At 41.3% G+C, this 115,343-nt stretch carries 108 protein-coding genes, 2 tRNA genes and 2 pseudogenes (2 of these 112 cut by a window edge); 75 read left to right on the top strand and 37 right to left on the bottom strand.

What is annotated here, in order from left to right; all coding sequences use genetic code 11:
• Positions 1-1,047, bottom strand: the 5' portion of a protein-coding gene (gene dnaE, locus DRZ93_RS12005; RefSeq protein ID WP_113746677.1) for a DNA polymerase III subunit alpha. It extends 2,625 nt beyond the left edge of the window; the window shows 1,047 of its 3,672 coding nt (coding positions 1-1,047); the start codon lies at positions 1,045-1,047; its stop codon lies off the left edge, out of view.
• A 317-nt stretch (positions 1,048-1,364) separates the two neighbouring features.
• On the opposite strand from dnaE, the gene DRZ93_RS12000 reads away from it, so the two are divergent.
• Positions 1,365-3,530 (top strand): TonB-dependent receptor plug domain-containing protein, encoded by a 2,166-nt coding sequence (locus DRZ93_RS12000; protein WP_113746676.1) that lies wholly within the window; start codon positions 1,365-1,367, stop codon positions 3,528-3,530.
• Positions 3,531-3,589: 59 nt separating this feature from the next.
• Here DRZ93_RS12000 and pgi read toward each other — a convergent pair whose 3' ends face one another.
• Entirely contained in the window at positions 3,590-5,239 is a 1,650-nt protein-coding gene (pgi, locus tag DRZ93_RS11995) for a glucose-6-phosphate isomerase (RefSeq protein ID WP_113743418.1), read from the bottom strand.
• Between the two features lie 155 nt (positions 5,240-5,394).
• On the bottom strand, positions 5,395-6,306 hold the full coding sequence (locus DRZ93_RS11990; protein WP_113746675.1) for a LysR substrate-binding domain-containing protein: 912 nt from the start codon (positions 6,304-6,306) through the stop codon (positions 5,395-5,397).
• 165 nt (positions 6,307-6,471) lie between these two features.
• Between DRZ93_RS11990 and ilvC the strand changes: the two genes are divergently transcribed.
• The 4 genes from ilvC (at position 6,472) to DRZ93_RS11970 (ending at position 9,731) form a co-directional block, all read left to right on the top strand.
• Positions 6,472-7,956 (top strand): ketol-acid reductoisomerase, encoded by a 1,485-nt coding sequence (gene ilvC / locus DRZ93_RS11985; protein ID WP_113743420.1) that lies wholly within the window; start codon positions 6,472-6,474, stop codon positions 7,954-7,956.
• 154 nt (positions 7,957-8,110) lie between these two features.
• Complete coding sequence (locus tag DRZ93_RS11980; protein ID WP_113743421.1) at positions 8,111-8,518, top strand: DUF4878 domain-containing protein; 408 nt, start codon at positions 8,111-8,113, stop codon at positions 8,516-8,518.
• Positions 8,519-8,525: 7 nt separating this feature from the next.
• Positions 8,526-9,134 (top strand): YiiX/YebB-like N1pC/P60 family cysteine hydrolase, encoded by a 609-nt coding sequence (locus DRZ93_RS11975; protein ID WP_113746674.1) that lies wholly within the window; start codon positions 8,526-8,528, stop codon positions 9,132-9,134.
• Between the two features lie 183 nt (positions 9,135-9,317).
• A complete protein-coding gene (locus DRZ93_RS11970) occupies positions 9,318-9,731 on the top strand; it encodes a YgiW/YdeI family stress tolerance OB fold protein (protein WP_113746673.1) in 414 nt (137 codons plus the stop codon).
• A gap of 102 nt (positions 9,732-9,833) precedes the next feature.
• Here DRZ93_RS11970 and DRZ93_RS11965 read toward each other — a convergent pair whose 3' ends face one another.
• Genes DRZ93_RS11965 through DRZ93_RS11955 form a run of 3 tightly spaced genes read right to left on the bottom strand, consistent with a single transcriptional unit; the run spans position 9,834 to position 14,551 of the window.
• Positions 9,834-11,861 carry a UvrD-helicase domain-containing protein gene (locus DRZ93_RS11965; protein WP_113746672.1) on the bottom strand — a complete coding sequence of 676 codons (2,028 nt, stop codon included), beginning with the start codon at positions 11,859-11,861 and terminating at the stop codon, positions 9,834-9,836.
• A gap of 2 nt (positions 11,862-11,863) precedes the next feature.
• Positions 11,864-13,810 carry a toprim domain-containing protein gene (locus tag DRZ93_RS11960; RefSeq protein WP_113746671.1) on the bottom strand — a complete coding sequence of 649 codons (1,947 nt, stop codon included), beginning with the start codon at positions 13,808-13,810 and terminating at the stop codon, positions 11,864-11,866.
• Positions 13,811-14,551: a tRNA threonylcarbamoyladenosine dehydratase gene (locus DRZ93_RS11955; RefSeq protein WP_113746670.1), complete on the bottom strand. Its 741-nt coding sequence runs from the start codon at positions 14,549-14,551 to the stop codon at positions 13,811-13,813. It lies immediately after the preceding gene.
• An 83-nt stretch (positions 14,552-14,634) separates the two neighbouring features.
• Here DRZ93_RS11955 and DRZ93_RS11950 point away from each other — a divergent pair.
• Positions 14,635-14,711, top strand: a tRNA-Arg gene (locus DRZ93_RS11950).
• Positions 14,712-14,727: 16 nt separating this feature from the next.
• Positions 14,728-14,812 (top strand) — tRNA-Leu (locus DRZ93_RS11945).
• Positions 14,813-14,998: 186 nt separating this feature from the next.
• Here the strand turns inward: DRZ93_RS11945 and DRZ93_RS11940 are convergent.
• A complete protein-coding gene (locus DRZ93_RS11940) occupies positions 14,999-15,382 on the bottom strand; it encodes a hypothetical protein (protein WP_113746669.1) in 384 nt (127 codons plus the stop codon).
• A gap of 448 nt (positions 15,383-15,830) precedes the next feature.
• Here DRZ93_RS11940 and DRZ93_RS11935 point away from each other — a divergent pair, with 448 nt between their 5' ends.
• The 7 genes from DRZ93_RS11935 to DRZ93_RS11905 all read left to right on the top strand — a co-directional run bounded on the left by DRZ93_RS11935 (position 15,831) and on the right by DRZ93_RS11905 (position 23,176).
• Positions 15,831-16,451 (top strand): hypothetical protein, encoded by a 621-nt coding sequence (locus DRZ93_RS11935; protein ID WP_113745870.1) that lies wholly within the window; start codon positions 15,831-15,833, stop codon positions 16,449-16,451.
• Positions 16,452-16,525: 74 nt separating this feature from the next.
• Complete coding sequence (locus DRZ93_RS11930) at positions 16,526-18,259, top strand: Mu transposase domain-containing protein (protein WP_113746020.1); 1,734 nt, start codon at positions 16,526-16,528, stop codon at positions 18,257-18,259.
• Positions 18,259-19,014, top strand: a complete 756-nt coding sequence (locus DRZ93_RS11925) for an ATP-binding protein (RefSeq protein WP_113745864.1) — start codon at positions 18,259-18,261, stop codon at positions 19,012-19,014. Before DRZ93_RS11930 ends, DRZ93_RS11925 begins: the two co-directional genes overlap by 1 nt.
• Positions 19,015-19,023: 9 nt before the next feature.
• Positions 19,024-19,272: a hypothetical protein gene (locus DRZ93_RS11920; protein WP_113745863.1), complete on the top strand. Its 249-nt coding sequence runs from the start codon at positions 19,024-19,026 to the stop codon at positions 19,270-19,272.
• Between the two features lie 814 nt (positions 19,273-20,086).
• Entirely contained in the window at positions 20,087-20,659 is a 573-nt protein-coding gene (locus tag DRZ93_RS11915) for a hypothetical protein (RefSeq protein WP_146741083.1), read from the top strand.
• Between the two features lie 186 nt (positions 20,660-20,845).
• The gene (locus DRZ93_RS11910) at positions 20,846-22,366 is read left to right on the top strand and encodes a Mu transposase domain-containing protein (RefSeq protein ID WP_146741084.1); all 1,521 of its coding nucleotides are present in this window, start codon (positions 20,846-20,848) and stop codon (positions 22,364-22,366) included.
• A gap of 21 nt (positions 22,367-22,387) precedes the next feature.
• Positions 22,388-23,176, top strand: a complete 789-nt coding sequence (locus tag DRZ93_RS11905; protein ID WP_113745671.1) for an ATP-binding protein — start codon at positions 22,388-22,390, stop codon at positions 23,174-23,176.
• A gap of 627 nt (positions 23,177-23,803) precedes the next feature.
• On the opposite strand, the gene DRZ93_RS11900 is transcribed toward DRZ93_RS11905, so the two are convergent.
• Positions 23,804-25,486 (bottom strand): transposase, encoded by a 1,683-nt coding sequence (locus DRZ93_RS11900; protein ID WP_113746668.1) that lies wholly within the window; start codon positions 25,484-25,486, stop codon positions 23,804-23,806.
• A 350-nt stretch (positions 25,487-25,836) separates the two neighbouring features.
• The gene (locus tag DRZ93_RS11895) at positions 25,837-26,346 is read right to left on the bottom strand and encodes a flavodoxin (RefSeq protein ID WP_113743427.1); all 510 of its coding nucleotides are present in this window, start codon (positions 26,344-26,346) and stop codon (positions 25,837-25,839) included.
• A gap of 387 nt (positions 26,347-26,733) precedes the next feature.
• Here DRZ93_RS11895 and DRZ93_RS11890 point away from each other — a divergent pair, with 387 nt between their 5' ends.
• On the top strand, positions 26,734-27,879 hold the full coding sequence (locus DRZ93_RS11890; protein ID WP_113746667.1) for a hypothetical protein: 1,146 nt from the start codon (positions 26,734-26,736) through the stop codon (positions 27,877-27,879).
• A 169-nt stretch (positions 27,880-28,048) separates the two neighbouring features.
• On the opposite strand, the gene DRZ93_RS11885 is transcribed toward DRZ93_RS11890, so the two are convergent.
• Both DRZ93_RS11885 and DRZ93_RS11880 read right to left on the bottom strand, forming a co-directional pair.
• Positions 28,049-31,336, bottom strand: a complete 3,288-nt coding sequence (locus DRZ93_RS11885; protein ID WP_113746666.1) for an efflux RND transporter permease subunit — start codon at positions 31,334-31,336, stop codon at positions 28,049-28,051.
• 22 nt (positions 31,337-31,358) lie between these two features.
• Entirely contained in the window at positions 31,359-32,513 is a 1,155-nt protein-coding gene (locus DRZ93_RS11880) for an efflux RND transporter periplasmic adaptor subunit (RefSeq protein ID WP_113743430.1), read from the bottom strand.
• A 139-nt stretch (positions 32,514-32,652) separates the two neighbouring features.
• Here DRZ93_RS11880 and DRZ93_RS11875 point away from each other — a divergent pair, with 139 nt between their 5' ends.
• Positions 32,653-33,279: a TetR family transcriptional regulator gene (locus DRZ93_RS11875; RefSeq protein WP_113743431.1), complete on the top strand. Its 627-nt coding sequence runs from the start codon at positions 32,653-32,655 to the stop codon at positions 33,277-33,279.
• A 68-nt stretch (positions 33,280-33,347) separates the two neighbouring features.
• Here the strand turns inward: DRZ93_RS11875 and yciA are convergent, their stop codons facing one another.
• Positions 33,348-33,839, bottom strand: a complete 492-nt coding sequence (gene yciA, locus DRZ93_RS11870; protein ID WP_113743432.1) for an acyl-CoA thioester hydrolase YciA — start codon at positions 33,837-33,839, stop codon at positions 33,348-33,350.
• Between the two features lie 102 nt (positions 33,840-33,941).
• On the opposite strand from yciA, the gene DRZ93_RS11865 reads away from it, so the two are divergent.
• Together DRZ93_RS11865 and DRZ93_RS11860 are read left to right on the top strand one after the other, a co-directional pair.
• Positions 33,942-34,955, top strand: a complete 1,014-nt coding sequence (locus DRZ93_RS11865) for a squalene/phytoene synthase family protein (protein ID WP_113743433.1) — start codon at positions 33,942-33,944, stop codon at positions 34,953-34,955.
• 35 nt (positions 34,956-34,990) lie between these two features.
• Complete coding sequence (locus DRZ93_RS11860) at positions 34,991-35,629, top strand: thiol:disulfide interchange protein DsbA/DsbL (protein WP_113743434.1); 639 nt, start codon at positions 34,991-34,993, stop codon at positions 35,627-35,629.
• Between the two features lie 48 nt (positions 35,630-35,677).
• Here the strand turns inward: DRZ93_RS11860 and DRZ93_RS11855 are convergent, their stop codons facing one another.
• Positions 35,678-36,583 carry an acetyltransferase gene (locus tag DRZ93_RS11855; RefSeq protein ID WP_113746665.1) on the bottom strand — a complete coding sequence of 302 codons (906 nt, stop codon included), beginning with the start codon at positions 36,581-36,583 and terminating at the stop codon, positions 35,678-35,680.
• 324 nt (positions 36,584-36,907) lie between these two features.
• Here DRZ93_RS11855 and DRZ93_RS11850 point away from each other — a divergent pair, with 324 nt between their 5' ends.
• From DRZ93_RS11850 to DRZ93_RS11830, 5 genes are all read left to right on the top strand, one after another.
• Positions 36,908-37,834 carry a branched-chain amino acid transaminase gene (locus DRZ93_RS11850; protein ID WP_113743436.1) on the top strand — a complete coding sequence of 309 codons (927 nt, stop codon included), beginning with the start codon at positions 36,908-36,910 and terminating at the stop codon, positions 37,832-37,834.
• Between the two features lie 72 nt (positions 37,835-37,906).
• Entirely contained in the window at positions 37,907-39,754 is a 1,848-nt protein-coding gene (gene ilvD, locus DRZ93_RS11845; RefSeq protein ID WP_113743437.1) for a dihydroxy-acid dehydratase, read from the top strand.
• Between the two features lie 3 nt (positions 39,755-39,757).
• Entirely contained in the window at positions 39,758-41,311 is a 1,554-nt protein-coding gene (gene ilvA, locus DRZ93_RS11840) for a threonine ammonia-lyase, biosynthetic (RefSeq protein ID WP_245933805.1), read from the top strand.
• 1 nt (position 41,312) lies between these two features.
• Positions 41,313-41,753: a hypothetical protein gene (locus DRZ93_RS11835; protein WP_113743438.1), complete on the top strand. Its 441-nt coding sequence runs from the start codon at positions 41,313-41,315 to the stop codon at positions 41,751-41,753.
• Between the two features lie 600 nt (positions 41,754-42,353).
• Entirely contained in the window at positions 42,354-44,597 is a 2,244-nt protein-coding gene (locus DRZ93_RS11830) for an IS66 family transposase (protein WP_113745469.1), read from the top strand.
• A 17-nt stretch (positions 44,598-44,614) separates the two neighbouring features.
• On the opposite strand, the gene tnpB is transcribed toward DRZ93_RS11830, so the two are convergent.
• Positions 44,615-44,953, bottom strand: coding sequence for an IS66 family insertion sequence element accessory protein TnpB (gene tnpB, locus DRZ93_RS11825; protein ID WP_113744302.1), 339 nt, complete (start codon positions 44,951-44,953; stop codon positions 44,615-44,617).
• Positions 44,950-45,570, bottom strand: coding sequence for a hypothetical protein (locus tag DRZ93_RS11820; RefSeq protein WP_113744016.1), 621 nt, complete (start codon positions 45,568-45,570; stop codon positions 44,950-44,952). The genes tnpB and DRZ93_RS11820 overlap by 4 nt, the downstream gene beginning before the upstream one ends.
• A gap of 363 nt (positions 45,571-45,933) precedes the next feature.
• Between DRZ93_RS11820 and DRZ93_RS11815 the strand changes: the two genes are divergently transcribed.
• Positions 45,934-48,087 (top strand): IS1634 family transposase, encoded by a 2,154-nt coding sequence (locus tag DRZ93_RS11815; RefSeq protein ID WP_113746664.1) that lies wholly within the window; start codon positions 45,934-45,936, stop codon positions 48,085-48,087.
• A gap of 155 nt (positions 48,088-48,242) precedes the next feature.
• On the opposite strand, the gene DRZ93_RS11810 is transcribed toward DRZ93_RS11815, so the two are convergent.
• The gene (locus DRZ93_RS11810) at positions 48,243-49,448 is read right to left on the bottom strand and encodes a heme biosynthesis HemY N-terminal domain-containing protein (RefSeq protein ID WP_113743439.1); all 1,206 of its coding nucleotides are present in this window, start codon (positions 49,446-49,448) and stop codon (positions 48,243-48,245) included.
• A gap of 3 nt (positions 49,449-49,451) precedes the next feature.
• Positions 49,452-50,903 (bottom strand): uroporphyrinogen-III C-methyltransferase, encoded by a 1,452-nt coding sequence (locus tag DRZ93_RS11805; RefSeq protein ID WP_113746663.1) that lies wholly within the window; start codon positions 50,901-50,903, stop codon positions 49,452-49,454.
• Positions 50,904-51,167: 264 nt separating this feature from the next.
• Here DRZ93_RS11805 and DRZ93_RS11800 point away from each other — a divergent pair, with 264 nt between their 5' ends.
• The 8 genes from DRZ93_RS11800 to rho all read left to right on the top strand — a co-directional run bounded on the left by DRZ93_RS11800 (position 51,168) and on the right by rho (position 61,374).
• On the top strand, positions 51,168-53,672 hold the full coding sequence (locus tag DRZ93_RS11800) for a class I adenylate cyclase (RefSeq protein ID WP_113746662.1): 2,505 nt from the start codon (positions 51,168-51,170) through the stop codon (positions 53,670-53,672).
• 140 nt (positions 53,673-53,812) lie between these two features.
• Positions 53,813-53,932, top strand: coding sequence for an LPS translocon maturation chaperone LptM (lptM, locus tag DRZ93_RS14055; protein ID WP_113743442.1), 120 nt, complete (start codon positions 53,813-53,815; stop codon positions 53,930-53,932).
• 5 nt (positions 53,933-53,937) lie between these two features.
• On the top strand, positions 53,938-55,179 hold the full coding sequence (lysA, locus tag DRZ93_RS11790; protein WP_113746661.1) for a diaminopimelate decarboxylase: 1,242 nt from the start codon (positions 53,938-53,940) through the stop codon (positions 55,177-55,179).
• Between the two features lie 41 nt (positions 55,180-55,220).
• The gene (dapF, locus tag DRZ93_RS11785) at positions 55,221-56,054 is read left to right on the top strand and encodes a diaminopimelate epimerase (RefSeq protein WP_146741121.1); all 834 of its coding nucleotides are present in this window, start codon (positions 55,221-55,223) and stop codon (positions 56,052-56,054) included.
• Positions 56,055-56,057: 3 nt separating this feature from the next.
• Positions 56,058-56,981: a tyrosine recombinase XerC gene (locus DRZ93_RS11780; protein ID WP_113743444.1), complete on the top strand. Its 924-nt coding sequence runs from the start codon at positions 56,058-56,060 to the stop codon at positions 56,979-56,981.
• Positions 56,978-57,703: an HAD-IA family hydrolase gene (locus DRZ93_RS11775; protein ID WP_113743445.1), complete on the top strand. Its 726-nt coding sequence runs from the start codon at positions 56,978-56,980 to the stop codon at positions 57,701-57,703. Before DRZ93_RS11780 ends, DRZ93_RS11775 begins: the two co-directional genes overlap by 4 nt.
• On the top strand, positions 57,703-59,817 hold the full coding sequence (locus DRZ93_RS11770) for an ATP-dependent helicase (protein WP_113743446.1): 2,115 nt from the start codon (positions 57,703-57,705) through the stop codon (positions 59,815-59,817). The genes DRZ93_RS11775 and DRZ93_RS11770 overlap by 1 nt, the downstream gene beginning before the upstream one ends.
• A 291-nt stretch (positions 59,818-60,108) precedes the next feature.
• Positions 60,109-61,374 carry a transcription termination factor Rho gene (gene rho / locus DRZ93_RS11765; protein WP_113743447.1) on the top strand — a complete coding sequence of 422 codons (1,266 nt, stop codon included), beginning with the start codon at positions 60,109-60,111 and terminating at the stop codon, positions 61,372-61,374.
• Positions 61,375-61,522: 148 nt separating this feature from the next.
• Here the strand turns inward: rho and DRZ93_RS11760 are convergent, their stop codons facing one another.
• The 4 genes from DRZ93_RS11760 to DRZ93_RS11745 form a co-directional block, all read right to left on the bottom strand.
• Positions 61,523-63,370: an IS1634 family transposase gene (locus DRZ93_RS11760; protein WP_146741120.1), complete on the bottom strand. Its 1,848-nt coding sequence runs from the start codon at positions 63,368-63,370 to the stop codon at positions 61,523-61,525.
• Between the two features lie 275 nt (positions 63,371-63,645).
• Complete coding sequence (locus DRZ93_RS11755) at positions 63,646-64,650, bottom strand: D-alanine--D-alanine ligase (RefSeq protein WP_113743448.1); 1,005 nt, start codon at positions 64,648-64,650, stop codon at positions 63,646-63,648.
• A gap of 132 nt (positions 64,651-64,782) precedes the next feature.
• Positions 64,783-65,106: a thioredoxin gene (trxA, locus tag DRZ93_RS11750; protein ID WP_113743451.1), complete on the bottom strand. Its 324-nt coding sequence runs from the start codon at positions 65,104-65,106 to the stop codon at positions 64,783-64,785.
• 106 nt (positions 65,107-65,212) lie between these two features.
• Positions 65,213-65,860, bottom strand: coding sequence for a 7-cyano-7-deazaguanine/7-aminomethyl-7-deazaguanine transporter (locus tag DRZ93_RS11745; RefSeq protein ID WP_113743452.1), 648 nt, complete (start codon positions 65,858-65,860; stop codon positions 65,213-65,215).
• Between the two features lie 123 nt (positions 65,861-65,983).
• Between DRZ93_RS11745 and polA the strand changes: the two genes are divergently transcribed.
• Positions 65,984-68,827: a DNA polymerase I gene (gene polA / locus DRZ93_RS11740; protein WP_113746659.1), complete on the top strand. Its 2,844-nt coding sequence runs from the start codon at positions 65,984-65,986 to the stop codon at positions 68,825-68,827.
• An 18-nt stretch (positions 68,828-68,845) separates the two neighbouring features.
• On the opposite strand, the gene DRZ93_RS11735 is transcribed toward polA, so the two are convergent.
• Together DRZ93_RS11735 and DRZ93_RS11730 are read right to left on the bottom strand one after the other, a co-directional pair.
• A complete protein-coding gene (locus DRZ93_RS11735; RefSeq protein WP_113746658.1) occupies positions 68,846-69,613 on the bottom strand; it encodes a UDP-2,3-diacylglucosamine diphosphatase in 768 nt (255 codons plus the stop codon).
• A gap of 3 nt (positions 69,614-69,616) precedes the next feature.
• Positions 69,617-70,111, bottom strand: a complete 495-nt coding sequence (locus DRZ93_RS11730) for a peptidylprolyl isomerase (RefSeq protein ID WP_113743455.1) — start codon at positions 70,109-70,111, stop codon at positions 69,617-69,619.
• A 240-nt stretch (positions 70,112-70,351) separates the two neighbouring features.
• Here DRZ93_RS11730 and cysS point away from each other — a divergent pair, with 240 nt between their 5' ends.
• Together cysS and DRZ93_RS11720 are read left to right on the top strand one after the other, a co-directional pair.
• On the top strand, positions 70,352-71,731 hold the full coding sequence (gene cysS, locus DRZ93_RS11725) for a cysteine--tRNA ligase (RefSeq protein WP_113746657.1): 1,380 nt from the start codon (positions 70,352-70,354) through the stop codon (positions 71,729-71,731).
• A 222-nt stretch (positions 71,732-71,953) separates the two neighbouring features.
• Positions 71,954-73,906, top strand: coding sequence for a DUF2813 domain-containing protein (locus DRZ93_RS11720; protein ID WP_113746656.1), 1,953 nt, complete (start codon positions 71,954-71,956; stop codon positions 73,904-73,906).
• Positions 73,907-73,908: 2 nt separating this feature from the next.
• On the opposite strand, the gene DRZ93_RS11715 is transcribed toward DRZ93_RS11720, so the two are convergent.
• The 3 genes from DRZ93_RS11715 to DRZ93_RS11705 are packed head-to-tail and all read right to left on the bottom strand — an operon-like array spanning position 73,909 to position 78,358.
• Entirely contained in the window at positions 73,909-74,772 is an 864-nt protein-coding gene (locus DRZ93_RS11715; protein ID WP_113743458.1) for a YicC/YloC family endoribonuclease, read from the bottom strand.
• A gap of 14 nt (positions 74,773-74,786) precedes the next feature.
• Positions 74,787-75,833, bottom strand: coding sequence for a ribonucleotide-diphosphate reductase subunit beta (locus DRZ93_RS11710; protein ID WP_113743459.1), 1,047 nt, complete (start codon positions 75,831-75,833; stop codon positions 74,787-74,789).
• An 8-nt stretch (positions 75,834-75,841) separates the two neighbouring features.
• Positions 75,842-78,358 (bottom strand): ribonucleoside-diphosphate reductase subunit alpha, encoded by a 2,517-nt coding sequence (locus DRZ93_RS11705; protein WP_113743460.1) that lies wholly within the window; start codon positions 78,356-78,358, stop codon positions 75,842-75,844.
• Positions 78,359-78,593: 235 nt separating this feature from the next.
• Between DRZ93_RS11705 and pyrE the strand changes: the two genes are divergently transcribed.
• Positions 78,594-79,235, top strand: coding sequence for an orotate phosphoribosyltransferase (pyrE, locus tag DRZ93_RS11700; protein WP_113746655.1), 642 nt, complete (start codon positions 78,594-78,596; stop codon positions 79,233-79,235).
• A 51-nt stretch (positions 79,236-79,286) separates the two neighbouring features.
• On the opposite strand, the gene DRZ93_RS11695 is transcribed toward pyrE, so the two are convergent.
• On the bottom strand, positions 79,287-79,898 hold the full coding sequence (locus DRZ93_RS11695; protein WP_245933804.1) for an epoxyqueuosine reductase QueH: 612 nt from the start codon (positions 79,896-79,898) through the stop codon (positions 79,287-79,289).
• 633 nt (positions 79,899-80,531) lie between these two features.
• Here DRZ93_RS11695 and rpsJ point away from each other — a divergent pair.
• The 29 genes and pseudogenes from rpsJ (at position 80,532) to DRZ93_RS11550 (ending at position 95,848) form a co-directional block, all read left to right on the top strand.
• Complete coding sequence (rpsJ, locus tag DRZ93_RS11690) at positions 80,532-80,843, top strand: 30S ribosomal protein S10 (protein WP_021890106.1); 312 nt, start codon at positions 80,532-80,534, stop codon at positions 80,841-80,843.
• Positions 80,844-80,861: 18 nt separating this feature from the next.
• Positions 80,862-81,500, top strand: a complete 639-nt coding sequence (gene rplC / locus DRZ93_RS11685; RefSeq protein ID WP_113743463.1) for a 50S ribosomal protein L3 — start codon at positions 80,862-80,864, stop codon at positions 81,498-81,500.
• A 16-nt stretch (positions 81,501-81,516) separates the two neighbouring features.
• Entirely contained in the window at positions 81,517-82,128 is a 612-nt protein-coding gene (gene rplD, locus DRZ93_RS11680; RefSeq protein WP_113743464.1) for a 50S ribosomal protein L4, read from the top strand.
• Entirely contained in the window at positions 82,125-82,439 is a 315-nt protein-coding gene (gene rplW / locus DRZ93_RS11675) for a 50S ribosomal protein L23 (protein WP_113743465.1), read from the top strand. Before rplD ends, rplW begins: the two co-directional genes overlap by 4 nt.
• The gene (rplB, locus tag DRZ93_RS11670; protein ID WP_113743466.1) at positions 82,439-83,254 is read left to right on the top strand and encodes a 50S ribosomal protein L2; all 816 of its coding nucleotides are present in this window, start codon (positions 82,439-82,441) and stop codon (positions 83,252-83,254) included. The genes rplW and rplB overlap by 1 nt, the downstream gene beginning before the upstream one ends.
• Before the next feature lie 18 nt (positions 83,255-83,272).
• Positions 83,273-83,548 carry a 30S ribosomal protein S19 gene (rpsS, locus tag DRZ93_RS11665; RefSeq protein ID WP_113743467.1) on the top strand — a complete coding sequence of 92 codons (276 nt, stop codon included), beginning with the start codon at positions 83,273-83,275 and terminating at the stop codon, positions 83,546-83,548.
• A 9-nt stretch (positions 83,549-83,557) separates the two neighbouring features.
• Positions 83,558-83,890, top strand: coding sequence for a 50S ribosomal protein L22 (gene rplV / locus DRZ93_RS11660; RefSeq protein ID WP_113743468.1), 333 nt, complete (start codon positions 83,558-83,560; stop codon positions 83,888-83,890).
• Positions 83,891-83,902: 12 nt separating this feature from the next.
• Positions 83,903-84,712 carry a 30S ribosomal protein S3 gene (rpsC, locus tag DRZ93_RS11655; RefSeq protein ID WP_113743469.1) on the top strand — a complete coding sequence of 270 codons (810 nt, stop codon included), beginning with the start codon at positions 83,903-83,905 and terminating at the stop codon, positions 84,710-84,712.
• 14 nt (positions 84,713-84,726) lie between these two features.
• Positions 84,727-85,140 (top strand): 50S ribosomal protein L16, encoded by a 414-nt coding sequence (gene rplP / locus DRZ93_RS11650; RefSeq protein ID WP_113743470.1) that lies wholly within the window; start codon positions 84,727-84,729, stop codon positions 85,138-85,140.
• A complete protein-coding gene (gene rpmC, locus DRZ93_RS11645; protein ID WP_113743471.1) occupies positions 85,140-85,340 on the top strand; it encodes a 50S ribosomal protein L29 in 201 nt (66 codons plus the stop codon). Before rplP ends, rpmC begins: the two co-directional genes overlap by 1 nt.
• Before the next feature lie 11 nt (positions 85,341-85,351).
• Positions 85,352-85,618, top strand: a complete 267-nt coding sequence (gene rpsQ / locus DRZ93_RS11640) for a 30S ribosomal protein S17 (RefSeq protein ID WP_113743472.1) — start codon at positions 85,352-85,354, stop codon at positions 85,616-85,618.
• A 139-nt stretch (positions 85,619-85,757) separates the two neighbouring features.
• Positions 85,758-86,126, top strand: coding sequence for a 50S ribosomal protein L14 (gene rplN, locus DRZ93_RS11635; protein ID WP_113743473.1), 369 nt, complete (start codon positions 85,758-85,760; stop codon positions 86,124-86,126).
• 18 nt (positions 86,127-86,144) lie between these two features.
• Positions 86,145-86,474, top strand: coding sequence for a 50S ribosomal protein L24 (gene rplX, locus DRZ93_RS11630; RefSeq protein WP_113743474.1), 330 nt, complete (start codon positions 86,145-86,147; stop codon positions 86,472-86,474).
• Between the two features lie 26 nt (positions 86,475-86,500).
• A complete protein-coding gene (rplE, locus tag DRZ93_RS11625) occupies positions 86,501-87,052 on the top strand; it encodes a 50S ribosomal protein L5 (protein WP_113743475.1) in 552 nt (183 codons plus the stop codon).
• A gap of 15 nt (positions 87,053-87,067) precedes the next feature.
• The gene (rpsN, locus tag DRZ93_RS11620) at positions 87,068-87,373 is read left to right on the top strand and encodes a 30S ribosomal protein S14 (RefSeq protein ID WP_113743476.1); all 306 of its coding nucleotides are present in this window, start codon (positions 87,068-87,070) and stop codon (positions 87,371-87,373) included.
• A gap of 14 nt (positions 87,374-87,387) precedes the next feature.
• Positions 87,388-87,780 (top strand): 30S ribosomal protein S8, encoded by a 393-nt coding sequence (gene rpsH, locus DRZ93_RS11615; RefSeq protein ID WP_113743477.1) that lies wholly within the window; start codon positions 87,388-87,390, stop codon positions 87,778-87,780.
• A 9-nt stretch (positions 87,781-87,789) separates the two neighbouring features.
• A complete protein-coding gene (gene rplF, locus DRZ93_RS11610; protein WP_113743478.1) occupies positions 87,790-88,323 on the top strand; it encodes a 50S ribosomal protein L6 in 534 nt (177 codons plus the stop codon).
• 18 nt (positions 88,324-88,341) lie between these two features.
• On the top strand, positions 88,342-88,695 hold the full coding sequence (rplR, locus tag DRZ93_RS11605) for a 50S ribosomal protein L18 (protein WP_113743479.1): 354 nt from the start codon (positions 88,342-88,344) through the stop codon (positions 88,693-88,695).
• 12 nt (positions 88,696-88,707) lie between these two features.
• Positions 88,708-89,214 (top strand): 30S ribosomal protein S5, encoded by a 507-nt coding sequence (rpsE, locus tag DRZ93_RS11600; RefSeq protein WP_113743480.1) that lies wholly within the window; start codon positions 88,708-88,710, stop codon positions 89,212-89,214.
• Positions 89,215-89,217: 3 nt separating this feature from the next.
• A complete protein-coding gene (gene rpmD, locus DRZ93_RS11595; protein WP_113743481.1) occupies positions 89,218-89,403 on the top strand; it encodes a 50S ribosomal protein L30 in 186 nt (61 codons plus the stop codon).
• A gap of 4 nt (positions 89,404-89,407) precedes the next feature.
• A pseudogene (gene rplO, locus DRZ93_RS11590) lies at positions 89,408-89,842 on the top strand (50S ribosomal protein L15); the annotation flags it as partial.
• Positions 89,843-90,068: 226 nt separating this feature from the next.
• Positions 90,069-91,418: a preprotein translocase subunit SecY gene (gene secY, locus DRZ93_RS11585; RefSeq protein WP_113743483.1), complete on the top strand. Its 1,350-nt coding sequence runs from the start codon at positions 90,069-90,071 to the stop codon at positions 91,416-91,418.
• Positions 91,419-91,445: 27 nt separating this feature from the next.
• Positions 91,446-91,559 (top strand): 50S ribosomal protein L36, encoded by a 114-nt coding sequence (rpmJ, locus tag DRZ93_RS11580; RefSeq protein ID WP_027940176.1) that lies wholly within the window; start codon positions 91,446-91,448, stop codon positions 91,557-91,559.
• A gap of 250 nt (positions 91,560-91,809) precedes the next feature.
• Entirely contained in the window at positions 91,810-92,166 is a 357-nt protein-coding gene (gene rpsM, locus DRZ93_RS11575; protein ID WP_113743484.1) for a 30S ribosomal protein S13, read from the top strand.
• A gap of 130 nt (positions 92,167-92,296) precedes the next feature.
• Positions 92,297-92,668 (top strand): annotated as a pseudogene (rpsK, locus tag DRZ93_RS11570) (30S ribosomal protein S11); the annotation flags it as partial.
• A gap of 31 nt (positions 92,669-92,699) precedes the next feature.
• The gene (gene rpsD / locus DRZ93_RS11565) at positions 92,700-93,323 is read left to right on the top strand and encodes a 30S ribosomal protein S4 (protein ID WP_113743486.1); all 624 of its coding nucleotides are present in this window, start codon (positions 92,700-92,702) and stop codon (positions 93,321-93,323) included.
• A gap of 42 nt (positions 93,324-93,365) precedes the next feature.
• The gene (locus DRZ93_RS11560; protein ID WP_245933819.1) at positions 93,366-94,358 is read left to right on the top strand and encodes a DNA-directed RNA polymerase subunit alpha; all 993 of its coding nucleotides are present in this window, start codon (positions 93,366-93,368) and stop codon (positions 94,356-94,358) included.
• A 27-nt stretch (positions 94,359-94,385) separates the two neighbouring features.
• The gene (gene rplQ / locus DRZ93_RS11555; protein WP_113743488.1) at positions 94,386-94,775 is read left to right on the top strand and encodes a 50S ribosomal protein L17; all 390 of its coding nucleotides are present in this window, start codon (positions 94,386-94,388) and stop codon (positions 94,773-94,775) included.
• A gap of 86 nt (positions 94,776-94,861) precedes the next feature.
• Positions 94,862-95,848 carry a DNA-directed RNA polymerase subunit alpha gene (locus DRZ93_RS11550; protein ID WP_113743489.1) on the top strand — a complete coding sequence of 329 codons (987 nt, stop codon included), beginning with the start codon at positions 94,862-94,864 and terminating at the stop codon, positions 95,846-95,848.
• A 91-nt stretch (positions 95,849-95,939) separates the two neighbouring features.
• On the opposite strand, the gene DRZ93_RS13600 is transcribed toward DRZ93_RS11550, so the two are convergent.
• Positions 95,940-96,098 (bottom strand): hypothetical protein, encoded by a 159-nt coding sequence (locus tag DRZ93_RS13600; protein WP_172458230.1) that lies wholly within the window; start codon positions 96,096-96,098, stop codon positions 95,940-95,942.
• Positions 96,099-96,142: 44 nt separating this feature from the next.
• On the opposite strand from DRZ93_RS13600, the gene DRZ93_RS11545 reads away from it, so the two are divergent.
• Together DRZ93_RS11545 and DRZ93_RS11540 are read left to right on the top strand one after the other, a co-directional pair.
• Positions 96,143-96,508: a hypothetical protein gene (locus DRZ93_RS11545; protein ID WP_113746652.1), complete on the top strand. Its 366-nt coding sequence runs from the start codon at positions 96,143-96,145 to the stop codon at positions 96,506-96,508.
• A gap of 9 nt (positions 96,509-96,517) precedes the next feature.
• The gene (locus tag DRZ93_RS11540; RefSeq protein WP_113746651.1) at positions 96,518-96,916 is read left to right on the top strand and encodes a hypothetical protein; all 399 of its coding nucleotides are present in this window, start codon (positions 96,518-96,520) and stop codon (positions 96,914-96,916) included.
• Here DRZ93_RS11540 and DRZ93_RS14050 read toward each other — a convergent pair.
• Complete coding sequence (locus DRZ93_RS14050) at positions 96,900-97,517, bottom strand: L,D-transpeptidase family protein (protein WP_113746650.1); 618 nt, start codon at positions 97,515-97,517, stop codon at positions 96,900-96,902. The genes DRZ93_RS11540 and DRZ93_RS14050 overlap by 17 nt on opposite strands.
• A 328-nt stretch (positions 97,518-97,845) precedes the next feature.
• Between DRZ93_RS14050 and DRZ93_RS11530 the strand changes: the two genes are divergently transcribed.
• On the top strand, positions 97,846-99,369 hold the full coding sequence (locus DRZ93_RS11530) for a hypothetical protein (protein ID WP_113746649.1): 1,524 nt from the start codon (positions 97,846-97,848) through the stop codon (positions 99,367-99,369).
• A 104-nt stretch (positions 99,370-99,473) separates the two neighbouring features.
• The gene (gene parC / locus DRZ93_RS11525) at positions 99,474-101,792 is read left to right on the top strand and encodes a DNA topoisomerase IV subunit A (protein ID WP_113746648.1); all 2,319 of its coding nucleotides are present in this window, start codon (positions 99,474-99,476) and stop codon (positions 101,790-101,792) included.
• 40 nt (positions 101,793-101,832) lie between these two features.
• Here the strand turns inward: parC and DRZ93_RS11520 are convergent, their stop codons facing one another.
• From DRZ93_RS11520 to DRZ93_RS11500, 5 genes are all read right to left on the bottom strand, one after another.
• A complete protein-coding gene (locus DRZ93_RS11520) occupies positions 101,833-102,723 on the bottom strand; it encodes an HAD family hydrolase (RefSeq protein ID WP_113746647.1) in 891 nt (296 codons plus the stop codon).
• A gap of 184 nt (positions 102,724-102,907) precedes the next feature.
• Positions 102,908-104,581: a methyl-accepting chemotaxis protein gene (locus DRZ93_RS11515; protein WP_113746646.1), complete on the bottom strand. Its 1,674-nt coding sequence runs from the start codon at positions 104,579-104,581 to the stop codon at positions 102,908-102,910.
• 314 nt (positions 104,582-104,895) lie between these two features.
• Positions 104,896-105,432: a YggT family protein gene (locus DRZ93_RS11510; protein ID WP_113746645.1), complete on the bottom strand. Its 537-nt coding sequence runs from the start codon at positions 105,430-105,432 to the stop codon at positions 104,896-104,898.
• Complete coding sequence (gene proC, locus DRZ93_RS11505; RefSeq protein ID WP_113743499.1) at positions 105,432-106,250, bottom strand: pyrroline-5-carboxylate reductase; 819 nt, start codon at positions 106,248-106,250, stop codon at positions 105,432-105,434. Before proC ends, DRZ93_RS11510 begins: the two co-directional genes overlap by 1 nt.
• Positions 106,251-106,253: 3 nt before the next feature.
• A complete protein-coding gene (locus DRZ93_RS11500) occupies positions 106,254-106,955 on the bottom strand; it encodes a YggS family pyridoxal phosphate-dependent enzyme (protein WP_245933803.1) in 702 nt (233 codons plus the stop codon).
• An 86-nt stretch (positions 106,956-107,041) separates the two neighbouring features.
• On the opposite strand from DRZ93_RS11500, the gene DRZ93_RS11495 reads away from it, so the two are divergent.
• Complete coding sequence (locus DRZ93_RS11495; RefSeq protein ID WP_113743501.1) at positions 107,042-107,251, top strand: 4Fe-4S binding protein; 210 nt, start codon at positions 107,042-107,044, stop codon at positions 107,249-107,251.
• A gap of 45 nt (positions 107,252-107,296) precedes the next feature.
• On the opposite strand, the gene DRZ93_RS11490 is transcribed toward DRZ93_RS11495, so the two are convergent.
• The 3 genes from DRZ93_RS11490 to DRZ93_RS11480 are packed head-to-tail and all read right to left on the bottom strand — an operon-like array spanning position 107,297 to position 110,178.
• Positions 107,297-107,647: a cupin domain-containing protein gene (locus DRZ93_RS11490; protein ID WP_113743502.1), complete on the bottom strand. Its 351-nt coding sequence runs from the start codon at positions 107,645-107,647 to the stop codon at positions 107,297-107,299.
• A gap of 20 nt (positions 107,648-107,667) precedes the next feature.
• Complete coding sequence (gene lsrK, locus DRZ93_RS11485) at positions 107,668-109,230, bottom strand: autoinducer-2 kinase (RefSeq protein ID WP_113743503.1); 1,563 nt, start codon at positions 109,228-109,230, stop codon at positions 107,668-107,670.
• 9 nt (positions 109,231-109,239) lie between these two features.
• Complete coding sequence (locus DRZ93_RS11480) at positions 109,240-110,178, bottom strand: sugar-binding transcriptional regulator (RefSeq protein WP_113743504.1); 939 nt, start codon at positions 110,176-110,178, stop codon at positions 109,240-109,242.
• A 197-nt stretch (positions 110,179-110,375) separates the two neighbouring features.
• Between DRZ93_RS11480 and DRZ93_RS11475 the strand changes: the two genes are divergently transcribed.
• The 5 genes in view from DRZ93_RS11475 to lsrF are tightly spaced (at most 60 nt apart) and all read left to right on the top strand, a layout consistent with a single transcriptional unit that may run on beyond the window.
• On the top strand, positions 110,376-111,890 hold the full coding sequence (locus tag DRZ93_RS11475) for a sugar ABC transporter ATP-binding protein (protein ID WP_113743505.1): 1,515 nt from the start codon (positions 110,376-110,378) through the stop codon (positions 111,888-111,890).
• Positions 111,891-111,893: 3 nt separating this feature from the next.
• Positions 111,894-112,895, top strand: a complete 1,002-nt coding sequence (locus DRZ93_RS11470; protein WP_113746644.1) for an ABC transporter permease — start codon at positions 111,894-111,896, stop codon at positions 112,893-112,895.
• A gap of 1 nt (position 112,896) precedes the next feature.
• On the top strand, positions 112,897-113,886 hold the full coding sequence (locus tag DRZ93_RS11465) for an ABC transporter permease (protein ID WP_113746643.1): 990 nt from the start codon (positions 112,897-112,899) through the stop codon (positions 113,884-113,886).
• 50 nt (positions 113,887-113,936) lie between these two features.
• Positions 113,937-115,013 carry a substrate-binding domain-containing protein gene (locus DRZ93_RS11460; protein WP_113743508.1) on the top strand — a complete coding sequence of 359 codons (1,077 nt, stop codon included), beginning with the start codon at positions 113,937-113,939 and terminating at the stop codon, positions 115,011-115,013.
• A 60-nt stretch (positions 115,014-115,073) separates the two neighbouring features.
• Positions 115,074-115,343: the start of a 3-hydroxy-5-phosphonooxypentane-2,4-dione thiolase gene (gene lsrF, locus DRZ93_RS11455; RefSeq protein WP_113743509.1), read on the top strand. The gene runs 612 nt beyond the window's last position; the window shows 270 of its 882 coding nt (coding positions 1-270); the start codon lies at positions 115,074-115,076; its stop codon lies beyond the right edge, outside the window.

Below are 115,343 nucleotides of genomic sequence, written 5' to 3'. Positions count from 1 at the left end.
AAAGTCCATGGTGATGATAACATCAAGCTCCACTTCAAGGCGCTCAACATATACAGGCCTTTTCTCCTCACGTTCTTTTGGATCTGGGAATAAAAAGTTAAGGCGCTCTTCAAGACCCTCATAGGACTTTTGTCTTAGACATTCGGCAGGGGAGAGATCGCCTGTTGGATAATGTGGCAGACGCGGATGGTCAAGCTCAATCTCCACATTGCAGCGCTGGGCAATAGCACGTGAGTTTTCAATAGCCTCTGGCAGATCATAAAACAGCTCTGCCATCTCCTGGGGGCTTTTTAAATACTGCTCTTTTGAGTACAGGCGCGCTATATCCTTATTGCCTCTTTGCACACCTTTTTGAATAGAAACTCTGACATCATGAATGTCATAGTCGCTAAAGCCATCCTCGCCAATATCCTTTTCACCGTAAATAAAAACAGTGTCATTTGACGCCACAGGACATATGCCATGCTCAAGACATAAGTTTAAAGCCTGCTCTTCAAACTCGCTCTCACCTTCACGGCCTGTTCTTGTAATTTCAAAGCAGAATCTGTCAGAAAAGTTCTTTTTATAAAACTCAACCAAAGATAAAGCCTCTTTGTTAAGACCATGCTGCAGGTTATAGGCAATATCACCTCTAAAGCCGTTTAGCACAATTATGCCTTCACTGTATTTTGACAGATCATCATAGCTTGTGGAGGCATTGAAGGCCCCGGCATCAGAGCGCAGCCAGGCATCAGAGAGAATATCATAAAGATTCTGCTTACCCTGTCGGTTCATGGCCAGCAGGGTCAGACGATGCGTGTGTTTAACTCCGCCTATACCTTTGTCGTCAATAACCTCAATGTCAGCACCCATAATAGGCTTGATGCCGTTGGCTTTACAGCAGCTGTAGAATTTGATAAAGCCACAGATATTGGAGATATCGGTAATGGCAAGAGCAGGGATTTTAAGCTTGGCTGCCCGTTTTACAAAGTCTTCAACACCCTCAAGGCCGTCCTGAATTGAGTAGTATGAGTGTATATGTAAAGGTATATAGCTATTTGTGGTCATAAAATAGAGTTACCGCGTATCAACTGTTTTTATATATTTTAAAGCACTGCTGTCTTTTTAGATATATCTTTATTTATAACAGAGCCCCTGGTATAAACACCCATGGTGATGTCATTATTTAATTATTCTTTACAAATCTTTTTAATGATTTTGCACACATACTGTACAAATAATAAATTTTTGCATCTTTGAAAAAAATAATATTAATTTATTGATAATGTTTGTTCAACTAAAGGCAAGTATGACATATATTTACCCAAAGTTTTATACAGATTAGACGACCTTAATCTAGGTTTGTTACTACAATAGAGATTGATATGAGATTAAAACCAAGTTATATGCTCATGCTATGTGCCATGGGTATTGTTCCTGCAGCTTTTGCTCAGCAGAAAACAGATGACAATGTAATGACAACAAATACTGTAATTGTTACAGCAAAAAGAGCAGAGCAGGATCTGCTTCAGGCTCAGCCAACTGTAAATGTTGTCAAAGCTGAAGACAAGATTGTCAAAGGTGCTACTTTAATTACCGATATGGTCAAGGATATTCCAGGCGTTGAGCTTGTAACTGACGGCACCCCTGGTATTAACGTAATTAATATACGTGGTGAAAAGGAAGGCAGAACAGTACTGCTTGTAGATGGTCAGAGAGTTGATGATCAAAAGACAAAATCAGGCACACCATTACTTGTAAACCCATTCTTTATTGATTCTATTGAAGTTGTAAAGGGTCCTGCCTCTGTGCTCTACGGTTCAGATGCCATGGGCGGTGTTGTCAACGTTATTAAAAAGAAGGCCTCAGATGACAGATTGGCACTTGAGGGCGGTGTGACCTATGATGGCAGCGGCAATGGTGCCACTGAATATCTGTCAGCTACAGGTACCATTGATGCTCTGCGCTATGGTCTGGCTGCTGTGCAAACAGATGTGGGTGATATCTATCTGTCAGGCAGAGAGCGCCTTGATAATACAGCTTTTAGAAACAAGGGTGTAGAGGGCTTTGTTGAGTACGATTTTAATGATTATGTAACAGCAGGTGTAGCTGCAGAGACCTATGACACAAGCTCTCAGACTTCAACTACTGTAGGTGGTTCATATAAGGATTTTAGAGCCAATATTCCAAAGTGGCAGAGAAATAAATACTCAGCCTTTGTAAGGCTGCATGATCTTAATGATTATGTAAACTCTATTGAGGCCAAGGTTTTTGTTCAGGAAAATGACAAGGATTTTAACTCAAAGAGCAAAATAAGCCTGTTTGGTCCTTTTTACACCAGCATTGATGTAAATACCTTAAATGAGCAGAAAACAACAGGTGCCTCACTGCAGGCCGATCTGTCCTTTGGCGACAGATTTAACTTAATTACAGGTTATGAGTATAAAAAGGATGATCTGGACAGCAAGTCATCAGCTTTAGTTGATGTGTTAGTTCCTACTGCAGGCGGTAAGCCAGGTCAGATGGCCATGTCCAAACACAACTATGATATAGCCTATACTGACAGTGGCTACAAGCAGGAGTCAAATGCTGTTTTTGCCTTATTATCAACAACTCTGACCGATGCTCTTACCTTAAATACTGGTCTGCGCTATACCCATATCAAAACACTGCCGGGTACAACCACAGGCTCTATTGATATGAGTATGATAACTATACCGCCATCAGCCACCAAGCCTCCTGTAAATATGTCACTGCCATTTACACAGTTAACCCATAAGAAGACTACCAATGACAGAATTGTCGGCAGTGCAGGTTTAGTGTATGACATCAATGATGTAAGCTCAGTGCGCTTTAACTGGTCTCAGGGCTTTAGAGCTCCAACCATTCAGGATCTGTGCCTTATCACCTTTACAGGCGAGCAGCAAAACGGCAATCCTAATTTAACACCAGAAACTTCAAATAACTATGAAATTGGCTACAGATATGAAGATCCTGCCGGTATCAGCTTTGATATAGCAGCTTTCTTTACTGATTCTAAGAACTACATTTCAAAGGTTAAGGATGACAAGCCAGGTATGGGCAACCGTACTGCCTTTACCTTTGAAAATATTGCCAATGCCAAAACCTATGGTATTGAGACCTCATTTGCCTGGCAGTTAGGTGATTTCAAGCCTTACAGCTCATTTACCTATCTGCAAAGAAAGTTTGAGACTGACACTATAAACACCTACAATACTGGCACTCCTTCCATGCAGGGTACAACTGGTCTTGCCTATTCAAAGGAATTTGACACCATTTCACTGGATCTTGATGTCAATGCCCGCTATGCAAGTGAAACCAGATATCATGAGGAGTTTGGCTATTTTGGTGAAAACAGCTACGGCGGCTACACTGTATACAATGCATCTGCAGCTGTTCTCTTTGGTGAGGACAGACAGTACACAGCCTTTGTTGCTATCAACAATATCACCGATAAGAGCTATCAGACCAATGAGCTGATTCACGAGGCTGGAAGATTCTTAAGCGCTGGCTTTAACGCTAAGTTCTAAAGACTCGATGCAAAAAAAACCTCACTTTTTAAGTGAGGTTTTTTTATGAGAGTTACTAATTATTTAAATTTCTTGTAGGCATTGATGAGGCCATTGGTTGAAGCATCATGAGAGCTTATAACCTCATCATTGGCAAGCTCAGGAATAATCTTCATGGCAAGTTCCTTGCCTAGCTCAACGCCCCATTGATCAAATGAGTAGATATTTAAAATTGCACCCTGTACAAAGATCTTGTGCTCGTACATGGCAATCAACATACCTAAGGTACGTGGCGTTATTTCCTTTACCAGGAATGAGTTGGTAGGTCTGTTACCCTCAAATACCTTAAATGGAACAATGCTGTCAAACTGCTCATGTGTCTTGCCCTTTGCCAGGAACTCTGAGACTACTTTCTGTGCATCCTTGCCAAAGGCCAGAGCTTCAGTCTGGGCAAAGAAGTTTGAAAGCAGCTTGGTGTGGTGATCACCAATAGGGTTGTGGGTTCTTGCAGGGGCAATAAAGTCACAAGGAATTACCTTGGTGCCCTGATGAATGAGCTGATAGAAAGCATGCTGACCATTGGTGCCAGGCTCACCCCAGATAATAGGGCCGGTCTGATAGTTAACTTTGTTGCCGCATCTGTCAACATATTTACCGTTTGACTCCATATTGCCCTGCTGGAAGTAGGCAGGGAAACGGTACATATACTGATCATATGGCAAAATAGCCTCAGTTTCATAACCGTAGAAATTGTTGTACCACAGGCCGATAAGAGCCAGAAGTACAGGCAGGTTCTGGTCAAATGGAGCCTCTTTGAAGTGGCAGTCCATTTCATAGGCACCCTTTAAAAGCATCTCAAAGTTGTCATAGCCACAGGCAAGAGCAATTGACAGACCAATGGCTGACCATGATGAATAGCGGCCGCCAACCCAGTCCCAGAACTCAAACATATTGTCAGTATCGATACCAAACTCTGCTACACCCTTGGCATTGGTTGACAGGGCAACAAAGTGTTTGGCAACATGGGCAATATCGCCAGCACTCTTTAAGAACCAGTCTCTTGCTGTGTGGGCATTGGTCATGGTCTCCAAAGTAGTAAAGGTCTTGGAGGCGATAAGGAACATGGTGGTCTCAGGATTTACTTTCTTTAGAGTTTCTGCAATCTGAGTACCGTCAATATTTGATACAAAGTGGGTTTTAAGTCTGGTGTGATATGGAGTTAAAGCCTCTGTTATCATGCAAGGACCAAGATCTGAACCGCCAATACCAATATTTACGATATCGGTGATTTCCTTGCCGGTATAGCCTTTCCACTCACCTGAGATAACCTTGGCGCAAAAGGTCTTCATTTTCTCAAGTACGCGTTTGACGTCAACCATAACATCCTGACCATCAAGCATTACGCTGTTACCTGAGAAGTTGCGCAGTGCTGTATGCAGTACGGCTCTGTCTTCAGTTCTGTTAATCTTCTCACCGCTGAACATGGCATCAATATCGTTTTTAAGCTCACACTCGTTGGCCAGATCTAAAAGCAGAGATATAGTTTTTTCATCAACTATGTTTTTTGAAAGGTCAGCAAGAATATCTCCACCTACAGTTAAGGAGAGTTTGTTAAAACGTGCGCTGTCACTGGCAAACAGCTCTTTTATGGTACGGTCCTTGGTTTGAGCAAAATGCTCCTGAAGTGCGGCCCAGGCTTTGGTGGTTGTTGGATTGATATCCTTTAGCATGCCTATCTCCTTGACATAATGAGCAGTTGATAAAAATTATTTATATCAATAATACTACTTTTAACTAATTTTGTATTTATTTAAATTTTGTAAGCTCAATTTTAGCCAAAACGTTAACTGTGCCTTTGTTATTTATCACAATTTATCTTTTTATCCTATCTGACAGACTGTATAAAGCCAGATGAGAGCTTGTCTACAAGCTCTATAAAAGGCTGCATCTTATTCATCTGCTTTTGATATCTTTCTTTTTTATAGCACAGGCATACTTTAAAAGAGCCCAGGGTTTCATATTCTTTCATGCGTATGGAGCCTCTGTAGGGCGAGAGATCGGCTACAAGCTTTGGCACAACAGTAAGACCAAAACCAAGAGCACTCATGCACACCATGGCCTCATGTCCAGCCACTTCATGTACCGATACAGGGTTTATATTGTGTGTCTTTAAAAAATCCTGCACCTTGGTGCGCAGCAGACCATGTGAGCACATAATAAAAGGCTTTTGTGAAATTGTTGAAATATCAAGCTCATCATTGCTCCATATATCCTCTTTTGAGCCTGTAAGCACCAATGGAAATGTGGACAGATGCACATAGTCAATGTACTCACTGCTGTAATCCTCAGGTAGAGGGGCTACCACAAAATCAACATAATCAGTATCAAGCATGGCAAGAGCATTGGCAGGATCGCCTGTAATCAGATTTATATCAAGATTGGGCAATGTCAGTTTCATTTCGGTAAGTATGGTTGGCACATAGACAAAACTTGCAGTTACTGAACAGTAAAGATTGATGTGGCCTTTTATATTGTTCTTAAGTCCTTCAAATTCTGATGTGAGCTTTTGATAATCTTTAAGACATTTTTTGGCAAAGGCTGCAAAAAGATAGCCTTCCTTGGTGATTTCTATACCTTTTGGATCTCTTTTGCACAAAGAGACACCAAGATAGTCCTCAAGTCGTGAAATGATACGCGAGAGGGTGGAGGGGCTTATATTAAGGATTTTTGCCGATTGTGTAAGATTTTTGGTCTGACACAGTCTTAAGAAATAGGATGCATCTTTTAAATCAATCATAAGCCTTATACCCAAGTATAAATCAATTCTTGCACTAATTATGTGCAATAATAGTCCAACATTGCAAAAATTGCAATATATTAAATTATATGTAGCAATTTTTAAAACATACGATTAGTATAGATTTAAAGATAAAACATTGGACATTCATAAAGGTGAATTAATATGGCTAACTATTTCAACACATTGAATCTGCGTGAGCAATTGGCTCAGCTTGGATGCTGTGAGTTTATGGACAGATCCGAGTTTACCGACGGCTGTGACTTTTTAAAGGGTAAGAAGGTTGTCATCATAGGCTGCGGTGCTCAGGGTCTCAATCAGGGTCTTAATATGCGCGACAGCGGACTTGATGTCAGCTATGCACTTCGAGCCGAGGCTATTGAGCAAAAGCGTGCCTCATTTGTAAGAGCCACAGAGAACGGATTTAAGGTTGGTACCTATGAAGAGGTTATTCCTAGTGCTGATCTTGTTATCAATCTTACTCCTGATAAACAGCATTCATCTGTAGTTGAGGCTGTGATGCCGCTGATGAAGCATGGTGCAGCTATAGGCTATTCACATGGTTTTAATATTGTTGAGGTAGGTCAGCAGATTAGAAAGGATCTGACTGTAGTTATGATGGCTCCAAAATCACCAGGTACCGAGGTACGTGAAGAGTACAGAAGAGGTTTTGGTGTACCAACCTTGATTGCAGTACATAAGGAGAATGATCCAAACGGTGAGGGCTGGGCTATTGCCAAGGCCTGGGCTGCAGCAACTGGTGGTCACAGAGCAGGATGTCTTAAATCATCATTTGTGGCTGAGGTTAAATCAGATCTTATGGGTGAGCAGACTATTTTATGCGGTGTGCTGCAGGCTGCTTCTATTTTATGCTTTGACAAGATGGTTCAAAGCGGTGTTGATAAGGCTTATGCCTGCAAACTGATTCAGTTTGGATGGGAGACCATTTGTGAGGCCTTAAAGCAGGGCGGTATTACCCACATGATGGACAGACTGTCCAATAAAGCCAAGATTAAGGCATTCTATCTTGCCGAAGATCTTAAGGAGATTATGACAGATTTATATCTAAAGCATATGGATGATATTGAAAGTGGTGAGTTTTCACGTGTCATGATGGAAGACTGGGCCAATGATGATGTAAAGCTGCATACCTGGCGTGAAAACTTTGCCAAATCAGACTTTGAAAATGCGCCTGAGTGTGATACCAAGATCTCAGAGCAGGAGTATTTTGACAAGGGCATTTTACTGGTTGCCTTCTGCAAGGCCGGCATTGAGTTAGCCTTTGAGACTATGACCAGATCAGGCATCTACCCAGAGTCTGCCTACTATGAGTCATTACATGAGCTGCCTTTAATTGCCAATACTATTGCAAGACGCAGGCTCTATGAGATGAATGTTGTTATTTCAGATACAGCCGAGTATGGCAACTATCTGTTTGCCAATGCAGCAATCCCACTGCTCAAAGATTTTATGGATGGTGTAGGTACTGATGTAATAGGTGTCGGCCTGCAAAGCTGTGATGATGGTGTTGATAACCTTGAGCTTATCAAAGTCAACGAGGCTATCAGATCTCATGAGATTGAGACTGTAGGCAGAACACTGCGTGCCTATATGTCAGATATGAAAGAGATAGCAGTTGGCAATAAATAATTAAAAAGCTTTATAATGTAGTTAGCTCAAAGAGGCTCTATGGTAAATAGGGCCTTTTTCATAACTTTACAAAATACTTGTCTGATACGATAGAAATTCTAAAGGTGATAACTTTATAATTAGCTTTAACAAAAAAATATCAGGAGATATAAGCATGAAGTCTTTAAAAAAATACTTATTACTGGCATTTACAGCATGTGTCCTGTTTATGGTCAGTGCCTGCGGTGGTAGCAAGCCTGGCGATGTGGCTGTTGAATTTACACAGGCTATGATAGATGGCAATGCCGACAAATGTTTTTCTTATCTATACCTAGATGAAATGGAAGCTGCGCAAAAGGACTTTGCCAAGGGTAAGATCAATGTCATGGTCAAGGGCACCAGCGAACAGATCAAAGCCAGAGGCGGTGTCAAGAGTGTAAAACTTGTTGATGTTACAGATGATAAGACCGATGAAAAACGCAAGAGTGCCAGAGTTGAACTCACTTTAAATGACGGTGAAAGCAAAGTTGATAGCTTCAATCTTATCAAAGATAAAAAGGGTGAGTGGAAGATCCTCCTGTAATTGATACATGTCTTTTAAATTAAAAAGTCTGCTTATTACACTATGTATAATCAGCCTGCTGTCTGTAGCAGGCTTTGTTTATTCTAAATATGGCAATGATCTGACTTGTAGTAAAAAGTCATTTGATAACCTGCCACAGCTACAGGTTGGTGATGTGCTATTGCGTATGGGCACAGGCGTTGACAGTTATGTTATTGTCACAGCCACAGATTCAACATACTCGCATGTGGCCATGGTAGCCTCTGTAAATCCCATTAAAGTCATACATGCAACTACAGATGATGTGGATGAGAGTAAAAACATGGTAATAGAGCAAAGCCTTGAGGATTTTTTAGATAATGCTAGATCTCTTGGAGTTATGCGCTACCCATTAGATGAAAAAGATAGAAGCAAGATTGCTGCCTATCTACAAAAAAAGCTTGGCATTGCATTTGTTTTAAATGGAGCTGAGGGGGATTTTTACTGCTCAACTTTAGTCTATGAGGCACTCTCACAGGTACAGGATATGACAATGTTCAAGACTGTATTTGTAGATTCAGCCTTTTTAGAGGGCTATTTTTTACTGCCAGATGCCTTTTTCCATGATAAAAGAGCCCATTTGATCTACGCCCAATAATTATATTTAAAAATTTTTTATAGGGGCATAAAATAAAAAACCATGTTTTTCAATATGTTAGAGAGAAAGCTATCTGACCTGTATTGAAATTTAATAGAAATTTAACATACCTAAGTTAAATCAAAGTCTTTATTTCTATACTAGAACCATAGAGTTAATCAACAAATTATAAGGGTATATATTATGAAAAAAATTGCTTTATCTATTCTTGCCGCTTCAGCTATTGCAGGTGCTACTATTAGCGGTGTTGCTATGGCCACCCCTCAGGGCTTTAACAACTCAGGCGCTGTGAACTCAACTGCTCCACAGGGTTTTGCAAACAATGCTCCAAATACTGTAGATGCCGTACTTAGAAATGGTTATGATGATCAGATTGTAACCATAAGAGGCAGACTTACAAATTATCTGGGTCATGACAATTATGAGTTTACAGATGTAAATGGTGACAGAATTGAGGTAGAGCTTGATGATGATCAGAGCTGGTCTCACATTAGCAAGGATATGCTTATTGATATCACAGGTGAGATAGATAAGGATCTTTTATCAACTACAATTGATGTAAAACAGGCTGTAGTTGTAAATCAGGCAGCAAAATAAGCAGATTATTTTTTCAAGACCTATATTAAAGAGAGCGCAAGCTCTCTTTTTTTTGGCCTAGATAAATAAAGGTGGGGGCACAGATCTTAATAAGCCGCCTTATTATTTGACTAAAAGATTTTTAAGCGAGCTTACAGCAAAATCTATACTTTCCTCAAAGTACTCATCATCTATTGAGTCTTTGTTGGTGAAATCAAAGTGCTGCAGATCTTTTTGAGGCATTTCCCTTAAAAAACGGCTTGGCATGGTCACAGAGGTATTGCCGCCTCGGCGTCTGCTGATGCAGTAGGAAATGGTAAGTCTCTGTTTGGCTCTGGTAATACCGACATAGGCCAGACGTCTCTCCTCTTCAATGCCATGCACATCATCTATGCTGTTTTTGTGCGGCAGTATTTTCTCCTCCACACCAAGCAGGTAGACATAAGGAAACTCAAGACCTTTGGAGGCATGAATAGTCATAAGCTGAATGGCATCAATATCCTCATCGTCATTTTTTTTGTCCATCATTTCCTTAAGCCCTAGTCTGTCAACAGCCTGGGCAAAGCGCATTGGACTTTCTCCTTTTTTACCTGTTACTAGATCCTCAATCCACTCAAGCAAGGTGCTGACATTGCGCAGCTTGTACTCAACGGCACTTTGTGAGGCTACATTGGCTTTAAGATAGCTTGAATAACCGATAATTTCAGTAAGATTTCTGGCAATAGCCACATCCTCTTTATTGATATGCATGCTACGTAGCTGTGTCAGGATAGAGAGGAACTTGCCTAGTGACTCTAGCTGTTGCACATTGAGAATATTCATAATCTCAGGATCGAGCATGGCCTGAAAGAGAGAATAGTTATTTAGCTTTGCAAGCTCTGATAGTTTGGATATGGTATCGGCACCTATACCGCGGCGCGGTACATTGATAACGCGCAGTATGGCAGCATCATCACGAGGATTGGCCACAATACGGCAGTAGGCCATAATATCCTTGACCTCGACCTGATCAAAAAAGGAACTGCCTCCTGTGATAACGCATGGCAGTTTGGCCTCTCTTAGCGTTTTTTCTATAAGTCTTGCCTGAGAGTTGGAACGATAGAGAATAGCATAGTCAGATAATGGCGGATTATTGTGCTCACAGCGATGACGCAGCAGATCGGCTGTAATATAGTCAGCCTCATCCTCTTCGCTTTTGAGTTTAAAAACGCGAATTTTATCGCCACCAGGTATATTGGAAAACAGCGTCTTGGTAAAAACGTGCGGATTATTGGCAATAATGGTATTGGCCACATGCAGAATGAGTGAGGTGGAGCGATAGTTCTGCTCAAGCTTTATAACCTTTAGGGCAGGATAATCCTCAGATAACGTTTTAATATTTTCAGGCTTGGCTCCGCGCCATGAGTATATGGACTGATCATCATCTCCTACCACAGTAAATCTGTTGTAGATTGAGGTTAACATGCGCAAAAGCTGGTACTGAGTTTCATTGGTGTCCTGATACTCATCTACAAGTATATATTTAAAACGTGAGGCCCACTTGATGCGGCTGTCTTCATTTTCTTTGAAAAGACGTGTTGGCTTGAAAATAAGATCTTCAAAATCCACTGCATTGCAGGCTAGAAGATAATCTGTATACGATCTGTAGACTGCTTTTAGATCGCGGCTTGAGGTTACATCATCAGGTCCTAGCAGATTACCTTTTAAGGATGAGATATCAGCAGCCACATTTTCAATGCACTCACGCGGATTGACTGCGCTTTTTAAAATATGGGCATATTGATCATTTAAAATATCTCTTATGATTTTTAACTGATCGTATTCATCAAAGAGAGTGAAGTTATGGTGCAGGCCAAAATGTATATGTTCCTCGCGTATGATATCAAGCCCAAGAGAGTGAAAGGTGGATATGGATATATCCTTTGAACGCTCTTTACTAAGATCCAAAGCCACACGCTCACGCATTTCTCTTGCTGCCTTGTTGGTAAAGGTTACAGCCAGAATTTCACGTGGCAGAATATTCATCTTCTCAATCAGATGAACAATTTTAGTAGTGATGACGCGGGTTTTACCGGAGCCTGCTCCTGCCAATACAAGACAGGGGCCGTCAGTATATCTGACGGCCTGATCTTGTGCCTGATTGAGCTGCATTATCAGGCTCCGCTGTAGCGGGTAAATTCTATAGAGCGTCCCTGAAGGTCACGGCTTCTAAAGAGCAGTTCATAGCCATTGCTTGAGATTGTAACATCAAGATTCTGCAGAGCATTGGCATTGGCAAGACTTAAATAATCATGCGGCAGCATGGCAATGATGGATATCTCGCTTTGAGAACCCAGATGACCTAAAGATGGCAGGATCTTGGCTACCTCATCACGGCTGTAGCAGGTTAAATCAGTTACCAGGGTAAATTCTGTAATGCTCTGAATCTTGCAGGCTGTTACAGCATGTTTTAGTGACTGAATAAGCTCCTCAGGCTTATCTATCTCTATAAAGCTTGCATTATGCCAGGTGCTGTACTGCATCTGACCCATCTCATTTTGTTCAACTCTAAAGAGATTGCATAACAGCTGCCACTGATTGAAATTACCGGCATAGATGATTCTTGCCATCTTGTTTTCAATGATGGAGCAGATGGTATTTCTAAGAGCTACTGCCTCACCTGTCATGGAATATAACATAGGTGAGAGTGACAGACGTGACAGACTGTCATTGTCATATATAAGTCTTAAATTGCCATTTGGCGGTATAACGCCCTGCAGTGTGAAGGATAAGATCTCCTCAATGTGCTCAAGCCTGTAGAGCAGATTCTGTCTGTCCTTGATTAAGGCCTCATTAGGATCCTTATATGGGAATGAGATATTTACGCGCTTGAAGGCCACATGCATCTGCATAAAGGCAGAGGCTATGGTTTTGGCGCACTGATCTCCTGCCTCATCGTTATCAAGGGCAATATAGAAAATGCGGTTGGCTATATTATGCTCCTGCACATAATCAATTAGAGGCTGTGTGTTGCTGGCACCACCTAGGGCAATGGCAGGAAAGCCTAAAGTCTCTAATGACAGGGCATCAAACTCGCCTTCTGTTATGAAAATGGCGCCTTCACGGTCAAGAGCCTTGATATTGAATATACCCTGATGCCCCTTCTTTCTGATTCTGTCTTTGGCGTTAGGATCAGTATTGCGGGCCATATATGAAAACTCGCCATTTGGGATAATGGCGGCACGCCATATATAGCTTTCATGGGAAATACTGTCAGGACCCACCTCAAAGCGCATATCATAGCCAAGATTAAAGCGATCTATAACATTCTGTGAAATGCCGCGCATCTTAAAGTAGTCAGTGGCATCAACATTTCTGTGGCACTGTTCAATATACTCTTTATAACTTACGCGTGTTTCCTGTGGAAAGCTGTTGAAGTTATGGGCATTAAACTGAGGCTGATTAAAGTTGCCGCCTTGATTTAAAGGAACAGCACCTACAGTTCTTTTGCCAAATACAGCATTGCCAATCTGAGGACCGTCAGCATTTGAATTGCCAGGCATAAAGTTGTCTTCATTGGCAACTTTAAAACCATGCATGTCATTAAAAGGAACTGTCTGAGAGAAGCCCTCACCGTTTTGCGGTTTATTTAAAGGAGGAAAGTTGACCTTGTCTGATGCCAGCATTCTTGCATCAATATTAGGATCATTGGCCAGAGCATGAAAGTTTACAGGGGAGGCTGTAAATGCAGGAGGATTTTCTCTGATAATGGTATTGTCTCTTTTGACACCAAAGGTGGCAGTAGAGGTCTGAATCTCAGAGCTGTCAGGAGTACTTCTAAAATCAATATTGTACATCTGCTTTAATTTATTGTACTGATCCAAAAATGAGTGCAGACTGTAGTCAATACCTACAAGCTTGAAAATATCATAGGTGGCATTACAGGAAAAACAATGTACTGTCTCATTGTTTCTGTTATATCCCATGCTAGGATTAACATCTCTGTGCTCAGGATTTAGACATCTGAAATTCTTGTCAATATTGATGCCTTTTGATTTTAAATACTCAGGAAGCTTGGCCTTTAATATATTCTTATTGCGCTCAAAATCATTATCAAGCATTTAAGCCTCCTCTACAATTTTCTTTAACATATATGATGCGAGCAATAGTCCTGCAGAAGCTGTCACGGCCATGGATGCACCGAAAACAGGTAGTCCTTCATTAAGTTGTAATATTTTAGCGCTATATGTAGGTTTTTCATCAGAATAGGTGCAAAAAACTCCCATCTTTTTTCCATTTTTAGGAAAATTGTACTTGCGGCGCAGCTCTGTACGCAGTCTTGCAATAAGAGCATCACCTTTAGCCTCGGCAATATCAGCTATTTTAAGACGTGAAGGATCAATACGGCCGCCAGCTCCTCCGGCACTTATAAATATACGGCCACTGTGCTTTAAAAAGTTAACCACACAGGCTTTTGCAGCAATATCATCAATAGCCTCACACACAAAATGAGGGGCATTTTGCAAAGTTGCCTCTACATTGTCTGCTGTAAGATAGGTATCTATAGTATCAACCTCAAGATTAGGATTTATCTCTTTTAATCTTGCTGCCAGAGTTTTAGCCTTGTTCTGTCCTAAAGTCTTTGAGGTGGTATGTAGCTGTCGATTTGAATTGCCAATTTCAATAACATCAGGATCAATAAGAGTAAGTCTGCCTACACCTGAGCGGCATAAAGCCTCGGTAAGCCATGAGCCAATGCCACCTACACCAATGACAAGCACGTGGGCCTTTTGCAGTTTATCAAAACCATCTAAACCATAAAGGGCACGAATGCCCCTAAAACGAACATTATTTTCAGTCATTTTGCCGTACTAGTAAAAAAATTGAAGAAATTTGTTTACATTATAAAAATTATTGCTATAATCTGCAAAGTAAAAACGAGACGGATCCCGTAGCTCAGTTGGATAGAGTTCCAGCCTCCGACGCTGTAGGTCATGAGTTCGACTCTCATCGGGATCGCCAGTTTCTAAAACACAATGCGAGAGTGGCGGAATTGGTAGACGCGCTAGCTTCAGGTGTTAGTGCCGCAAGGTGTGAGGGTTCGAGTCCCTCCTTTCGCACCATTTAAAACTTGTAAGATACAAGTCCTTCCTTATTAAGCAATCAATAAGCTTTAAACATGCACCCATGACATGGGCGCACATAGTTATTGTCTTTCCCTAAGATCGCACACCAAACATACCGAGAATCAATCTTAATTTCATGACCAGAAGCCGGCCGCCGGACGCGACCAGATCTTCTTTTTTTATCTATCGTTTAAAGCTAAAACCCTCTTCTTTGGCATATGCTGCACGTGTCAGCGTATCTAATGGCTCAATGCCAAATGAGCGTATTAGCTCAGACTGCCTTTTTAATATTCCGCCAGAGAATATTATAGATCCATTTTCTTTATCAATAGTGGCCTCTATAGCCTCCAGAGAGCGCAGTGTGCCTCTAAATGAGTTATGACAAAGCTTTACAGGAGGCAGATTGTTTTTAATCTGCTCTTTATTAAAGACTTTATTAGCCTCGAGCATTTGTCTTTGCACCTCTGATGCAAGAGACAGTATGAATACTTTGGCATTTACTGTCTTATCGGTGGAGGCATTGAGTGTAGAGCCTCCAAGCTCGCCTTTAATGATACTATAGCCCACCTCTACATTATTTCTCTGCGCATATATTGAAATTTCCGGGTTTCAATCTCGGTTGATCTTATTAATAACCAACACCAAATCCTATATATATCAATCAATGAATCTGATCTTTAATCTTTAAATCTTGGTTTTAACTATAGATCCGGGACGTTTTATATCATTCCTAAATTTGCTCTTGAATTCCTAATCTTCTCGCCTGATCCTGATCTTGTAATCGCAGTTCTGCCTTTTGCACATATCTTATGTTATGCAAACCTTTATTCTTAAGCATATACATCAGATCTTATTGCATTATTTTAATGCACTCGTCTACAACGCAGCTCTTTTTATGGCTACTTTATGTAAACTATTGAACATTGTTAGAATCAACTAAAAAGTTGTTTTGCTAGGATATTAGAAGGAGAGGTGAGCTCACTTCCGCCAAGAATAAAGAGCTCACACTACTTGAATGTTTATTTTAACACAAAATTTATTTTCTAATATTGATGAGCTCAATGAAGCCATCAATAATGGCCTTTCAAAGCCTATAAGATTGCTTTTACATAAAGATGCTTTTCAATATTTAATCTGTCCACTCTGTAATAAGAAACTCAAATTTAAAGCTTATATTAGCAAGGCCAAACGCCTGATCTATGGAGTGAAAATTACAGTGCTTATTCCTCAGATGTTTTGCGAAAACAAAGATTGTAATTGTGGTGCTTGCAAGAAGCATAAGGTGTCACGTTACCATCTTGTACAGCCAGATATTTTTGAGCCTGGCCAAAGTCATTTAAAACAAGTTATTGAAGACTATATAGCAGCAGAATCAGAAAATGTACAAAATAAAGATTTAGAAGCTCGCTGCGGTGATCTCAGTCTATTTAAACAAGAATGTAAGAAAGTATTAAAGCTGATACAAAGATGGAAATATCATATAAAACAGTTTAACTCTCTCAAGCATAGAGTATTTAAATTTTTTGATATTACGGTTTCATGCCTGACGGCCCCTAGGTTCTGCCTGTTGCTCCATAATAGTGAAAATATACAAAATGCCATACTTATGCGCTTTCGTACAGCAAATAACGACTAATTTTTAAAAGTCCTTAAAATACCCTTTGTTGAAGACAAACATGGGGTTTGTCATATTTTTTTAAGGAACTTTTAATGACAAAAAGACAGCATTTGAGCGCAGACAAGCTCAAAGACATAGCCAAGCTTATTCTTGGAGGGCTGAATAATACCCAGATTGGAGCTAGAGTTGGTGTCTCCCGTTTTACTGTATCGCACATAAAAGAGAGGCTGTTTAAAGCAGACATCTGCTCCCGATACTCTCTTGAGCTTCTTAGTAATCAGCAACTTGTAGATATATGCTATCTGGCATCAGGTACAGATAATGGTACTCAGGAGGAGCATGTCTCCCGCTCAGAGTTTATGCCAGATTTTTTGGAGATGGCTGTAGACCGCCTGGAAAGGCATATGAGCAAGCAATTTTATTATTTTAATTACATGGAAAACTGTATTGCCAATAAATGGCACTACTTATCTCGCAGTCAGTTTTATCATTATTTAAAAAAGGCAGAAGATGAGCTTTTTGCAAAAACGGCTGATCCAGTATTTATCATGGACAAGACATATGGACTAAGCTGCGAAATTGATTTTGCCGGAAAAAAGTGTGCTCTGACACTTCCTGGAGGCGTTAAGACAGATTTTAATGTATTTGTAATTGTGTGGTCTGCCAGTTGTTACGTTTTTGCAAGATTCGTAGAAAGACAGACCACAGAGGCTACATGCATAGCTATAAGCGCTGCATTTAAGCACTTTAACTGTCTACCCCAGGAAATAATACCTGACAATGCCAAAGCATGGGTAGAAGATCACTCTATTATATCAGAGCCTATCATAAATAAATCATTTGAAGACTTTATGTCGCGTTTTGATGTATTTGTACATCCAACATCACCACGTGCGCCAACTCATAAATCCAGGGTTGAATACGCTGTAAGGTTAATAACTGAACGTGTTATCAACAATTATGACAGTGACACACCAAGATCACTGGAGGAACATAACCACCTATTACAGGATCTGATTGAAAAGCGTATTAATCAGGCCCAGCTGCGTGGAGATTTAGAGCAAAACAGAGCCTATCTGTTTGAGCATTGTGAAAAACCTAAAGCCCGCGCCATGATCTCTACCATACCTCAATTTGCCCATATCTATATCCTCAAAGTGCCTCGTAACTACCATATAACATTTGGTACAAATAAATATTCTGTCCCATATACCTATATAGGTCAGGTGGTAACAGTCAGAGTGTATGAAAATATATTAACAATATCATGCGATGATCGCCTTATTGCCACGCATCCTATTAATTTTGCACAAAATAACAGCGTCAATACGATTAGAGCACATATGCCTGAGAACCACAAGGCCGTTCAAGATGAAAGGAAGTATTTAAAGATTGAACAGGCGCTGGATGAAGCTTTTAATCTCAGTAAAAATCTGCACTCATACTGTTCATGGAAAAATAAGCAAAAAAACGGACATGCCCTCAAAGCATGTGTTGCGGCCATTAATTTCTATAAAGGATCTGCCAACACAGAGCTTGCTGATAAGACATTCATGAAAATAATGCAGATGGAACCAGCTGTTAGAAACATAACAAATTTAGTCCAAATTTATAAGCAGATGGTATCAGAGTCTTTAAAACCGCGTGAGGATGATATTGCCGATATAGCCTGTACTGCAGAAGATCCCGTCATCAATGAGCCCAGATCTGACAAAGCCAGTGAGCAAGGTAATTTAACATTTAGTGTTGATGACGATGGTGTTCTGCGCAACTCTAGAGATGTGGCTATGGCCAGAAAATTGGGTAAAGCACAGGAGAATAAATAATGTCAAATGAACAAACTTACACTCTAACTGAAGATGAAAGCCGTATAATAAAAGCTTTTAAAGACATTCGTTTAAAAGGCCTTGCTCTGGCCTTTCATCGCCAGTTTACAACGCCAGACATATTTAGCGGTTTGACATTTAATGAAAGACTGCTGATGGCGCTTCAAGAGCATATTGATTATGCTAATGAGGTTAAAGGTCAGACGCTGTTAAAGCGCAGTAAACTCAGAGGAAATCAAGATTTAGATTTTATTTTAAGGAGTGAAAAGAGAGGGCTTAGTAATACAACTATGGCAGAGCTTGCCTCGCTGAGTTTTGTAGTTAAAAAACAAAATGTCATAGTACGAGGAGCATCTGGAACAGGTAAGACAGAGCTCATATGCAATATCGGTAGAAGAGCTTGCCTCAGAGGCATGAGTGTACAATATACAATAGCCAATGATCTCCTAGAGCAATTCTCTATATTTAACGTAGAGCAAAGACTTAAATTCAGAGAAAAGCTTAAAAAGGTGCACCTGCTGATAATAGATGATTTATTTTTGACCGACTTTTATGAAGCCAGGTATGCTAAATATCTTAATGATATTTTAAATGATCGTATTAATACTGCGTCTACACTGATAGCAACACAGCTTACATCTGTAGGTATGGCTAAAAGGTTTGTAAATATTGATGCAGCCATAACAGATGCTGTAACTAGGCGCATTAATCAGTGTGTACAGGATATTACACTTCTGCCATATGACTTTGTCTAGGAGCTTGTCGTGTATAAGTTAAAAATATTAGGCCGTCTTGCATTTAATAATGACAGTAACTGTCTTTATATTGATGACTATGAAATAAATATAGGAGATACCATCTATCTGAAAAAAAAGGATAGACATGGCAAATCAAAATGGATCTCCCATATGGTCGATTTTAATTTAAACAGCCATGAATGGTTTCTAGGAGGTAAACCAATGAGGCCGCAACTTCATCTTGGCAGAGTTGTTAAAATCGATATCATTTTATAACACAAAAACCCTGGCCTAGTGTCAGGGTTTTATCTCTGGATATTCTATTTAATGCTGATCGTCAATTTCTACCAACAGAGATCGGGTAACTTTCTTTAATCAATGCCTTTTTAAATTTTTATCAATACCCCCAAAAATTTTTCAATATACCCCTTCTTTAAATTTTTTTAATGGTCCACTGTGAAATGTCATTTTTAATCCTATTTACATGTTAGAGCTCTAAAAGAAAAGATATAACTCTATTTTTTCAGCACAACCTGCTGCCCCTGCCTATTGAATGATTAGCGTAGCTAACCCGAAGGGCTTGTCATTCAATAGGCAGGGGCAGCAGGATCGCAAATTAAACTCATATAGACAGCATGGAACATGCTGTCGTCGCGGCTTTAGATACTTAAACACAGCAAAAAGATTTGCAATGCCCGCAATATCTATAAGATCCGGAAGCATTCCACAATATCCAGTTAAAAAAATCCTTAGGAAAATTCTTGATGATTAGAAGTTTGAAGTAGTATATTTCGCAATCAATCGTGCTTACAGACACTGTAGGATTTAATATTTTATTTTTACTCAAAGGAACTGTGGTTATCGTCGGTTGGAAGTCATGATAACCACAGTCTGACATATTGTCATGCATAGTCTATCACATAATCTATTTGATTATATATGTGATCAGGACGGACGTGTCCTTGTCACACTACAAGCCCCATATAAAAAGGAGCTTGAGGCAAAGTACTCACAAAAGTATCCTGGATGTCTTATTTATTATGAAAAGAAAATAAGGCACACAAAGCTTTGGCGAAACCAAACATTGCTGTTGAAGCTTGAAAATATCATTGTGGTAGACCACTTAGGCAGGAGACATAAAAGTATTATCCTGCCAGATTTTATTCTGCCATATACCAGATATACGGTACCATTTTTTACAATAATGCTTGCCAACCTGTTTGATAAGAAGATTCAGGACAATCTCATTAAGAGTGACAATCTGGCCATGTACTTTATTGAGTTTATCGAACAGTTAAAGATGCATCCTGAGGCTTTAAATGTAAGAAATTTAGACGATAAACATAAAAATACTATTTACATGCAAATGCGGTACTACCTCAACGGCCGTATTAAGCAAGTCAGGCAGCACATCTATGAATTAAAAGCTAATTTTATATCTCTTGGCAAAAACAATCTGCAATATGCAGAGCATTATCCTGCATTTGTGATAATGGGTATATCTATCAGGTTTATAAGTGACAGATTATTACGAAATCTGTACCAATACATATCAGCAACACTCATAAAAGCGTCTTTCAACCTGTTTTTCCCTACTTTTGTAAATCACTATAAATCCATAAATAAAATACAGGCTCTGCAAGAAGTAATGCAGATGTTTTAAATTTATTTTTATGGGGGTGCTATGCAAAACTCAAATCAAAGAAGCATCTCGCCCGAAAAACTGGATGCAATTGTTACATCTATATTTTCTGGGCGTAGTAGAGCTTTTATCTCTCAAAGTATTGGATGCTCAGTTAATACTGTTAAAAAAATTAGAAATATGCTCAAAGACAATGGAATTACCAGTATGGATGACTATGAAAAATATGGGCGAGAAAATTTTTTCCGTTTGTATACAAGTAGTTTCTACGGAACAGGAGCCACAAGATCGAACCTATTTTTAACTCCTGATTTTACACAGATAGCGGGTAAAATCTCCTCTCATAGTGATATTGCCATTGAGTTTTTAAAATATGAAAAGCACTGTGCAGAAACTGGACATACTGCTATGAGTAAGTCCAATTTTTATAAACGGGTTAAGAGCGAGGTAGAGCTTTTAAGAGCAAATGAAGAGCATGACAAAGAAAAACAGCAGCTTGCCTATCTGACACAGGATTATATTTATGGGGTTTATACAATGTGTGACCACTCAGGTCTGCGAACTCCTGTACTAACACCAGATGGGACAGTTAACTGCTGGTATTTTGTAGTATGCTGGCCCTGCAGTAATTACGTCTATGCCCAGCTTGTAACATCGCAGACAGTAATGGAGACCTGTACTGCACTTGCCAATGCTTTTACGCGCTGGGGTGTTCTGCCTATAAAGCTTAAGCATGATAACGCTAAGATCTATGTTACTACCAGACATAAAGGAGATGTTGTTTTCAATGACAGCTTTATAGGATTTTTAAATGAATTACATATACTGCCCGAGGCTGCAAAACCATACTACGGACAGGGTAAATCGCAGGCTGAGGCCAATGTAAACCTGATTCAAACCAGAGTCCACAGTCTTATATGTGAAGAGCTTGCTATAAGCAAGACACTTAAAGAGCATAACCGCGTACTTATGGAGTACGTGGATAAGTATATAAATCAGGCTCCATATAGGGGCAGCTCTATAGTAACACGTGAATTTCTATTTAAAAACAAGGAAAAACCTGCGGCAAGAGAGCTTACATCAAAGATTCCAGAGGTGGCTGTATGGAGGTATATGGTCAGAGTGCCACGCTCATATAAGATCAAGGAAAATGGGCACTGGTACTCTGTACCATATAAATATATCCACGAATTTGTAGATATAAAAATTACATCATCTAACGTTATATTCTACCTAAATGGCAGAATAATTGCCAGCCATGCCAGATGCGACGGTGATGGCTCAAGCGTCAGTGAGGAGCATATGACGCCTCAGCATAAGGAAATTAAAGCCAATGAACGCCTCTATAGCAGCAATGAGGATATCCTCAAAGAGGCGTCTGAGCTTAATGAATTTCTACATGTATTATGCCGCAGACGTCTGCAGGAGCAGGACAAAGTATCAGGCATGCAGCAGACAAATGCCAGAAGTAACTGCATAGCTATGATTAAAATGTTTAAGTCTAAATATCACTCTCAAGAGCTATTGTCCCAGGCATGCAAAAGTATGTGCGAACTTCCAGAAAGCATGCACACTACGGCCACATTACAAAACATATATCAACAATTAAACAGAGAAAACATGCGCAGTGAATTATATACACAACACGAGACAAAACCAGAGCAGGCTGGTGTTTCAGACAATGAGCACAATGCCGATATTTATGCCCTGCGCGATAACAGAGACTAACCTGATATGGAGATTTGAAGAATGAATAATGTTTTAACAGCTGAGCAGAAAATACTTATCTCTACAATGTATGATGCTGAACTTGATGTCATGGTGGACACTATTATAAATCAGTTTAATTTCCCTAATATATATGAAGTTATGTCATTTGAAGACAGAATGCAGGAAATTATAGGTCAGTATAAAAGCCATATTGAAAATAAAAGGTATAAGAGCATGATTAGGAACTCAAAAATCAGCCGAGTCTTTTATTTAAACCAGATCTGCCCTGACAGCTCTCGGGGTCTATCCAAGGCCATGTATGACACACTGCTTTCTATGACCTGGCTTAAAGAGGGTAAATCCTGCCTCTTATCAGGTCCTACAGGATCAGGTAAATCGACACTGGCAACAGCTTTAGCTGTCGAGGCTATGAAGATGGGTTATCCTGCTTTATTTATAAAAGCAAATGAGTTAGAGGCATTGCTCAATATAAAACAAAATGTCGAGCTTATAAACTATGTTAAGCGTCTGAAAAGATTTAAGGTCCTGGTTATAGATGATTTTGGCATACAGGTTATGAAAAATGGTATAGCCAACAAGTTTCTGGAGATTATAGATGCCAGATATGGTATTGGCTCTACAATCATAACAACACAGGTGAAGGCTGACAGTATCGCTTTAAGTATAGAAAAAGGCGCGGCCAGAGATGCTATTGTCGATAGACTCTTTAGAGAGGGTAAGGACTTAAAAATTGAACTTAAAGGAGACTCATTTAGACAAAGTGATAAGGAGTTAAAAGGAGAGAGCACAGACAGCGTAAAGTTATGACGCCCAGCACTTATAAAACATTAAACAACAGGACCCACAAGGTCCTGTTTTGCGTGGTTAAGGGGGATCTGTATTAGTAGAATATAAGGATCAAAGGGGTGTAGAAAGTTTGGATCAAAGGCATGAGAATATGACGATCAGTATTAATAGAATTTTAGGTAAAATTAGAGTGGCCTGCAGCGGATCTGTGTTTGATAATATCCGGATCAAGATCTAATAGAATTTCCATATCTCTAATAAGCCTATATAAAAGCTATATTTATGGCGTCAGTTTACAGAGTAACTGCCTAAAGATCTGACGTGCTATACAAGATCAATAGATGATGTAACGGAAGTACTGTTTTGGTGCAATAGGAACTTCTGATAACCCTCAGGATCTGACGATGCCTTTAAAGATGGCATGATTACCAGAAGGATTTAATAGACAAAAGATCATGTGTAAGAAGAGCGGAAATACTGATTTAGGTCAGGATCAGATGTATAAAAACAGTATTGAACAAAAGTAGGCAGGAACTACTGCTAGAGTTTAGGACAAATTTTAGCTCAAGATCAGATGAGATTTAATAGGAATTGGTGTCGTCCGTTTTCAAGATCTAATACTGAGGCACTACCGGATCAGATGAGATTTTAGACCGGATTTTCCACATATATTTCATTTGCCTCAATAACATTATCCACACAGTCAGAAACAAGAACTCTGGTGGCTATTTGTCTGCATAGCCTTGATATGGCATAGTATCTTGGGTAATAGCGTTGTTGAGGCTGCTCCTTTTTGTCAAAAGAGGAGTCAGTGTCTGCAACCTCATCACTATATTGAAATAAATCAACGAGCTTGTCTTTTAAAAGATTGGTATGAGCGGCAGTAAGCTCAGATGGCTCTTTACCTGCAATAACCTCCTGCCAGTTGCTGGCTATATCATAGGCATCATTGAGCTCTTTGATTAAAACCCGATATTTATTCATGCTCTCTTCATATATCTCGCGGGAGAAAATAAAGTGTACATACAGATTTTTCTCTTTTTGCCTTACAGGCTTGTAAGACTCATTATTTTCTCTTGCCATTTTACTTAGAATCTTCTGTGTATAAGACCATGGGAGCTGTATAGTCTTTCCTGCAAGCAGTTTAGGAGCAGTGTCTGTAATATCTGCGCTACTGCTAAAAACCAGACCCCTGTCTCTTAGCAGATCGCGTGATATTGCATCTACCTGCTCTTTGATAAGTTTGCTCTTGGCTATATTACAGTTGCACACAAAGGATATATTATGCTCAAGCATGGCCGAGATATTGTTGATAGACCAGAATCCCCTGTCACAGACTAAAGATATATTGTCGCCGGCGCCTCTGTCCACAAGCTGCCTGCATACTGACTCCACAGTCAGCACATCTGTAATATTGCCTGCATATGTAACAGTGGAAAACAGCTCATGTGTGCTCTGGTCAACCAGTGTTATAAAATTAATAACCTTGTTGTCTGTACCGCTTTTAGATTTGCCGTACTGTGCCTTAGTCAGGCAGTTGCCGGCATTATCTACGTTAGTACCATCAAGAGCCAGAAACTGCATGTGCTTATTGCTATTTTTCTTTTTATGATACTGAGTTTTAAATTTGGCAAACTCGTTTATAACGCCGTTTTCATCTATGTATTTATACAGTCTCTGTATATGATCTTTATAAGAGTTTATATCTAAATCAAGAGCGTGCTCTCTGACAAAAGCCTCAATCTCATAAGATATAGATTTAATACCCTTGGACAGACAGGTCATTATCATGTATACCAGCAGGATGTATTTGTCATCAGGCATAATCTTTTTAAGGATATTAAATGATGGCATCTTATCCATAAAGGATTTGAGCAGATAATAATCGCCAAACTTACGAGCAGTGCCGCAGATCTTGGGGGTAGCAGAGCCAGAATTTCTAGCAACAGAGGCCTTGGTGCGTATGCCAGGTTTAGATGGATTTGCTTTAATATCATCCAAAATATCCTGAGAGTCGGCTAGTTTTTGTTTTATTTCCTTGATTTCAGCTTCTGAGCGTCTTTCGTACTCAAACTTTCCCTGCCCCACACGTATAACCTTCCATGGAATAAACTCAGGATTTTCAGAGAGAAAGTTAATATTAAAAACACACTCACCAATACCATCTTTGCTTTTGATAGATCCAATCTGAGTTGGTGCCACACGGGTTGAATAGCCTTTTTCAGCATTCCATACAGATTTCCCCTGCAAGAGAGCATAGGCATAGGTTCTCTTGCTGGCAACAACGTTCTTGAAAACTGGGTGATCTTGATTCTTATCTTTACTGGCCATGATGTCCTCCTATTGGATAAATCGTACCATAAAACAAGAAAAAAGTCAAGGCATTTAGAAAAATAATTTAAAAAAAATTTGATTGATAACAAGGAATTTTTGGTAGGATAAAGAAAAACAAAAAAACTAGGTATTTTTACCCTGCGATCTCAGGGGTCTTTGCACTAAGCTCAGGGATACCGATAGTTTTTGAGCAATATACTGAATAAATCTTAATATTCTATGTGAAAATACAGCACTACATGCTCATGACATAATGGGCAGTGCAATTGTAATATATGATAATAAGATAAGAGAAATGAAAGAATAGCACCACATGGTATATGCGGTGCTGTTATGATGCTGAGATTCTACAGACCAAAACCTGGTCTTAATAATTTACACCATTCTTTAATGCGTATATCTGTAAGCTCTGGCTGATTGTCCTCATCAATTGCCAGACCAACAAAATGATCGTGGTCAAGTAAAGGCAGTGGGGAGGTAAAGTCATAGCCTACTGTTGGCCAGAAACCTATAAATCTTGCGCCGCGAAACTGGAAGGTCTCGTACAGCATGCCCATTCCATCAAGGAAGGTGTCAGGGTAACCGTACTGATCGCCGGTACCGAACAGGGCAACAGTCTTGCCGTTGAAATCCATCTCCTGAAGCTGCGGCATGAACTCGTTCCAGTCTTCCTGTAACTCGCCGATACTCCATGTGGATGTGCCAATAATCAGATTATTGTAATTATTCATAAGATGGCCATCTGTTGAAATATTATGAAGTTCAACATTGTCATGACCAAGCTCTCTGGCAATCTTTTCTGCAACAGCACCAGTAATGCCTGTGTAGGTGCCGTAAAATAGGCCAATTTTACTCATATAAAACTCTCAGCAAATATAAAGCGTGTAACTATATAGCTGTTTATGCTACAAAATGCCACTATTAAGCATTTATTTTAGAGCAAAGCAATATTTAAAAAAAGCAATTGAAAACTCTTATCAACTAGAGCATGCATTTAGTGAATAAAGTCCATCTAATATACACAAGCAGGCTTTAGACATAAAATGCTTTAACTCTCAAATTACATTCTATTTTTAAAAGTAAGCAAGATTGCAATTAATCAAACAGCTCTTTTGCAAAACAGCAGTATTATCGTATAAAAACGTAGAATTTTATAATAAAAATTAACTAGTGATAAAACTTTGTCAAAGCATGAGATGTAAATAGAGTATGCTATCTGACAAAAATTTACTGGGAATTAAAAAATGGCTGAATTTATTGTAAACGAGATTAATCACGTAGTAGACATGGATGAACAGGTGCAGGTCATGCTGCGTGAGGGAGAGATCCTTCCTGATGGCTTTGTTATTGGTGAGACACTCGAGCATGCCGGTGACTGGCAGATCTATATTACAGAAGATGGCTCCAACTATGTGCTTGCTGTGAGCAAAAAATTAGCCTCCTTATGGATTGAGGGCGGCTTTCTGCCAAAAAGAGCAATTTTAGATTATGTAAATGAAAAGGGCGATCAGATCTGTCTGTTCTTCTCTCCTACCTCATTGATTCTTCAGGCAGTAGGCCAGGTACGTTTCTATGGCTCAAGCCGTTATGCAGCCTCATTTGCAGGAGCCATGTGGCACAGCAGATCATTAAATCACAAGGTTAATTTAAGAGACGGCATCTTCTGTGAGTTGTTCTCAGTAATACTGCCAACCTTCAGCATTACAAGAGAAGTGGCTGACAGAGCTATTTTCTGCAACTGCCTGCAAAAAAATACAGATGAGGATATCTCATCTTCAAAGGATATGAAAAATCCAGGTCTATCCTTTGCAGCCTTTAGAGAAATACTCAAAGAGCATGGCTATGCAGTACATGACAAGGCTCCATTACTCTCTGTAGGCGAGCTTGTAGATGATTATGTGCAGACTAAGGAGCATACAGTTATTACCTCTGCTCTTGAGGTTACAGATAATTATGAAATCTATTCCACCAATCAGGATGTCTATATTCTGCTTCTGCAGCAGTCATTTGCCGACATGCTTATTGACTATGAGGTTATATCACAGATCTACTTAAAGAATATTCAGGTAGGCTCCAAGGTGGTTTATGCCAAGGCTCTGTCCAAAAGATTTGCTCTTGAGACATTAAATGCAAGACATTATGGCATTAATCTTCCAGATGCCTTTACCTTATGTTCAGTCATTGGCAAGACTCACCGTGAGTACCCTTATGCCAGAATTGCAGATGCGCTTTATGTTCAGGAGCTCAAGACTCTGTTGCCTGTAGATTTCAGACAGGAAAATGAGAGTATCTACAAGATTGCCCAGGATATTTTACACGATGGTCCATTCGCCTTAGCTCCATTTGCCCAGGATGATATAGACAATCTTGTAGGAGTAGCAACCAGATAGTGTAAATGTTCAAGGCCCATGGCCTGCTAAAGGCTTAGGCGTTAAGAAAATAAAAGACCATGAAGTTAAAAGCTCACGGTCTTTTTTAATGGCTCTTTGCAGTCTTATTAAAACTAGGATATAAAAAGCCCACTGCTTTGTTGCAATGGGCTTTTTAAATTATTTATTTTTAGTGGCCAAGTTTTCTGGCCTCATCTGCCTCGCGGGATTTGCGATATAACTCCTCAAGGCGTTTCTTTTCATTTTCAGCCATCTGCTTTTTCATCTCGGCAGGTACGTACTTGGTGAAGTAGCGCATTACGAGTACGAAGAAGACTGGTACGAAGAAAATAGCCAGCACTGTGGCAGAGATCATACCGCCGATAACTGCAATACCAATTTCGTTACGACCTGCAGCACCAGCGCCTGTGCTGATGGCAAGTGGCAGCACGCCTAAAATAAAGGCAGCTGAGGTCATGATAATAGGACGCAGTCTGATTCTGGCTGCCTCAATAACAGCATGGGTCAGTCTCTGTCCGCTGTCATAGAGCTCTTTTGCAAACTCTACAATCAAGATGGCATTCTTGGCAGACAGACCTACTGTTGTAAGCAGACCTACCTGGAAGTATACGTCGTTGCTAAGCGTAGTTGGTACCGGCAGATACTGTGTTAACAGTGCGGCTATAACTGCACCTACAATACCTAATGGCACAACGAGCATAACGGCAAATGGAATTGACCATGACTCATACAGAGCAGCAAGTGATAAAAATACTACTAGCAGTGAGATGGCATAGAGCATAGGAGCCTGCTCACCTGACAGTCTTTCCTGGAAGGAAGTGCCGGCCCATGATATACCATAGCCTGCAGGCAGAACCTCAGCTGCAAGACGCTCCATCTCAAGCATAGCCTCACCTGTTGAAACACCAGGGGCAGGAGCGCCCTGAATGTTCATGGCGCCTACACCATTAAAGCGCTCTAAACGTGGAGCTCCATAGGTCCATGAGGTTGTGGCAAAGGCTGAGAACGGAACCATCTCACCAAAAGCATTGCGTACATACCATTTGTTCAGATCAAGCTCGTTCATACGGGCATCAGCCTGTGCCTGAATAAATACCTTTTTAACTCTCTGTCTTTCAATGAAGTTGTCAATATAGGCAGAACCCCATGCTGTTGAGAGTGTGGTATTGATGTCATTTACAGAAAGACCTAAGGCAATAGCTCTTTCATAGTCAAGCTCAAGTTTGAACTGAGGAGTATCGTCCTGACCGTTGAAACGTACCTGCATGAGTTTTGGAGACTTCTGGGCAGCATAGACAAGCTCCTGACGCACGCGGGTTAACTCCTCATGACCATTACCAGCATTATCCTGCAGATACATGTCAAAACCTGAGGCCACACCAAGCTCTGGAATGGCAGGAAGGTTAAAGGCAAAGGCCAGACCTTCACGTATGCCCATAAGTGGCATATAGGCACGGTTTACAATAGAGTCTGCATGCTGCTCAGCGCTGTCACGCACACTCCAGTCAGACAGTTTGATAAAGGCCAGACCTGCGTTCTGTCCTGAACCTGCAAAGCTAAAGCCGGTTACAGTCATCACAGACTCAACATTCTCAGCTTCATTGTTTCTAAAGTAGCCTGCCATCTTGTCAAGAGCAACGCCAGTTTTCTCTACGGTGGAGCCTGCTGGCAGGTTAACCATAGCTAAAAGCACACCCTGATCTTCATTTGGCAGGAATGATGATGGAATGTTGATAAAACAGTATACCAGAATACCACAGATGGCAAAGTAGCCTACAATCTGACGCTTTAACTGATGTACAACTTTACCTACGTGCTTTTGATACTGCACTGAGGCAAATTCAAAAGACTTGTTAAAGTAGGCAAAGAACTTATTTAAAGGAATCAGCACAAAGCTTAAGTACTCATTGCATTTTGTTACAAATTTGTTGTCTGACTTGCTGTTTCTCTCCATTGGGCTCTTTAATAAAGAGGCACACAGAGCTGGGGTTAAAATCAGAGCTACAGCAACTGACAATACCATTGAGGATACAATGGTAATGGAGAACTGACGGTAGATAACACCGGTTGAGCCTCCAAAGAAAGCCATAGGCACAAATACGGCTGAAAGCACCAGGGCAATACCGATAAGAGCTCCTGTAATCTGATCCATTGAGCGCTCGGTTGCCTCTTTTGGTGAGAGCGATGGGTTTTCATGCAGAATACGCTCTACGTTCTCAACCACCACGATAGCATCATCCACCAGAAGACCAATTGCCAGAACCAAACCGAACATGGTCAGAGTATTAATAGAGAAGCCCAGCACCGACATGATGGCAAAGGTACCTAACAGTACAACAGGTACGGTAATGGTAGGGATCAGAGTTGCTCTGAAGTTCTGTAAGAACAGATACATAATCAGAACCACAAGCACAATAGCTTCAATCAGAGTATCAAAAACCTCAGAAATTGATACAGCAATAAAGTCTGTTGTGTCATATGGGTAGTTAACTTCAATCCACTCAGGGAAGTACTGAGACTGCTGAGCAATAAGATCCTTTACGTTCTTGGCAGTAGACAGGGCGTTGGCACCTGATGCAAGACGGATAGCCACACCAGATGAAGGCAGACCATTGTAGCGGCCTGAAACCTGATAGCTCTCAGAACCAAGTTCAATCTTGGCTATATCCTTAAGATAAACCTTGGTGCCATCCTGATTTACTCTGAGTAGAATTTTTTCAAACTGCTCAACACTTTCAAGACGTGACTGACCTTTGATAGTGTAGGCATACTGCTGGCCTTTTACAGCAGGAGTACCACCTAAAGAACCGTAGGTAACCTGAGCGTTCTGGGCCTTGATGGCGGCTGTAACCTCAGCTATGGTCAAAGACAGATTGTTGAGTTTTTCAGGATCAAGCCAGATACGCATTGCATACTGAGAACCAAAGACCATAAGATCGCCTACACCATCAACACGGGCCAGAGGCTCTTTGATGTTGGCATAGATATAGTCTGCAAGGTCTGTATTGGTATGTTTGCCGTCAGTTACAGTAAGGCCAACTACCATCAAGAATGCATTGGTACTTTTTGAAACGTTAACGCCGTTTTGCTGTACAACTGATGGCAGCTGTGACTGTGTCTGCTGCAGTTTGTTCTGTACCTGCACCTGAGCAATATCAGGATCGGTGCCAGGCTCAAAGGTAATGGTAATATCTGAATTACCATATGAGTCTGAGGTGGCAGACATGTACATATAGCCATCAAGACCTGTCATATTCTGCTCAATAACCTGTGTTACAGATCTCTCAACAGTAGAGGCATCGGCACCAGGATATGAGGCACGAATAGATACAGCAGGCGGCGCAATTGTAGGATACTGTGACACAGGCAGTGTAAATACTGCCATTATGCCTGAAAGCATTGTCACAATAGCCAGCACCCAGGCAAAAATTGGGCGATTAATAAAGAAACGAGCCATGTAGTTAATACTCCGTCAAATCTTATTTGCTCGCAGGTTTTTGCATGGTGGCAATGTCCACAACAGGAGCGCCATCTCTGATTTTCTGCAGATTGCTGGTAATAACCTTTTCACCTGCCTTGAGACCGTCAATCACCAGATAGTAGTTCTCATAGGCAAGAGATATCTTGATATCTCTTTTCTTGGCTACACCATCTTCAATAACATAGATATAAGAGCCGCCGTTGGCCTCCCTGGTAATAGAAGCCTGTTCGACTAAAACAGCATTAGGCACTATACCTTCATTAAGATCGGCACGAATAAACATGCCTGGCAATATGCTCTTGTCAGGATTTGGCACAATGGCTCTTAAGGTAACCATGCCTGTGCTCTCATCAACACTTACGCCAGAGAACTCAAGTGTGCCCTTTTCATCGTATTCCTGACCTGTTGAGAAGAACAGATCTACAGTAGGCTTGTCACCTGTGGTCTTGAACTTGCCTGCATTTATAGCCTGACGCAGCTGAATATGATCCTCAACAGACTGACCAAGATCTATATAGATAGGATCAAGCTGCTGAATGGTGGTCAGAGCAGATGCCTGTCCGGCTGAGACCAGGGCGCCTTCAGTAAAGTTTGATTTGCTGATAATGCCTGAAATAGGGGCATATACCTTGGTATAGGCCAGGTTAATCTCAGCAGTCTTTAAAGCTGCCTGTGCTGCCTGTACCTGGGCACGGGCCTGCAGGTAATTGGCATTGGCATCATCATAGTCCTGCTTGGCTACGGCTTTTGACTCAAGTAATTTTCTGTAACGGTCAGCCTTTAGCTGTGAAGTGTTAAGACTGGCCTGGGCTGAGGCAAGATTGGCTCTGGCGCTGGCTACATTGGCCTCATAGATTGCAGGGTCAATCTGATAGAGCTGATCGCCCTCTTTAACATATGAGCCCTCTACAAATAATCTTTCCTGAATAATTCCTGATACTTGAGGACGAACTTCTGCTTTACGCGTAGCATTAGCTCTGCCTGTAAGTCTGGAGCTAATTGGAACATCCTTTGTAATGACAGTATATACATCAACAGGCATGGCCTGGCTCTGACCCTGTGCGGCATCATCGGAACAGGCGCTGGTGCACAGCAGTGCTGCAGCAATAGCTGTCGGTATTACGTATTTGTTGTTAATGTTTTTAAGAAACATAAAGCTGCCTTAAGTTTATAAGTTGAAATTTCATATATTATATACATTTTTTAGCATACATACACGAATGTATGTTATAATTTTTTTATGGACATTTTTTTATAATTTGTATTGTATTGATTTTTAGTGAGTTAAATTTATGCCAAAGCGGACACATGCCGATGCTATGGAGACAAAACGCAATATATTGCGCAGCGCTCTTAATATGTTTACTCTGCAGGGCTATGAAAAGACAAGTTTATCCGATATTGCAAGAGATGCAGGCGTTACCCGTGGTGCTATATACTGGCACTTTGAGGATAAGGGTGAATTGCTTTATGAGTTATGTTTAGAGGTCGCAAAGGAGAAAAGATTTTCAGAATATATTCTCATGGCCTCAAAAGAGGATGAGGAAAATCCTCTTGGCTGTATAAGACAGTGGATTTTAATGCACGCCAAGGATGAGGCTCATCAGTTCTTCACTTCAGAAATCTTTCATATTCTAGACGGTATCTTTGCCAGTCGCTATGGCGATGACAAAACCCGTGAGAGAATTTATGATCTGTTATCTATGCGTATGTATCATATTACAGAGGCTCTGCAGAATGCTGTAAGACGCAAGCAGCTGCCGCCCGATCTGAATATTGATATGGCCGCATCATATATACATACAGTGCTTATAGGTTATGTAGAGACTCTAAAGGTTGCAAATCTTTCAAAACCTCTGCTCTCATTCCCTCATGCTGTAGACAGAATCATAGATACAATCAAAACATTCAGACGTTAAGATTAAAAAAAGAGCGATTGGACCTACCCATCGCTCTTTTTTAAATTTTATATTCTTACAGTCGTATATTACACGCAGCTGTCTCTTAATGAGCCGTCAGCATTAAGACCTACAGAGGCCGCATCAATACCCTTGTTGGCAATTTCATGGGCTCTGTCAGGAAGCTGACGTGGTTTGCCTTTTGAATCAACTGCAACATAGGTAAAGCTGGCCTCGGTTACAAGCTGACGCTCTGACTCTTCTGACTCATAGATCTTCTTAACCCAGATTTCCAGTTTAATCTTCAAAGAGGTATTGCCAACATGTATACATCTGCCATAGCAGCAAACAACATCACCTACAGCTACTGGCTTTAAAAATGACATGGCATCTACAGCTACAGTAACAATTCTGCCATGGGCAATTTCACGGGCTAAAATGGCACCGGCAATATCCATCTGAGACATAATCCAGCCGCCAAAGAGATCTCCTGCAGGATTGGTGTCACCTGGCATGGCCAGTGTTCTTAAAAGCAGATTACCAACAGGAGGATGCGATCTTGTAGTATTTTGATGTGGCATATGTAATCCCTAAAGTTTGTATAAACTTGCTTGCTTGTTATAATTGAAAATGATTTTAACACTTTGCACAAAAACACTTAAGCTTCAGAGATATAATTTTTTATGCTGTCACTACAAAAGCAGAACGAGCATCTACAAAAAGTCTCACGCTCCTTTGCTCTGACCATACCGGTATTAAATGCCAGACTGCAAGATATCATTGCCAATGCCTATCTTTTGTGTCGTATTGCCGACACTGTTGAGGACGATCCTGCCCTTGTTACAGATAAAAAAATTCAGTGGCTGTATGACTTTGCAAGACTTGCAGACAGGCTCTTTGCTGATGAGGCTTTAGCTTTGAATCTTAAAGAGCGCAGTAAAGTTTTAAAGGACAGTGCCAAAGAGTATGAATATTGTCTGATGCTTGATATGCTTGAGGTTATACAAAGGACATTAAGTTATGAAAAACCATATATAGAAGTTGTAGCAAGGGGAGTGGCACTGCTGGCCTATGGTATGGCACAGCATCTTGAAACCACCTCTATAGGCACATTAGAGGATCTTGATAGCTATTGCTACAGTGTTGCAGGTGTAGTAGGTGAACTTTTAGCCAGACTTTTTGCCATAGATGAGAATATGGAAGAGAGTGTGCGCAAGCATCTTATTGTACTATCTGTAAGTTTTGGAGAGGGTCTGCAGCTTACCAATATTTTAAAGGACAGATCTGAGGATATAAAAAGAGGGGTAAGTTTTTTACCACCTCTTGATACAGACGAAAAAGAGTCGGTTATAAAATATACGGCCGTTACAGCAGGTCATCTTTTCGATGCCATAGATTTTATCTGCTCTTTGCCAAAAGATAAAAGCGGCAGCCGCATGTTCTGTCTGACCAATGTAATTATGGCTCTGCTTACTCTAAGGAAAATAGGTAAAAATCCTTTTGGAGATCAGAGCTGTCTTAAAATATCGCGCCGCCAGGTTTTTATAGTCTATGCCTTGTGTAAATTATTTTGCAGGAATAATTCTGCTCTAAGATTAATAGCATATACTGCATCATTGGGCCTTACTATAAAAAAAAGAGATTATAGAGAGCTCTACCACAGGGTCTCTATGTGGCAGAGCTCTATACCTCTTTAATTAGAATTTGTGTAGATAAATAAAGTGGAGAATATATGTTTTTGCATATAAAAAAATTAGTGGTTCTGACTCTTGCTTTGTTCTGCATCTCAGGAGCTATGGCTGCTGACACAGCGTATAAGGAAAATGAGCATTACAAAGTAATAAGCGATAAGGTGCTTGAGCATAAGGAAGTCAGAGAGTTTTTTTCATTCTGGTGCGGTCACTGCTTTTCACTGCAGAAGCCATATCATTATGTAGCAGAGCATTTGCCAGAGGGTACTAAATTTGTTCCAAGCCCTGTAAGTATCTTAGGCGGACCTATGGGGGTCAGATCGCAGTATGGCCATGCGCTGGCCCAGTTGCACGGCATTGAGCAGGAATATACAGAGACATTGTTCAGACAGATGCATGTAGAGGGCAATATTCCTCGCGATGAGAGCTACTTTAAGGATCTCTTTGCCTCATTGGGTATTCCAAACAATAAATATGATAATGAGATTAACTCATTTGCTGTAATGTCAATTATCACCAAAACCAACAATTTGGTTGAAGAGTATAAGCTAGATGCTGTGCCTGAGATTGTAGTAAACGGTAAATATCTTGTGCTGCAGGAATCTGTAAACAATGTAAGTGAGTTATCAAAGCTTGTAAATTACCTTGTAACTCTTGATGATGCAAAGGGTAAAAAATAAGGGGTAAAAACAATCTATGACGCAAAAGCGTCATAGATTTTATATTATTTATTGTGTCTTAAGGCGGTTTAGATAATCATCAAGCCTGTCATCCTTTTCCTGCCAGATCTGCTTTAGAGCATTTGAAAAGTCAAACTTGAATTTCTTGTCATTGATATAGTCACCAACTAAAGTCTCATCCACCTTAAGTTTTTCAATATGTACATAGACACGTGTAAGTCTGCCTTTTAATAAATCGATAAAGGCATGTCCTTCATTTTCAGGATAGTACAAAGTAGTGTTGTAGACACAGTCAAGATCATAGCCTATCTCGCCTAAAGCCACGGCAATAGAGGCAGCCTTTGGCGGCATTAGGTGTTTATATCTTGATTTGGCCTTTAAGGCTTTGTCCTTGGTATAGCGTGTCCCTTCGCAGAAATTGACCAGGGTTGATCTGGTGTGCACAAGAGATCTGCAGGCTTTTTTGGTAGTCTCAATATCCTTGGTGGCAAGTTTTGGATTCTTTAAGAGCTCGGCTTTTGAATAGCGGCGTAAAAAAGGCATGCCAAGACCTAAGCAGGCAAGACCTATAAAAGGTATAAAGATTAAAGACTGCTTTAAAAAGAATTTGGTTACAGGGATTTTACCTCTGTATATATGGCAGATCATAATGATATCTGCCCAGCTTAGGTGGTTGGAGAAGATAAGGCACGAGCCTTTGATATCATCAATTTCTATACCTTCTCTGTCAATTTTAAGTTTATTGGTCAGAGGAAAAAGTACAGCATTGACGGCAACCCACAGTTTAAAGAGGTAGAGATTCAAAAAATCCACAGTTTTTTGTACAAAAGAAAATGGCAGCAGCAGGCGCACTATGGCCAAAAGCATAATAGGTGTGGCTACAATTATCGAATTTATGCTGACCACTGTAAGATTGATAATAAGTAACAGTGGTGAAGGCAAAAAGGACAGCATATTCTCTCCTTAAATGAAAATTTATAATATTGTGCCAAAAATTACGAAAAAATATAAGGTTAAATACAGTTAATTATTATAAACTCATGCACTAAAATGGTGAAAAATTACATATAAATCTAAAAATTGATTGTTTAGTGTGCACGGGCCTTTTAAAAATTATAAAAAAGAAGCGTGTTAAATTTATAACATATTGAAATATAAAAATTTAATTTTACAAACTTGCTGTGTTTGGTAAAAAAAGAATATGACAATGGTATGTCATATTGCTACAATCAAATTACATTAAGAATTAACAGATACAGGGTTATAAAGGAGTTTTTCATGTCAGCTACAAGTACATCAGAATTTATATGGTTTAACGGAAAGCTTATTCCATGGCAGGAGGCTAATGTGCATGTCATGTCTCATGCACTGCACTATGGCTCTTCAGTATTTGAGGGTATTCGCGCCTATGTTACCCCAAACGGTACTTGTATTTTCAGACTCAAGGAGCATATTGACAGATTATTCAACTCTGCAAAGATTTACCGCTTCCCTCTTGCATATACCAAAGAAGAGATTATGGAGGCCTGCAAGGCTGTAGTGCGCGAGAACAAATTAGAGTCAGGCTATATACGCCCGTTGGCATTTATGGGTAATGTTGGTCTTGGCTTATCCTTTCCAAAAGATGCAAAGGCCGATGTTATGGTAGGAGCCATTCCATGGGGCGCCTATCTTGGCGAGGAAGGTCTGCAAAAAGGCGTCAGGGTCGGTGTATCTTCATGGAATAGACTGGCCCCTAATACTATTCCTACAGAGGCCAAGGCCGGTGGTAATTATTTGTCATCCATTCTTATTGCCAATGAGGCTCATCAGAACGGTTATGACGAGGCTATTGCCCTTGATGTCAACGGCTATGTTTCAGAAGGTTCTGGCGAGAATATCTTTGTAATTAAAGACAAGGTGCTCTATACAGCTCCATTTACCTGTGGTCTTCTGCCAGGTATCACCCGCGCCTCAGTTATTACCTTAGCCCGCGATCTTGGCTATGAGGTTGTAGAGCAGAGAATTCCACGTGAGATGGTATATCTTGCAGATGAGCTGTTCTTTAGCGGTACTGCAGCTGAAATTACACCAATTGCCAGTGTTGATGGTATTGATGTGGGTGCAGGTTGCAGAGGTCCTATAACTAAACATATTCAGGAAACATTCTTTGCCTATGTCAAGGGTGAGAGTGAGGATAGACACGGCTGGCTGACCAGAGTGTAGGAGTTTTAAGTATACAAATTAAAAGGCCCACTGTGTGTGGGCCTTAATGCCTGAAGAGATTAAGGAAGTAATATGCCAAAATATCGCGCAAGTGTAACTTATGAAGGAAAAATAATGGCAGGTGCCAGAGCCTTGTGGAAGGCTACAGGCATGAAGGATGAGGATTTTGGCAAACCTATTATTGCAATTGCCAACTCCTTTACTCAGTTTGTACCAGGTCATGTGCATCTTAAGGATATTGGCCAGCTGGTTGCAAGAGAGATTGAGAAGGCAGGCGGTATTGCCAAGGAATTTAATACTATAGCTGTAGATGACGGTATTGCCATGGGACACTCTGGCATGCTCTATTCACTGCCAAGCCGCGATATTATTGCAGACAGCGTTGAGTATATGGTCAATGCCCACAAAGCTGATGCCCTGGTATGTATTTCTAACTGTGACAAGGTCACACCAGGTATGTTAATGGCGGCAATGCGCCTTAATATTCCTGTGATTTTTGTATCAGGCGGTCCAATGGAGGCAGGTCGCAGTGCTGATGGCAATAAAAAATATGATCTTATCGATGCCATGATTGTCTCTGCCGACCCTAATGCCACAGATGAGGAAATCTGCGCTGTAGAGAGTGCAAGCTGTCCTACCTGTGGCTCATGCTCTGGCATGTTTACAGCCAATTCCATGAACTGTCTGACTGAGGCTTTAGGCCTGTCACTGCCTGGCAACGGTACTATTGTTGCAACCCATGCTCTGCGTCAGAGTCTGTTTGAAAAGGCAGCAAGACAGATTGTGGCTATGGCCAGAGCCTATTATGAAAAGGATGACAGCTCAGTACTGCCACGCTCCATTGCCACTAAAGATACTTTTGAAAATGCCATGACTCTTGATATTGCCATGGGCGGTTCAACCAATACTGTACTGCATCTTTTAGCTGTAGCTCAGGAAGCTGAGGTTGACTTTACTATGAAGGATATCGACAGACTCTCACGTAAGGTACCGCATCTGTGCAAGGTGGCACCATCTACACAAAAATATCATATTGAAGATGTAAACAGAGCAGGTGGTGTAATTGGCATTTTAGCAAGACTCAATGATGCAGGTTTACTGCATACAGACAGCCGTACTGTTTTAGGTATGAGCCTTAAAGAGCAGATTGATACCTATGATATAAGAAAAACTCAGGATGAGAATATCTTAAAACTCTATAAGGCGGCAGCAGGAGGTGTCAGAACTGTACAGGCTTTCTCTCAGGAGACATATGCATCAGATCTTGATACTGACAGTGTCAATGGCTGTATCAGAGACAAGGCTCATGCCTACTCACAGGATGGAGGTCTTGCTGTCTTATATGGCAATCTTGCAGATAATGGCTGTATTGTCAAAACAGCAGGTGTAGATGAGTCTATTTTAAAATTTGTAGGACCTGCCCGTATTTTTGAGTCGCAGGAGGATGCTGTTGAAGGCATTTTAGGTGGCAGGGTTAAAGAGGGCGATGTTGTTGTCATCCGCTATGAAGGACCTCGCGGTGGTCCTGGTATGCAGGAGATGCTCTATCCTACATCATATCTTAAGTCTGTAGGTCTTGGTAAAAAGTGTGCTCTGATTACAGATGGCAGATTCTCAGGCGGATCTTCAGGTCTGTCTATAGGTCATATTTCCCCAGAGGCTGCCAATGGCGGCAATATAGCGCTGCTTGAGGAAAATGATATGATACAGATAGATATTCCAAACCGCCGTATACATATGGTTGTAGATGATGAGGAGCTATCTCAAAGGCGCAAAGCTATGAATGAACGTGGCAGCAAAGCCTTTACTCCTGTATCACGCCAAAGAACAGTAAGCAATGCGCTCAAGGCCTATGCAGCCTTGGCCTCATCTGCAGACAAGGGCGGTGTACGCGATATATCAAAATTACAGGGACTATAGATTATGGAAAATTCACAACAGGATGCTATGCAGAAACTGACTGGACAGGAATACTTACGCAAGATACTGCTGGCACGAATTTACAAGGTAGCCCGTTTTACACCCTTACATAAACTTGACAAACTCTCAGAGCGCCTTGGGGTCAGCGTAATGCTCAAAAGAGAGGATTTTCAGGGGGTACATTCCTTTAAAATACGTGGTGCCTATAACAAGATAAGCAGTCTTGAAACAGAAAAGCTTGAGATGGGTGTAATAGCTGCATCTGCCGGCAATCATGCACAGGGCGTGGCATTAAGTGCCAAGGAGCTTGGTATCAAGGCCACTATAGTTATGCCTGTTACCACACCTGATCTTAAGGTTGATGCTGTAAAACGCCTGGGGGCCAATATTGTTCTTTATGGCGAGACTTTTAATGAGGCTTACGATCATGCTCAGGAGCTGGCTAAAACTGAAGGCCTGACCATGATTCCGCCTTATGATGATCCTGATGTAATTGCAGGTCAGGGTACTATTGCGCATGAAATTCTAGGTCAGTGCAATGACATCAATACCATCTTTGTACAGATAGGTGGCGGCGGTCTTGCGGCCGGTATTGCAGTCTATATCAAAAATCTTATACCAAAAATCAGGGTTGTAGGCGTGGAGGCTGAGGGCTCTGCCTGTATGAAAGCAGCCCTTGAAAACGGCAGAACCTGCGATATAGGCTTTGTCTCCCATTTTGCAGATGGTGTGGCTGTAAGCCGTGCTGGAGAGGAGACTTTCAGACTGTGTAAGATGTATCTAGATGAGATTATCACCTGCTCTAATGATGAAATCTGTGCTGCCATGAAGGATATCTTTGATGATACAAGAGCCATTGCCGAGCCATCTGGTGCCCTGTCTCTGGCCGGTCTTAAGAAATATGCAAGAGAGCATGATCTTAAAGGTCAGGATGGCTCATTTATAGCCATTATGTCAGGTGCCAATGTTAAATTTCACACCTTGCGTATGGTGGCAGAGCGCTGTGATGTAGGTGAAATGACAGAGGGTATTCTCTCAGTTGAAATTCCTGAAAAGAAAGGGGCATTTTTAAACTTCTGCAAGACCATTGGTCAAAGACATGTGACAGAGTTCAGCTACAGACTCTCTCATAAAGAAAGAGCCAGAATTCTGGCCTCTATCGAGCTTACCAACGGCAAGAGTGAGCTTAATAAGATAAGCTCAGATCTAAGACAGGGGGGATTTTTAGTCACCGACCTTACAGATGACGCCATTACCAAGGATCATGTGCGCTATATGGTGGGCGGTCATCCTACCTTCCCAAATGAAGAAAGACTTTTCTTGTTTGAGTTCCCAAACTCCAAGAATGCTCTGATTCAATTCCTTGAAAAGTTAGGTGACAACTTCTCAATTTCTCTGTTTCATTTTAGAATATCAGGACTTGAGTTCTGCTCTGTGTTATGTGCTTTTGATGTTACAGACTCAGAGGACTCAAAACTTATGGAATTTATAAAGAAAGTAAATTATCCTGTAACAGAGATTTCATCTAACACTGCTTATCAGCAATTCTTGAGGTAATGTGAAAAAGTTGATTTACGCGCTGCTTGTCATGCTTCCTTTAGCTACACAGGCAGCTGTTGAAGAAAGTCAGTATACAAAGACTCAGACAGATAACTCTGTCATCTTTGATAAAAAAGATGGCAGTGGTTATGCCCAGCTAGAATTACTGGCACCTGTCAGCATGGTCAATACCACCAAAGATTATGCACAGATGCTTATGGATAATTACAGCGGTTTTGATCTGCAGGCTGTGGTACAGCTTAGAGGATATAGTTTCAACTTTGTTGACAATGCTCCATGTGCCGGTCTTTTGAGCTATTTTGACGGCAGTAATTATCTGTTTTTTAAAAGCTGCGGCAAACACGAAAAGAGTGATTTGAAAAAGCTGTATCTTGAGGGAAGCAAGGATCTTAAACTTGAAGAGAGACTAAAGCGTAGCTCAAGAGCAAGTTTTTACTGATCTTGAGCCATACAAAAAGCTAAGTGGATCAAAGACAGAGGCCTTATATAGACTGCCTCTGTTTTTTTATGCCTGCAGCATATAATTTGTCTCTACCCTATAAACAAACTCAAAAATATAAAAGACAATAAGCCGACATCACTTAAAACCATGGTCTTACACCTTTAGGTGTCTGGGGTCTGGGGCGAAGCCCCAGAAAAAATATTTTTGATTGCGCCGCTGTCTATGCCAAATGAGTATGGGGGGGGGTGAATCCACCCCCATCTGTCAGACGTACCTAATCTTCCGCCCCTTCAAAGGATAAAATCCATCAAATCTGCCATTGTTACCTCATAGCCTCATGAAACGCCAGATTGATGGGGGTTAAATCACCCCCACTCATCATTGGACTTATGTGGCATTTCAGTATGGCATTTCTGTTATCCTTTATTTTACTTAAGTAGTCATATTATTATCATTTTTTGAGGCTGATTTTGCATGTTTTTGATGCTAGATTTTGCATGTAACTGCTTGATATATAAGGAAATATATAGAAAAAATAAAGGTTTTTTACACCTGTTGTATGGTATAATTAGAGCATAGTTTTAAAGGGATTATGTCATGTCAAAAGCAGTAGAGCAAGAGCTCAAACTTCAGATACAACTTCTTCAAAAAGAGCTTGAAAAAACCAAGCAGAAAAATAAAGAGCAGGAGTTGCAGATCCAGCAGATGAATCAGGAATACCACATACTGAAAAATGACATTCCTAGATACCTAATGATTAACAGAGCCTCTGTCCACGCTCTTGTCAAGCAACTTGCTGTTGTTGCTCCTGCACATGTGTACGACAGAATCTGTGGTGTCAGCGATAACTCTGAGCTTTTAATTGAGCTTTTCCAAATCTTATGTGAGCTGGTGACAAGCAATGCAGAATTAAAAGAATTTTTATTTGCACATAAGTTCTTTGCTGTTCCTAAAATCAAACCAACTGCCTCCAGCTCTGCATCAGGAGATGATGTAAAAGCAAATGTGGCCTCTACAGGAGATATGCATGCCAATGCTGCCGATGGAGATGAGTATTCTGATTCATTACCTGCAAAAGAGCAGATACATGAGCAGGTTGAGTCTGAAAAGGCTAAAGGTCTTGCTATATCTAAAAAGATTATGGATACCAAAAACTCTATCGTTAATGGTATTAATAGATTTAATAAGCTTGTTAATAGCAATAATGAGCTTGCCTCTGCCATGTCCAGGGAGCATAAGACACCTTGCCCACCTGCAAGGAGTGGTAAGAGCAATGGCAAACAAAAGAGCAAAGCCAGCAACCTAAATACAGTTGAAGACAAGAGCGCAAAATCTGTTGAGGAGATTTTAAAAGATCGTATCTGTCCTAACTGTGGCTCGACCAATATTGAGGTTATCAATAAAGACGCCTCAGAGATTTTAGACAGTCTGGCCGCCACTGGTTTTGTAGATAAGAATAATGGTGTGTATAAGATAGTAACCCCTGTGGTGAAAGCTGAATGCAAGACCTGTGGCTTTATTGATACCATATACACAGGAGCACTGCCTTTGCTACCAGGTCGCTCTATTAGCATGAATGTAATAACTCTCATGGCCCTTATGATGTCTATGGGTTTTGCTGTCAACAGCTTTAAAAAGGCCTTTGTCAAAGGTATGCAGCTTGGAAACAGTACTTTATACTCCAGCCTTATTACATTCTCATATCTGCTCATTCCGCTTGAAAAGGCTATTACACAGGAGCTGTGCAAGTGTAATACTCTGCAATTTGATGAGACCAAGTTTACCCATGTTATAAAAGGTAAAGGCGCTACCACTGAATATGTGCCTATAGCCTGCAGCTCTCTACCTGATGCTCCACTTATTCTTTTTGGTCCGTCAGGTTCACGCTCTAAAACAAAGGATTTTATACAGCAGTTCATAGGTTGTGACTCTGCATTATCCGGCATTACTACAGATGCATTTGCCACATATGGTACATTTGCTCAGGATAACAATATCAGACATCAGTCCTGTCTTGGTCATCTTATGACCAAGATAAGACGCAGTATTGAGCTTTATTACAACACTGCTGCATGTAAAGCTATTGATATTGACAGTGTCTTTGAAAATATAGAAAAGAATGGCTATGACCTGCAGGATGAAAACCAGGCTATGCTGGTACTGCACATTATTTATGGCAAACTCAAACAGGTGTTTGATGTAGAAAAATGTGCCTACAATGAATATATACAGACTAAAGATCAGGGCTCTGATTATTCCTCTATAAGACAGCGCTACCGTAATGCATACAGTAAAGAGCTGATGCAGGATGTGAATACACTCTTTACCAGTCTTGCCACAGTCTATGCAGTAAAGAAAAAGAAACGCTATGAAAAGGCTCAGCGTATCAGCAATGTTTCTACACCTGTGGTGTATTTTATGAACAATGCCCAGGAGTTTAATGCTTTTATCGAGCATGGCATGCTTGATACTACAAGCATGGAGGCTGAGCATTGTGCTAAATCTGTAGCAGCAGCCCGTAATGCCAAACTCTTTATTCATTCCCATGACAGTGGTGTTGCTATCAGCAGAATACTCAGTTGTGTGCATACTATAAACCGCTGTGGTATATCTGATCCAATAAAATTTCTGCAGAATGTGGCATCTTATGTCATGATTCAGGGAGTTACTAAAGCTCGTGTAGCTGCATTTAATGCCAGAGAGCTTAAATCGAACCCGAAAAGCAATAGAGATGACTACAACAAACCTGAGCTCTATGCTGATATTGAGTTGCCAGCGCATCTGATACCGTGGCTGAGCCCTGAATGTGCAGCGCGCACATTTGAGCTTAAGACAGAATAGAGCATAGGCAGCTGTTGCTACCTCGAGGTAGTAACAGCACCAACACCTCGATTAAAGAGACAGGCCAGCTCCTCTCGGCTTAGAGTGAATACTGCTTTGCCATTTTCTATTCTGACCATAGGATATTTGGCCCTGTCCTCATCGAGTGCTGCCTCAAGCATCATCATCTGCCCCTGTCTGTAGTGCAGAGCTCTAAGGGCATTGCCATGTCTGTTGCGAAATATGACATAGCAGTCTTTATCCCTTATATTGATGCCAAGCAGAGCTGATGAATATGAGCTTAAAGATCTCATCCTCATACGCCAGTCTACAGGCGCAGAGCAATAATATATTTCCCCAGTTTCAAAAAATCTCATTTCAGTAACCCTCCGGTGCGCATCATAGTTACCACGTCACAAAAAAGTGAGGCTCCATCTTTATTTTTAATCCTAAAATCAAAAGATCCTATGCTTATCTCAAGAGATGCATCTGCTGTACTCTTATTAGTGCCTAGAGGGGCAGATTTAGAATCGCAGCATGCAATATAGCCATCCGATCCTGAACTCTCAGATGTAGCTGTAGTAATAACTGGCAGCCTGTTTTTTGGTTTCTTTATCATGTAGCTGTTAAAGTCTGAGTTATCTATAACAGTTACAGCCTGCGCCTTATTAATCTCATCCATATCTACTCCAAGATAAATACTAATGTACTCTTTTATAGCCTGCTCAAACTCTACAGGTCCTAGCAGACCTGCATACACAGCATCAGTTGTTTTAATAATGAACTCCTCATGCCTGTAATAGAGTTTATCCATCCAGGTTGGAGCCTTACCTACAGTGAAGAGCTTTTGATCTCTTAGATAGTTATAGAAACGGACTCTGACTATACGTTGCTTATTTCTCATGCATGAGACGCAGTACTCTATAAAGCGATGAAGAATAAAATATAGACAGTCTGGTCTTTTGCTGGTAGAACATCTGGTTTTAATTGTCATAAGTAACCCTCGCTTAATTATGTGCTTATAGTCTGCACCAATCAGCTTGGGTATTAAATAGAAGTTATAGGAAGGGAAAAGATCCTGAGTGGTGCACAGGATCAAAGCAAGATAAAAATTTGTTTATAGGGTAGAGACTATAATTTAAAGACAGATCTGCAGCTTTTCATCGGGCAATAAAAAAGCCCGCAATGCTAAGCATCTGTGCGGGCTTTTTTCCTGCGTTTAGCACTTAAGTAATATAAAAAATGTCTCCAGGCCCGAATGGGCCTTTTTTTGCGCCAAATTATATTTTTTTATCTACAACGCACCCCACATACCCTAAATATGATATAATAAGAACATAAAACGGCGGGGGTGCTTATGTATCTGACTAAAAGAACTAAAAATGGTGGGGTCTATCTGTATCTGGTAGAGAATTATAAAGATCCAGATTCAGGCAAACGTAAGGTCAGAACCATAAAAAGTTTCGGTAAACTTGAAAGTATCGACAGTGAGACTCTTTCAAAACTTGAAGCTCAATATGCACAGCCTGCACAAAAGAGCAGAGAGGAGCAAAAGAACCACATCAATAGATCGTTGACATCTATTACAGATATTGCCAACTCATTCGAGCAAAGCAATTTCAATAAAGCTAATCTGCTGCACTATTCAAATCTCATCATAAGACCAATATGGAAGCAGCTTAATCTTGACTACAAACTTAACTATCTACAAAAGCAATTTACTAAAATAACTTCCTACAAACTTTCTGACATCCTGTTCTATCTGGTGTGCAGAAAAATTACCAGTCCGTCATCCTACATTAACTCATTTACTGAGCAGAGCACTGTTTTAAATAATCCTATTGAAGGCATCTGTCAGGACAATATCTACGCAGCATTGGATTATTTCAATAAATTCTACAGAGAGCTTTTGCCATACGCAGTAAAGAAATCATATGCACAAAAAGACTATGAACCATGTAACAAAGATGGCGGTCCAAATATGATATTTTTCGACTGCACCAACTGCTACTTTGAAACTCCATATGACGATAGAGAGCAATTTACACACACGTTTATTAAGCAGAAAAAAGATGAGCTTATTGACAGTGGAGCAAGTGTTGAACAGATTGAGAAGTACCTTGACAGTGAAGAGTTTTTAGGAGAGCTGGATACTGCTATTAAAGATCATGAAGAAGAATTTATAAGAATGCGCGGCCCATCAAAAGAGGCACGTTTCAGTCAACCCCTTGTCTCAGTTTCTCTGGTAATAGATGAGCGAGGTGTTCCTATTGATTTTGCTGTATTTCCTGGCAATCACTCTGAATTTAAACAGGTTGCTCCTACTATTGAGAGACTCAAAGAGCAGTATAACGTACAGAACTGTTATTTTGTTGCAGACAGAGGCATTAACTCTACCTCCAATCTTGAGGAGATATTAAAGAAATCATTGGGGTTTATTGTTGCTCAGAAGATTACTGGACAGTCGAAAAAAGATACTGAGCAAATGTTGGATCCTAACGGCTGGAAGAGTTTTGATTTGACATCTGACAGCAAGATCAATTTTATTAAAGACGATATCGACAGAGGCTTTAAATATAAGGTTTGTAAAAAGGAAAAAAGCGCAAGGGTAGTGCTTGAAAATGGAACTGTTAAAACCATAAAGGTTAATTGCAATATTGTTTATACATTCTCTCCAAAACGTAGGGAAAAAGAGCTGCATGATATTGAAGAGGCAAAAATCAAGGCCCAACAAGCCATTGATGAAGGCAGACTTATGGGGAACCCGTCCGGCTCTGGCTGGCGCTGTCTGGTGAAAACACAAAAAGAAGTAACACAAAATAAAAAAGACAAGCAGCTTTATAAAGCCGTAGCTCTGAATCAGGATGTAATCGAAAACCGAATCAGGCTTGCAGGATATAGCGCGATTATTTATGAAGATCCAAAAAGTGTTAAAGAGAAAGGAGCTGAAATAAGTGATTGTGTAGTGCTTGGCGCCTATCACTCCTTAGTGCGTATTGAGGAATGTTTTAGAATAATGAAAAATAGCTTTGAGCTCAGACCTGTTTATGTCAAGCGTTATGAAAGAACTGTTGCTCATGTATTTATCTGTGTGTTATCACTGATGATTTTAAGACTGATGCAGATAAGACTCAGTGAGTATGGGGTACATATAACGATCAATCAGATCACATCAAATCTCAACAAGGCTATGGTTATGCCTTTGTGTCTTAGTAAAGAAGATACACTTTACATAAATTGCTTTGAAAATGCTGATATCTATACTCCTAAGTCTACAAGGCTATCAGCTCAGGATAATGACGTACTTGATGTAAAATCAGCCATTGACAATTACAACAACCAAAGGAAAAAAGAAGCCGATACTATAGATACCATTATAAAAGCTATGGGTCTTGAGCCTCTTAAATTAGTTAATTCTGAGTTTTATATAAAAAAGGCTCTAAAACTCCATCCTTCCGAAAATCTCATTTCTCAAGACAGACTTGCTTCGCTTCAGCTGGCACTAGCATAGAAAAAATTGGGGTGTGTTGTTTGAGTGAAGAAAAAAAATAAAATTCACTCAAACACTGATGCGTATGGGCTTTCTTTAAAAACAAAGTGCTAAACGCAGGTAAAAAAGCCCGCAATGCTAAGCATCTGTGCGGGCTTTTTTCTTTTTAATCTGTCTTATTTAGACTCAATCATAGGCAGTCTGTTGACAGAGGCATTGGCTTTGTTGGCAAGCGCAAACATCTCAGCTGCCTTGTCATACTGTTTCATCTGCGACATGATCTGACCTAAATTAAAGAAGATATCGGCACTCTTGCTGATCTCCAGGGCCTTTTCAAAATGCTGTTTGGCCTCATCTAAAAGACCTGCTTTAAGCTCAAGATTGCCTATAGCCTTTAGCAGAGGCACATTGACCTGACTTGCAATAAGGTTCTTGCTCTCAACATTGAGCAGAGCCTTTAAAACCTCAGGGATTGAAATTTCCCAGGTGGCAATGGTCTCAAGCAGATCAGCATCAAGATTGTGCTTGATAAGATCGATACACAGCTTCTTGGCACTGACTAAATCACCAAAGTCTATCTGTCTGTTCATGATAGCGCCAATGATGGCAGGCTTCTTGAGCAGCTGACGAGGTATATTGTGGGCAATGGCATCAAGCTCCTCGCGTGATGTTGCCTCTTTTAGCTTTTTGTCAATATAGCGTCTGTAGATATTGTTCTGCTCTTCCTTGCTTATGATCTCCTGCTTTAATAAGGTAGGGATCATGGAGATTAACTTATCGTAATCTTCAAGCACCAGATATGACTTGTAGTAAAGAGAGGTTACAGTACGTGAGCTGTAGCTGTCCTTTAAAGAATCAAGTGCCTCAATGGCAGCCTTTGCATTGTCAATTTTAAGATTTAAGCGGGCTCTTAAAATAGTGCAGGCGGCAGTGAGCTTTTTATCCTTTTTGATATTATCAAGAATAGCTGTGGTTTTGTCATAATAGCCAAGCTCAAAGGCACTCTTGGCCATAATAAGCAGGGTATTGTGACTTAGATTTTTCTCATTGCCAGCCTTTTTACATAAGGCATAGGCTCTTTCATATTCGCACTCTTCAAAAGCTATGCAGGCCTCGTTCTGAATGTTGGCAGAACGATTGGCAAAAAAGCGCTGGAAGAAGCGTGAAGTGCCGCCTGGCATCTTAAGACAGGCCAGGATCAGGCGGATTAGAATATAAAGAACAATAAATGAGGCAACGATTAAAATTACAGCTGTAGTAATTGATGTCTCAATGATATAGCCTGATGTGGCAATATGCACCAGTCCCTGTGAGTCAGCCATACGCGGACCTAGGACTATAGCCGCAATCAAAGCTAAAACAAAAATTATAAATTTAATCATAGTTTAGCCTCTGTTTGCCTGTCTTTTGTTGTAAATCTTGTCAAAAAGAATATAGCTTTGCAGTGTCTCTGGTAGATCAGGTTTGATTGATATTGCAATAAGCTTATCGAGCTCGGCTAGCATAGATACAGTAACCTGACTTTCAGCCTCAAAGTAGGTATTTACAAGATTTCTTGCAGTGTTCAGATTTTCCCTGAAGGACTGATCCTCCAGATTGGAGAGGTTAGACAGAGCCAGGGTGATGCGTGTCTTGATATTCTCACGAAGGAACTGATCCTGCTGCGGACTTAGAAATTCAGTTAGCTCTTCACCTGAACGGCGTCTTACCTCAATAAACTTTGAGGAGAACTCTTTGGCTGATGACAGAAGATTGGTTTTCCAGTCAGCCACATCACCGCTCTTTGCAACCTCCTGGGCCTTATCATCGCCCTTGGTGCTCATAAAGCCTTTGATGACAAGGTTGTTTACATTGTTAAACAGTGCATTAAGGGTAAATGACATACCGGCTCTGTCAACTTCCTTGATATTGGACAGGGCAATGATGTCTTTTGACATCTCTTTTCTAAGTTTGATGATATCTTTGTCCTGAATATTGGCAAGAAGACTGTCAGCCTCACGCAGGAACCACAGTGCACTCTTGACATCAGATGAGATCATGGCCTTGCTGAAAGCCTGCTTGCTCATAAAGTAGGCCTCAGCTATACGCCAGGCATATGGATCTCTGTCTTCATACTTATCAAGACGTGCAATAATTTGTTTTGATGCCTCAAGGCTCTGCTGCTGTGTCAGAGTTAAAGCCTCAACTCTGCTGCCAAGCTCTTTGTTCTGAGCGCTGAGATTGGCATTTAAGGCAGAGAGATTTAAATTCTGAGTCTTTAAATCATCAATCTGCTTCATATTGTTAACCAGAGTTACCTTGGCCTCATCAAGTGAAGAGCGCAGGCTATCAGTGGCAGTCAGCTGCATATTGATGCTGTTAATCTTATTGAAAAAATCATAGGACAGATAGCCAAAGGCTGCAGTTATAAGCATTAAGGAGCCAAAGATGACGCCTGTATAGCTCTTCTCCTTAACCACAGTACGTACCTCATACTGTGCGGCTGCAGGTACGCTCTGTACAACGGCAGGCTGAGCCTGAGGTTCTGCATCTGCACTCTGAGTTATCTTTTCAGGCTCTTTGACAGTATCTGTGTCATCCTTTTGAGTATTGTTTGCGCTATCTTGAATGGTAGCTCTGAGCTCGGCCTCCTGTTTGACAGCCTGCTCTGCTGCCTGTTCAAGAGATTTAACTTCCTGCTCAAGATCTTTTTGAACAGATGGAGTTTTCTCGTCCACTTTAGCTGCCACATTGCTATCTGCAGTATTTTCTTTATTCTTTAAATCCTCTTTAATATCTATAGTGATATTCTCAGATTTTGCTTTATCTTGTGTCTTTGCATTCTTAGAATTGGCCATCAGCTCACACCCAACATTCTTTTTGATAAAAATTTAAAAATTTATTTTAACATTTTAACCATTTAAAAAATCTTATCAAATTTATGTACTATGAAATATCTTAGCAAATGCGTGCAATGTCACAAATTTAATTAAGAAAATATAGCCTGTTATGATGTTAAAACTAAATAGAGTCCACATTTTAATACAGGAAATAAACCTCTCTAAGGTATGATATTATTACATTTTGTATGGTGGTAGGTTTAAGCAGGATAGGGCCTTCTTATGAATAAAGCGGAGGATGGGGCAGTAACAGTTCTAAAAGAGCGCTTTGAAAATTATATGCGCGTCAATAAAGAACGTATTACTGTAGCTTCTCGTATTTTAAGCAGCGCCTCGTTGCATATAATGGACATACTGCCATGTCTTTTGCACTTTAATCACCCAAAAATTCCCTGCTATGTACCAGGATCTGTGCCATGCGGTATAGACTGTTTTAAACCAAGCGCATCACAGCAAAGATATGTACTTGAGCAGACTCATGATGAGAACTTTTTTAAGAACAATACACAAAAGTGCAGTATCTATGGCCTCTTTGCCATGGGCTCAACCTCATCTATAGGACAGGGTGCCCGCTCTGATCTTGATGTTTGGGTCTGTGTCAAATCAGGTCTTGATGAGGAATCTTTATATCTTTTAAATCAAAAGTGCAAATTCATCTCAACCCTGGCTAAGGCTCTTGATGTAGATGTTAATTTATTTGTAACGCCTGAGGACAGATTTACAAGAGGCATTCATGACTGCCTTGATAATGACAACTGCGGCTCGGCACAGAACCTGCTGCTTTTAGATGAATTCTACCGCTCAGCCATTTATTTGGCAGGCAGATATCTTATTTGGTATATGATTTCCTCAGATCAGGAAAGAGAAGATTATACGGCATCTGTGCAAAAGGCTTATGATTCAGGCGCCTTTAATAAAGATGAATGGTTTGATTTTGGCCCTGTAACCATTACGCAGCCTGCTGAATACTTTGGCTCTGCTCTGTGGCTTTTATACAAGGGTATTGACTCGCCTTTCAAGGCCACCGTCAAGATTCTGCTGATGGAGAGTTATTCTGCTGACTTTCCAAGCACCAGACTTTTATGCACCGTCTTTAAGGACAATCTGCACAAAGGTTGTGGTTTTGGACTTGATCTTGACCCTTATTATCTTATGTACCGCAAAGTTGCAGAGTATCTGATACGTAAAAACGATCTGCAGCGATTGCTCCTTGTGCGCATGTGCTTTTACCTTAAAATCTATGAGGGTTTAAACGGTATCAGCTCAGGTCGTGTGCTGCACATTAAAAAGGAGCTTTTAAAATCATTCAGAGACAAGTGGCAGTGGGGCTATGCGCGCACCGAGCTTGTAGAAAGCTCTGATAGCTGGAAGATATATTTTGTACAAAAGCTTTATGATATTCTCTTTAGATCTCTTATTAAAAGCTATCGTGAACTTTTAAGTTTCAGCGTAAGACAGGGCATTGAGTACGCCATCACCTCTGATGATGCCGGCATTCTGTCAAGAAAGCTCTTTGTGGCCTTCGACCGCTATGAAGGCAAGATAAATGTACTGGCCTCTGATTTTACCAAATCCCTTGAAGAGGCTAATTTAACCTTTTTGTGCCCATCGCGCGGCTCACTGTGCAAACCAGGCTGGCATGTCTTTCCAGCTCCGGCCAATTCTGTAGCAATGCTTGAGACCAATGTGGCCTATATACATGAAAAAATAAGCTCGTGTATTGCCTGGTCATGTTTCAATGGCCTTTTAACCTCTAACACGCAGGTTGATGTTGCAGGAAACGCAGGTGACGTATCACCAAAGAAGATAAAAAGCCTTGCCTATGATATAAAGCACTATCTTATGAGCCGCAGACACAGAGCCAATGATCTGCAGCTGCAAAGACCAAGGGAGATAAGAGCCTGTCTTGTTATTTTAAATTTTGAGCAGGATGAGACCTCTTATGCCACCAGGGTCTCGTCACCTGATCTTAATATGGGCTCTTCTTTGTGCTATGGACGTAACAGAAACTGTCTTGTAGGCTCTATAGATCTTATACTTATCAACAGCTGGGGTGAACTGCGCTCTATTCCTCTGCCATCTGGTGAGGAGGGTGTGGTCAAACTTATTGTCACTTTAATTCTGCTCTCAAGAATTTCGGCCTTTAAAAAGTCAGGACAGATTACAGATATTGTCAGGGTCTGCTGTTATGCAGGAGAGCACAGAGATTTAATACGCTTTGATGTTGAGAGTCTGATTCGCCGAGTCTTTATGTTGCAGGATAAGGACAATGACGGTGAGGGGTATTCCTTTGATGTGGGTATTAACACCTATCTTGCCAAAAACAGCGGTGAGCGCGGCATAAGAGTGTCACGCTATGCAGGCTTTTCAGGTGAAGATCTTGATGTTTATATAACATCAGACTTTGCCATGCGCCCTGAGTTCTTTTTACAGGTGCCACCTATTGTAGAGCGCTTTTCAACTCTGGGTATCATGCAGTACTTCTTTGTGCCAGAGATCAATCGTGCCTGGCGCATTATCATAGTTAATGAGCACAATGAGGTGGAAATCTACAAGCACTATGTAGGTTCAAGATCGGTTCTGGTAAATGCCATAAACCGTTTTTATATCAAGCAGACTGAAGATCACAAGGATACTGATTATATGCATTTCAATCTGCCTCAGTACTTTGTTCTAAGTCAGGATCTAAAACATATACACCCATTTACCATTAACATTGATGCATAATAGTGCAAAATTATAATAATAAAGGTTTTGCTTAAAGTTATTTGTAGAAAAATGCATTTAATTTGTGCATTATACTGTTAGATAATAAAATATTTGAGTTTATATATAAAAGTATTTTATTTTACGCAAAGGAAAAGTGTATGGCACGATTATTGAAATATACTGCCTTGTTATTGTTAGTTTTTGGCGTCAGCGCCTGCGGTATTAAATCAGATCTGTATTTACCTCAGGATTCTGCGTCAACCCAACAGTCAGAGTAGATAATATGGATTTTTTTAATTATAAAGAGAATGAACTGTATGCTGAGGACATGTCTGTTGCAAAGCTTGCAGAAGAATTTGGCACGCCTTTGTATATCTACTCAAAGGCTACATTGGAACGTCATATGAAGGCCTTCTTTGATGCTCTTTCAGGACATGAGCATCTTATATGCTATGCAGTAAAGGCCAATTCCAATCTGGCTATTTTAAATCTTATGGCTAAGATGGGTTCAGGTTTTGATGTGGTGTCAGAAGGAGAGCTGCGTCGTGTCATTGCAGCAGGAGGCGATCCCAAAAAGGTTATTTTCTCAGGGGTTGGCAAGACAAGATCTGAAATAGCCTTTGCTCTTGAGCAGGATATTTTATGTCTGAACATTGAGTCAGAAAGTGAAGTTGATGTTATATCAGAGGTAGCAGGCTCACTTGGTAAGGTTGCAAAGGTGGCCCTGCGCGTCAATCCTAATGTGGATGCTAAGACCCATCCTAGCATTTCAACCGGCCTTAAGAACAACAAGTTTGGTATTGCCTTTGACAGAGCCTTTGAGGTTTATAAAAAAATTGCTTCTGACAAGAATCTAAAGGTCAGTGGCATTGACTGCCACATAGGCTCACAGATGACATCAGGCGCTCCAATTTTAGAGGCAACAGATCGCATTTTAGATCTGTACAACAGATTGACCGAAGAGGGCATCTGCATTGATCATATTGATATAGGCGGCGGTCTTGGTGTGACCTATTCAGATGAGACTCCTCCGTCACCTTATGAGTATATATCTGCAGTAACAGCAAAACTTGCTCATACCAATGTGGCTATCTATGTTGAGCCAGGCAGAGCAATGGTGGCCAATGCCGGTATTTTAGTCACTCAGGTTTTATACAAGAAATTTACCGAGAACAAGAATTTTGCCATTGTTGATGCGGGTATGAACGATCTTATACGTCCTGCTCTTTATAATTCATGGATGAATATTATTGAAGTGCACAAGAGACGTGATGATGTTAAAACCTATGATGTGGTTGGACCGGTCTGTGAAAGTGATGATTTTCTGGGTCATGACAGAAAGCTGTGCATAGAAGAGGGTGAACTGCTTACAGTACGCGGCGCAGGTGCCTATGGTGCCTCCATGTCCTCAAACTACAATTCACGACCTCTTATCAAAGAAGTTTTGATAGCAGGCGACAAGGCTCATGTTATAAGAGAAAGACAGAGCATTGAACAGATGTGGATGAATGAAAAAATGATTTAGTTAAAAATGCCACTTAGTGGCATTTTTTTAAGGAGTCAAACATGATGCTTAAATTCACCAAGATGCACGGTCTTGGTAATGATTTTATGGTGGTGGACGGCGTCAGACAGAAAATTTATTTTAGTGCCGAGCTTATTAAAAAGCTCTCAGACAGACATTTTGGTATAGGCTTTGATCAGCTGCTTTTAGTAGAGCCTCCATACAGTCCAGAGATCGATTTTCACTACAGAATCTTTAATGCCGACGGCTCTGAGGTGCAGATGTGCGGCAACGGCGCCCGCTGTTTTGCGCGTTTTGTAAGAGAGCAGGGTCTTATCAATAAAAAGGATATCAAGGTAAGTACCATATCAGGCGTGCTGCATCTTAAAATCACTGATGACAACAATGTAACAGTCAATATGGGAAGGCCATCCTTTGAGCCTGAGACTTTACCTTTTATTGCAGATAAGTGCAGCAAATCATATACAATAGATACCATAGGGGCAGGTGCCATTGAAATTGGCTGTGTGTCCATGGGTAATCCACACATGGTCATGCAGGTTGATGATGTGCAGAAGGCACCTGTTGAGACCTTAGGTCCCGAGCTTGAGTCACACAGATTATTTCCAGAGCGCGTCAATGTGGGCTTTAGTGAAAAGCTCGATGATCACAAAATAGCTCTGCGTGTGTTTGAGCGTGGCTGCGGCGAGACCTTTGCCTGCGGCTCTGGAGCCTGTGCCGCTGCTGTGGTAGGTATTGCCCAGGGTATTGTCAAATCACCAGTTACAGTCTGCCTTAAAGGTGGCGATCTTAAGATTGACTGGGATGGCAAGAGTGGCCCTGTACTTATGACAGGTCCTGCAACCACAGTATATGAGGGTGTAATAGAGATCTGATATATGGATTTTAAAGAGCAAGCTGATAGTTTTTTATCCTACATTGAAAATGAAAAGCGCTATAGCAGTCATACTGTAGCTTCATATGCACGCGTACTTGGCAAGGTTATTAAAATTGCCAGTGACAACAGCTTTGAGGCTCAGGGTTTTGATGCTTTGAGTGAAAGCGAAATGCGCATTATTCTCAAGGAACTCAATTTTGATGAACGTGCAGAAAGGCTTAATAACAATACCATTGCCCATGATGTATATGTACTATCCTCGCTTTTTAAATATTTAATCCGCCATCAGGGTCTTGAACACAATCCTATAGATGCCATAAAGGCACCTAAGTCTAAAAGATCACTGCCACGAGTTTTAAGTACCACAGAGATTGAGGCTTTAATTAATGCCTGCAACAGTGGCACCATACAGGATATAAGAGACAAGGCTGTAATAGAGCTTTTATTTTCATCAGGTCTGCGTGTATCTGAAGCTGTAGGTCTTGATATAAACTCAATTGACACTGTACGTGAGGAAGTTAAGGTTCGAGGCAAGGGCAATAAAGAGCGTATAGTTCCTCTTGGCTCATTTGCGCTAAAAGCTATAGATGAGTACATGAGTATAAGATATCTTTTTGAGCCCAAGGACAATGCTCTTTTTTTAAATAAGTTTGGCTCTAGAATAAGCACAAGAGCCATTGAGCAGAGCCTGGCCAAGAAGGCCGCTCTGTGCGGTATGAGCGGCAAGGTCAGTCCGCATAAGCTACGCCACTCATTTGCCACAGAACTTTTAGGTCATGGGGCCGACTTAAGAGCTGTGCAGGAAATGTTAGGACATGCATCGCTAGCTGCCACGCAGATTTATACACATGTCAATTTTGCCAAGCTCAAAGAGGTGTACTCCAAAGCACACCCACGGTCACTAAAGGATGGTGATGAAACATGATTTTCTATAAAAGACTTCCCAGGCTCAAGGCACTATCCTTTGATCTAGATGATACAGTCTATGACAATGTTCCTGCTATACACAAGGCAGAGGTGGATTTTTGTCTCTACCTTCAGCAAAAATATGATCTGCCTGCATTTACAGCATCACAGTCGTTCTGGGCTGAGAGCAAGGCTCAGGTTTTAAAGCTTGACAGATCTCTTGAGGGTGATGTGACATTGTGCAGGGCTAAAGCTCTGCAGCATGGTTTTTTAAAGCTTGGTGTACCTCTATCCTCATTTGATGAGGCCCTTGAACTTGTCAATCATTTTATCTTTATGCGCAGCTCAAATATCAAAGTGGATATAGATGTGATAGAGCTTCTGCGCAGGCTAAAGGAACGCTATGTGCTAGTTGCCATATCAAATGGCAATGTAGATACCAGAATTCTGCAGTTAGATGAGATTTTTGAGTTTGATTTAAGACCAAAGCATGGTCAGTGGCGGCAAAAGCCCTACAGCGATCTTTTTGATGAGTTTTTGCAAAGGTATAAGTTAAAGCCATCTGAGGTTTTGCATGTTGGCGATGATCCTGTAACCGATGTTTTAGGCTCGGTACAGGCCGGTTTTAACAGTGCCTGTATCTATAAGGGCTACGCTGGTAAATCGCATGGTTTTGACTATTACAGAGCTTTGCCTCACGTTGTGTTGAAAGATGTTTTTGAGCTTAGGGAGCTATTATAGTGAGTGTGCCAAAGGGGCTTGTAGAGAGCCTGAATGAAGAACAGCTTGAGTGTGTTACAGCACCTTTGGGCAATATGCTTATCTTAGCAGGAGCAGGTACAGGTAAAACCCGTGTGCTTGTAAGCCGTATAGCCTATCTGCTTGAGGTTGAGATGATACAGTCAAGGCAAATTATGGCTCTGACATTTACCAACAAGGCTGCAGGTGAGTTAAAAGAAAGGGTACACAAGGCTATAGTCAACAGCGATATTAAAAATCTGTGGGTTGGAACCTTTCACAGTATCTGCCTTAAAATATTGCGCAACTATGCCCATCTTGCAGGAATTTCAGCTAATTTTACTGTGATAAACCGTGAAGAGCAGGAGCGCCTTATAAAGGGAATAATAAAAAGCTCTGAGCGCTATACTGATGATGAGGTATTCAAACCAGCCCACGTGTCATGGCAGATAAGTTCCTGGAAGGATGACGCCATGCGCCCTGACAGACTGCAAAGTGCGTTGCTTACAGGCAAGTATGGCTTTTTGCACTCTGATGAGCAGACACAGGATCTTATTGATATATACAGAAGATATGAGCAGATCTGCAAAGAGCAGAGCATTGTCGATTTTTCTGAAATCATTTTAAAAACGGTTGAAATTATTGAAGATAATGCTGATGTCATGATGCTGCTGCATCGCCGCTTTAAAGAGATACTTGTAGATGAGTTTCAGGATACATCTGCCCTGCAGTACAAACTTATAAGACTGCTGTGTGCTCCAAGTTCACATGTAACTCTAGTTGGTGATGATGATCAGTCCATCTACAGCTGGAGAGGCGCCGATATAAATAATATAAGACGCTTTGTGGATAATTATCCGGATGTGGCAGTTAAAAAATTAAGTTTAAACTACAGATCATCAAATCAGATCCTTGAGATGGCCAATGTACTTATTGCCAATAATGAATACAGATTTGAAAGTAAGGTTTTATCTGGATTTAAAGGTGACGGCTCTAAAATTGGCATTTATAAGTGTCAGGATGAGTGGGAGGAGGCCAGAACTGTAGTTGCTCTTATCTCAAAATATGTAAGCAAGGATAATATGTCCTTATCTGACATTACTGTGCTTTACAGAAACAACAGTCAGTCGCGTATTTTAGAGCAGGCTCTGATGTCAAACGGTATTCCTTTTGTAGTCTATGGAGGCCTGCGCTTTTTTGAGCGTGAAGAGATTTTAAATGTCATAGCTTATTTAAAGCTTGCCTTAAATGCCATGGATGACAATGCATTAACCCGCATTATCAATGTGCCGTCACGCAAAATAGGTCCTGTTGTTGTGGGCAAATTAAGAGCCATTGCCAAAGAGCGCGGCTGTTCTTTGTATGAGGCCTGCAAAGTTATTGTAAACTGCGTAAAAGAAGATGCCAGACTATATAAGGATTTAAAGACACTTGCCAAAAAGATTGAGCCTTTTGTAGATCTTATAGAGCGCCTTAAGGTTGATCTTGACAGCTCACTGCGCACTGGCGTTGATAATCTTTTAACATCAAGCGGTCTTATTGACTACTACAGACAAAAGGATGAAAAGGATAAAAAGGGCGCCGCTGACAATCAAAAGCACAAGAACCTTGAGGAATTTGCTATCTATGTGGAGGAGTTTGAGAAAACTCAGTACAGTGAGCACAAAGAGGAGTATATCAATTTAGATGGTACTCCTATATCGCCTCTTTTGGCCTTAATCTCTAATATATCACTGGTGGCCACAGGCGATCTTGATGAAAAGGGGCGTGAAAGTGCAGGACTTAATGGTGGCTCGGTATGCCTTATGACCATGCATGCCTCCAAGGGGCTTGAATTTAAAACTGTCTTTATCATAGGTTTTGAGAAAAACATAATTCCTACAAGACATGCTGTGGCAGAGGACAATATAGATGAGGAGCGACGCCTGGCCTATGTTGCCATAACCAGAGCCAAAGACAGGCTTAATATAAGTTATGCCACAACAAGACGCGCCTTTGTTGATGGCTATGTGGCCCAGGCTCCTGCAGGGGCCAGTCTCTTTTTGCATGAGGTTGTTGACACATACAAAGAGAAAGGTACAGCCAAACCCTATCAGATGTACAGGCTTGACGGATAATGGCATCAGGCCTGCAGATGCCATATATGATAGGAGTTTTTATTATTGATATGCTGTTTTGTGCGTGTTATAATCGCACAGCACGCTTAAGAGCACCTTATGCAGTGTGACGGGATTTTCTATCCTGTTTTTATTCCCTGAAACCTCTGTCTTTAGGTATGCTATATAGGCATGAGCCAAGCTTATGTTTAGGGTTATATCTTTATAATGATATGCGCTTTAACTTCTTGTGTTAAAGCTGTCACTTACAAGGACTACTATATTTCCCTTCTTTGTAGAAACAAGAAAAATATGAATCTTAACGAACTCAAGAACGCACCGGTTGCTCAGCTTGTTGCAATGTGTGAGCAGGCTGGAATTGAAAATACCGCACGTCTTAACAAGAAAGAAATTATCTTTCAAATCCTAAAATTCTGTGCAAGATCTGGTGAGGACATCTTTGGTGAGGGTGTCATAGAAATTCTGCCTGACGGCTTTGGTTTTTTACGCAGTTCAGACAGTTCCTATCTTGCAGGTCCTGATGATATCTATGTATCACCTTCACAGGTAAGACGATTTAATCTGCGCACCGGTGATTCTATCTCAGGCAAAATCAGACCGCCAAAAGAAGGCGAGAGATACTTTGCCCTGCTTAAAGTTGATACAGTCAACTACGAAAAACCAGAAAATGCCCGCAATAAAATCCTTTTTGAAAACCTTACCCCTTTATTTGCAGATCAGAGATTACGCCTTGAGTTAGGTAATGGCTCAAAAGAAGACATTACTGCCCGTGTTATTGATTTGACAGCACCTATTGGCAAAGGCCAGAGAGCTTTGATCGTAGCTCCTCCAAAGGCCGGTAAAACAGTACTTTTACAGAATATCGCCCACTCAATTTCAGCTAACAATCCGGAATGTACCCTGATTGTGCTTCTAATTGATGAGCGTCCTGAAGAAGTTACAGAAATGCAGCGTATGGTTAAAGGTGAGGTTGTAGCCTCTACCTTTGATGAGCCGGCAACACGTCACGTACAGGTTGCAGAAATGGTCATTGAAAAAGCCAAGCGTCTTGTTGAGCACAAGCATGATGTAGTTATTCTCATGGACTCCATTACCCGTCTGGCCCGTGCCTACAATACAGTGGTTCCAGCCTCTGGCAAGGTTTTAACCGGTGGTGTTGATGCCAACGCCCTGCAAAGACCTAAGAGACTCTTTGGTGCTGCACGTAATGTTGAGGAAGGCGGTTCACTGACTATTATCGGTACTGCTCTTGTAGATACAGGCTCTAAGATGGATGAGGTTATCTACGAAGAGTTCAAGGGTACAGGTAATATGGAGCTGCATCTATCACGCAAGATTGCAGAGAAGAGGGTTTATCCTGCCATTGATGTGACCCGCTCAGGTACACGTCGTGAGGAGCTTTTAACCTCTCCTGATGAGCTGCAGAAAATGTGGATATTACGTAAGTTTGTACACCCTATGGGTGAGATTGAGGCTATGGAGTTCTTAATTGACAAGCTCTCCATGACCAAGACCAATGATCAGTTCTTTGAGGCTATGAAGCGTCAGGCTCAGTAACAAAGAAACTGATACAAAAGCCTTTAAAACTCAAAAAGATCCCCGGCATAGTCTGGGGATTTGTATTTTACCCCATAAAGTGCGCCAATTTACTGATCTAGATTGGTGCCTTATTGGAAAAAGGTAGGCCTAGTAGCCTACCTTAGTTTTATGCAAAGATATCATCAAAGATTGGATCCTCGGCATCAATATCATTCTCGTTCTCGTCAGTTAGTCCAGAGATAAGATCATATCCATCCTTTGTACTGCACGGTATTTCAATATTTAATGCCCTGAAAAAGTCTGCCTTCTTGCCTACCACTTCGTCGTAAAAATTACCTCTTTTGGTAACTAAAAGCATTATATTGTTGAGCGATGAGAGGATCTTGTTATCACTGCAGTAAAGCACCTTATTTCTAATATTTGCGCTTTTAATATTATTTTTAAACTCCTTAATCCTCTTTCTAAACATAATAGCAATAGAAGTAGCTATAAACTGCGTGAATATACGTCCATAAAATCCTTCATTTGTATGACATTTAGCTCTGTTGCAGTGAAGTCTATATTTAAGCGTATTAAAGGCATATTCAACCTCGTTACGGTCATAATAGGCTTCATAGCATTTGACAGCATCCTGCTCGCAGTCTGTAAGAAGTGCTCTGATGCCTTTATATTTGATATGCTCTTCAACCTTTAAGTCAGATATGATCCAGGCCTTTCGCTTATCATCAAAGACTACAAAACGCTCTTTTATCGATTTTAGAGCTTCGTGCTTTATTTCACCGCCATTATTGAGGATCTCGCACACCAGAGCAGCATTTTGCGTAATTACCTCAGAGGATTTATTGTGTATCTGCTGGTCATAGTACAGATGTAAAAACAGTTCTTTTTCATCTTTATAGCTTTTATTTTTACCATGCACAGGATAAGCATCATATTTCCATTTAATCTTAACGGTAAATATGTTCTGCTTGATTTGACGGTTGTAGCTTGCTCTTGAGATCAGGTTGTTATAATTTGCATTGATTTCATCCTGAGTGAAACTGCCGGCAACATTGGTTTTCATATTGGCCACAAAGCTTACATTGTTGCACATGCAGTCATTGAGATTTGCTGCTGAAGGATAGGCTTTATCCATAACAAACACAAGATTTTTATTAAAGTTGTGTCTTGTAGCATCAGCAATGGTACGGCGCAAGGTAACAACGTCAGGAACAGCTCCATTGTATGCCCTGTAGTATAAAGGAATGCCGGTTTTCTGATCTGTAAGCATTAGTACATTTATCTGTGGCATTTCATCTCCATCTTTGTTTTTACCATACTCTGCTAAAGAGAGGTTTTGAGAGTGGGTTGAGATGGAGGTTGAATCAAAGGCTAAAAAGATATTTTCATCATCTTTATAGTTATGTTTAATAAAGTAGTCTGTCATGAACTGTATAAAACGCTCAACGTCATGAGGTTCAATTCTGGCAAAGAGTCTATGAATTGCAGAGCTTGACAGTTCACGCTGATACGGCAGTCTAGTGCTCTCAGCAAAGTCTTCATACAAAGAGATATTATTATCTCTGTTTAATATAAGGAAATAAGCAACAGAGAGTATTTTCTTAAAGTCATTATGCTGAGGGAAGGCATTGGCAAGAGCTTTACCAAGATGAGACTGAGCAACAATATTATCAAGGGCATAGGTAGCGCCAGCATGATAGATTTTAGATGGGCGCTCAATGGTAGGAGCCGTGGTCTCATCATCTGCTTTTGGTTTAAAAATATATTTACCATTTTCTCTGAATGTATCAATGTGCTCAAGCTCAGGATACTGCTGAATAAAGCTCTCATCCCATTGAATAAGACCATCTTTAGTGCCGCCATGAATAACACCCACTTTTTTAGAGTTCTTACGCTCAGAGCGCTTTTTCTCAGAGTTCCATACATTTTGATAGGTGTATACATAGTAAACGTCGTACTTGCTACCTTTGTTGACAAGCAAAGATGGAAGTGTAGGAATGATAAGCTCAGCCATATTAACCTCATAGATGTACAACAATACGTACCTATGATAGCATAAGTAAATTAGAATTGCCAGAGGTAAATAAAAAATATTAAATAAATATCAAAGTGTTGTAATTATTTTTAGGTAAAGATAGAGCCGGAAAAAATTAATGCGCCTATACTTATCTATAGACGCACTTTATGGGATTTTATGGGATCTGTTTTGTCAAATAATAAAAAATCCCTGGCAAAGGCTAGGGATTTTAAATCTGTAAATTAAACCAGGCTTTTGTCTATAAGATCTTCTTATCTGTCAGATGTCATGGCATTGTGAATAATGTATTCAAGGAAGGTTAGAATATCATCGCCATTGTGAATTAAAAGCTTTGGGAAAAGAGAAATTGAGGTCATACCCGGGAAGGTATTAATCTCATTTACAATAATTTCATTGTCTTTAGTTAAAAAGAAATCTATACGTGACAGATGACGCAGATTCATCTTTACAAAGGTTTCTTTTGCTATAGCTCTTATTTTCTCAACAATCCTACTGTCAAGCTCAGGCTCCAGAGTGGTTACAGTATGTGAGTTTTTAGAGTACTTCTCATCAAAGGTATAAAAGACATTATCTGGAATAATGACCTCACCTGGGGCTGTAACCTTAAGCTCTCCATTGTACTCATAGGCGGCCACCTCAAGCTCTCTGTGCTCAATGGTCTTCTCAATTACAATAGACTCTGAGAACATAAAAGCCTCAACTATGGAGTCAATAAGATCATCTCTGTTCTTTACATGATAGCAGCCAATAGATGAACCCTGAGAGGCTGCCTTGACGTAGACATCCTGACCATTGTCATCAAAAAACTCTAGAGCTTTTTGATGATATATTTCATTATTGTGCGGCACAATAAGATAAGGTGAGTTTTTAATGCCGTAGGCATCAAGATAAAGCTTGGTTGTAACTTTATTAAAGCAGTTAAGTGAGGCCTCTTTTTTACAGCCTATATAAGGGATGTTTAAAATCTCTAAAAAGGACTGAATATCGCCTGTCTCACCAGGTATGCCATGCAGACATGGAATGACACAGTCAACATCCATGCTGTAGCTCAAATCAGCACTTTTAATGCTTCTGCCTACAAAGAAAACCTCAGTGCCATTGTCCAGGGTAAAGGCATTGTTGTGCAGTGTTACTCTGGTAACTGCATATTTTTCAGATGCCTCAAGCACCTCAAGAATATAATTTGATGAAATGACAGAAATATCATGTTCAGAACCGTCACCACCACAGATTAAAAGGATATTTTGCTTATTCATTACATTTTCTTCAAATTAAAAATTTTTGTAGTGATTGTACAACATAAAGCATATTAATGCTCATTATTCACAGACTCAAGGCAGAGAGTAAAAAAAAGCCTGCAGCTGCAGGCTTTTTGAGAGAAGAATTTATTAGATGTGGTTGTTGATGAAGTTGCTTAACTCAGCCTTTGACAGAGCACCGATCTGCTTTGCAACCTGCTCACCGTTGTTGTAGATGATTAGAGTAGGAATGCTCATTACGCCAAGCTTTGAGGCCCAGGCTGAATTTTCATCGATATTGATTTTTACAATCTTGATAGCATCAGTCTCATTGGCAATTTCCTCAAGGATAGGACCAATCATTTTGCAAGGACCGCACCATGGTGCCCAGAAATCTACCAGCACAGGAGTTGTTGATAATAAAACCTCAGCTTCAAACTGATCATCATTTAAATGTAAAACTTTTTCGCTCATAGTCTATACCACCTTAAATTAACTTAATTGGTCCCATATTAGCACATTAAATTTGAGCTATCCCTCATTTGCATATTTTTAGCATATAGCAAAAAGGAATAGAAAGTTAAACGGCTGTAAGCTCAGCCAGTGGCTTTTTAAGAATATATCTGGCAATTAATGAGAGCATTACACCATAAATAGGAATAAAAATCATGAGACAAGCCAAAATCTTTACAAAATAGTCAAACCAGGCCAGTTCAATCCAGTGGGCAGCCATGAAGGCATCGGTGGTTTGATAGAAGGCAATAAAGAAAAAGGCAAAAGTGTCAAGCAGATTGCCGGCTACAGATGAGGCACTAGGAGCAATCCACCACTGTCTTAATTTTCTTAAACGGGAGAAGACCAGAATATCTGCAATCTGTCCTAATACATAGGCACCAAAGGAGGCCAGCGCAATTCTGAAAACGAAAATTGAAAAGACACTAAGTGCACCAAGACCCTGATAATTGCCAGATTCAAAAATTGTACCGACAATATATGAGAGAATAAGCGCAGGGATCATTGCCACAAAGATAACCTTACGGGCCATGGTGGCGCCATAGAGACGCACGGTTAAATCAGTAGTAATGAAGATAAATGGATAGGTAAAAGCACCCCATGTGGTATGCAGACCAAAAACTGTAAAAGGAATCTGTACAGCGTAATTAGACAGCACAATGATAAACACGTGCAGAATAAATAATTTTCTTAGTGGAAATGTTATATTATTCATCTTTGTAAAACTCTTTATTAGTAATTAAGGCAGGCAAAATTTTACAATAAAATGCGAGTAAAATCTCATTTTTTATGAAAACAAAATATTGCATGTTAACTTTGCGCATAACAGGGATTATATATGGCAGACTCAAAACTTCTGGTACTTGTTGATGGTTCTTCATTTTTATATCGTGCCTTCTTTGCAGCCCGCAACGGCTTTACAACCAGCAATGGTATTCCTACAGGAGCCTCTTTGATTATTGCCAGAATGTTTGCCAATTTAATTAAAGATTTCAAAAACGCCAAAATAGCAGTTATTTTCGATGCCAGGGGCAAGTCATTTAGAAATGAAATCTACCCTGAATATAAGGCCAACAGACCATCTATGCCAGATGATCTTAGAGTTCAGATTGAATATGTTCATGCTATTGTCAAAGCCATGGGCTTGCCTTTGATTTCCATAAGCGGCGTTGAGGCTGATGATGTCATAGGTACTTATGTTACCAAGGCCTTGGATCATGATCTTGATGTGATTATTGCCACAGGTGATAAAGATCTGGCGCAGTTTGTATCAGAACGCGTCAAAATCTATGACAGCATGAACAATGAAATAATTGACAGTGACAGTGTCTTTGACAAGTTTGGTGTACCTCCGCATCTTATAGTTGACTATCTGGCCATCAAGGGCGACAAGGTTGACAATATTCCAGGCATGCCAGGAGCAGGTGATGTTACCACCAGCGCACTTTTAAACAATCTAGGCGGTATCTATGATATTTATGCTAAAAGAGATCAGATTGCCACACTCTCCTTTAGAGGCGCTAAAACCTTTGCCAAAAAATATGAAGAGCATTTTGCCCAGGTTGAGCTTTCCTACAAGCTTGCCAGCATTAAAACCGATGTGGATCTGACTTTAGATATTGATGATATAAAGCCTCCTGTCATGCACAAAGAGGAGCTTTTGGCTATCTACAAGGAGCTTGAGTTCAAGCGACTTTATGATGCACTTTTAAAAGAAGGTGATGAGAGCACTGATACAGCTGATATCACAGCTCAGAATAAGAGAGCATCACAGACTGGTTTTGTGACATTTGATGAGAGCAGACCTACACTTGTGCCAAAGCAAAAGCTTCAGGATAAAAAAGACAATGGTCTTATGCTTGAGCTTGTGCAAAGTGATGAGCAGCTAGAGCTTATTGCTGCAGCCATTAAAGATGCAGGTTTTATGGTAGTAGATACTGAAACTACATCTTTAAATGCCATGGAGGCAGATCTTGTAGGTATCTCTTTGTGCACTGATGATAAGAAAGCCTTCTATATTCCTATAAAGCACAATGAGCAGTCACTTGGCCTTTATCATAATATGGCACTTGATAGTGTAAAGCAGATACTAGGTCCTGTCTTTGCCGACAGCAGCATTAAAAAAATAGGTCACAATATAAAATATGACATGATTATTTTAAAAAATGCCGACCTTGAGCTGCACAATATCTACTTTGATACGCTGCTTGCCTTTCATGCTATACGCTCCTCACTGCGTCTGTCCATGGATGCTCTTGCCGAGAGCTTTTTAAACTACATAACGATAAGCTATGAGGATGTATGCGGCAAGGGAGCCAAGGCCATAGGCTTTGACAGTGTGATTATTGAAAAGGCTGTAGATTATGCTGCAGAGGATGCCTATATAACATATGAGCTTTATAAAAAGGCTACAGAGCTTTTAGATAAATGTCAGAGTGTCAAAGATTATTTCTTTACCGAGCAGATGCCTCTTATCCCTGTGCTCTTTAATATGGAGTACAAAGGTACTCTTGTAAGCGGTGGCGAGCTTTATACTCAGACATTAGAGCTTAATGACATAATGATAGACTGTCAGAAACAGATCTACGCAAGTGCTGGATGTGAGTTTAATATAAGCTCACCAAAGCAGCTATCAGAGGTACTTTTTGTCAAGATGGGCATTCCATATCCAAAGAAACCTAAAAAGGGCAAGGATGGATCTTTGAGCTATTCAACCTCTGAGGATATTTTAAGTTCCATAGCTCCAGATTATGATATAGCCAATCTGATTTTACGCTACAGAGCAGTAAGCAAGCTAATCTCAACCTATACAGAAAAACTGCCTCAGCTTATATCAGCAAAGACCGGGCGTATTCATACCTCATTTAATCCTGCAGGTACTGTAACTGGCAGACTGTCATCATCAGATCCTAATTTACAGAATATTCCTGCAAGAACCCATGAGGGCAGACTGATACGTACAGCCTTCTGTGCACCTGTAGGCTACAAGATAGTATCTGCAGACTACTCTCAGATTGAGCTTAGACTTATTGCCCATCTGTCAGGTGATGATGGTCTTATCAATGCCTTTTTAAAGCATGCCGACATTCACAGAGCCACTGCTGCCGAGGTGCTTGGCATAAGTGCAGATGAGGTCAGCGATGCACAAAGAGCAGAAGCCAAGGCTACAAACTTTGGTCTTATGTACGGTATGCAGGCTCATGGTCTGGCAGCTCAGACCGGTATGGATTTTAAAGAGGCCAAGCTGTATATTGAGCGCTACTTTGCCAGATACCCAAAGGTTAAAGCCTATATGGCAGATATAGTCAGCAATGCCAGCAAAGATGGTTATGTATCAACCATATCAGGCAGCCGTATCTATTATGATGCTCTTAATTCTGACAATGCCATAGCCAGAAAGGCTGCAGAAAGAGCCGCCATCAATGCACCTATGCAGGGCAGTGCCGCCGATATCATCAAACTTGCCATGATAAAGATAAATGCCTGGATTGAGTCACTGACTGATAAAAGCCTTATTGTCATGACCATGCAGGTCCATGATGAACTGGTTTTTGAGATTAAAGAGAGCTTTGTAGATGAGGCCATAGTCAAAATACGTGAGATTATGGAGTCGGCAGTAAGCCTTAAAGTTCCTCTTGAGGTAGGTATAGGTGTGGCAGATAACTGGGGCGATGCCCACTAGGCTCTAAAAGGTGGCATTCTATGAATGCTGCTTTTTTTTCTTTTTGGCATCGGGCAAAAGCAGATCTATATTCTTCTGCACTATGGCAATGCCGTTTTTATCAGCTCTGAAATAGGAATATGTAGAGCCCCAGGCTCCAAGTGAAAAACGCATGGCACACACAGGGCTCTCATTTTCAAAACGTCCATAAACATGGGTATGGCCATGTACAATGCCTGATACGCCATACTCAGTCAGATATTGATCAACTGTAGGCACAGTAACTTCATAAATTCTGTCAGTTAAAAGACGCATGCTTTTATCAGCAGAGCTTTTATTACGGATTTTACGGCCTATGGTAAGTCGCAGCTTTAAAGGCAGAGCTCTAAAGAGTGACTGCAGCCATCCCATTTTGCAGATCTTTCTAAAGCGCAGATAGCCTGTGTCATTTGAGCAGAGCAGATCGCCATGTGTGATTAGAAAATTGCCATTGGGTGTAGGGATATTTTCAAAATCGTCTAAAAGCAGCATCGAGAAGTAGGAGGCATCCTCAGGGGACATGAGAAAATCACGGTTACCCCTTATAAAGTAGCATCTGGTGCCTTTTGCCGAAGCCTCCTTTAGAGTATCTCTTACAGAGTTTTGAGCTATATCATTCTCATCAATGCCGACAAAGAAGTCGAAAAGATCTCCTGCAATTACTACTCTGTCATTGACAGACAAGCTCTTGATAAAATTATCAAAGGCCACGCACAAATCGTAGTTTGCAGCAGACAGATGCAGATCTGAGATGATATATATAGCCATAGATTAGATCTGATAGTCTACAGACTCGATAATTACAGCCTCTTCTGGAACGTCCTGATAAAAGCCGCGGCTACCGGTTTTTACAGCCTCAATCTTTTTAACAACGTCCATGCCATCAACTACCTTGCCAAATACACAGTAGCCCCAGCCCTGAAGGTCTTTGGATTTGAAGTTTAAGAAGTCATTATCTACAGTGTTGATAAAAAACTGTGAGGTGGCTGAGTGTGGATCCTGAGTACGGGCCATGGCAATAGCTCCTGTCTTGTTTTTAAGACCGTTGTCAGCTTCATTATCGATAGGATCTAAGGTCTCTTTTTGCTCGAGGGTCTGAGTCATGCCGCCACCCTGAATCATAAAGCCTTTGATGACGCGGTGGAAAATTGTGCCGTTGTAGTGACCTGATTTGATATATTTTACAAAGTTCTCGCAAGTAATTGGTGCCTTGTCGGTATTAAGTTCAATAACAATATCACCTAGATTTGTGTGTAATGTAACCATCTTTGATCCTGAAAATAATAGGCATAGCCTAGGACTGTATGAAAATTATGATGCGCACTGCTACGCATGATTAATATAGATTTACATTTTAGATTAAGCTTTTATATATCACAAATCTTTTTTGGAAAAATACCTTCTATATAAGGCCTGTGCGTGCAAAAGAGAGGCAGTTTTATGTCAGATGCTCTTAAAATATGCTAAACTTTTAGGCTCTAATCGTATGTCTATGCAGGATATTTTATGTTACATATTTACAATACTTTAACTAAAAGCAAGGAAGAATTTAAAGAGCTTAACAAGGGACATATAAGCATGTATGTCTGTGGTGTTACTGTTTATGATCTGTGTCATATCGGTCATGCCCGCACCTTTGTAAACTTTGACATGATTGTCAGATATCTGCGCTATAGAGGTTATGAGGTTAAATATGTACGCAATATTACAGATATTGATGACAAGATTATAAAAAGAGCCAATGAAAGAGGCATGGAGGCAAGAGAGCTTGCCGAGAGCTTTATTGTTGAAATGCATAAGGATTTTGACAGACTTAATATACTGCGCCCTGATGAAGAGCCAAAGGCTACAGATAATATTGCTGAGATAATAGATATATGTAAGAGACTTATAGACAAGGGACATGCCTATGTATCAGCAAGCGGCGATGTTCTTTTTGCCATAGACAGCTTTAAAAAATATGGTCGCCTGTCAGGTCAGAATCTTGATGAGTTAAATGCAGGATCACGTGTGCAGGTTGACAACACCAAGCGCAGTCCTTTTGATTTTGTGCTCTGGAAAATGTCAAAGCCTGGCGAGCCTGCCTGGCCGTCACCTTGGGGTGAGGGTCGCCCTGGCTGGCATATTGAGTGTTCTGCCATGAACAGCAAATATCTTGGCCATACCTTTGATATACATGGTGGTGGCTCAGATCTGATTTTCCCGCATCATGAAAATGAAATTGCGCAGAGCTGCTGTGCCTTTGATACCAATTATGTAAATTACTGGATGCACTCAGGCATGGTGATGATTGACTCTGAGAAGATGTCAAAGTCACTCAACAACTTCTTTACCATACGTGATGTGCTTGAGCATTATGATGCTGAAACTATACGTTTCTTCCTGCTCAGTGCTCAGTACCGTTCTCCTCTTAACTATACACAGGAGAATCTAAACAATGCCCGTCAGGCTCTTGAGCGCCTGTATACTGCATTGCGTGATGTTGATGCCAAGCCTCATATTGATGAGAACTCTGAGTACGTCAAGCGTTTTAATGAGCTTATGGATGATGATTTCAATACTCCTGGCGCTGTCTCTGTGCTCTTTGAACTGGCCAAAGCTGCCAACAAGTCAACAGGAGAGGAGAAGGTCAGACTGTGTTCAGAGCTTTTAGGTCTGGGTGCAATTTTAGGCTTTTTATATCAGGATCCGCAGACCTTCCTTAAAAGCGGTGCCAGCGCTGAGGATGCCGATGAGGTTAAAAAGATTGAGGATCTTATAGCTCTGCGCAATGAATCAAGGGCTAAAAAAGATTTTGCCAGTGCCGATAAAGCTAGAGACGAATTGACAGCCATGGGTATTGTGCTTGAGGATGGCCCTCAGGGTACAACCTGGAGACGCAAATAGTTAAGTTACATTATGGCTGCAGCTGAGTGCAGCCATAGTTTAAATTCCTGCCTTTACATTCAAATCCCATCATTTTTCACCAATAAACTGTAACAAAGATCATATAAATTTAGACACATAAGTTAACCTTAGTAGACTATACTTTAAATAACATCATTGTTATTAAAGAAAAATATATAAAGCAGTGGCTTTGGTCCCTCTGTGGTATTTAGGTGGTGGCAAATGTATCTATCAGCTGTATTGATCCGAAATTTCAGAGGCATACGCAATCTTGAGATTAATTTTGAGCAGGATAATACCGTGTTAATCGGTGAAAACTCCTGGGGTAAATCATCTTTGCTGCGAGCATTATGGCTGGCATTAGGTCAGGGTGAGATTCTGTGCTCTCTTAAAGCTGAAGATATGTATATACCTATAAATCTTGATGCAGCAGAAGAAGAAAGATCCGATGACGGTATTGATAAAAGATGTTCTCTTATAGATATGCTTATGGGCAAATCAGGCTCCTTAACTGATGAGCATTCGGCACTTGATAAGTTTTTATATCGCAGTAAAAACACAAAGGATGGAGCATATGGTGACACTGTACAGGCTATCTGTCCTGACAGTTGCCATGACTGTTATGACAGGCAGTATTTAGAGCAGTGTAAAGTCTTTAATGACAATGATATTTATAATGAAAATATAGCTGAGATTGAGATAAGACTTATATTCAAAGAATCACAGTATGGTCTTGTGGCCAATTCCCCAAGACTGCAGAGGCTTATGCCTTACTGGATGGTAGGTGAGGATGGGCTTCGCTATATATACTGGCAGATACTTGGCTATAACTATCATGACGAATTTATAACAGAGCATAATTTTCTTGATGACAGTTTAAATGTCATAGAAGGTCCTGATAAGGAGGAGAGCATTAAATGGCTTATCCATATGAATCCTGTACTGCGTGTCAGAGACTCAAGAGCTCAGCTTATAGATAGCAATAATGACGACTGTGAAGAGGGTAGTATTACAAAGCATGAGCATCAGACCTTTGAGGAGTATATAGGCTCTGTTTCCAAGGAGTTTTCAGAACTTGCAGCCAATAATGACTATACAGCATCAGAGGCAAGACGCGGTCTTGAGACTCTTGATTTTATATCCAAGAAATATCTGGCTCCTTATAATCAAAGAGTAGGCCATAAAAAGAGCAGACACAATCCCAAATCTATACGCGATATGGTGGCAAGCCCGGTCTCCATTGAGTCTTTGAGCAGTATACGTGAGACTTTAAATGCCAAAGCCATAAACAAAGAGAAAATTCTGGCTTTTTACCTGGCTTCGGCTCTGTTTTTATCCAAGGGCAATAGAAATATAGACAAAAAATCAAAACCTATACTTATCCTTGAAGATATTGAGGCCAGATTTCATCCATCTATACTTCTATCTTTCTGGTCTGTGGTGGCCTCTATTCCTATACAGAAGATTATCACCACCAATTCAGGTGATTTTCTCTCGGCAATATCGCTTGGCGATATAAGGCGACTGTGCCGACTGCACTATGATACAAGATCCTATGCTGTAAGAGAAAAGAGCTTTAGTGCCGATGATCTAAGACGTATTGCCTTTCATATACGTATCAACAGACCTACCACCTTATTTGCCCGCTGCTGGGTATTAGTTGAAGGAGAGACGGAGATCTGGATATTAAATCAGATTGCCTCTATTTTAGGTATTTCCATGCACTGCATAGGTATCAGACCTATTGAGTTTGCTCAATGCGGCCTACATCCTCTGATCAAGCTGGCAAGACAGCTTGGTATTAATTTTTATGTGCTTACAGATGGTGATGAGGCTGGACACAAGTATGCTCAGACTGTTATTGGCTCTGTGGGTACGGAGCATGCCAAAAAGCATATGACAGTACTTCCTCATCGTGATATAGAGCATTTTCTTTTTGCTCATGGTTATGATAATGTGTTCTGTCGTGCTGCAGGTCTTGATAAGAAATCACTGCGCAATTTAAGTCAGGATAAAATCATTGATATGGCTATAAAGAAGAAAACCAAACCAGGACTGGCTCTTGAGGTGATGGAGGCTATGGCACAGTCTGGAGCAGCAGGTGTTCCAAGACTGTTTGTAAAGATGTTTAAAAATCTGCTTGCACTTTCGCGTGCTGACAGTATTGTAGGCTGATGTTATTCCAGGTTCTGAACCTGCTCGCGCATCTGTTCAATGAGCACCTTAAGCTCAACAGCGGTCTTGGTAATATCAAGACTGCTGGCCTTTGAGGCCATGGTGTTGCTCTCGCGGTTTAACTCCTGCATCATAAAATCAAGGCGTTTGCCACACTCACCGCCGCGCTTTAGAATATCTTCAACGGCACTAAGATGGGACTGCAGACGGTCATACTCCTCGGCAATATCAGATTTTTGGGCTAAAAGGGCAATTTCACCTTCAAGTCTTTCAGGATCAAGATCAACCTTAAGCTGAGCTATTTTTTCAGTAAGCTTTTCTCTTTGAATCTTAACTAGGGAGTCTAAAACACTTTTTATTGGAACAAGCTGTTCTCTTATGGCCTCTACCTTTTGCAGTATTACAGAGCTAAGGCGGGAACCTTCAGCCTTCTTGCTTTCATCAAAGTCATTTAATAAAAGGTCAAAGGCACTGAGAATGGCAGAGCCTGTATCTGACATAATATCTTCACTTTTTTGCATAACACCAGGCATATTAAGCACATCGACAGCTGAGGTACTTATGTTTTGTGCCTTGGCGCTAATGTTGTTGATGACAGATATTACTTCATCTAAAGCCTTGTCATTAATGCATAGCGCTAAATCATCATTTTCCTGAAAGGTAACAATTAATTCAAATTTGCCACGCAGATTGCGCTGTCTGATTTTATCTCTGAGCTCTGCCTCCAGAAAGCGCATGTTATCAGGTATTTTGCAGTAGATTTCAAGATACCTGTTATTTACAGACTTAAGATCCAGTCCAAAAGTTCCAAACTGAGCTTTCTGACGTACAGAAGCAAAAGCTGTCATACTTTTTACTGAAGGCATATCAAATTCCTTATTTAGAGATCATCAATAAGAGCAGTGCTCTTGGCATAGGCTGTAGAGCGTGCTTCAAAGAAGTCGGTCTTTACCATATTGGCATTTGAGTACTGACTTACCCATGACATTGACTCTGGCTCTGTTTCATACTTTGGATCAAGTGACTCAAAGCCAAGACCCATCCAGCGCAGATTGCCCAGATAGTTGATATAGTCGGTAATCATTTCACAGTTAAGTCCCTTGATCTTGTCGCCAATAACATAGTGTCCCCAGGCAATTTCCTGTGAAATACCCTCAAGCATCATCTGCTTGAGCTCTTCTATGGTTTCTTTGGTAAAGAGTTCTGGGTTTTCCTTCTGCAGCTCTTTGATTATATTTCTAAACAGCCACAGATGGGTGTTTTCATCGCGGTTGATATAACGTATTTCCTGAGCAGAACCAGGCATTTTTCCATTTCTTGATAAGTTATAAAAGAATGAAAATCCTGAGTAAAAATAGATGCCCTCAAGAATATAGTTGGCCATGAGCACCTTTAAGAAGGTGTGCGCATCCTGGTGCTCCTGGAATTCATTATACAAAGAGCCGATAAAGGTATTACGGCGCATAAGGTGTTCATCATCCTTCCACTGATACAGAATATTGTTTCTCTCATCTGGCTTGCAGATTGAATCTAACATATAGCTGTAGCTTTGAGAGTGAATACACTCCTGAAATGTCTGAATTGACAGACACAGGTTGACCTCACTTACAGTGATATATTCTGCTATACGCGGCAGATTGGCTGTCTGAATGGAATCAAGAAACACTAAAAATGACAGAATCTTGTCATAAGCTTCTTTCTCTTCCTTATCAAGATGAGGATAATCTTTAAAATCCTGGGCTAAATTAATCTCTTCTGGTATCCAGAAATTGTTCATGGCCTGTCTGTACCAGTCAGAGGCCCATGAATATTTCATATTGTTAAAATCATTAAGATTAGTAGTATTGCCACCGATCATGCGCCAGTTGCGCACATCGGTGTCACCTGCGGGGTTGAACAGTTTCTTCTTTATTAAAATATCACTCATAATAAAACCTATGATGCACAGGATTCACATTCTTGAACTTCAAGTGCTTTGGAGCGTACGTAGTATATAGTTTTGACACCGCTCTGCCATGCTAAAAGATACAAGTTTAACACCTGACGCATAGTATAGTCATTAGTTATATACAGGTTCATACTCTGAGCCTGATCAATATGTCTCTGACGGACACCACAGGCACGTACTGAATAACTCTGGTCAATATTATGTGCATTTTTGTACAGCCACCAGGTGTTCTGTGACAGATCAGGAGCAACACGTGGCAGCATAGAGCCCTTCTTCTCTTCAAGGAAATACTTATTCATCACAGGATCGATACCTGCAGTGGTTCCTGCGATAATACTGGTTGAGGAGGTAGGGGCTACAGCCAGCAGATAGGCATTACGCATACCCTGAGTAGCTACAGATTTGGCAAGTGCAACCCACTTAGGTGATGAATAGTTGCGCTTGGTGAAGTAGCTTCCTGTCTGCCAGTCAGAGCCTTCAAAGACAGAGTAAGCGCCTTTTTCTGCAGCTATAGCTGAGCTTGCCTTGATGGCAGCAAAGTTGATGCGCTCAAAGAGCTTGTCTACATAGGTCAGATGCTCATCGCTCTCCCACTTGATATTCTGTTTGGCAAGCAGATGATGATAGCCTGAAATTCCAAGACCTATACTTCTGTATTTGTGATTGGTCAGCTTGGCATATGGTGTAGGATAGAAGTTAAGATCAATAACATTATCAAGCGCACGTACAGCTGTCTCGACAATATTATCAAGATATTCAATATCATCTACATTGATGCGGCCCAGAACGAGTGAGGCCAGATTACATACTACAAAATCACCAGGCTTTGCGGTGGTGACAACCTTAACCACGCCATCTTCTGTTACAACTTCTTTGCCTATAGTTTCAATGCATGACATATTCTGGGCAATTTCAGTACACAGATTGGATGAGTAGATGTTACCAACATGTGAATTTGGATTGGCAGCATTCACCAGATCTCGGTTAAATATAAAAGGAGTTCCTGTCTCAACAGCTGATTTAAGAATAAGACGTACCAGATCCTTGATTAAAATCTGGCGTTTGACAATACGGCTGTCGTGCACACAGTCAAGATAGCGGCTTTCAAACTCGTGGCCAAAGAAATCCTCCAGGTGATAGCCCTTGATCTTGTGGATTTCATAAGGGCACATCAGATACCATGTACCATCAATATTATCCTGCACCTGACGCCAGAAGAAGTCTGGGACACATATTGCAGGGAATATGTCATGGGCCTTCATTCTGTCATCGCCGTTATTGGTTCTAAGCTGTAAAAACTCTGGCAGATCTCTGTGCCACATATCAAGATAGACAGCAACAGCGCCCTGTCTTACACCTAACTGATCTACAGCTACGGCTGTATCGTTTACAAGCTTGATCCAGCGTATGATACCTCCGGCCGCGCCTTCAAAGCCACGTATGGCACTTCCCATGGCGCGGACTTTTCCAAAATACAGACCCATACCGCCGCCGAACTTGCTGACCTGAGCGAAGTTATCTAGCGATCTGTAAATGCCTGTAAGGCTGTCTGGCACAGTATCTATAAAGCATGATGAGAGCTGATGATATGGCTTTCTTGCATTGGCAAGAGTTGGTGTTGCCATTGTAACTTCCATTTTTGAAAGCATATTGTAAAAGCGCTGCACCCATGATAGACGGTTGGTCTTTTCGTTCATGGCAAGGTGCATGGCAATACCAAGGAACATCTCCTGCGGTGTCTCAAGCGGTACATGCTGATGATTGCAGATAACATAGCGCTTTATCAGCAGATCTAAACCTGCATAGGTAAACAGATGATCGCGCTCAGGACGGATGAAGCTGTGAGCCTTTACTATATCTTCCTTGCTGTAGCTCTTGAGTATGTATTCGCCGTACAGACCTTCATTTACCAGATAGAGAATTTTGTCATAGAAGGTTTTTAAATTTAATTTATCTTCCTGTGCTTTAAGATTTAAATGGAATTTATGTGACAGCAGACGGCCTGCAATCATTTCAAATTTAGGAGCTGTCTGTGTTGTCAATTCTACTGCTGCCTTGATCAGTGATGAGAGCTGTTCATTGACTGAAGATGAAGGCTTGGACAGGGAAATAAACTTTGAGCTTAATACTGACAGAGAGTATTCAATTTCTGTAAAATCACGCTGTATAGATTCAAGCACACTTCCAAGAGTAACATCACCGGTTGCGGTGACAAGAGCTATACGCAAAGTACGTAGTTCAGAACGTTTTTGTCTGTAAATAATAAAACTCTTGGCAGCAGAGAAGAAGCCTTTTGACATCAATGCCTCTTCAACAGTGTCCTGAATTGATTCAACAGTATTTATAGGTGCGCTCTGTAATTTCTTGGTAATGTCTGCAACTATATCCTGCAGTTTTTCAGCAGAGGCCTCTTCACCTATACTTTTAAATGATTTATAAATAGCGGTTTCGATTTTTTGGGGATTGAACTCTTCCTGAGTTCCTGAACGTTTAATAATTTGCATTGCGAGTCTCTATATAAAATGATGGCACATTATAACAAAATGAAGTGGCATAAACGACTAATATTGAGATAATTTTCTATTTAAAAAACATCGAAAAATCAATAAGATAAATATTAATAATTATATCAAACACTACCTCTATCGTACTTTGCTTGATATTTGGAGCTTATATAAATAGCAGTTATTATTTGCTAGAATTGTGAGGTAAATTTATTTAAACCATGCTGAGGTTTGTATGCAGGAATACCAAAAAAAGTTCATAGATCTTTCTCTTGAAAAAGGTGTATTAAAGTTTGGAAGTTTTGTGCTCAAGTCAGGGCGTACTTCCCCTTATTTTTTCAATGCCGGACTGTTCTGTACTGGTGAGGATCTGGCAACTTTAGGATCCTGCTATGCACAGGCTCTTATCAATGCTGATATTGATTATGATATGCTCTTTGGCCCTGCATATAAGGGTATTCCACTTGCCTGTGCCACGGCTATGGCACTCTCATCAGAACACAATATCAACAAGCCATGGTGCTTTAACCGTAAAGAGGCCAAGGATCATGGTGAAGGCGGCAATCTTGTAGGTGCCAAGCTCTGTGGCAATGTCGTTCTGATTGATGATGTAATTACAGCAGGTACTGCCATAAGAGAGTCATACAACATCATCAAGAGCACAGGATCAACCTTTAAGGCTGCCGTAATTGCGCTTAACAGACAGGAAAAGGGGCAGGGTGAGCAGAGTGCCATTGATGAGGTGAAGAGCTCATTAGGTATTGATGTTGTGTCAATTATTACATTTGATGATCTACTAACCTACATTGAGCAGGATGGGACTCTTGGCGTATTTAAAGATGATATGCATGAGTACAGAGAAAGATATGGTGCTTAACTTATAAAAATAGTTAGAGATAGAAGGGGCTCTCACCTGAGAGCCTTTATATTATTTATCACGAGGGGTGTTGTCTACAAGTACATTTCTTACGTACTGTGTTCCTTCCTGTGAATAGACGCAGCCGCAGTACTGCTGGTTATAGAAATCAAACTCTTTGACAAGCTCATAGCGTCTGCCGACCAGACCCTGTTTACGCCAGTCCTGATCCCAGTAGATTGAACCCTCAACGGCATTTTGCGCCTCCTGACCACAGTGATCTACCTGCTTTTTATTCTTCCATCTTGATGTGGCAAGAGTTGAGGTGAAAAGATTGATTCCGCGCTCTTTGGCAAAAAGAGCAGTTACAGTCAGACGGTGAGTAAAGCATACAGTGCATCTGGCACCGCGCTCTGGTTCATTTTCAAGTCCTTTAATCTTCTCAAACCAGGTCTTGGTGTCATAGTCTCCCACAACAACCTCAAAGTTTAAAAGCGAACTGAGTGAAATAAGTTCATCACGACGCTTTTCATACTCATCTAAAGGATGAATGTTTGGGTTGTAGAAAAAGACAACAGGACTTATATCATTTGCTTTGAAGCATTCTAAAACAGCTCCTGCGCATGGAGCGCAGCAGCAGTGCATAACAACCTCTTTGGCATCGCCCGGAAGATGTAAATCCATTTTGGGGCTGTTGCCAAAGGATTGAGGCAGTCTACGTATAATTACTGACATATAATATAGTGTGGAGATTTAAAACCGCGGTTATTTTAAACATAAAAAACTGATAAATAGTAAAAATTGATAAAAATTAGTGGTTTATGTGCATATTGAAGGTAAAGATTAGACCATTGTATATAAGTAAAAGACATGACATAGGTTTGTTACGACTCTCTAGTAAAAAAGATAACAAGAAAACATAGCTATACGGAAGATAAGAAGGGGCACTTTAGGTTTAACAAGTAAAGCATGTTGTAGCGCATAATTTTACACAATATGTCTGCAGCATAATTTGTTGAAGCTTACGGCATTTATATGGGGTTTTTAAAATAATTTAACTTATAAATTAGCAGCTTAGATCAAGCATTTACATAATTTAAAAAAAAGCTTGCATTTGTCACATTTTTAGATAAAATATAAGGGTTTTATCTGACCGCATAATAAGAAAATGCGCGCTCAGAACCAGCCCTCCATCATTAAGATGTGGCTGATGTTACTCTCCCTAATTTTGGGAGTAATTGTTGGTATGACACTTCCTCTTATTGTTTAGGTAAGAAGGCGAGTGTTTACATGTTCTTTTTATATATGGAGTCTGTAATGCAGAACCAAAGAATCAGGATCCGCCTCAAGGCTTACGATCACAGATTAATTGATCATTCAACTGCTGAGATCGTAGAGACTGCAAAGCGCACCGGCGCACAGGTACGTGGTCCTATCCCGCTCCCAACCCGTAAGGAGCGTTACACTATCCTTATCTCCCCACACGTCAACAAAGATGCTCGTGACCAGTACGAGATCCGTACACATAAGCGTTTAGTAGACATCGTGGAACCAACTGAGAAGACTGTAGATGCTTTAATGCGTCTTGATCTTGCAGCTGGTGTAGATGTTCAGATTAGCCTTCGCTAAAAAATAGGGGAATTTACAATGTCAATCGGTTTAATCGGCCGCAAGCTTGGAATGACCCGCGTGTTCAATGAGGACGGCAAGTCTGTTCCAGTAACCGTAATCCAAGTTGAGGCTAATCGCGTAACCCAGGTTAAAAACGTTGAGACTGATGGCTACAATGCTATTCAGGTAACAACTGGCGAACGCAAAGCAAGTCGTATGACCAAGGCTGAAATTGGTCATTTTGCCAAGGCAAGCGTAGAAGCTGGCCGTGGTTTATGGGAGTTCCGCTTAGAGCCTGCTGAGCTTGAGGCTTATCAGGTTGGTTCAGAGATCAAAGTAGATGCTTTCCAGGACGTTAAGAAAGTTGACGTTACTGGCCAGTCAAAAGGTAAGGGCACTGCTGGTACTGTTAAGCGCTACAACTTCCGTACCCAGGATTTTACCCACGGTAACTCACGCTCTCACCGTGTACCTGGCTCAACTGGTCAGAACCAGACACCAGGCCGCGTATTCAAGGGCAAGAAGATGGTTGGTCGCATGGGCGGTGAGAAAGTCACAGTTCAGTGTTTAGACCTTGTTCGCATTGACTCAGAGCGCAATCTTTTACTCGTCAAGGGTGCCGTTCCAGGTGCCAATAACGGCGACGTAATTGTAAGACCAAGCGTTAAAGCTTAACTCGAGGTAAAGGAACATGGAATTAAAGATGATTGGCGCTGACAAGGGACTAGAGGTATCAGAGAATGCCTTCGGTCGCGAGTTCAATGAGGCGCTAGTACATCAGGTAGTTGTTGCCTACCTAAGTACAGCTCGCGCTGGAACTAAAGCGCAGAAAACCCGTTCTGAAGTCTCAGGCGGTGGTAAGAAACCTTTCCGTCAGAAGGGCACAGGCCGCGCACGTGCAGGTTCATCACGTTCACCATTATGGCGTGCTGGTGGTACTATTTTCGCAGCCAAGCCACAGGATTGGTCTCAGAAAGTTAACCGTAAGATGTATCGCGTTGCAATGCGCAGCATTTTATCAGAGCTTGTTCGTCAGGACCGTCTGGTTGTAGTAGACGAGTTAAAGCTCGAAGATCACAAGACTAAATCATTAGTTGCCAAGCTTAAGGAACTTGATCTTAAGAAGGTACTAATTGTAACTGAGAACTTCGATGAGAATCTGTTCTTAGCTGCACGCAACCTGTACAAGGTTGAAGTTTGCCAGCCTGGTACAACTCTGTTCAATCCAGTAAATCTTGTTGGCTTTGAGAAAGTTTTAATGACACAGGGTGCTGTTAAGAAAGTAGAGGAGATGCTTAAATGATGCAGGAAGCTCGTTTAATGAATATCCTTCGCGCACCAGTTGTATCTGAGAAGTCAACTCTAGTTCGCGAGAATACAAATACTATCGTATTTAAAGTACTTCCAAATGCAACTAAGAAAGAAATCAAAGTTGCTGTTGAGACAATTCTTGGCGTTAAGGTAGACGCAGTTCGTACCCTCAATGTACAGGGTAAGGCACGTCGTACTAACCGCGGTATTGGTCGTCGTTCTAACTGGAAGAAGGCATATGTCACTTTAGCTGCTGGCCAGAATCTAGATGATATGGCAACAGCTGAGAAGGAGACTAACTAATGGCTATTATTAAAGCAAAGCCAACCTCCGCAGGTCGTCGTCACGTAATTCAGATCAAGAATCCTGATTTATGGAAGGGCGCACCGTTTGCTCCTCTCGTAGTTGAGAAGCGTAAGACTGGTGGTCGTGACAACTATGGTCATATTTCTACCCGTCACATCGGTGGTGGTCACAAGCAACGTTATCGTTTAATTGACTTCAAGCGTCAGAAGGATGGTATTGAGGCACGTGTTGAACGTTTAGAGTATGATCCAAACCGTTCAGCCCACATCGCCTTAGTACTTTACACTGATGGTGAGCGTCGTTACATTCTTGCTCCAAAGGGCTTGAAAGTAGGCGATAAAATCATGTCAGGCGACTCAGCTCCTATTAAGGTAGGTAACTGCCTCCCAATGCGTAACATACCTGTTGGTACTTCTGTTCACGCTGTAGAGCTGATGCCAGGTGCTGGTGCTAAGTTTGCTCGTTCAGCTGGTGCATTCTGTCAGATCCTTGCTCGTGAGGGTGATTACGTAACCCTTCGTATGAGATCAGGTGAAATGCGTCGCGTTCTTGCAAATGGCCGTGCAACTGTCGGTGAAATTGGCAACAGTGAGCACATGCTTCGCCAATTAGGTAAAGCTGGTGCAAATCGCTGGCGCGGTGTACGTCCTACAGTTCGTGGTATGTCAATGAACCCAATCGACCACCCACACGGTGGTGGTGAGGGTCGTAACAAGGGCATTCAGCCACGTTCACCTTGGGGTACTCCATGTAAGGGTTATAAGACCCGTAAGAACAAGCGTACTGAGAAGTACATCGTTCGTCACCGTTAATTAAGTTGAGGATATAACATGCCACGTTCTCTGAAGAAAGGGCCGTTTATTGACGAGCACTTACTGAAGAAAGTTGAGAAGGCGCTAGCTGATGGCGACAAGAAGCCAATCAAGACATGGTCACGCCGCTCAATGATTATACCTTCCATGATTGGTATGACAATTGCCGTTCACAACGGCCGTCAGCACGTGCCAGTGTACGTATCTGATGAAATGGTAGGTCACAAATTAGGCGAGTTCGCACCAACCCGCACTTTCCGTGGTCACGCTGCCACTGATAAGAAGTCTAAGTAGGAGTAGCAAATGGAAGCAAAAGCAATATATCGCAATGCACGCTCTTCTGCACAAAAGGCTCGTTTAGTTGCAGATCAGGTTCGCGGAATGCCTGTTGATAAGGCTCTGAACTTATTAAAGTTCAGCCCACGCAAGGCCGCTAAGATCATTTACAAGGTTCTGGAGTCTGCAGTTGCAAATGCTGAGAACAACTACTCATTAGATGTAGAGACTCTGGTTGTATCACGTATTATGGTTGATGAGGGTCCTTCCATGAAGCGTATCATGCCACGTGCAAAAGGCCGTGCTGACCGCATCGTGAAGCGTACTTCCCACATCAGCGTATATGTAGCTGAGCGTTAACAGGAGTATAAAATGGGTCAGAAAGTTAATCCCATTGGAATAAGACTTGGCATTACTAAGCCTTATTCATCGGTCTGGTACGCATCAACTGCGAATTTCCCAGCCAACATTAAGAGCGATTTTGAGGTTCGTAAATACTTAACTGAAGAACTCAAGAACGCTTCTGTATCAAAGATTGTTATCGACAGACCAGCTAAGAGCATTCGTGTAACAATTCACACCGCTCGTCCTGGTATCGTAATCGGTAAGAAGGGTGAAGACGTTGAGAAGCTGCGCAAGAAGATCTCTGACATAGCCGGTGTTCCTGCTCAGGTTAATATCTCTGAAGTTCGTAAGCCAGATCTTGATGCTAAGCTTGTTGCTGACTCTATCGCAAGTCAGTTAGAGCGTCGTGTAATGTTCCGCCGCGCAATGAAAAAAGCAATTCAGAATGCAATGCGCGTTGGTGCTAAGGGCATTAAGGTTGAAGTTTCAGGTCGTCTTGGCGGTGCCGAAATTGCTCGTTCAGAGTGGTTACGTGAGGGTCGTGTACCTCTCCACACTTTACGTGCTGATATCGATTATGCACTGTCAGAGGCTGATACAACCTATGGTGTTATCGGCGTTAAGGTATGGATCTTCAAGGGTGAAGTATTAGGCGATCTGCCTTTAACTCAGGAAGAGACCGAAGAGCGTAATAATGCAGCAGCACCTGCAGGCAGAAAGCGTCGTCGCGATGACAATGGCGCTCGTGCAGGACGTCGTGGCCGTGGTGGCGATAAGAAAGCTTCCGGCAAGACCGCTCAGGACGCTGCCCCAGCAGAAGCCAAAGCTTCTGAGTAACGGAGGAGCATTAGATGTTACAACCAAAACGTACTAAATACCGTAAGACCCAGAAAGGTCGTAACGAAGGTTTAGCATACACTGGAAATGAGGTATCTTTTGGCGAGTTCGGCCTTAAGGCAACTTCACGTGGTCAGATTACCGCTCGTGAGATCGAGGCTGCACGTCGTGCTTTCACTCGTGAGATGAAGCGTGTTGGTAAAGTTTGGATCCGCGTATTTCCAGATAAGCCAATTACTCAGAAGGCCCTTGGCGTTCGTATGGGTAAAGGTAAGGGTGCCGTTGAATATTGGGTATGTCCAATTCAGCCAGGTAAGGTTCTGTTTGAACTAAGTGGTATTCCAGAGTCAGTAGCTCGTGAGGCTTTCCGTCTTGCTGCTGCTAAGCTCTCAGTAACCACAACATTTGTTCGCAAGGCGGTGATCTAATGAAAGCTACTGAGTTACGCAACAAGTCTGTTGAAGAACTGAAGAACGAGCTTTCAGGTCTTCATCGTGAGCAGTTCAACTTACGTTTCCAGTTAAAGACAGGTCAGCTGTCACAGACTGATAACTTAAGAAAGGTACGTCGCGATATCGCACGTGTCAACACTGTTCTATCAGAGAAACTACGCGCAAGCGCTGAGTAATGGAGTGCAAAATGACTGAAACTACTAAAGTTGCACGCACCCTACGCGGTCGCGTTGTTAGTGACAAGATGCAGAAGGCCTGTGTTGTTGCCGTTGAAAGACGCATTAAGCATCCTATTTATGGTAAGATCTTAAAGCGTACAACCAAGTTCCACGTACAAGACCGTGAGAACGTAGCACAGACTGGTGATCTTGTAGAGATCAAAGAGTGCCGTCCAGTTTCAAAGACAATTGCATGGACACTCGTTCAGGTTGTTGAGAAGGCCCAGAAGGTCTAATCAGTAAACTACAAATTAAAAAGTCAGTTCGTTTTTCCTTAAAAGACTTGCGAACTGGCTTTATATTTGTTATTATTTAGCGCCCTTCCGAATTCATAGTGGGTTTGGGAGTTTAATTTTATTTAAACGGAGCATGTAAATGATCCAGATGCAAAGCATGCTTGACGTTGCCGACAACTCAGGTGCTCGCAGCGTAATGTGCATTAAGGTCCTTGGTGGATCTCACCGTCGTTATGCAGCAATTGGCGACATCATTAAAGTGTCTGTCAAAGAAGCAATTCCTCGTGGCAAAGTCAAGAAGGGCGATGTGGTTGCAGCCGTTGTAGTACGTACTAAGAAAGGTGTACGTCGTCCAGACGGTTCAGTCATTCGCTTTGATAGCAACGCTGCAGTTCTTCTGAATTCGCAGCACGAGCCTATTGGCACCCGTATCTTCGGACCTGTTACTCGTGAACTTCGTTCCGAGCAGTTCATGAAGATTGTGTCATTAGCTCCAGAAGTACTCTAAATTTAAAGGGGTATTAACATGGCAGCGAAAATCCGCCGCAATGACGAAGTTATCGTCATCACAGGTAAAGACAAGGGTCGCGTTGGTAAAGTTACCCAGGTTTTTCCTAGTGAGCACAAGGTGATTGTTGAGGGTATCAATATCCACAAGAAACACCAGAAAGCAAACCCTAATTTAAACATTCAGGGTGGTATCGTTGACAAAGAGGCAAAAATTGATGTCTCTAATGTTGCGATTTATAATCCAGCCACAAAGAAAGCTGATAAAGTTGGTTTCCGCTTCGAAGACGGCAAGAAAGTTCGTTTCTTCAAGTCAAACAACGAAACAGTTCCTTCTCAGGCTAAGTAATAGCAGTTTTTATCAGGAGATAAACGATGGCGAAACTGCATGATATATACAAGCAGGAAGTAATCAAAGCCTTAACAGAAAAATTTGGTTACAAGACAGTCATGCAAGTCCCTCGGATTGTGAAAATAACCCTTAATATGGGTGTTGGTGAGGCAATTGCAGACAAGAAAGTTCTAGAGAACGCTGCACGTGACATGGCCGCAATTTCTGGCCAGAAGCCACTAATCACCAAGGTTCGCAAGTCTGTAGCGGGCTTCAAAATCCGTGAAGGTTATCCAATTGGATGCAAAGTAACCTTACGTGGCGAGCGTATGTGGGAATTCCTCGAGCGCTTAATTGTGATCTCAATTCCACGTATCCGCGACTTCCGTGGTCTGAATGCAAAGTCATTTGACGGTCGTGGTAACTACTCAATGGGTGTACGTGAGCAGATCATTTTCCCTGAGATTGACTATGACAAGGTTGACGCAATTCGCGGCCTGGACATAACAATCACTACAACGGCAAAGACCGACGAAGAGGGCCGTGCCCTTTTAGAGGCCTTTAACTTCCCGTTCCGCAATTCTCAGGCTAAGTAACGAGGACGAACCTAAATGGCTAAGACTTCTATGAAGAACCGTGAGCTCAAGAGAGAGCGTCTTTGCGAAAAGTACTATGCAAAGCGCATGGAGCTCAAAAAAACTATTTCAAGTGTATCAGCCTCCGATGAAGACCGTTGGGCTGCTGTGCAGGCTTTAGCTGCACTGCCACGCGACTCAAGTCCATCACGTCGTCGCAATCGTTGTTCTGAGACTGGTCGTCCACATGGTTACCTACGCAAGTTTGGTCTGTGCCGTATTAAGTTACGTGAGCACATGATGCGTGGTGAAATTCCAGGTCTACGCAAGGCCAGCTGGTAAGAGGGGAGATACATATGAGCATGCAAGATCCGATTGCGGATTTGTTAACTCGCGTCCGTAACGGCCAGGCTTCAGGCAAAGTTACGGTATCAATGCCTTCTTCAAAGCAGAAGGTTGCACTGGTTAACCTGTTATTAAAAGAAGGTTATATAGCTGGTTTTGAAGTAACCGGCGATGTTAAGAAGGTTTTAGAGATCGAACTGAAGTATTACGAGGGCAAACCTGTAATCGAATTAATTCAGCGCGTTTCTCGTCCAGGCCTCCGTATTTACAAGAAGTGCCGTGACCTTCCACGTATTATGAATGGTTTAGGCATTGCTGTTGTTTCTACATCAAAAGGCCTAATGACCGACCGTGCCGCCCGTAAGGACGGTTTAGGCGGCGAAGTTATCTGCTACGTCGCATAAGGAGGGGACATGTCACGTATTGCTAAGGAACCTGTTATCGTTCCTCAAGGCGTCGAGGTCTCCATCGACGGCCAGAAATTAACAATTAAGTCCAAGAAAGGACAGATGACTTTAAACGTACACCCATCTGTAAAGGTTAACTTTGCTGACAATGCATTAACCGTTGAGCAGGTTGGTGAGACCAAAGAGTCAAACATGCAGGCTGGTACTACCCGTGCCTTAATGCATAACATGGTAGTTGGCCTTGATAAGGGCTTTGAGAAGAAACTTCAGTTAGTCGGCGTGGGTTTCCGTGCACAGGCTAAGGGAAATGTTCTGTCATTAGCTCTAGGCTTCTCACACCCAGTAGAGCACGCTCTTCCAGAGGGTATTACTTGTGAGACACCATCTCAGACTGAGATCATTCTTAAGGGCTTTGACAAGGCACTTTTAGGTCAGGTAGCTGCCGATATTCGTTCATATCGTGAGCCTGAGCCATACAAGGGCAAGGGTATCCGCTACTCTGATGAAGTTGTTCGCATCAAAGAAGCTAAGAAGAAATAAGGATTGGGGTAACATACCATGTTTGATAAGAAACAATCTCGCATCCGTCGTGCTACTAAGGCACGTTCTAAGATGCATGAATTGGGAGTCACACGCCTTGTCGTTACCCGTACTCCTCGTCATATTTATGCCCAGATTATCAATAAGGACAGCCACGTTTTAGCAGCTGCTTCTACCTTAGAGAAGGATCTGGTTAAAGACCTAAAGACAACCGGCAACGTAGAGGCTGCTAAAGTAATCGGCGCCGAGATTGCCAAGCGTGCATTAGCTGCTAATGTTGACACAGTAGCTTTTGATCGTTCAGGTTACAAGTATCACGGCCGTGTTGCTGCTTTAGCTGACGCCGCTCGTGAAGCTGGTCTTAAGTTCTAGGAGTGTAGGCAAATGCAACACAAAGAAGAATCCCAGGCAGGCGAGCTTCAGGAGAAGTTAGTTGCTGTAAACCGTGTAGCTAAGGTAGTTAAGGGTGGTCGTATTTTCTCATTCACCGCATTAACTGTTGTTGGCGATGGCAATGGCCGCGTAGGTTATGGCTATGGCAAGGCTGGTGAAGTTCCAGCAGCTATACAGAAGGCAATTGAGCAGGCTCGTCGTAATGTAAATTCAAATATTACATTAAATGACGGTACCTTATTCCATGCCGTTAAAGGTGAGCATTCAGGCTCTATGGTGTACATGCAGCCAGCCTCTGAAGGTACTGGTATTATTGCCGGCGGTGCTATGCGTGCCGTTCTCGAGGTAGCTGGTGTACGTAACGTTTTAGCAAAGGCATATGGTTCTACTAACCCAATCAACGTAGTTCGCGCCACTGTTAAAGCATTAGCATCTATGCGTACTCCTGAAAGCGTCGCTGCAAAGCGTGGTCTTTCAGTAAATGAGATCATGGAGTAAGAAATGGCTGAGAAGAAAACCATTAAGGTTACGCAGCTTAAGTCAGTGATCGGCCGTAAGCCAGATCACGTAGCCACCATTCGTGGTTTAGGTCTGCGTCGCATTCGTCATACTGTTGTTCTGGAGGATACTCCTTCAATCCGCGGTATGATCAACAAAGTAAGCTACATGATAAAGGTTGAGGAGTAATCATATGCGTCTAGATTCTCTAAAGCCAGCAGAAGGCTCACGTCGTCGCAGCGTTCGCGTAGGCCGTGGTATCGGTTCAGGTTTAGGTAAGACCTGCGGCCGCGGTGTTAAAGGTTCTGGTGCACGTAAGAGCCCAAATGTAAGACCAGGATTTGAAGGCGGTCAGATGCCTTTGAAGATTCGTCTTCCAAAGTTTGGCTTCTGGTCACCAAAAGCTGCAGTTAGCGCTGAGGTATCACTTAACGACCTGAACAAGGTTGATGGTGATGTGGTTGATATGGCAGCCCTTCTTAAGGCACGTTTAATCTCTCGCAAGATTAAGTATGTCAAGATCGTTCTGTCACCAGTTCCTAACTTCACTCGCAAGATTGATGTTAAGGGTCTTGGTGTAACTAAGGGAGCCCGTGCTGCTATTGAAGCTCAGGGTGGCACCATTGAGGTTGCTAATTTTGTTACTGAGGCAGCTGCCCGTCGTGAGCGTTCAGCTCAGCGCCGTGCTAACAAGAACAAGATGCTTCAGGACAAGCTTGCAGCTACTGGCATTGTTAAACCAGCTAGAAAAGAGAAAGTTGAGAAGACTGACTTAGCAGCTGGTGGTAAGAAGGCTTCTGCCAAGAAGAAGTAATCGCAAGGGCGTACTTTAAGTACGCTCTACGGAGATTAGAATGGCTAGAAAATCGCTCTTAGAAAAAGGTCGCGAAGCAGCTGCTATGCAGTCAAAAAGCGGCTCTTCTGAATTAAGACAGAGACTGCTTTTTGTTGTTTTAGCATTGGTAATGTTCAGAATTGGTTCATATATACCTGTTCCGGGCGTTAACGCAGATGTGCTTCAGCGTTTGTTTGATGAACAGAGCGGCACCATTATTGGCATGTTTAATATGTTCTCAGGAGGAGCGCTTGAGCGTGCCTCTGTGCTGGCATTAGGTATCATGCCATACATCTCTGCGTCCATTATTATTCAGTTACTGGCAGTAATAAACCCAACACTGTCTGAGCTTAGAAAAGAAGGCGAGTCAGGCAGAAGAAAGATCACACAGTATACTCGTGTATCTACTCTATTCCTTGCAGCACTGCAGGCAGTTGGTATTGCAACAGGTATTCCTAATATGATGCCTGGCTTAGTAGACAACCCTGGTTTTGGTTTCTACTTTGTAACAACAATATCACTTGTCACCGGAACTATGTTCCTGATGTGGTTAGGCGAGCAGATCACCGAAAGAGGCATTGGTAATGGAATTTCCCTTATCATCTTCGCAGGTATCGTAGCAGGTCTCCCATCAGCCATTGCAAGTACATTCGAGCAGGCACGTCAAGGTGATCTTTCAACAATTGCACTGTTAATTATTGGTGTAGTTGTGGTACTGGTAACCTTCTTCGTCGTATTCATTGAGCGCGGTCAGCGCAGAATCGTTATTGATTATGCTAAGCGTCAGATGGGTAACCGTATTTATTCCCAGCCACGCTCTACATTGCCACTGAAGATCAATATGTCTGGTGTGATTCCTGCGATTTTCGCATCATCAATCATATTATTCCCAGGCACCGTGGTTTCATGGTTTGGTCAAGGTGATAATGCTGTTGCTAATTTCTTACAAGAGGTTTCCCTGTTCCTACAGCCTGGACAGCCTTTATACGAGTTATTGTATGCAGCAGCTATAGTATTCTTTACTTTCTTCTACACAGCACTGGTATTTTCACCACGTGAGGTTGCAGATAATTTAAAGAAGAGTGGTGCTTTTATTCCTGGTATCCGTCCAGGTGAGCAGACTGCACGTTTCATTGATAAAGTAATGACTCGTCTGACTCTTAGCGGATCCATTTATATGGTATTAGTTTGCTTGGTACCTCAGTTACTGATGAACTGGTTTAATGTTCAGTTCTACTTCGGTGGTACTTCATTACTGATTATCGTTGTAGTAATTATGGATTTTGTTGCACAGCTGCAAAGTCATATGATGAATCAGCAATATGGTGATATAATGAAGAAAGCAAACCTCAGGAATTATGGGCGTTAATTCAACGCACAATATTGGAGTAAGAAAATGAAAGTAGGTGCTTCAGTTAAGAAGATCTGCCGTAACTGCAAAGTGGTACGTCGTCACGGTGTAGTTCGCATCATATGTGATAATCCAAAGCATAAGCAGCGTCAAGGCTAATGCTTTAGAGGGGGGGGGCTTTGTCCCCCTTCTCATTTCTGTCTATCATCTCTTAACAAATTACAAATATTTATAAAAAAATTTTTTATATTTGTGATCTTGATCTTTACAAGAATAATGTTATAATCGGTAATTCGCATCTATATCAAAAACTTTTTAGATGCTGCCTTATGGCACTAGAGGGTTGTCGCGTATCCTAACGGGCTTTGCGACAGCCAAATGTTAAACTGACCTTTTTAGGAGATCAATAGTGGCCCGTATTGCTGGCATTAATGTGCCTGATCAAAAGATCGCCCTGGTTGCTCTGCAATCAATCTATGGCATCGGCCCTACCCGCGCTCGCGACATTCTCGCAGCTACTGGGGTTGAACCATTTGCCAAGTTCAAGGATCTGAACGAGGAGACAATCGACAAGATTCGTCAGGAAGTTGCCAAATATACTGTAGAAGGTGACTTACGTCGTGAAGTAACTTTGAACATCAAGCGCCTCATGGACCTTGGTGCATACCGTGGTTTACGTCACCGTCGTGGACTTCCAGTTCGCGGCCAGCGTACTAAGACTAATGCACGTACCCGTAAGGGACCACGTAAGAGCATTAAGAAGTAAGGAGGCATAAATGGCTGAAGAAATTACTGCAAAAGAGACTGCACCAGCTGCAGCTCCTGCACCAGTAGCACCAGCACCTGCTGCAACAACAACTGCTACTGCAACCAAGACCGCATCTGCTCCACGTTCACGTGGCGGCAAGCGTTCAAAGAAACAGATTGCTGACGGTGTAGCACACATCCACGCATCTTTCAACAACACCATCGTAACCATTTCTGACCGTCAGGGTAATGCTCTTTCATGGGCTACCGCCGGTGGTTCAGGCTTCCGTGGTTCACGTAAGTCAACTCCTTATGCTGCCCAGGTTGCTGCTGAGCGTGCAGGTGAGGCTGCTAAAGAGTACGGTGTTAAGAACCTTGAAGTTTTAGTTAAAGGACCTGGTCCTGGCCGCGAGTCATCAATTCGTGCATTAAATGCAATCGGATATAAGATTACCAACATCACTGATGTTACTCCGATTCCACACAACGGTTGTCGTCCGCCTAAAAAGCGTCGCGTATAACCTGACAGCTAAGATTTCTGGAGAAAGATAAATGGCAAAATACACTGGCCCAGCCCTGAAATTAAGCCGTCGTGAAGGCGTTGACCTATTCTTAAAGTCAGGTGTTCGTGCAATTGAGTCAAAGTGCAAATTAGATACTGCACCAGGTCAGCACGGCGCTAACAAAGCCCGCCTTTCAGACTACGGCATGCAGTTACGTGAGAAACAGAAAGTACGTCGTATTTACGGTGTTCTCGAGCGTCAGTTCCGTAACTATTACATTAAAGCTTCTAATATGCCAGGCAATACTGGTGAGAACCTCCTGCAGTTACTTGAGGCCCGTCTTGATAACGTAGTTTATCGTATGGGTTTTGGTTCTACCCGCATGGAGTCCCGTCAGCTGGTAAGTCATAAAGCTATTACTGTAAATGATCGTGTAGTAAACATTCCATCCTACCAGGTACAGCCTTCAGACGTTATTGCTGTTCGCGAGAAAGCCAAGAAGCAGTTACGTATTAAGGCAGCAATCGACCTCTCAGGCCAGCGTGCACTGAAACCTACATGGATTGATGTTGATCATAACGCTATGAAGGGTACATTCAAGAGTAAGCCTGAGCGCGCTGAGCTTCCTGCTGATATCAAGGAACAGCTCATCGTCGAGTTGTACTCTAAGTAATAACGGCAACCATGCCAGCACCATTATTTAAGTGGGGTATCAATAGTGTCAATTTGTGAACTGCTAAAGCCAAAGGCTGTAGGTTTTACCGATCTGGGTCCTAATCATGCACGTGTTGTGCTTGAGCCATTAGAGCGCGGTTTTGGTAATACCATAGGCGTTGCATTAAGCGGTATTTTACTAAAGACCCTTTCTGGTTATGCAGTTGATGCATTCCAGATGGATGGAGTTGCTGATATTTATAGCGTTAAGGAAGACCTTCAAGAGTCAATTATTGAAGTTGTTATGAACCTTAAGACTCTTGCCTTTACTTCTGATCAGCCTTATACAGGTCCTGTATGGCTGAGCATTTACAAGCAGGGTGAGGGTGCTGTCAAGGTATCTGATATTGATGGTCCGGCTTATATCAAAGCTGTAAATCCAGACGCTACTATCTGCACCTTAAAAGGTGCCAAGGCTTCGTTGTCGATGAAACTTCGCGTCGTATTTGGACGTGGATATGTATTAGCATCATCAGAAGAACACATCCCACCAAAGGATGAAAGAGAAATTCTAATTGATGCTGCATTCTGCCCAATTCGCAGATTTGTATACGAAGTGGAATCCGCTCGTGTTGAGCAAAGAACAGATCTTGACCGTCTGGTTATCGAAATCGAGACCAACGGTGCTATAACTCCTGATCAGGCACTTATGCAGGGTTCTGAGTTAATTACAGGACATCTGGTTAATCTGGTTGATAAAGAGGACGTTACTGAAAGAGCTGTTGCTCCAAGTGCTCCTCCGCTTCCTGATCCAGTACTTATGCTGTCAGTTGAAGATCTCGAGCTTACTGTTCGCTCAGCAAACTGCCTTAAGGCAGAGCAAATATACTACATCGGCGATTTGGTTCAACGTACTGAGGTGGAGCTGCTCAAGACACCTAACCTTGGTAAGAAGTCTTTAACTGAAATTAAAGACGTTCTTGCTCAGAGGGGTTTATCCCTAGGTATGCGTCTTGCCAACTGGCCGCCACCAACTTTACGTCAACCAAGATAATAACCGTTTACAGGAAGGAATAAAGATATGCGTCATCGTTTAAGTGGCCGTCACTTAGGTCGCACCTCTGCACATCGCGCTGCGCTATATCGCAATCTTGCAAATGCTCTCATTACCCACGAGTGCATCAAGACCACTTTGCCAAAGGCAAAGGAATTACGTCGCTTTGTTGAGCGCTTAATTACAATTGCAAAAGAAGATACAGTAGCAAACCGTCGTCTGGTATTTTCACGCGTTCGTGATGATGCTGTTGTTGCCAAGCTGTTCACCCAGGTTGGTAAGCTTTCAGCAAATCGTCCAGGTGGTTACACACGTATTTTAAAGTGTGGTTTCCGTCCAGGCGATCAGGCTCCAATGGCCTACATCATGTTAACTGATCGTCCAGCCGCTTCTGAGGCTCAGGACAAAGCTGAATAATAATTCAGACTTTATATGGGTGCCTGCCTAGGTAGGTACCCTTTTATCATTGTACATTGACAGAATTCTAATATGAGGGTAGAACCTTGGATCAAGTTAATGATATTCTAAGGCCCAACATCAAGGAAGTAGTGACTCTATCTAAGAATGTTTCTAGAGTAACACTAGAGCCTTTTGAGCCACACTACGCCCAGGTTTTGGGAACTGCATTACGTCGTATCATGCTCTCAACCATACCAGGTTATGCAATTACTCAGGTTGAGATAGATGGTGTTGTTCACGAGTATAGTGCTTTAGAAGGTGTCCAGGAAGATATCCTTCTCATTCTTTTACAACTAAAGGAAGTCGCAGTTTACTGTGATTCCGTACCACAGCAGTTACCAGTGCTGAGCATCAACAAGAGCGGCATTGGTCCAGTTACTGCTGGCGATATTATCTGTCCAACAGGTATCGAGATTAGAAATCCAGATCTCGTTCTGTGCCATATCACAGATCCAAAGACCACTTTAAATATGCGTATTCACATTTCACGCGGTCGTGGTTATGTACCTGCTGCCACTCAGATTCCATTAGATGGCGAAGATAGATTTATTGGTCGCTTACTGCTTGACGCCTCATACTGCCCAGTACTGAACGTTGCAGTTAAGACAGCTCCAATCAATGATGAAAAAGAACAGCTGATCTTTGATATTGAGACCAACGGTACTATTGATCCAAAGGATGCAATATCTGTTGCAGCTACTATTTTTGCTGATCAGTTAAATTCATTTGTGGATATCAAGAATTCAGTTGCACCTGCTGAGGATTCTTCATTCCGTCCACTAATTGATCCAAAACTACTGTGCCCAGTAGATGATCTTGATCTGACAGTAAGATCTGCAAACTGTCTGAAGACAGAGAATATCAAGTATATTGGTGATTTAGTTCAGCGTACTGAAGTTGAGCTTCTCAAGACTCCAAATCTCGGTAAGAAGTCATTAACCGAGATCAAGGATGTTCTTGCAGAAAGAGGTCTGACCTTAGGTATGCGTCTGGAGCACTGGCCTCCAGCAGATTTGGATGTTTCAAATTAATTTAAAAAGGCCGTTTTACGGCCTTTTCTATTAAAGGCGCAAAGGTTTTCAAACTGCAGTACTTTTAATTATAGGCTTTGAGCTGTAAAGATCAGCATGGCCTGACATACACTCTTTGCTCTTTTACAAACAGCTTTTTATCTCCATCTATCTGACAGTAAGCTTCATTAAAATCATCTTTAGAAACTATCTGCTTGAAACATAATGATGATTTAATATATTCTTGTAGCAGATATAAAGGCACGGACATAGTATATGCTGTGCTTATTGTTATGATGCTTTAGGTGAATTGATATGCTCGACTTTTATAGTTTAGATGAAGATATGCAGCAGAGGATAATTGAGGATATGTCTGATGCTGTTACTGTTACCATCGAACAGTGCGATGATCAGGAGACTATAGACAGATATTCGTATTATTTGAACAATGAAGACTATGAGTTGTCAGTTACCTTCTTTGATACCTATGATCACGATCTATTGGATGAATATGTATTTACCAATAATGTAGAAGAACGCAATGTCATTTTTGGACAGATGTCATTTGCTCCTGCAGGAGAGGAAGAGCCTCTTGATCATGATTTAATTCATGTTGCCTATATAGTCTATGATTTAGACGATGACGAGGATAATGCAAGTACTGTTATTTTATGTTTATAGGAAAGAGCTGTGGTTGATATAGAACAATTAGATAAAGCTTATAGAATGGAGCTTTTGCGTCAGATTAATACATACGTTCGTGAAAGTATACTGCAATGCCCTGATAAGTCCTTAAAGAACCGTTATGTACGAATGCTTGAGGATGGCAGATTCTTTATAAGTATTACCTATCTTAGAGACATAGACTATACCTTTTTTAACTCTGTGAGCAAAGAGGACAATTTCGAGGCAGAGGATATAGTCTGTGGCTATGCTATTTTTGAGCCTATTCCCGGTAAAGGCGGACAGGGTGTGACTACAATTGCAGGTTTTATTTACGATTTGACTAAAGACAGGCCTGAGTCTGAACAGATCAGGCACTGTAAAATTGTTATGACCAAAGGCAGCCCATTTAAGGCTGTATGGTAATAGGGGTACCTGGATCAACTAGGGAAATAAATTCATCCATCTCCGGATTTAATATGGCAATACAGCCGTTGGTCCAGTCCGATCTCTGCACAGAGTCGTGATACTCGCTTCTGTTAGATGGCTGACCATGAACCATAATCATGCCGCCAGGTCTTTTACCCATAGCTCTGGCTCTTTTTATATCCTCACTGTTTGGATATGAGATATGGAAGGCGCGGTAATAAACTGAGTTCTCCTTGATATAGTCAAGAGTATATGTGCCCTCAGGAGTACGCTTGTCGCCTTCATACTGCTTATGGCCTACAGGTTTATCTGAAAGGGCAATCCAGTATTTTCTTATTACCTTGTCATCCTTCATTAAAAACATCTGTTTGTGGCCTTTATTTACAATGACATGATCAACTAAATGTTTAGGTGCTCTGTAGCCGCGTGGATAGATTTGCAGATTAGAAAAACGTTTGAGCTTTGTATAATCAAAATCACCGTCATAGACTATAGTTTCAAGAAGAGCATTAGTAATTACGTCTTGCTCATTTTGTGCTGCATATGATGGACAAGTGGATAGAGTCAGAGAAAATAAAATAAATAAAATATATTTCATTGAATAAATAGCCTGTTTTTTAATTGAAGTTAAAAGCTGATAAAATACAGCAAGAACAAATGCTATTATACTTCGCCAGCTACTTTAACACACGTAAAACGAAAAGAATTGGCATATTATTGGTATAGTTTATCCCACTTTTGTTTAAACTAGGATAAGCTCTTGTCCATGCTTCTTCCTTCGATTTGAAATAAATTTTATCTATAGTAGTTTTATGTGTATTTATAAAAAGAAATAAGTTTTACTATTGATAAAATCGGACAGCAGTTTGTAGAGGTTTTTAGCAATTCGTCCCATTGATGTTAATTTAAATATGTTTTAGGTAGCTATGATAGATATAAGTGATCTTCAAGAAATGATGGGTAATGAAAGCCCTAAATTAAAATCCTCTAAGCAGCTAGATCTTACCTCATTTAAGAGCCTGCGCATAAATCAAAAATGTGTAGAGGAGCAATTAGATCGGGATTCTAGCCTTTTTGCAAAGAGCAAAAAGGAAGATATTATAAAAAAAATAAATGAAGAGATTAAATTTGAGCTTGTTGCACTAGATGAGATGATAGAAAAGCTTGAGCATGATAAACTCGATAAATTACTGTTTTTTCAAATGAGAGTCAGGGCTTTGTTTCAGGCACAGGAATTTAATGCTCAAGACTCATTTTGTGCTGATGCACTGTTGTTAGTTATTCTCTGTGCAAAGCTTCATGGATATAGTAAAGCTAGCGAGATTGCTAAGTTTTACTCAAAACATTATCTGGCACTACATACATTATTTGATGGCATGCCTAAAAATGGGGAATTACTGACAGTTGCCAAAATACATAGAGTTTTGAGCATATTTGATGTAAAGCTCTGTCGTGAGTTTTTTTACGAGTATATTGGCAAGCATTTACAGCATTCAGTAGAAATAAGCTTAGCTGCAAAGGATGATCCTAAATTTAAGCAGTTTATTTTGTTCCCATACAGACGAACTCTATATTTTGATGGTAGTAGATTGTTTACAGACGCAAATCTTAAAGAGCGTGGTAAGTCGGGCAGGAAAGTTGATGTTTACCTTTATGAACTCAGTGAAAAAATAGCCATAGATTATTTTGTAATAAAACATGAGGACAATGAAGGTCTTGCTACCTTACAAAAGCTGGTCAATATTGATGTGCAAGATAGAATAATTATGTCAGATGCATATAACAGTAACCCTCAGTTTGCCACAAAAATTATACAAGGAGGTGGAGAATATCTTCTTCCTGTAAAAAAGCATATTCACAGAAAGTTTACCAAGAGACTGGAACAAATTATTAAAGAGGCTTCTGTAAATTATGATATGAGCGTAACATCAGATATGAGCACAGACTTTTGCAAAAGTAAAACAACACTGAGCATATTTGATGGCTCAATTCTTGATAAGGATTTGAGAGATTTGTACGCCAATCTAAATAGTATAGCTGTATACACGCAAACAACAACTAATTTCAAAAATGGTAAAGCTCTTAAAAGTCAGATTAACACACAGTACTATATTAGCTCACTGCCGACTGGATCAAAGTCGACATTATATGAAATAACAAAATGTATAGATTACAATTTGACCAAGACACTTGAAAACAAAGGCAGGTGCGATAAAACAGATTGTGCTACTGATAAGGACATATCTGTCACGGATAGTTTTAAACGAGGTGATGAAGGAATAGATACAATTGTCCATGATATTCATACATTTATAAGAGACAGTGAAATCGATGGTAAAAGTATGCAGGCATTAACTTATGAAGGCGTGATTAAAATGCTACGTTCTTATCCATTATCCTTCACTTTTATATATTTAATGTGGTACTTTAGGGTTACTAATGTAAAGTAGGTTCAATTTAATTTAGCACTCTGAACAAAACAATTTTGCAAGATGATATTTGATCTGTGATTAGATGGTGCTCTAAAGCACATTGATACAAGTAAGTAAATAAAATGAGCGACAATAAAGAAAAAGATTTGAGCCTTGATGGTGTAGAGACCATGGCGCTGTCAGAGTTTGCTGAAAGTGCCTATCTTAATTACTCCATGAATGTAATCCGCGACAGAGCTCTGCCATCTGTCAGTGATGGAATGAAACCGGTTCAAAGACGCATTGTGTATGCTATGGCTAAATTAGGTATAGGACCTAAGGCCAAGCATGTAAAATCAGCAAGAACTGTGGGTGAGGTATTAGGTAAGTATCATCCGCACGGAGACAGTGCCTGTTATGAGGCTATGGTGCTTATGGCTCAGCCTTTTGCCTACAGATATCCTCTAGTTGACGGACAGGGTAACTGGGGTGATGTTGAAGAGCCAAAGTCTTTTGCCGCCATGCGATATACAGAATCACGCCTTGCAACATTTTCAGATGTTCTTTTAGAGGATTTAAACGCAGGATGCGTTGAATTTATACCAAACTTTGATGGTACAACTGTTGAGCCAAAGGCTCTGCCATCAAGACTGCCAACCATTTTACTCAATGGCACCACAGGTATTGCTGTAGGCATGGCCACTGATATTCCGCCTCACAATGTACTTGAGGTGGCACAGGCTGCAATTTATCTTATGGATCATGAAGACTGCAGTGTCAGTGATTTAATGGAATATATTAAGGGCCCTGACTATCCATGTGCAGCTGAAATAATCACACCTGCCAGCGAACTGCAAAAGCTCTATGAGACTGGTCGCGGCATAATAAGAATGCGTGCTACCTATGAAATGGAAAAGGAGGGCATAGTTATTAAAACTCTGCCGTATCAGGTAGCAGGCGGTACCATAGAAAAGCAGATTGCAGAGCTTATGGTCAAAAAGAAACTGCCTTTGGTTTCAGATCTGATAAATGCCTCTGATCATAACAATCCATGCCGTCTTATCATAGTTCCGCGCTCCAACAGAGTAGATGTTGATGCGCTCATGAGCCATCTTTTTGCTACAACAGATTTGGAGAAAACCTATAGGGTTAATTTAAATATCCTGGGTCTTGACGGCAAACCTGCAGTTAAAGATTTAAAAACCATATTATCTGAGTGGATAGCCTTTAGAGTAGATACAGTAAGTAAAAGATTAAACTCACGCCTTGTAGCTGTAAACAAAAGACTGCATCTGCTTGAGGGACTTTTAATTGTCTTTTTAAATCTTGATGAAGTTATACGTATCATAAGAGAAGAGGACGATCCTCATACAGAGCTTAAACAGCGTTTTAATTTAAGCGATGAACAGGTTGAATATATTTTAGAGACCAGACTCAAGCAGCTGGCCCGCCTTGAGGAAATGAAGATCAAGGATGAGCAGAAAAAACTTGAGGCTGAAAAGAAGAAGCTAGAGGGTTTGCTCAACTCAAAAACCAAGCTCAATAATTTCATTAAAAAGGAAATTGCAGCTGACGCCAAGGTTTACGGAGATGAAAGACTATGTCCTATAGTTGAAAGATCAGAGGCTGTTGAAATCTCTGTTGACGATTTAACACCAAGCACTCCAATGACAGTTATACTCTCAAAAATGGGATGGGTCAGAGCCGCAACCGGAGCAGATGTTGATGCCAAGAGTATGGCTTACAGAAGCGGTGATGAGTTCCTCTCCCAGGCTACAGGACGCTCAAATGGGCAGGCTGTATTTATAACCAATCTGGGACGAGCCTATACTGTGGATATAAGAGATCTGCCATCGGCCAGAGGACAGGGTGAGCCATTGACCTCAAAGGCAAATCTCTCTCCTGGTGAGTTTGCCATATATGTCATCTGCGGTACTCCAAATGACAGATATATGCTCTATACCGACAGGGCCTACGGCTTTATCTGCTCTTATGATGATTTAATCTCAAGAGTTAAGAGCGGTCGCAATGTTGTAACTTTAACTGAAGATACAAAGCTTATGGAGCCATGCCGTCTTAATGATCTTGACAGCGATCTGATTGTGGTAGCATCAAAGCAAGGTAAAATTCTAATCTATGATGCCAAGGAGCTGCCTGTACTTGGCCGCGGCAAGGGCAACAAGATGATATCAATTTCCAAGAACAAACTTGATGTTGGCATTGACGGTATTGCTGTGGCAAAAGTGGTGGGCGAGAACGACAGTATTGTTGTGCACTCTGGCAAGCGCATACTTAAAATATCAAAAGATGATATGCAGCAAAGAAAGCAGAGCCGTACCAGCTCTGGCACCACACTGCCGCGCTCCTATCAGAAGGTAAGTGATATTGAGGTAATAAAGGCTAAAAAGGATGATACAGTTGTAGAGCAAAGTGAGACTGTCGATGACTTTGTGCTTGAATAACCTTATCTGACCTGCAGGCATAAAACCTGCAGGTTGTAGGCTAACTGTCAAACTCTGAATAGGCTTCTTCTTTATTGGACAGATGCCAGCGCTCAAGCACCTCATAGGTTGCTGTTTTATCAATTATCTTCTTGATAAGAATATCTAGTTCACTGTTTTGTGAATAATCGGCAGGGGTAAAGTATTTGATTCTGTTATCCCTTAGCATCTTATACACTTTAATGCGGTTGTCATTAAGAGGATTATAGACACCTATTGAATGACCGCCAAAGTTATTGACAAGTTTCATGCAAGGAATGTCAGTTTCACTGTCACCTATATAGACTATATTTCTAAAAGGAGCCTTATATTTACCCTCAGGAATATATTCATTGACTCTTGGGTCGTTGACATCAAGCGCACCTTTTTCAACACGGAATAAAAACTGTGTTTTGGAGGTGTAATTAATAGCCTGGGCCGGCCATACTGCAACATCATCTTTATCATAAAGAAAGCTGCTTGCATAGATGGCTTTAAAGACATGGGCAATACTTGTGCCTTCAATCATTTCCTTAAGACCTGATGAGATAATGTAATGCTCAATTTCCACATTGTGCTCTTTACCATAGGCATTGATACGATCAAACCAGGTTTCAACACCGTTGAAGAGTTTTACTTTGGAGCCATACTCCTGCAGCAGACGGCGGGTCAGATAATTATTGCCGCGAGACTTTGTAACCATAAGGTACATATAGGCAAGGTTTGAGTCCATGCCGTTTTCACGGGCCAGTTTGTTGGACTCTTCCCAGAAGCTTTCTACATCCTTGCCCTTTTGCACAGACTGAATAAAGCCCTGAGCCTGCATATCATCAGGGGTTAGGGTTTTATCAAAATCATAGCAGATGGCAAGTACAGATTTTTGGGCAGAAAAACTGTTTATATCACGCTGCATAGGCATATCCTTGTGTGATTTTTATACCTTGCTCTTAGTTATACTATATTTACAGGATAAAAAAATAAGAGTGTTATAAAAATTGGTATTTGCACCGCAAATGAGAGCCTTAATGATGCAAAAAGGCCGGAATACTCCGGCCTTTTGTGATCTGATCTGCCTTAGGGCAGCGATAATAAGTTTGTTATTGGACTGTGCTCTTTTCTAAATCGCTGATGTAGGATTTAATCTTGCTTGAGTCAATCTTGAAGAAGCGCAGATCTTTTTCGATATTATCGATAAGCTCAACAGCAAAGTCTGAAATCTTAACAGCATGCTCAGAGATTGAGCATGACTTCTGAGCAGACTCGGTAATACCCTGCATGTTGGATGAAATCTCAGATGTGGCAGTAGTCTGCTCCTCAGCTGCTGTAGCAATCTGAGTAATCTGTGAGTTAACATCGTTGACGCTGTTTAAGATGGTGTTGAGTGATGACTCAAGCTCACCGGCTCTCTCTGCTACCTCTTCCATCTGTGTTACAGACTCATTCATAGAGTCAGTGGCAGTCTTGGAATCATCCTGAATAGAGCGTACCATGGCTGTAATTTCCTGAGTTGATTTTGAGGTACGTGAGGCAAGAGCACGAACCTCATCGGCAACCACAGCAAAGCCTCGACCTGCCTCACCGGCACGGGCAGCCTCAATAGCGGCGTTAAGGGCTAAGAGGTTGGTTTGAGCTGCAATCTCATCAATTGTGCCAACGATGGAACCAATCTTCTGGCTCTGCTCGGCAAGACGCATAACCTTATCAGCATCCTCACGGGTCAGAACGCTCTGCTCTCTGATACGTGATACAGTTGTACGAACCTTATCCACACCGGTAACGGTCTCATTCTTGGTAATTTCAGATGTCTCTGAGGCAATATGGCAGTTCTTGGCAATATCTGATGTGGTTGAAACCATCTCATCGGCTGCAGCTGCAATGGTAATAGACTGATTCTCGGCAACACTAGCACCATGGTTGATATTCCATGAGGCCTCGTTGAGTTCTTTTGAGTACTTACGCAGAACCTCTGATGTGGCCATGACCTTGGCTACTGACTCAGAGAGGGTTTGTACAATGGCAAGGTTAGATCTGTAGATATCGCCTATCTCATCGTTTGGTATATCGTTCTCATCCATCTTGATCATGAAGTCGCCATCCTGAATGGATTTGGACATGTTCATAATGCTATGTGTATGTTTAACGATGTAGTTGGCAATCATGATGGCAGTAATAACTGCAAGGATCATTCCTACAATAGTCAGGATTATCACTGTGTACAGAGGGCCTCTTAGGTCAAGATTTTTAACCTCATCCTCTACTACATCCTGATAGCTGTTGATAAGTCCTGAAAAGAGCATATTGGACTTTGATGATGGGGCAAGAACAGTATTTAAGAATTCAGCGTCAGCCTCTTCATATTTGCCCTGCTCTAAAAGAGTAATAAATCTGCCGTTGATTTTGTTGGCAAGATCTCTCATGGTCGCGCGGGTTTCTGTAACCTTTTCGACAAAAATTACAGGAGGTGCACCACTGTCAGCTTTATCTAGAGCTTCTAGCATTTCAGCAACATACTGTTTACCCTGGGCTACAAGCTGAGAACTTGGATTGGCCTGTAGCTGGTGCAACCATTTATGTACAGCATTGTATTTGCCATACAAGTGAATGGTACGCCCCATGTCCTGAGAAATTGTCGTTTTGAGTCTCTCTTCTACATTAAGAGAGGTGTTGATGGAGGTGATGGATATAATTCCAACTATTGAAAGAATAAGAATGACAAAGAAAAAGCCACTTAAAAGTTTGGCTTTTATTGACATATTCATAAATATGGACATGATAAGCCTCTAGATCTTATATGGGTATATACGTCATAAGAACATGACAGTGAAATATGCAACCCTGAAATTGAAATTTAAAGTTTGTTATGTATCACATATTCTAAGACAGCCGTATCAAGAGATCATTAACTTTTTATCTAAAATTTGATAAAAATTACTAAAAAGACAAAAACCTACCTTAGGTAACATTTGATATTTAACAAGTTTTTAAGAAATTTTATTTTAGAATGGCAGGGAAAAGATAAATTAGATAATCAAATATAGCATCAAAAGTGTGCAGGAGATCGCATTATCTCCTGCAAAATAAGAAATTATAGCATGATCCAGATAGGGCCCAGCCAGGAGGTCATTAGTCTGTTGATGGCAAAAATCACCAGCAGCACAATCATAAGAGATATATCAATCATGCCGATAGGTGGAATTATTTTCTGTACTGGAGACACTAGAGGATAGGTTATCTGACCTACGGTTTCACTTATATTTCTGGTGCTTGGCAGCCATGAGGTCAAAGCCTGTATTAAAAGCAGTGATATTACAAGGACTCCAAAGGTTTTTACTGTCTGCAGTACAGTAAAGGTCAGAATATCAAAGACAGGTATTGGCAGTCTGGTAAAGAGTTTGACACATAGCCAGAATATAAGATCAACGGCAAGAGCTGCAATAAGAGGTGACAGATAGACCCGGCCTAAGCGTATCTTTGACAGACCTGGCAGATTGCACACAGGATTGGTAAGCTTGACTACAGACTGTACGAGCGGACTGAAATAGTAGGCATTTGACAGCTGTATTAAAAAGCGCAGCAGAAAAAGCATTATAAGTGCTTTGGCAACAAGTTGTAAAAGTGGCATTATTTATCCTTTAGTGTTTCTTCAAGTTCGTGGGAACGTCTGATGCAGGCATCTATAACCTCATGCATCATAGCGTCAAAATTCCTTGTCTGCATGACCTTAAGCCCCTCAAAGGTGGTACCGCCTTTTGATGTTACAGCCTCACGTAGCTGAGCAAGTGAACTTTGTGCATTGTGCTCAATCATTGCAGCTGTCCCTTTTATCAACATCTGCATCAGATTTCTGCTCTGCACTGCATCAAGACCATGCTCTGTTGCTATTGTACATAAACTTTCTAAAAATCTGTAGAGAAAGGCAGGTCCTGAACCGGTAAGGGCACCTAGCAGCGTGATCTGCTCCTCATTATCTACAGTTACATTAAGACCAAGTCCTGCAAGAAGCTCATATGTCAGATCCTTTTGCTCTGTACCTACACCGCTGTCAAAATAAATGGCGGTGACACCAAGTCCAAGACTTGATGGGGTATTTGGCATAATACGCACAGTCTTATTGCTTTTGGTAATATCTTCAATAGATGAGCACGAAAAGCCTACAGCCATAGAAATGACAAGTTTTTGTGAAAAATCAATGCCTTTATCTTTAAGATCCCGTAACACAGAGCCTAGAATCTGAGGTTTTACTCCTAAAAAGATGATATCTGATTCTTTGGCGCAGAGCACATTGTCAGTGCCAATGTTATGACCCATGCTTTTGAACTTTTCAAGCTTTTCAAGATGGGGGCCGCTTACAGATATAGTATGCTCTCTTTTTAAAGAGGAAATGGCATTTATAATGCAGGAGGCCATATTGCCTCCACCAATGAAGCCTAGTTTTAACATATTTTATTCCTTTGTGTAATTGCGACTGCCAAAGATGGCGCTGCCAATACGCACCTGTGTGGAGCCGCATTCAATAGCGCACTCCATATCGGAAGTCATACCCATGGATAGGGTGTCAAAATGTTTGTATTTTTCTTTATAAGTATTAAAAATATCTCTTATTTTTAAAAATTCTCTTTTGATCTCCGCTATGTCCTGAGTATCAAGCGCTATGACCATAAAACCGCGTAATCTTAGTTTAGGGCAGTTGTCTTTGATATATGTGACAAGGGAGTCTACATTCGCTATGGCGCAGCCAGACTTTTGTGCCTCATCAGAGATATTGACTTGTACAAGTATATCAAGCGCCGGAAGGTTCTCATCACGCTGCTCATTTAAACGTCTGGCTATCTTTTCTCTGTCTACAGATTCGACCATATCAAAGATATTGGCAACTGTTTTACTCTTGTTGCTCTGAATAGGTCCTATAAAGTGCCATTTAATATCTGACAGGCCGTAGTTTTGTTTAAACTGCTCAATTTTAAGGGCAGCCTCCTGCACATAGTTTTCACCAAAGTGTCTCTGTCCTGCATCATATGCAGCCTTGATATCTTCAAGTGGCTTGGTCTTTGAGACACAAAGCAGGGATACTGTATCATCTCTGTGGCACTCAAGCCTGCAGGTATTAATTTTTTTTACTATAATATCAATGTTTTCTGCTATCATACCCATGATAAATTTTCGCCCAATATTTTAGAACAATTGTCGTATTATAACGCTTATTTGAAAAGACTTTTAATAACGGAAAAAACATGTTTGCTATAGATCCAGTAGATTGTACAGAATGCGGTGTATGCAAGGATGCATGCCCTTGTGATGCTATTTATCAGGATGAAAAGGGACATTTTATTGTCGATCCTGATTTGTGTGTGGAATGTGGCGCCTGCCTTGATGTTTGCGAATTTGGATCCGTGTTTGAAGGCACGCTTGAGGAAATCAAGAACGTTCTTAAAACCTGTTAAGTTAAAAAGGCCACGCAGGTGGCCTTTTTATCATGGGTGAATCAATCAGTATTTGTAATCCTTGACTTCAACTTTATCAACTTCCTGGAATGGAGCCAGGGTTGAAATCATAACAATCTTCTTGTCATAGCGATTGATACAGTAATGAATCTCACCAGGCTCGATATGAATGAAGTCACCTTTTTTAAGGTGATTTACCTTGCCGTCCACTACAATATCAATTTCACCTTCTAGAATATAGAAGTTCTCTTCCATAATGTTGTGATAGTGGGCAGGAAAGTCCTGACCTGGCTGGAACTGAACCACTGCAAAGTTCATGCGTGGGCCCTTCATCAGATATTTTGGACCTGAGTCTTTAAATCTGAATTCTCTTTCACTGTCATTTAATACATACATTTTAATATCTCCAATTATCTTTATAATTCAGGTGCTGACCACATGTATTTGGTTGTGCCTTCACATGCCAGATCAAGTTGTGTCTTATAGAATTTGCGCCATGTGGCATAGAGATCTGTATAGACCTCATGATTGTCTTTGTTTGGTATATAGCTCTTTTCCATATGTACCATGGCAGCTACAGCCTCATTAAGATCTTTATACAGACCAAGACCAACTGCCGCTAAAATAGCAGCGCCAAGGGCAGTGGCCTCTTTTACTACAGGCACTTTGATTTCAATTCCAAGGCAGTCAGCAAGAATCTGTGACCACAGAGGTGATTTAGAGGCACCGCCACCAAAGATGATGGAGTCTGGCTTCTTACCTGTTGATTCATATACAAGATCAACATGACCTCTTGCTATCAGGGCTGTATTTTCTAAAATGGCCTTGTAGAAGGTATAGCGATTGAATTTGTCACTCTCAAGGGCAAAGTTTGAAAAAGTTGGAGCTGCATGCTTCCATGATGTGAAATTCATAACATCTGAAAAAGCACAGAGCATGCCATACGAACCTGCCGGAATATCTTTTGCCTTCTCATTTAAAAGCTCATAAGGATCGCATCCAAGCTCTTTGGCCTTTTCCTTTTCGTATTCACAAAATGCATCACGATACCAGCGCAGTACCAGACCTGGTTTGAAAGCTAAAGCCTCAAACTGCCACAGCTTAGGAATGGCATGGCAGTTGACGCGCACACGTCCTTGTTTATCAGTTATGGCCTTATCAGAGTTGTACTCATACTGCCAGAAGGAGCCGCCGAAAATAGCTGCCTCATTGACATTGACCACACCTACTCCTATACAGCCAAGCTGGGCATCGCCGCCACCTACAATAACTTTTGTACCTTCGGCAAGACCAGAGTCGGCAGCACCTTTGGCATTGACGCTTGCAATATATTCGCCACACTCAATGGTTGCAGGGAAAATATCATCACGCAATCCGCACTTTCTGGCAATGGATGGATCAAAGGCACGGGAGTTTAAGTCAAACAGACCTGAGGTGGAGCCGTTTGAAGGATCAACGGCAAGAGCGCCTGTAAGTTTTAAAATCAGCCAGTCATTGAACATGCCGACATATTTGATTTTCTCATAAACATCAGGCTGCTTGTTTTTAACCCATAAAATACGTGGCAGAGCATTGAGCGCAAAGGTCTGTCCTGATTTGGCATAAAGCTCCATTTCAAGACTTGGATCTATCTTAAATAGCTCAAGCACCTCATCATTGGCTCTGGCATCAACATTGGCGCAGGCCCAGATTTCATTGTAGTTCTCATCATAAAGAACTATACCCTCACGCATGCAGGTGGTGGAGACACCTGCAATCTCATGTGGATCAATTCCAGCTTTGGCAATGGCACCCTTTATACATTTACATGCAAGATCCCAGTTAAATTTCCAGTCAAAATCCATAGAGCCAGGGTAACGTGGATCTTCTTTGTGAAACCACTCAGCTTGCTCACAGGCAATCTGTGTGCCGTCAAGCGCAAAGATTACCGCTCTTATTGAGCCTGTTCCTGCATCAATAGCCAAAAGATATTTACTCATGTTAACTCCTTATAAAAGGTCCTTTGCAGTCTGCTCGTCTGTAATCAGAATTCGGACAAAACCTGCCAAAAGGGCTGCTCTTATGATTTCAACTTTGTCAGGGCCACCTGCAACACCTACGGTTACAGCTCTCTCTTTTAATTCATTTAGCGGTGTGGAGATAAGACGTCTGTCAAGCTCGGCATCAACTATCTCACCGTATGCATTGATAAAATGTCCAAGAATATCTCCGACAGCACCAATGCGCTTTAAATAGATAAATTCGTTATAGTCAAAAAGACCATTGTTGATAACTGTGGCACCCTCATTAAGTCCGCCTAAACCAAATACTGTCATGGATGAAGTTTTGCCCATCTTGTTAATCCACACAGCATCAGGATGTTTCATCAGTTCATCTTTTAAGGTACTGCTTGAAACGAGCAGTGGGGCCGGATACAGATACAGTTTGGCTTTGAAAATATCGCTTCTGGTATTTGGCAGATAGCAGTTGACACCGCCTGTAAGAGAAATGGCAGACCAGGAGCTCTGAGATCCAGCGGCCAGGGCATTTACTGTATAGGATACTGTATTGCCATAGCCTATTGATATTACAGAATCACTCTGCAGACGCATATTAAGCCAGTTACTTGCAGCAAGGCCTATAATTTCATTAATGCTCTTAGAGTCTTTGGGGGTAGGGACAATAAAGGCATCGTCAAGCTTGTATTTATCTGAAATAGATATTTCAAGATCGCTGTGCGACTCTTTGGTTTTATTGATGGTAAAAGTAACAGTGTTAAGCTCTCGTGCTTCCTGCATAAGGCTTACCACTTTTAGTCTTGATATAGAAAAGCGCTTTGCTATCTGTTCCTGAGTTAGGTTCTCAATATAGTAGCACCAACAAATCTTCTCTATCAGATTACGATGTGAGTTTTGTGCACCCATAAAACCATTGCCAATAATATACATTGTGTTACTTTTAGAATATATGCACAAAAGTTTAGTATATGAACAGATGTATTTCAACTTTAAATAGTGAATATTTTTTTATTTTTTAAAAATGAGATCAATGTCAAAACTAGCTTTTGGAAAAAGCGATAAAAAGTCTTATATTATATTTATATTAAAAAGTTGTTAGTATTAACTTTTGTAAGGGAAGGTTACTAATGAGCAGTAAGTTACTAGAGGCACAAAACATTTATAAAAGCTTTGGCCTCAATCAGGTACTCAAAGGAATATCCCTGTCTGTTGATTCTGGAGAGGTTCTGGCTATCATTGGAGGCAATGGTGCCGGCAAATCCACATTAATGAAAATCTTCATGGGTATATATCAGCAGGACACAGGAGATTTTTTAATCAACGGCACCAAGATAGCAGGTGGCAACTCACCTACAAAGGCTATGAAGTTAGGAATTTACATGGTTCCACAGGAGCCTTTGATTTTCCCTCATATGTCAATTCTTGACAACATTCTTATAGGTTTTGAAGGCAAACGCTCAGATCTTGTTAAAAAGTTAAAGGATGTATATGAGCAGATTGAATGCAAGATAGATTTAAATCGTCTTGGCATGTCTTTATCTATTGCCGAACAGCAGATGGTTGAGCTCATGCGTGGTCTGATGCGTGAGAGCAAAGTCCTGATCCTTGACGAGCCAACATCAGCTTTAACTTTTGATGAGGTAAACACCTTATATAGAATAGTGCGCGATCTTAAAGCCAAGGGTATTGGTATTATCTATATTACCCACCGTATGGCCGAGGTTTTTGAGCTTGCCACATCTATTGCCATTATGTCAGATGGCAAAATCACACTGCACGGTCCAACCTCAGAGTTTACCCGTGAGATGCTGGTACAGGCTCTGTTGCCTAAAAACACAGAAAAGACACCTAAAAAAGAGGTTGGTGCTCTTGAAAAGAAAATTATTGATGCCATGCCTGTGCTTGAACTTGAGAATTTCTCTGGCTATGGCTTTAAGGATATTTCATTTAATGTCTATCAGGGCGAGGTGCTTGGTATTGCAGGTGTAGTAGGTGCAGGTCGTACTGAACTTGCCATGACTATCTTTGGCAAGGAACAGCCATTGGGCGGCACTGTAAAACTGTTAAAACACGATATCACAGGTCTATCCACACCTGAGGTTATCAAGGCCGGTATCAACTATGTGCCAGAGGACAGACGTCTAAACGGTCTGTTCTCAATTGCATCAGTTGCTGCCAATACTACATCGGCACTGCTCAATTACAAATTGACCGGCAACACTCTGTTAAAGACAGATGTTGAGAACAATATTACAGACAAATACATCAAGGATTTTCGTATCAAGGTCACCTCACGCTATCAGGAGGCAGGTTCATTATCAGGAGGCAATCAGCAGAAGATTGTTATTGCAAGAGCCTTGTCAACCATGCCAAAGCTTGTGATTCTTGACGAACCTACCCGTGGTATTGACGCTGGTGCCCGCGGTGATGTGTACAGCATTATTGAGGAGTTAAAGAGCAAGGGTGTATCTATTGTTCTTATCTCATCAGATATGGAAGAGATTATTGAGCTTGCCGACAGAGCCATTGTTTTCTGCCGCGGCCGTATTTCAGCTGAACTTCCAAAAGAAAGAATCAATCAGCAGGAGCTGACTTCAGCCTCCTTTGGTATTGTCAACAACGACAGTCAGGTTAAGGAGTAGTACATGCTAGTATCACTGTTAAAACGTTATGAGATAAAGGCTCTTGGCTTTTTAATCGCCATGTTCTTAGGTGTGGGTCTTGTAAACCCATCCTTCCTCTCAGCCGAGTCCATAACCAATTCATTTAATGACTCTGTTGTATTTACACTGCTTGCGGTCGGTGCCGCCTTTGTAATTTTAACAGGTGAGATTGACGTATCAGTAGGTGCAGTTTTAGGTCTTTCATCTGCTGTGGGCGCTTCTGTGTTGCGCGACGGCGGCTCCGTGTTTGAGGCCATGTTCTATGCTCTGAGCACTGGTGCCTTTGTTGGTTTTATCAATGGTGTAGGTGTTGCCGTACTTAAAGTGCCTTCACTTATCTTTACCCTTGGTACCTACGGTGTGGCTCGCGGTGCCATCTATGTATATACAGGCGGTGCCTGGGTTGAGAATCTTCCTGCTGCCTTCAAGGCTGCATCTCATGCCAATATTGCAGGCTATCTGACTGTTTATTACGCACTTGTGGCTTTACTGGTTATAGCTGTACAGTTGCTTTTATCCTATACAAGAAAAGGACGCAACTTTATAGCTGTAGGTGACAATGCCATGGGCGCTCAGCTTGTGGGTATTTCTGTGGTACAGACAAAAATCTGGGCATTTGTACTCTCAGGTTTATTTGCCTCACTTGCAGGTATGATTTTCGCCTCACGAATCGGCTTTATTACACCAATGGCCGGTAATGCCTATGAAATGAAGGCCATTGCCGCATGTGTACTTGGTGGTATATCCCTCTCAGGAGGTTTAGGTACAGTAATTGGTGCTGCCATAGGCGCTGTAATCATGACCTCAATGACAAGAATTTTAGTATTCCTTGGCTTCTCTTCAAATTATGACAACACCATTACCGGCATTATTCTGATTGCTATTGTGGTTGTAAACACTGTGCTGCAGAACAGAGCCATTGTTAAAAACCGTCATGAGATCAGCCTTAAGAGAATCGCTCAGAGCGTAGGTGGAGGTAATTAAAATGAGACGCTGGGAATTAGCCTTATTTGCGCTGCTAGTTATTGAGATTGCAATATTTGCAACTGCAAATCCAAAATTTTTAATGCCGCGTGTTATCTTCGGATCAATTAACGACATTATTCCAATCTGTATTATTTCACTGTTTGTGACCATGGTTATGATCACAGCCGGCATTGATATTCAGGCTGGTGCCATTGTTGGTCTGTCATCCATTATTCTTGGTGTGATGTGGCAGGATATGGGCATGAATATATGGATGGCAAGTCTGTGTGCCATACTTATAGCAGCTCTGTGTGGTCTGGCAACAGGATATATTGTGGCCTATTATCAGGTACAGCCTATGGTTGTAACCTTAGGAGGCAGCTTCCTCTTTACAGGTCTGGCTCTGCTTGTGTCAACTATGTCAGCTACAGAAAGCTACAAGGGTATCAGTGGTTTTCCAGACAGTTTTGGCGCCCTGGCCTCATACAGATTGTTTAATATGATTCCTCTGCAGGTCATTATCTTTTTGGTACTGGCTGTTATTGCCTACTACATCCTGCACCGAACCAAATATGGAAGAACAATATTCTTAATTGGTATTAATCAGAAAGCAGCTGAATTTTCAGGCATTAATACACGCCGTATCATTATGTCCACCTATGTGCTGACAGCTATGTCTGCAGCCATTGCCGGAATTATACTTACCTCATATCTTGGTACAGCAAAAAGTGATCTAGGTGCAACCTTGACACTTCCTATAATTACAGCTGTGGTTTTAGGTGGTACATTAATGACAGGTGGCAAGGGCAGTATTATAGGAACAGCTCTGGCTGCTGTAATTATCGGCGTACTCAAATTCGGCCTGCCTTTATGTTTTGGCGTGAACATGCAGTATCTTGATATACCTGTAGGCCTGCTACTTTTAGTGGTGGTCTGCGCCAGAGCTGTAAGTCAGCGTCCTGAGGTAGTGGCTTTCATGCACAGACTGGTGCATAGAAATAAAGCCTAAGAGTTGTGCTGTATAGAATTTAATTTATTTACCCATAGGAGGGTTTGTATATGAATAGTTCAAAGTGGTTTAAAACTTCACTTTTAGCAGGTGCTCTGGCAATGTGTTGCGCTTCATCAGCTTTTGCAGCTGAGAGCGTTGAAGGCAAGACTGTTGCCTTTGTACCAAAGCTCACAGGTAATGCCTTCTTTGAGTCAGCTAATGCCGGCGCTCAGAAGTATGCCAAGGAGTGGGGTTTTACCGTTGAATATATGGGCAGTCCAAATGCCTCCGTTGCCGACGAGGTTAATGTTATCAACCAGGCAGTAGCCCGCGGTGTTGATGCTGTATGTGTATCTTCAGTTGATGCCACAGGTCTTAACAAGGTGTTAAAGGATGCAGCCCGTGACGGCGTTACTGTTGTAACCTGGGACTCAGACGTATCTGAGGACAGCCGTACTTTAATGGTGTCACAGGGTACTCCAGATATTTTGGGCAAGATGTTAGTTGACATGGCTGTTGATTCACTCAAGAACAGAGGTGTTGATCCAAAGGCCAAGGCTGTTAAGTATGCATGGCACTACTCACAGGCAACTGTAGCTGATCAGAACTCATGGCAGGTTGAAGGTGAGAAGTACATCAAGGCCACTTATCCAAACTGGGTAAATGTTGCTCCAGATAACTACTACTCAGAGCAGGATGCTGAGAAGGCCGTATCAATCGGTGCATCAGTACTTGAGGCACATCCTGATATCGATGTAATTATCTGCAACGACTCAACTGCTCTTCCAGGTCAGTTAACTGCCGCTCAGAACAAGGGTCTTGATAAGAGCAAGATCTCAATCACAGGCTTTGCCTCACCTATGTCAATCAAGAACTTTGCTAAGGCTGACATCATTGATCAGTGGGGCCTCTGGGACTGCGGTATTCAGGGCGCTATGGGTACATACCTTGCAGCCTACATTGCAGCTGGCAATGAGGTAAAGGTTGGCGACACCATCGACATTCCACAGATTGGTTCAGTTAAAGTACTGCCTAATGATTCATTAGTTCCAGGCGCCAAGACTGCTGAGGTTAACAACGGTGTTGTACTGCTCCCTGAGAGATTGGTATTCACCAAGGAAAATGTAGACAACTACAACTTCTAATTTTTATTTATCAAAGCAGATAGTGCCAGGATCTGGCACTATCATTAACAGGAGAAAAACATGGCAGATTTAGACGGTTTAAAAGTAGAGCACGATTATCACGTTGATGTTCCTTTTGCCAATAATAAAGGTTTTTATGTAAAAGGTGCCAATGCTCTTGACTGGGGTATGAAGAAGCATCTGGCCAATATATTCTGTCCTAAGAGCGGCAATACAGTTATGTTTGCCTTTGATCATGGCTATTTCATGGGCTCAGTCTCAGGACTTGAGCGCCTTGATCTGACCTTACCTCCTCTTATGCCATATATTGATGTACTCATGGGTACCCGC

It is taken from the genome of Anaerobiospirillum thomasii, assembly GCF_900445255.1.
Taxonomy (GTDB): domain Bacteria; phylum Pseudomonadota; class Gammaproteobacteria; order Enterobacterales; family Succinivibrionaceae; genus Anaerobiospirillum_A; species Anaerobiospirillum_A thomasii.
This window is presented reverse-complemented; position numbering and strand designations above follow the sequence as displayed.

Bases quoted from the DNA above. Each gene is read 5' to 3' on its own strand.
- DRZ93_RS11490 (WP_113743502.1), bottom strand. From the start codon at position 107,647: ATGTATGTATTAAATGACAGTGAAAGAGAATTCAGATTTAAAGACTCA.
- yciA (WP_113743432.1), bottom strand. From the start codon at position 33,839: ATGCCACATCAAAATACTACAAGATCGCATCCTCCTGTTGGTAATCTG.
- DRZ93_RS11475 (WP_113743505.1), top strand. From the start codon at position 110,376: ATGAGCAGTAAGTTACTAGAGGCACAAAACATTTATAAAAGCTTTGGC.
- ilvA (WP_245933805.1), top strand. From the start codon at position 39,758: ATGGAAAATTCACAACAGGATGCTATGCAGAAACTGACTGGACAGGAA.
- DRZ93_RS11460 (WP_113743508.1), top strand. From the start codon at position 113,937: ATGAATAGTTCAAAGTGGTTTAAAACTTCACTTTTAGCAGGTGCTCTG.
- rpsS (WP_113743467.1), top strand. From the start codon at position 83,273: ATGCCACGTTCTCTGAAGAAAGGGCCGTTTATTGACGAGCACTTACTG.
- DRZ93_RS11495 (WP_113743501.1), top strand. From the start codon at position 107,042: ATGTTTGCTATAGATCCAGTAGATTGTACAGAATGCGGTGTATGCAAG.
- DRZ93_RS11895 (WP_113743427.1), bottom strand. From the start codon at position 26,346: ATGAGTAAAATTGGCCTATTTTACGGCACCTACACAGGCATTACTGGT.
- DRZ93_RS11720 (WP_113746656.1), top strand. From the start codon at position 71,954: ATGTATCTATCAGCTGTATTGATCCGAAATTTCAGAGGCATACGCAAT.
- DRZ93_RS11910 (WP_146741084.1), top strand. From the start codon at position 20,846: ATGGATGACTATGAAAAATATGGGCGAGAAAATTTTTTCCGTTTGTAT.
- rpsD (WP_113743486.1), top strand. From the start codon at position 92,700: ATGGCAAAATACACTGGCCCAGCCCTGAAATTAAGCCGTCGTGAAGGC.
- DRZ93_RS11730 (WP_113743455.1), bottom strand. From the start codon at position 70,111: ATGGTTACATTACACACAAATCTAGGTGATATTGTTATTGAACTTAAT.
- DRZ93_RS11530 (WP_113746649.1), top strand. From the start codon at position 97,846: ATGATAGATATAAGTGATCTTCAAGAAATGATGGGTAATGAAAGCCCT.
- DRZ93_RS11925 (WP_113745864.1), top strand. From the start codon at position 18,259: ATGTCAAATGAACAAACTTACACTCTAACTGAAGATGAAAGCCGTATA.
- DRZ93_RS11955 (WP_113746670.1), bottom strand. From the start codon at position 14,551: ATGACTGAAAATAATGTTCGTTTTAGGGGCATTCGTGCCCTTTATGGT.
- lysA (WP_113746661.1), top strand. From the start codon at position 53,938: ATGGATTTTTTTAATTATAAAGAGAATGAACTGTATGCTGAGGACATG.
- DRZ93_RS11875 (WP_113743431.1), top strand. From the start codon at position 32,653: ATGCCAAAGCGGACACATGCCGATGCTATGGAGACAAAACGCAATATA.
- DRZ93_RS11990 (WP_113746675.1), bottom strand. From the start codon at position 6,306: ATGATTGATTTAAAAGATGCATCCTATTTCTTAAGACTGTGTCAGACC.
- DRZ93_RS11815 (WP_113746664.1), top strand. From the start codon at position 45,934: ATGTATCTGACTAAAAGAACTAAAAATGGTGGGGTCTATCTGTATCTG.
- pgi (WP_113743418.1), bottom strand. From the start codon at position 5,239: ATGCTAAAGGATATCAATCCAACAACCACCAAAGCCTGGGCCGCACTT.
- lsrK (WP_113743503.1), bottom strand. From the start codon at position 109,230: ATGAGTAAATATCTTTTGGCTATTGATGCAGGAACAGGCTCAATAAGA.
- DRZ93_RS11775 (WP_113743445.1), top strand. From the start codon at position 56,978: ATGATTTTCTATAAAAGACTTCCCAGGCTCAAGGCACTATCCTTTGAT.
- DRZ93_RS11885 (WP_113746666.1), bottom strand. From the start codon at position 31,336: ATGGCTCGTTTCTTTATTAATCGCCCAATTTTTGCCTGGGTGCTGGCT.
- rplD (WP_113743464.1), top strand. From the start codon at position 81,517: ATGGAATTAAAGATGATTGGCGCTGACAAGGGACTAGAGGTATCAGAG.
- DRZ93_RS11500 (WP_245933803.1), bottom strand. From the start codon at position 106,955: ATGATAGCAGAAAACATTGATATTATAGTAAAAAAAATTAATACCTGC.
- DRZ93_RS11890 (WP_113746667.1), top strand. From the start codon at position 26,734: ATGGCTGAATTTATTGTAAACGAGATTAATCACGTAGTAGACATGGAT.
- rplV (WP_113743468.1), top strand. From the start codon at position 83,558: ATGGAAGCAAAAGCAATATATCGCAATGCACGCTCTTCTGCACAAAAG.
- DRZ93_RS11465 (WP_113746643.1), top strand. From the start codon at position 112,897: ATGAGACGCTGGGAATTAGCCTTATTTGCGCTGCTAGTTATTGAGATT.
- rplQ (WP_113743488.1), top strand. From the start codon at position 94,386: ATGCGTCATCGTTTAAGTGGCCGTCACTTAGGTCGCACCTCTGCACAT.
- rpmJ (WP_027940176.1), top strand. From the start codon at position 91,446: ATGAAAGTAGGTGCTTCAGTTAAGAAGATCTGCCGTAACTGCAAAGTG.
- DRZ93_RS11810 (WP_113743439.1), bottom strand. From the start codon at position 49,448: ATGATTAAATTTATAATTTTTGTTTTAGCTTTGATTGCGGCTATAGTC.
- DRZ93_RS11855 (WP_113746665.1), bottom strand. From the start codon at position 36,583: ATGCTGTCCTTTTTGCCTTCACCACTGTTACTTATTATCAATCTTACA.
- DRZ93_RS11760 (WP_146741120.1), bottom strand. From the start codon at position 63,370: ATGGCTGAGCTTATCATTCCTACACTTCCATCTTTGCTTGTCAACAAA.
- DRZ93_RS11975 (WP_113746674.1), top strand. From the start codon at position 8,526: ATGTCTTTTAAATTAAAAAGTCTGCTTATTACACTATGTATAATCAGC.
- tnpB (WP_113744302.1), bottom strand. From the start codon at position 44,953: ATGAGATTTTTTGAAACTGGGGAAATATATTATTGCTCTGCGCCTGTA.
- cysS (WP_113746657.1), top strand. From the start codon at position 70,352: ATGTTACATATTTACAATACTTTAACTAAAAGCAAGGAAGAATTTAAA.
- rplW (WP_113743465.1), top strand. From the start codon at position 82,125: ATGATGCAGGAAGCTCGTTTAATGAATATCCTTCGCGCACCAGTTGTA.
- DRZ93_RS11480 (WP_113743504.1), bottom strand. From the start codon at position 110,178: ATGTATATTATTGGCAATGGTTTTATGGGTGCACAAAACTCACATCGT.
- DRZ93_RS14050 (WP_113746650.1), bottom strand. From the start codon at position 97,517: ATGAAATATATTTTATTTATTTTATTTTCTCTGACTCTATCCACTTGT.
- rplX (WP_113743474.1), top strand. From the start codon at position 86,145: ATGGCAGCGAAAATCCGCCGCAATGACGAAGTTATCGTCATCACAGGT.
- DRZ93_RS11980 (WP_113743421.1), top strand. From the start codon at position 8,111: ATGAAGTCTTTAAAAAAATACTTATTACTGGCATTTACAGCATGTGTC.
- rpsQ (WP_113743472.1), top strand. From the start codon at position 85,352: ATGACTGAAACTACTAAAGTTGCACGCACCCTACGCGGTCGCGTTGTT.
- lptM (WP_113743442.1), top strand. From the start codon at position 53,813: ATGGCACGATTATTGAAATATACTGCCTTGTTATTGTTAGTTTTTGGC.
- rplN (WP_113743473.1), top strand. From the start codon at position 85,758: ATGATCCAGATGCAAAGCATGCTTGACGTTGCCGACAACTCAGGTGCT.
- rho (WP_113743447.1), top strand. From the start codon at position 60,109: ATGAATCTTAACGAACTCAAGAACGCACCGGTTGCTCAGCTTGTTGCA.
- trxA (WP_113743451.1), bottom strand. From the start codon at position 65,106: ATGAGCGAAAAAGTTTTACATTTAAATGATGATCAGTTTGAAGCTGAG.
- secY (WP_113743483.1), top strand. From the start codon at position 90,069: ATGGCTAGAAAATCGCTCTTAGAAAAAGGTCGCGAAGCAGCTGCTATG.
- DRZ93_RS11510 (WP_113746645.1), bottom strand. From the start codon at position 105,432: ATGCCACTTTTACAACTTGTTGCCAAAGCACTTATAATGCTTTTTCTG.
- rpsH (WP_113743477.1), top strand. From the start codon at position 87,388: ATGAGCATGCAAGATCCGATTGCGGATTTGTTAACTCGCGTCCGTAAC.
- DRZ93_RS11900 (WP_113746668.1), bottom strand. From the start codon at position 25,486: ATGGCCAGTAAAGATAAGAATCAAGATCACCCAGTTTTCAAGAACGTT.
- DRZ93_RS11695 (WP_245933804.1), bottom strand. From the start codon at position 79,898: ATGGATTTACATCTTCCGGGCGATGCCAAAGAGGTTGTTATGCACTGC.
- DRZ93_RS11960 (WP_113746671.1), bottom strand. From the start codon at position 13,810: ATGCTTGATAATGATTTTGAGCGCAATAAGAATATATTAAAGGCCAAG.
- DRZ93_RS11735 (WP_113746658.1), bottom strand. From the start codon at position 69,613: ATGGCTATATATATCATCTCAGATCTGCATCTGTCTGCTGCAAACTAC.
- ilvC (WP_113743420.1), top strand. From the start codon at position 6,472: ATGGCTAACTATTTCAACACATTGAATCTGCGTGAGCAATTGGCTCAG.
- DRZ93_RS11820 (WP_113744016.1), bottom strand. From the start codon at position 45,570: ATGACAATTAAAACCAGATGTTCTACCAGCAAAAGACCAGACTGTCTA.
- rpmD (WP_113743481.1), top strand. From the start codon at position 89,218: ATGGCTGAGAAGAAAACCATTAAGGTTACGCAGCTTAAGTCAGTGATC.
- DRZ93_RS11805 (WP_113746663.1), bottom strand. From the start codon at position 50,903: ATGGCCAATTCTAAGAATGCAAAGACACAAGATAAAGCAAAATCTGAG.
- rplP (WP_113743470.1), top strand. From the start codon at position 84,727: ATGTTACAACCAAAACGTACTAAATACCGTAAGACCCAGAAAGGTCGT.
- dapF (WP_146741121.1), top strand. From the start codon at position 55,221: ATGATGCTTAAATTCACCAAGATGCACGGTCTTGGTAATGATTTTATG.
- DRZ93_RS11705 (WP_113743460.1), bottom strand. From the start codon at position 78,358: ATGCAAATTATTAAACGTTCAGGAACTCAGGAAGAGTTCAATCCCCAA.
- ilvD (WP_113743437.1), top strand. From the start codon at position 37,907: ATGCCAAAATATCGCGCAAGTGTAACTTATGAAGGAAAAATAATGGCA.
- DRZ93_RS11830 (WP_113745469.1), top strand. From the start codon at position 42,354: ATGTCAAAAGCAGTAGAGCAAGAGCTCAAACTTCAGATACAACTTCTT.
- rpmC (WP_113743471.1), top strand. From the start codon at position 85,140: ATGAAAGCTACTGAGTTACGCAACAAGTCTGTTGAAGAACTGAAGAAC.
- DRZ93_RS11780 (WP_113743444.1), top strand. From the start codon at position 56,058: ATGGATTTTAAAGAGCAAGCTGATAGTTTTTTATCCTACATTGAAAAT.
- rplE (WP_113743475.1), top strand. From the start codon at position 86,501: ATGGCGAAACTGCATGATATATACAAGCAGGAAGTAATCAAAGCCTTA.
- DRZ93_RS11520 (WP_113746647.1), bottom strand. From the start codon at position 102,723: ATGCAGCGTGATATAAACAGTTTTTCTGCCCAAAAATCTGTACTTGCC.
- rpsJ (WP_021890106.1), top strand. From the start codon at position 80,532: ATGCAGAACCAAAGAATCAGGATCCGCCTCAAGGCTTACGATCACAGA.
- rpsE (WP_113743480.1), top strand. From the start codon at position 88,708: ATGCAACACAAAGAAGAATCCCAGGCAGGCGAGCTTCAGGAGAAGTTA.
- DRZ93_RS11745 (WP_113743452.1), bottom strand. From the start codon at position 65,860: ATGAATAATATAACATTTCCACTAAGAAAATTATTTATTCTGCACGTG.
- rplC (WP_113743463.1), top strand. From the start codon at position 80,862: ATGTCAATCGGTTTAATCGGCCGCAAGCTTGGAATGACCCGCGTGTTC.
- DRZ93_RS11755 (WP_113743448.1), bottom strand. From the start codon at position 64,650: ATGAATAAGCAAAATATCCTTTTAATCTGTGGTGGTGACGGTTCTGAA.
- rpsN (WP_113743476.1), top strand. From the start codon at position 87,068: ATGGCTAAGACTTCTATGAAGAACCGTGAGCTCAAGAGAGAGCGTCTT.
- DRZ93_RS11970 (WP_113746673.1), top strand. From the start codon at position 9,318: ATGAAAAAAATTGCTTTATCTATTCTTGCCGCTTCAGCTATTGCAGGT.
- DRZ93_RS11965 (WP_113746672.1), bottom strand. From the start codon at position 11,861: ATGCAGCTCAATCAGGCACAAGATCAGGCCGTCAGATATACTGACGGC.
- DRZ93_RS11935 (WP_113745870.1), top strand. From the start codon at position 15,831: ATGTTTATTTTAACACAAAATTTATTTTCTAATATTGATGAGCTCAAT.
- DRZ93_RS11800 (WP_113746662.1), top strand. From the start codon at position 51,168: ATGAATAAAGCGGAGGATGGGGCAGTAACAGTTCTAAAAGAGCGCTTT.
- DRZ93_RS11930 (WP_113746020.1), top strand. From the start codon at position 16,526: ATGACAAAAAGACAGCATTTGAGCGCAGACAAGCTCAAAGACATAGCC.
- DRZ93_RS11715 (WP_113743458.1), bottom strand. From the start codon at position 74,772: ATGCCTTCAGTAAAAAGTATGACAGCTTTTGCTTCTGTACGTCAGAAA.
- DRZ93_RS11905 (WP_113745671.1), top strand. From the start codon at position 22,388: ATGAATAATGTTTTAACAGCTGAGCAGAAAATACTTATCTCTACAATG.
- DRZ93_RS11850 (WP_113743436.1), top strand. From the start codon at position 36,908: ATGTCAGCTACAAGTACATCAGAATTTATATGGTTTAACGGAAAGCTT.
- rplF (WP_113743478.1), top strand. From the start codon at position 87,790: ATGTCACGTATTGCTAAGGAACCTGTTATCGTTCCTCAAGGCGTCGAG.
- DRZ93_RS11545 (WP_113746652.1), top strand. From the start codon at position 96,143: ATGCTCGACTTTTATAGTTTAGATGAAGATATGCAGCAGAGGATAATT.
- polA (WP_113746659.1), top strand. From the start codon at position 65,984: ATGGCAGACTCAAAACTTCTGGTACTTGTTGATGGTTCTTCATTTTTA.
- rplR (WP_113743479.1), top strand. From the start codon at position 88,342: ATGTTTGATAAGAAACAATCTCGCATCCGTCGTGCTACTAAGGCACGT.
- DRZ93_RS11710 (WP_113743459.1), bottom strand. From the start codon at position 75,833: ATGAGTGATATTTTAATAAAGAAGAAACTGTTCAACCCCGCAGGTGAC.
- pyrE (WP_113746655.1), top strand. From the start codon at position 78,594: ATGCAGGAATACCAAAAAAAGTTCATAGATCTTTCTCTTGAAAAAGGT.
- DRZ93_RS11860 (WP_113743434.1), top strand. From the start codon at position 34,991: ATGTTTTTGCATATAAAAAAATTAGTGGTTCTGACTCTTGCTTTGTTC.
- DRZ93_RS11880 (WP_113743430.1), bottom strand. From the start codon at position 32,513: ATGTTTCTTAAAAACATTAACAACAAATACGTAATACCGACAGCTATT.
- DRZ93_RS11865 (WP_113743433.1), top strand. From the start codon at position 33,942: ATGCTGTCACTACAAAAGCAGAACGAGCATCTACAAAAAGTCTCACGC.
- DRZ93_RS11515 (WP_113746646.1), bottom strand. From the start codon at position 104,581: ATGTCCATATTTATGAATATGTCAATAAAAGCCAAACTTTTAAGTGGC.
- proC (WP_113743499.1), bottom strand. From the start codon at position 106,250: ATGTTAAAACTAGGCTTCATTGGTGGAGGCAATATGGCCTCCTGCATT.
- rpsC (WP_113743469.1), top strand. From the start codon at position 83,903: ATGGGTCAGAAAGTTAATCCCATTGGAATAAGACTTGGCATTACTAAG.
- DRZ93_RS12000 (WP_113746676.1), top strand. From the start codon at position 1,365: ATGAGATTAAAACCAAGTTATATGCTCATGCTATGTGCCATGGGTATT.
- DRZ93_RS11470 (WP_113746644.1), top strand. From the start codon at position 111,894: ATGCTAGTATCACTGTTAAAACGTTATGAGATAAAGGCTCTTGGCTTT.
- DRZ93_RS13600 (WP_172458230.1), bottom strand. From the start codon at position 96,098: ATGTCCGTGCCTTTATATCTGCTACAAGAATATATTAAATCATCATTA.
- parC (WP_113746648.1), top strand. From the start codon at position 99,474: ATGAGCGACAATAAAGAAAAAGATTTGAGCCTTGATGGTGTAGAGACC.
- rplB (WP_113743466.1), top strand. From the start codon at position 82,439: ATGGCTATTATTAAAGCAAAGCCAACCTCCGCAGGTCGTCGTCACGTA.